Here is an 88,348-nt window from a genome sequence, read left to right on the forward strand (position 1 = left end):
CTCCCAGAGGGAGAGGGAGCAAGACCTGGCCGACAACGCCAGGAGGGTTATGAGCGGCTTTGCAAAGATTTCCGTTGGTGGAAATTGGGCACGGCGGGCAGCATGGGCTGCTCTCCGTGCTTTTTTTTGGCTGCGCCCGTCATTCAATCGACGCTTCCAAAGCCTGCGCCTCGCCACGCACCCGCCGCATCAGCTCATGCTGCAGGCTGAACACCTGCAGTTGCTCGGCATAGGGCATCAGCATGCGCTCTTCCCGCGCGATGCCCACGCCCAGCAAGCCGGCCATTCTTTCCTTGCCCACCTGGCCGTGCACCAGCAGCTCGTCCACGATCTGCAGCAGCAGCGCTGAATCGGCCGCCAGCAGTTCCCTGGCGCGGGCATAGGCCTGCGTGAGCAGGGCCTCGATCTCAGCGTTGGTGGGCCCAACGTCGGTGTTGAGGTGCTCGTTGGTGCTGTCGGTCACGTCGGTGCGGCTCAGCCGGCTGCCGAAGCCGTAGTAGCGAACAAAACGCGCGGCCAGCGCGGTGGCTTTCTTGAAGTCGCTTTCGCTGCCGGTGGTGCAGGCGTCTTCGCCGAATACCAGGGCCTCGGCGGCGCGGCCCGCCAGGCTCACGCAGATGCGGTCCAGGCAGCTTTGCCGCGACTCGGCCTTCATGCGCATATAGCTGTTGTAGCCGCCTTCGAAAGAGGCCACGTTGATCTTGACCTCTTGCGGCGCGTGCCCGAACAGCCGGCCGTAGGCCAGGCCGTGGCCCGCCTCATGCACGGCCAGCAGGGCCCGGAAATCCGGGCTGGCGCGCTGCTTGAGCTGGTTGAGGTCCAGCGGCACGGGGTAGTCAATGCCGGTGCCGCCTTCCTCACCCAGGCTGACGCGCAGGGATTGCCTGGCCGTGTCCAGGCTGACGTGCAGCGTCGCGTCCGACGGCACACCCTGCTCAAAAGCCCACAGCACGGCATTGACCAGCGGCGCGCTCAGGATGGCGTGGATGGACGAGAACAGCGGGCGCGTGCCCTGGGCCGGGAACACCGCATTGGCATAAATGCCCTGGTACACCGACTCATGCAGCTCAAACGACAGCCCGGCGCTTGCCCGCATTTCATCGGCGTAGCGCGCGCAGGTGCTGCGGATCAGCCGCTCGTAAGTGGCCTGGCTCAGCGAAGGGTAGATCACGTGGTTGTTGCCCAGCCTGGCGATCTGCTCGGGCTTGAAGCGTTCACCCAGCGCTTTCTTCACGTCGATCATCGACAGCTTTTTCGTCATCGCGTGAAAGATGTCGGCATCGGTGTCGCAGTCTTCCACGCGCTGGGCCGTGCCCTCATACATCTCGTCGAGGTTGCCCGAGACAATGATGAGCAGGCGGCTGTAGTCGGTCTCCCATGCTTCGCTGGAAGCCTTGAATGCCAGCATGCGCTCCTGCAGTTGTTGCGGCGTCCAGGTCATCACCTCCTGCAGCGGCTCCTTGAGCTTCAGGCTTTGCCGGAACTCCTGGGCCTGGTAGGGCGACAGGGCGAATTTCGGTTTCTTGGGCCGGGCGCCGTCCGTTGCAGGTGCGGCCTCCGCTTCGCTCGCGCCCTCGCGCTCATGGTCGTACAGCGAATACGCCAACGACGATTCCAGCTCCTGCAGGAAAGACAGCGACGGCGGCAGGCGCCCGTCGGACAGCAATTGCCACACGTCCTGGTAGCGCTTCACGGGCATGTCGTCGCCCTTGTCATTGATGGTGCGAAAGCGCTGGAACTCGTCGAGCACCAGCATTCCGGGCTCGCCTTCGGCAACGCCCGACTCCGCCAGCATCGCGCTGATGGAATCGGCGCTGCGCCAGCTGCTGCCGTGGCTGAAGCCGTCCATCTGCACCTCCACAAAACGGTCATAAAAGCCCAGCTTTTGCGCCAGGCTGCGCGTGAGCTGCGTCTTGCCCGTGCCGGTCAGGCCCCAGAGGCAGACGATCACCGGCCGGCGAATGATGTGCGGCAGCACATACCAGGCACGGATCGATTCGATCACCCGGTCGATGATGTCGTCAATGCCGAACAGCTCGGTCTTCAGCTCTGCGGCGACCAGCGCCAGGTGGGCGCTGCGCTCGCGCATCAGTTCAGGTTGCACGCGGGCCGCGGCCGCCGTGCTGCTTGTCATATCGTTCTTCATGTCAGTCAATCAATTTTTTGAGGGCTTTTTGCAAAGCCACGGTTTCAGCCCGGCGATTGGCGCCGGTGCTGCGAATGTGTTTGCCCGCGCCGGATGTGGCGGCACGCTGGGCAAGAGCCCGCACCACGGGATTGCGCGGTGGGGGCAGCTGCAAAGTCAAGGCAAGCGGCTGCTTCATGCGTCGCAAATGCTTGACCTTGCCGGCGGCAAAGTCACGGGAAAAAGTTTTGGCACTCATGTGCACGCTCCGAAAAAGCAAAACCCCGGCGAAAAATCAGCCTGGGGTTTGCGGAGCGTGCTTCACACGTGGAGGCACGGCACCGACTGCCCGCAGGGCTGGGTATGGTTGGCACCACATCCAGCCGGGGGCAGTGGAGGGTGCGTCAGGTGTGGGTGAACAAGGTCATGGTGTTGAAGGTGCTTCGGGGGATAACCGCACAAGGTTGCTAGTTGTGCGGCGGCTCAAAGCAAGGAACGGATTCTGAAGAGGCCGCACAAGCTTGGCAAGTTTTTCGCGGCGGTTTTTCGCAAAGTGTTGCGAAAATCAAACCACCGCTGCGGCATGCGGCGGTGGTTCCTGCCGCATCAGCGCCGTGACGACACCACGATGCCGCCCACGATCAGCACAAAGGCGATCGCATGGTAGAGGTGCGGCAGCTCGCCGAGGAAGGCGGCCGAGAGCAGCGCGGCGAACAATGGTGTGAGGTTGGAAAAGAAACCCGCGATGGCCGGCCCCACGCGCTGCACGCCCATGCCCCAGCAGCGGTAGGCGATCACCGCGGGCCCCACGGCCACATACAGCAGGGCCGCGGCCAGCGGCCAGCCCCAGGTGATGTGCGCGTCTGTCAGCGCCCACTCTCCGGCGGCGAAGGCGCCCGACCAGCCCAGGCCGAACACGATTTGCGCCATCAGGAAGGCTGCCCAGTCGCCGCGGATTTCGGCGGGCTCCCTGGGTTGCGACAGCAGCCAGCTGTAAAACGCCCAGGCCAGCGTGGCCAGCAGCACGTACAGGTCGCCGGGCACCAGCTGCACCTGCATCAGCAATTCCAGCCGGCCGCGTGAGAGCACCACCAGCACGCCGGCAATCGACAGCACGGCGCCGACGAGCTGCCGCCTTGAAACCGGCTGGCCGAAAAACAGCGCGCCCACCACCAGCATCCAGATCGGTACGCTGGAAGCCACCAGCGTCACGTTGAGCGGCGTCGAGGTCTTGAGTGCCAGGTATTGCAGCGCGTTGTAGCAGCCCACACCCAGCAGACCGAGCACCGCGAAGCGCTTCCAGTGGGGCCACAGGCTGCTGCCGGGCTTGAGCAGGCGCCAGGCCAGCGGCAAGAGGATGACGAAGGCCAGGGCCCAGCGCAGGAAGTTCAGCGTCATGGGCGGCACCAGGCCGGTGACCAGGCGGCCCACGACGGCATTGCCGGCCCAGAGCATGGGAGGGACCACCAGCAGCGTGGCGGTGGCGGGCGAGAGGCGTTGAGTCATGGGAGGACTTTAGCAAGCGGCGCGGTTCCCCCTGTGGTGGTTCCGGCTTCACCCTGTGTACCTGCGGCTTATTTCGATTCATGGCACCATGGCGGCCACGCTTTTCGCTTCTGCTTCCATCTTTTATTTCTCCCCTGCAAGGAACACCTCCATGGCCTCCTATCCCTCCAAAGCCGTACGCATCAACCAGCACGGCGGCCCCGAAGAACTCAAGCTGGTGGACGTGGAGGTGGGCGAGCCCGGCCCGGGCGAAATCCGCATACGCCACAAGGCCGTGGGCCTGAACTACATCGATGTGTACCAGCGCAGCGGCGCCTACCCTTTTGCCATGCCGCTGCAACTGGGCATGGAGGCCTCGGGCGTCGTTGAGGCTGTGGGCGAAGGCGTCACCCATCTCAAGGCGGGCGACCGCGCGGCCTATGCCAGCCAGCCGCCCGGCAGCTATTGCGAACTGCGTGTGATGCCGGCCAAGTGCGTGTGCAAGCTGCCTGATGCGATTTCGTTTGAAACCGGCGCGGCCATGATGCTCAAGGGCCTGACCACGCAGTACCTGCTCCGCCGCACGCAACCGCAGGGCGGCCTGCAGGCCGGCGACTACGTGCTGTTTCACGCGGCGGCGGGCGGCGTGGGCCTGATCGCCTGCCAGTGGGCCAAGGCCATGGGCCTGCAGCTCATAGGCACGGCCGGCTCCGACGAAAAATGCGCGCTGGCCCTGTCGCAGGGCGCGGCCTTCGCCATCAACTACGCAAAAGAAGACTTCGTGGCCCGCGTCAAGGAGATCACCGGCGGCAAGGGCGTCAAGGTGGTGTACGACTCGGTGGGCAAGGACACTTTCATGAAGTCGCTCGACTGCCTGCGTCCCTTCGGCCTGCTCGCCAACTTCGGCAATGCCTCGGGCAAGACGCCGCCTCTGGACATCGGCCTGCTGGCCTCCAAGGGCTCGCTGTATGTCTCAAGGCCCACGCTGTTCACCCACATCGCCACCCGCGAGATCACCCAGGAAATGGCCGACGACCTGTTTGCCATGGTGACCAGCGGCAAGATCAGCATTCCGATTGACCAGCGTTTTGCCCTGGCCGACGTGGCCGAGGCGCACCGTGCCCTCGAAGCCCGCAAGACCACGGGCTGCACCATCCTGACCTTGTAAACCAGGACGAAACGCCTGCTCCGGGGCGTAAACCTGTGTAAAGCTGGGGTCGGCATTCAACGCAAGCAGCGGTGCCTGCGTTAGAAAGGGCTGCAGGAGAACAACAATGCCCACAGCGAAACCCATCGCCGGCCTGCTGGCCGGCTTGCTGGCCGCCTTGGCCGGTACCCCCGCGCTGGCCGAGGGACAGGTCGACGCCATTCCCCCCGTGGCGCCGACCGCCAATCTTTCGGCGACCTGGCGAGCGGCGTCGCGACTGGGCTATGCCCCCACACCCACTTGGCCGCAGGCCGCTGCCTCGCCTCGCGCGTGGGCGCTGCAGCAGCTTGACGCGGCTTATGCCGCCAGCAAGCGCCCCCCCACACTTCCCGCCGAACTCGCCGGCATCAACGCGCCGATAGGCGACATCGCGCGCAGCTTCCAGGCCGAGCGCGAGGTGCGCCGCACCGCACGCGCAACGCCCAAGCCCGGCATGCCCGCCGCCGCCGCCGCCGCCGGAGGCGATGAGAAATTCAGCCGTGACATGGCACAGGGCGCCGCCGCCTGGCGGTTGATGTCCTGCAGCGACCCGGCGCTTGAAAACCCGCTGCTCGCGCGCATGACCGAGTTCTGGTTCAACCACCTGAATGTGTTTGTCGGCAAGGGCCCGGTGCGTCCTTTTGTGGGCCACTACGAAATCAACGTCATACGCGCCAACGCCCTGGGCCGCTTTGAGGATTTGCTGCTGGCCAGCGCCAAGCACCCGGCCATGCTGTTTTACCTGGACCAGGCGCAAAGCAACAGCCGCGGCCTCAATGAAAACTACGCGCGCGAACTCATGGAGCTGCACACCCTGGGCGTGAACAGCGGCTACACGCAAAAGGATGTGCGCGAGCTGGCCCGCATCCTGACGGGCTGGACGGTCAACCTCAAGGACGGCGAAGGCTTTCGCTTCGCCGAACGACTGCACGACAAGGACAGCAAGGTGCTGCTGGGCCGCACCTTCGGCAACGAAAGCGTGGCCGAGGGCGAGGAAGCCATACGCTACCTGGCCCGCCGGCCCGAGACAGCGCGGCGCGTGGCCACCCGGCTGGCAACTTTCTTTGTGGCCGACACACCGCCGCCCGCACTGGTGCAACGCCTGTCCGGGGTGTTCACCAATACCCAGGGCGACCTGCGCGCAGTGATGCGCAGCTTGATCGAATCGCCGGAGTTCTGGGCCGGCGGCAACCAGCTGTTCAAAACCCCGCTGGACTTTGCCTGCTCAGCACTCGCCGTGGCCGGCGGCGTGAAGGACAGGCGCGACATCGGCCAGACCCTGGGTTTTCTGGCGCAGGCCGGCCAGCCCATGCACGGCTGGCAAACGCCCGACGGCTACAAGACCGATGCCAACACCTGGCTCGCGCCCGAAGCGCTCACGCGGCGCGCCGACTATGCGATGGGCATGGCGCCGCGCATGGCCGAGCCGGCTTACCTCAGCGCTTTTTTCAGCGTCGCGACGCGCGAACGCATCGCCCAGGAGCCCGCGCAGATGCGCACCGGCCTGATGCTGTCCAGTCCTGATTTCATGCGCAAATAAAACAGGTAACCCCATCAACACATAAACGGCAGCGGGGACTTTTATGAACTCAAACCTATCTTCTTCGTCATTGCGACACTCGCTGCCGCAACGCCGCAGCGTGCTGGGCCTGGGCGCCTTGTCCGCCCTGTCGCTGGCAGTGCCCGGGGTGTGGGCGCAAGCCGTACCCGGTGGCCTGGGCAACGGGCGCCTGGTGGTGGTTTTCCTGCGCGGTGCGTACGACGGACTCTCCGCCTTTGTTCCTTATGCCGACAAGGACTATTACGCGCTGCGCCCGAATATCGCGATCACCGCACCCGACGGCACGGCGCAAACCGCTATCAAGCTCGACAAAACCTTTGCCTTGCATCCCGCTCTCGCTCCGCTGCTTCCGCTGTGGCAGCAAGGCGTGCTGAGCTTTGTCCCCGCGGCCGGCCTGCCCGCGCCGAACCGCTCACACTTCGATGCGCAGTACCAGATGGAAATCGCCCAGGGCGGCAAAACCAGCAGTGCGCCCGGTTGGCTCAATACCACGGCGGGTATCGACAAGACCGCCGCCGGCGGCGCTGTCGCGCTCGGCGTGGGCGAGGCCAACCCCGCCATCCTGGCCGGCCAGGCCGCCGCCGTGCGCTTGATCCCACGCGGCCAGTCCGCCGAACGCACGGGTGTGCTGGCCAATGACAAGACGCGCCAGGCGCTGATGGATTTGTACGGCGGCGACGACAAGCTCAGCGAAGCTTTTCGCCAGGGCGCGGGCAGCCGCATGCAGAGCGCGCAGGAGCTGACTGAACAAAGAACCGCCAGGACCCAGAAGATGGCGCAGGACGCCCAACGCATGGCCGACAGAAACCTTGACCGCGACGGAACGCCCGCCAACATGCAGGCCCAGAAGGCGCAAATGCTGGCCGCCAGCAACGGCGCCGCCGACCCGGTGGGCCTGCAGCTCGACGCCCAGCACCTGGGCACCTTGATGCGCAACGACCGCAAGCTGCGCCTGGGCTTTTTGTCGGCCGGCGGCTGGGACACCCACGCCAACCAGGGCGCAGCCACAGGCCAGCTCGCCAACAATTTGGGCAACCTCGCGCGCGGCATCGCGCAGCTGCGGCAGGATTTTTCAGAGCCCGGCGACGTGGTCGTGGTGATGAGCGAGTTCGGCCGCACCAGCGCGGAGAACGGTACCCGCGGGACAGACCATGGGTTTGGGAACGCCATGTGGCTGATGGGTAGCCGCGTCGCCGGTGGGCGTTGGCATGGGGCGTGGACGGGTCTCGGCCAACTTAACGAAGGTCGCGACCTTCCTGCTCACCATGACTATCGTTCTGTTTTGGCGCAGGTTCTGCGGGGGGCTTTTTCGTTGGGGGATTCTCAATTGGCTGATGTGCTTCCTGGGGCTAAGTGGGATAAGAGGTTGGATGGGGTTTTTAATAAGGCCTGATTCTTTGCTGAGGTTTGCTGGCCGGGTCTCGCCCCGGCAGGCGAGGCACTTTTCTTTGCTTCGCCAAAGAAAAGTACCCAAAAGAAAGGCGACCCGCAGTCTGGGTCCCCTACGCTGCGCTACGGGGCAACCTGCGGTGCTCGAGCCAAGCGGGGTCAAAAACAACTCGCTTCGCTCAAACAAGTTTTTGCCCTGATCCGCTTGTCTCTGCGCTCCTCGGCCCAGCCAGGACGGGGCAATCGGGAACGGGGTCAGAAGACAAAGAAACCAATACCAATACAAACAAGGACACGCCACGGCGTGTCCTTGTTTCTTCAGGTATTCGGCTGTTTGGTATTTCTGTCCCCACCCCTTGTGTATGCGCCGAGGAGCGCAGGGCCAGACGGATCAGGGCAAAAACTTGTTTGAGCCGAAGGCGAGTTGTTTTTGACCCCGTCTGGACCGAGCACCACAGGCTGCCCGCAGCGAAGCGGAGGGACGCAGACACCAGGGTCGCCTTTTCTTTTGCTTACTTTTCTTTTGGCGAAGCAAAAGAAAAGTGAGTTGCCGCCGGGCAACCCCCGGCCAGCCGCCCTCAGCAGAGGAAAGAGGAGGAAGAGCGCGAAGGCCGGAGCAAGACCCGGCCAGCCCAACCGGCCAGGTCAAATAAACCCCTCCAACACTATCTTGCCGCGCGACTTGCCCGATTCAATCAGCGCATGCGCGCGCCGCAAATTCGCGGCATTGATGCCGCCAAAGCGCTCGGTCAATGTGCTGCGGATCAAGCCTGCATCGACCAGCTGCGCGATCTCGGTCAGCAGCCTGTGCTGCGCCACCATGTCAGCTGTGCCGAACATGGAGCGGGTGAACATGGACTCCCAGTGGATGGAAATGCTTTTGCGTTTGAACTTTGTCATGTCCACGTTCTTCGGGTCGTCGATCAGGCCGAAGTGGCCTTGGGGGGCCAGCGCCTCGACGATCTGGTCCAGGTGCGAATCGGTTTGCGTGAGGCTCACCACGTAGTCGACCTCGGGAATGCCTATGCGCTTGAGCTCCGCGGCAATCGGCTGGCTGTGGTCGATGACGTGGTGGGCGCCCAGTTCTTTCACCCAGGCCTGGGTTTCGGTGCGTGAGGCGGTGCCTATGACCGTGAGCGAAGTCAGGCGCGCGGCCAGCTGCGTCATGATGGAACCGACGCCGCCCGAGGCGCCGATGACCAGCAGCTTTTGGTGTGTGGGCTTTTTGCCCGGCTGCAGGCCGAGGCGGTCGAACAGCATTTCCCAGGCGGTGATGCTGGTCAGCGGCAGGGCGGCGGCCTGCGCGAAGTCGAGCGAGGCGGGCATGCGGCCCACGATGCGTTCGTCCASCAGGTGCAGTTCGCTGTTGGTGCCGGCGCGCATGATGGAGCCGGCGTACCAGACCTTGTCGCCGGCCTTGAAGAGCGTCACGTCGGGGCCCACGGCGCGCACGATGCCGCTGGCGTCATAACCCAGCACCTTGTAGTCCTGGCCCGCGGCGCGCGAAACGCCTGCGCGCACCTTGGTGTCCACCGGGTTGACGGAAATCGCCTTCACTTCGACCAGCAGGTCTTGGCCCGTGGGTGTGGGGTCGGGCAGGGTGATGTCGACAAGGCCGGCCTGGCCTGCCTGGTCCAGTGCGTGGGCTTGCTGGTAGCCAATGGCTTTCATGGTGGAGTCCTTTGAGTTGAGAAGAATGGCAAAGAGGAATGGATGGCTTGAACTGTATGGTTTTTGAAAATCAAGATAAACGAGCCAGTAGTTGAAGCTATTTACAAATAAAATTTGTAAATGAAAGCCTTGCAAGACCTGGAGATCTTTGTCCGCACCGTGGATTCGGGCAGCCTGTCGGCCACCGCACGCGGCCTGGACCTGACGCCCGCCGCCGCCAGTGCCGCGCTCAAACGGCTGGAAGAAGAGCTGCAGGCGCCGCTGTTTGTGCGTTCCACGCGCAGCCTGCGCCTCACGCGCGAGGGCGAGGTTTTTCTTGCACATTGCCGGCCCGCGCTGGCCGCCTTGCGGGATGCCCAACTGGAGCTGGCCAGCGGCCGGCAGCAGGTCAGCGGCATGCTGCAGCTGGCCGCGCCCTCTGATTTCGGCCGCAACCTGCTGCTGCCCTGGCTGGAAGCGTTCCAGCAACAGCACCCCGGCATCCAGTACCGCCTGCACCTGTCGGACCGTGTCACCAATGTCTACAGCGACCTGGTCGATGCCGCCTTCCGCCAGGGCGAGCCGCCCGACTCCAGCATGCTGGCGCTGCCGGTGCAGCTGACGAACCGCCGCGTGCTGTGCGCATCGCCGGCCTACCTGCAGGCGCGGGGCAGGCCCGAGTCGCCGCAGGCGCTCGCCGGGCACAGCTGCCTGTGTTTCATGCTCGGTGAAGAGGTGTATGACCGCTGGAAGTTCTGGCGCGATGGCGAGGAAGTGGTGGTGCGCGCCGGCGGCGGCAACATCGCCAATGATGGCGACGTGGTGCGCCTGTGGGCGCTGGCCGGCCGCGGCATCATGTACAAGTCACGGCTGGACGTGGCGGCCGACTTGGCCGCGGACCGGCTGGTGGCCTTGTGCACCGAGTGGCAAACCGAGGCATCGCCGATGTACATGGTGCTGCCGGGGCGGCGGCAATTGACGCCGGGCCTGCGCTTGCTGCGGGAGTTTATCGGGGAGCGTTGCGCGGCGTTGGCCACCAGTTAGTTTGCAACCGTGTGTGTGCATCCGCAAGCGAATGGTTCAAACCCGCCCTCACTCCAGGGTTGCGTCCAGGACTACAGACCCGCGGGCGCATCGCGCGCACAATGAATTTTCCAGCCGCCATCTTGGCGGATCACAAGGCAGCCCGGCCCGCAGGCCCGCGCGCTGCAATTCCTGAAAGGAAAAAAATCCCATGCAAATCCAGGTCAATTCCAAGCACACGATGCACACCGGCGAGTCTTTCGAGCGCTGGGCCAGTGGCGAATTGCATGAATCGCTGAGTCGCTTCAAGGGCGACATCACGCGCATCGAGGTCCATATGAGCGACGAAAACGGCGACAAAGCCAGTCCCGACCAGAAGCGCTGCGTGATGGAGGCGCGCCTGGCGCACCACGACCCGCTGGCCGTCAACCACCAAGCGCCCAATCAGGACCTGGCTTTTCGCGGCGCCAGCGACAAGCTCAAGCGCTTGCTGGACCACACCCTGGGCAAACTGCGCGACCATCACCGCGACCGCGAAACCATACGGCGCGAACCCGCGCCTGAAGTCGGAGGAAGCGCTTAGCCTGCTCCGGGCTGCTCCAGCGCTTTCACCATGGCATAGCGCAGGAGCTGCACGCCGCGGCGTTCGACCTGCTGCTCTTCCTTCACCGTAAAACCGTGGCGCGCAAAAAACGGCTGCCCGAGCAGGCTGGCTTCGGTGAAGAGTTCTGCCACGCCCAGCTCGCGCAGCGCGGCTTCGGCGCGACCCAGTAACTGCGAGGCCACGCCCCGGCGCGCCGCCAGGGGTGAGCTGAACATCAGGTCGATGTGGCCGTTTTCCTCATAGCCGACAAAGCCCAGCAGCGCATCGCCGCTGTTCCGCGCATCCTGCGCTACCAACACCCTTAACGGTTTGAGGCGCGCATCCCAGATTTCCAGGTCCGGTGGTTGCGGCGCCCAGGCTTTGCGCTGCGCTTCGTCATAGTGAGTGACGGCCAGGCCGTGGACCGCATCGGTGAAGAGCTGGGCGACGGCGGATAAATCCGCATTGGTGTAGGAGCGGATGCGCATACCGGTTTGTTTGAAGATATGTTGTTGGGATGCTGTCAGTCAGGGGTCTCTGAGGGCTCCTGCTCTTGCGGTGCCAATGCCCCAGCTACCGGGATAACAATTTGCGCAAACGCACCTGCCTTGGCGATCAGCCCAATCGCAAGCAACAACTCAAACAGGGCGACGGCGATATCCAGTTTGGCGTCCAGCGTAATCGATGAGAACGCGGCGGTGGAAGACTCCAGAAACAGAAAACTGCGAAATACAAGCCAGACCAAGGCCGGCGTCGACTTGGTGATCAGCCACAGACCCAGCAGTGCCGAGCCGACCTTCGCAAGTTCATGAGGCTCTGCGGACAGGCGGTTCTCATAGTGCGTGCGGGGCAGCAGCTTGTGAGCTATCGCCATGGGGCAGAGCCAGAACAGCAGCGCTGCAGTGACGTACGCCGCCCCGATAGCGTAGGAGATGGTGTTGGACTTGTTGCCCAGATTATTTGCCGCCAGAGCGGCGGGAATAGTGACCCAATAAGCCACGCTCGCAATGCCAAGCCAGATGGCGAACAAACGGACACCCAGTCCAACCAGTTGTTGAGGAGTCATGCAATTCCTGTTGATGAGACGCCATCCTGCCGGTTCGGCCTCAGCGCGCCAGATTCCCGGCCACTGCGGCCGGGAGGGCGGTTTTAACATGGATCCAGGGCTCCTCAAAAAGGTAAAAAAACACCGCCCTGCAAGTGCGTGGCGGTGCGGGCTCACACCCTGTTCAGAACTTCCCCAGGTAATCCATCTTGCCCAGCGGCACACCCTGATGGCGCAGGATGTCGTAGGCCGTGGTGAGGTGGAAGTAAAAATTGGGCAGCACGAAATCGAGCAGGTAGGGCTCGCAGACAAAGTTCATTTCCTTTCCGCGTACCTTGAGCGTCACGGCGCCGCCCGCGCGCGCGTTGATTTGCGCTTCGTCCACGGTCTTGAGGAAGTCCAGCGTCTTCGTGATGCGCGCTTGGAGTTCTTCAAACGTGGTTTCGGTGTCGGCGAAGCTGGGCGGGGTGACGCCGGCCAGGCGCGCCGCGCCGAACTTGGCGGCGTCGCTCGCGCCCTGGACCTGGCCTGAGAGCGGGTACATGTCGGGCGCCAGGCGGGCGCTGACGTAGGTGGAAAGGTCTATCTTGTTGGCCTCGGCGTGGGCTTTGGCTTTTTCAAGCACGGCTGCCAAGTTGGCAAAGCCGCGGATAAAGACGGGAATCGAGGCTTGGTAAAGGGTCAGCGACATGGAGGTTTTCCTGGGATGCGTGAATTCGGGTCGGCGCAAAAAAACGCCAGTCCCGATTTTGTTCCTGTTGCGGAAATTTTGCTGCCATCTGGTGCAAACTGCCGGAAAGCCGTGTTTCACGATCCATTGAGAACTGCTTCTTGAGCCCATGAAAATCGCCTTGCTGTCCGACATACACGCCAACCTGCGCGCGCTTGAGGCCTGCCTGGCCCATGCCGCCGCGCAGGGTGCCGGCCGACTGGCCGTGCTGGGGGACCTGGTGGGCTACGGTGCACAGCCGGCCGAAGTGGTGCGGCGTATTCGTGCACTGGCAGGCGAGAGCGCGATCGTGCTCAAGGGCAACCATGATGAGTACGCTGTGGCGCCATCCGCGCGAGGCCATTCGCCGGACCAAAGCGGCGCTGCCTGGACTCGCGAACGGCTGGACAAGGATGCGCTGGATTTCCTGGCGGCGCTGCCGCTGAAGGCCACCGTCGACGCGGCGCTGCTGGTGCATGCCAGTGCCGACGCGCCCGAGCGCTGGCACTATGTCGACAACGAACGCCGCGCTGAAGCTTGCCTCAATGCCGCCTGCCTGGACACCGCGGTGCGTTATGTGTTCTGCGGCCATGTGCACGAGCAGGCGCTTTACTTCCAGGGCGCGGGGCAGGGGCTGATGCGCTTTGCGCCCACGCCGGGTGTACCCATCCCGGTGCCGCCGCACCGCCGCTGGCTCGCCACTGTGGGCTCGGTGGGCCAGCCGCGCGACGGCAACACCAAAGCCATGTATGCGCTGTTCGACGCCGCCCGGGCCGAGTTGACCTTTCACCGTGTGGCTTACGACCACCTGGCCGCCGCGGCCGATGTACGCGCGGCGGGTTTGCCCGGCTATCTCGCCGAGCGGCTGGAGGTCGGCTTGTGAAGCTGATGGCGCCCGGCACCGTGGTCGACGGATTTGTCGTCGGCGAATGCCTGCATGCAGGCGGCATGGCGCATATCTACCAGGTGGGCTATGCCGACACGTCGCGCACCGCGCCTTTTCCCATGGTGATGAAGGTGCCGCGCATGACGGCCGGCGACGGCGCTGAAAACATCGTGGGCTTTGAAGTGGAGCTGCAGCTGCTGTCCGCGCTGACGGGCCCGCACGTGCCGCGCCTGGTGGCGGCCGGAGACCTCGAAAAACTGCCCTACCTGGTGATGGAATACGTGCCCGGCCGGACCCTGCAACAGCTGTTGGACGACAGCCCGGGGCCGCTGCCCGCGCAGGAGATCGCCCGGCTGGGTGCTGCGGTGGCCCAGGCGGTGCACAGCCTGCACCTGCAGGAGGCCTGCCACCTGGACCTGAAGCCGGCCAACGTGCTGCTGCGTCCTGACGGCAGCGCGGTGCTGCTGGACTTCGGGCTCTCCTGCCATGCGCATTACCCGGACCTGCTGGCCGAAGAATTGCGCCCCGCCGTCGGCTCTCCGGCCTGGATGGCGCCCGAGCAGGTGGTGGGCGTGCGGGGCGACCCGCGAAGCGACATCTTTGCCGTCGGAGTGATGCTGTATGAGCTGGCCGTGCGCGAACTGCCCTTTGGCAACCCGCAAACTCGCGGCGGCTTGCGGCAGCGCCTCTGGATGGACCCGGTGCCACCGCGCGCCTTGCGGCCCGACTTGCCCGAGTGGCTGCAGGAGGTGATCCTGCATTGCCTGCAGGGCGAAGCCGGCCGGCGCTATGCGTCGGCCGCCCACCTGGCGCTGGACCTGTCGGATCCGTCGCAGATCGCCGTGACGGAATTGGGGCGACGCCTGCAGGCCACAGGCTTCTGGGCGCATTTCAAGCGCTGGCTGCGCGCGGCAGGCAAAGCTTACCGCCCCAGCGCCTTGCCTTCGCGGCAGATTGACGCGGTGCCCATCGTCATGGTCGCCCTGCCTTACAAGGACGTGAGCGACGCCACGCTGTATTCGCTGCGGCGCGCCGTGATGCGGGTGCTGGGCACGGCGCCCGGCGCGCGTCTGGCCTGCGTGACGGTGATTGACACGGCGACAGCGGACGGCCCGGGCAGCGAGACGAGCGAAACTGCGGTACACCGCCGCTACCTGGGCATGCTCAGGCAGTGGGCCCAGCCCTTGGGTCTGGACAGCCGCTCGCTGTCTTTCCATGTCATCGAATCGGGCGACGTCGCGCAAGCCCTGCTGCACTATGCCCAGGGCAACCAGGTCGGCATTATCGTGATGGGTGCGGCAACGCACGGCTTGCAGATGCAGCGCCTGCTGGCGACGGTGCCCATCAAGGTCGCCATGGCGGCGCCCTGCACGGTGATCCTGGTCAAGCAGGCGCTGCCGTTTGAACGGCTGGCGGGTGAAGAGGGCGGCCCGGGTTTCTGACCGCTTGTTTCATTCCATTTCCAAATCAGGTGTGAACGCGAAGGCTTGCCGCAGACAGTGCTACAGCACGGCAAGGCGGGCCGACAAAGTGCACGCCTGATTTGGGAATGGAATCAGGAGCCGGCCATCAGCTTGTGCACGAGGTCGGCTGTGGTCGATGCCTTGTACTTGCGCATCAGGCGCGCGCGGTAGATCTCGACGGTGCGGTGGCTGATGACCAGCGCGCGGCCGATTTCCTTGGAGGTCAGGCCGTCCATCAGGTGGGCGGCCACCTCGCGTTCGCGCGCCGTGAGTTCGGCTGTGACGGGGCGGCGCGAACTGAGGTCTTCGAAAGTCCAGATGCCGGCTTCGTGCGGCGCGCTGCGGTTGAGGGCGCGGCCGGTGACGTGGCACCAGAAGGTTTCGCCCTTGTTGCGACCGTCCACGCGCTTCATGATGCGGTCGTCGGAGTACAGGCCCTTGGCGTTCAGGATGGGAATCATGCGCGCGCCTATGCGCTCGTACTCATCCGCGCTGGGGTAGAGGATGAGGAAGGACTGGCCCGCGAGTTGTTCGCGCGTGGCGCCGAACATCTCGCATAAATGCTGGTTGCAGTCCACAATCGAGCGGTTGCGGGACAGCACCAGTCCCACCGGCGCCAGGTCGAATGCGAGCTGGTAATCCACTTCCACAGTACAAACCTTTAGGGAAAACTACGTAACTTGATAAGTAGTATCGTAATGGATTGCCTGGAACACAAGGAGATGATTTGTGAAGAAACTTTTTCCCTCCGCCGCGGAGGCCCTCAAAGGCGTGGTCAAGGACGGCCAGTTGCTGGCCGTGGGCGGCTTCGGCCTGTGCGGCATTCCCGAGGCGCTGATTGACGCGCTGCGCGATAGCCAGGTGAAGAACCTGACGGTGATCTCCAACAACGCGGGCGTTGACGGCTTCGGCCTGGGCAAGCTGCTGGAAACCCGGCAGATCAAAAAAATGATTTCCAGCTACGTGGGCGAGAACAAGGAGTTCGAGCGCCAATACCTGGCCGGCGAACTGGAGCTGGAGTTCACGCCCCAGGGCACGCTGGCCGAAAAGCTGCGCGCCGGCGGCGCCGGCATCCCGGCCTTTTTCACCAAGACCGGCGTGGGCACGCAGGTGGCCGAGGGCAAGGAGTTGCGCGAATTCGACGGCGAGACCTATGTGATGGAGCGCTCGCTGGTGCCCGACGTGGCCCTGGTCAAGGCGCATGTGGCCGACAAGTCGGGCAACCTTCGCTTTAACCTCACGGCGCGCAATTTCAACCCGGCCGCCGCGATGGCCGGCAAGATTTGCATCGTCGAGGTCGAGAAGGTCGTTGAGGTCGGCGAACTGGCGCCTGACGACATCCACCTGCCGGGCATTTACGTGCACCGTATCGTGCTCAATGCCAGCCCTGAAAAACGCATCGAGAAGCGGACCATCACCGAGAAAGCGGGAGTTTGACCATGCCCTGGACCCAAGACCAAATGGCGGCGCGTGCCGCCCAGGAACTCGAAGACGGTTTTTACGTGAACCTCGGCATCGGCATCCCGACCCTGGTGGCCAACTTCACCGGCGACAAGGAAGTCTGGCTGCAGTCGGAAAACGGCATGCTGGGCATTGGCCCCTTCCCGACCGACGACAAGGTCGACGCCGACCTGATCAATGCGGGCAAGCAGACCGTCACCACCATCAAGGGCTCGTCCATCTTCGGCAGCCATGACAGCTTCGCGATGATCCGCGGCGGCAAGATCAACCTGTCCATCCTGGGCGCCATGCAGGTCAGCGAAAAAGGCGACCTGGCCAACTGGATGATCCCGGGCAAGATGGTCAAGGGCATGGGCGGCGCGATGGACCTGGTGGCGGGCGTCAAGCGCGTCATCGTCCTGATGGAGCACGTCGCCAAAAAGAAGGACGGCACCGAGGACCTGAAGATCCTGCCCAAATGCACGCTGCCGCTCACGGGCGTGGGCGTGGTCGACCGCATCATCACCGACCTGGCCGTGATGGACGTGACGCCCCAGGGCCTCAAGGTGGTGGAGCTGGCGCCCGGCGTGACGCGCGAAACGCTGCAGGCCAAGACCGGCGTCACGCTGATCTGAGGCCCTGAAAGGCAAAAGCCGCCGGCCTTTCAGGCGGCGGCTTTGGCGTCCCGGAATTCCCCGCGCGCTTATCGGCTCGCGGGTTTCTTTTTTTGGGTAATTTTCACCTTTTCGGCTGCCTCCTGCGGATCGCGATCAGCGGCCGCAGCCCTGCGCCTGGCCAGTGGGGTTCTTTCCYGCAGGAGCTCGTCCCGGGCGAGGTTCTCGATCATGGCCAGCAGCACCGCCCGCGTGGTCTTGATGTCCGCGGGCTCTATGCCTTCAATGCTCACGTTGTTGGTCTCTTCGGCCAGGGGCACCAGCAACTTTTTGAGTGCGCGGCCCTGGTCGGTCAGGTGCACATACATATTTTTCTTGTTGGTGGGCAGTTGCTTGCGCTCTATGTAGCCCAGCGCCTCCATGGCTTTCATGGCGGTGAAGGTGGTGGGCTCCATGACGCCGGCACGCTCGCTGAGTTCTTTTTGCGTGAGGCCGTCGGATTCCCAGAGGATGCGCAGAAAGGTCCAGTGCCCGAATGGCACCCCATGCCGCGCCAGCCGAACCTGCAGCGCGCGGTGAAAGGCGCGTGAGGCATCGCGGATCAGGTGCGCGAGGCGGTCATTGGGCACGGCTTCGCGCCAGTGGCGGATGATATTTTGGGTGTCGTTGCTCATGACCCCGCATTGTGACCGACTTGGTGCGGGGGCACGCAATCCCGGCCGCTGCGCGCCGATTCAAGCAGGGCCAGGCAGACGGCCGTGGTGGCGCGGGCCCATTGCCCGCTGTGCACCGCCGGCCTGTCATGGACGGCGGCGGCGTAGAGCTCGTCAATCACTTCCTGGCGCGGGACGGTCGGGGCGGGCAGGGCTTCCACGGTTTTTTCGTTGTCGGCGTAAATGGTGATTTCTGAGGGCCCTGGTCGCAGGTCGGCTTTTTCGCAGCTCACGACGATGTGGCCGAAATGCTGGTGTTGCAGGCCGGCGGGCAGGGCGCTGCCGGCGGTGTAGAGGCTGCCGCCGTAGTTGCGGGCCGCCTTCAGCGCGCTTTCTTCGGCGGACGTGGCCGCGCCCTGGAGGCGCTTGCGCGCCGCACCGTAATCGGCCGGGTTTTTGGCTTGGCCCATTTCTCCGATACTCCCGAGCAGCTCGTCCGAATCGAAGTGGCCGTAGCCGCTGTAGGTGGCCGAGGCAAAGGCGCCGCCTTCAAAACCCAGCAAGGCGCTGTAGGCGCCCTCGGTGGGGCGGGTGGCGTCCCAGGCGCCGGTGTGGGCGCGCACGCTGCGCACCAGCCCGCCGCCCAGCAGGCGCACGATGTCCATCTGGTGCGTGGCCTGGCTGTGGATCACGCCGCCGCCGGCGGCCGTGTCCAGCTCTTCGGGCCGGCGCGGGCGGTAAAGAAAGTCGGTGAAGTTCAATGCGTGGATCATCTTGACCGCGCCGTAGCGGCCGGTGTCAATCAGTTCGCGCGTGCGCCGTATCGGGGTGTTGAAGCTATGGCTATGGCCCACGATGAGGTGGACACCCGCGGCGCGGGCCGCGTCGATCATGCCGGTGCATTCGTCCACCGTCAGTGCCATGGGCTTTTCCACCATCACATGCTTGCCGAAGGAGGCGGCCAGGCGCACGTGTTCGGCATGGAACTGGTGCGGCGAGGCGATGTAGAGCGCCTCGACTGCCGGGTTGGCGCAGAGCGCTTCGAGGCAGTCGTAGCTGGGCGCGCCGAAGTCTTTTTCAAACTGCGCGCGCGCGGCGTCTAGGGGGTCGGTCGCGCCCACCAGCTTCACGCGGCCGTCGTGCACAAAGGTCGGCAGCATGAGCGTGAAGGCCCGCCCCAGGCCGACGATGCCGAGTTTCAATGTGCGCTGTGTCATAAGTCCAGTACCAGTTCCGGCGATTTTGCGCGCGAGACGCAGACCATGATGTGATCGGCTTTTTCGTCATCGGTCAGCACCATGTCGCGGTGCTCGGCCTCGCCTGCAAGGAGGGCGGTCTTGCAGGTGCCGCAGGTGCCGCTTTCGCAGGAGCTGGCCACACGCAGGCCGCTGCCGCGCAGGGCTTCCAGAATGGTTTGCTCCGCGCCGACTTCCACGGTCTTGCCGCTTCTGGGCAGACGCACGCTGAAGGGCGTGTTTTCGGCATACACGGCGGCGTCGACGCCAAAACTTTCGAAATGCACGCTGCCTGAAGGCCAGTGGCCCGACATGTCGGCCACGCTGTCCATCAGGCCTTTGGGGCCGCAGCAGTAGACGTGGGCGGGGCCGGGCTTTTCAAACACCGGCCACAGGTCCAGCGCATCGTCGATATGGCCGTTGTCGTGGTGTATCTGCACCTGGCCGGGGAATTCAGCCTGCAGCTCTTTGCTGAATGCCGTGCCGGCGGCGTCCCTCGTGCAGTAGTAGAGCTTGAAGCCGCCGGCCTTCGTGCGCTTGAGCTGCCGCATCATGGAGAGGATGGGCGTGATGCCTATGCCGCCCGCGATGAAAATAAAGTCGTTCGCATGCGCGGCGAGTTCGAAATTGTTGCGCGGCGCGCTGACGGGCAGCAACTGTCCCGGCTGCACTTCGTCGGCCATGCTGATCGAGCCGCCGCGGCCGCGCTCGTCGCGCTTGACAGCGATCTGCCAGGCGCCCGTGTCGGCCGGGTCGCTGCACAGCGAGTAGTTGCGGCGCATGCCGCTGGGCACCTCTACTGTCAGGTGGGAGCCGGCCGTGAAAGCGGGCAGGGGCGCGCCTTCAGGATGGTGTAGCTCGAACAGATAAATACCTTGCGCGACTTCCTCCTTGCGCGCTACCTTCAGCGTGAAAAAGTCGGGGTCGATGGCCGGATCCCTGGGGTTAACGCTCATTCTTGTCTCCACTAATTTTCTTGACAAATCACAAAACGACGATATTCTTAGTCATCTAAGAATAATCATCTTGCCCCGGATTTGCAAGCTGTTTTTAAACCTGTTTAACCTGTTGATCCAAGGCCGCTGTTCACAGGCCGTTACTGACGACATCACCGACCAGAAGGACATCCGCAATGCTGACCGCTGAAGAAAATGAACTGCTCTGCCGCGTGGAAGGCCAAGCCCCCATGGGCCAGATGATGCGCCGCCACTGGACGCCCGTCTGCCTGATCGAGGAGGTCAGCGAGCCCGACGGCACCCCCGTCAAGGCACGCGTCTTCGGCGAAGACCTGGTGGTGTTTCGCGACACCAAGGGCCGCGTCGGCGTGATGGACGAATACTGCCCGCACCGGCGCGTGTCGCTGGTGTTCGGCCGCAACGAAGACTGCGGCCTGCGCTGCCTGTACCACGGCTGGAAGATGGACGTCGAAGGCAATGTGCTGGAGATGGTTTCCGAGCCCGCCGCCAGCGGCATGGCGCAAAAGGTCAAGCACCTGGCCTACCCGGTGAAAGAGTGGGGCGGTTTTGTCTGGGCCTATATGGGCCCCAAGGAAACCCAGCCCGAGTTCGTGCCGCCGGCCTGGGCGCCCACGGCCGATGTCCGGGTGACCATCGCCAAGGCGCTCATTCCCTGCAACTGGGCGCAAATTCTTGAAGGCGCGATCGATTCGGCCCACAGCTCCAGCCTGCATTCGTCGGACATGGTGCCGGCACGCGTGGACGGCGCCGAAGCCACCGACACCAACTGGCTGCGCCCCTCGACCGACAAGGCGCCGCGCATGCAGGTGGAGCGCGGCGGCTACGGCTTCCGGTATGCCGCAATCCGCCGCCCCATCAAGAATGCGGCCGCCAACGACTACATCCGCTCCACCGTGTTCGTGGCGCCGGCCACCGCGCTGATACCGCCCAACAACCTCTACAACGTGGCCAACATCAATGTGCCGATGGACGACACCAACACGGCGTTCTACTTCATCGCCTGGGGCCATCCTTCGCAAACGCCGGACACCGACACCTGGCGCAGATTCCTGGGCCAGCAGATCGGGATCGACCTGGACACCAACTATGCGCCGCTGCGCAACCGCGGCAATAGTTTCTGGCAGGACCGCGAGGCCATGAAGGCCGGGAATTTCACCGGCATCACCGGGTTCCCGAACCAGGACATCGCGATGTGGGTCACCATGGGGCCGATTGCCGACCGCACGCACGAGCGCCTGGGCGCCAGCGACATGGCGGTGGTCGAGTTCCGCAAGCAGATGCTGGAGGCGGTGCGCGCCTTCCAGGCCGGCGGGGCCGCCATAGGCACGGGCGCCTTGCGCATTCCGTCCAGTGTGGTCGCCTTCCAGGCCATCGTGCCCAAGACCACCGACTGGCGCGCCTACCAGGCATCGTATGTCTGGGACACGCGAGAGCCGGCGCTGGAGCCGTCCTACTCCACCTAGGTGGGCAGCCTGTTGAGCGCTGTGCAAACCATGACCAAATCATCACCGTTCGCCCTGAGCTTGTCGAAGGGCTTCGACAAGCTCAGCCCGAACGGTGAATGGTTTGAAGTAACGAAACATCAACAGGCAAGCTGCGTTTTCTTCCTCACACTTCTTCTCTATCCTTATCGTTTTCCGTCCGTGCCGATCAAATTAGTCAATAAGTTAGTCAATAAAACCAGCCCCTAAACCAGGAGACAAACCCATGAACCCATCACGCCGCTCCCTCTTGCTGGCCAGCGCATTGCTGGCGGCCGGCATGCTGTTGCCCCAATTCGCCGGGGCCCAAGGCGCCTACCCGAGCCGGCCCATCAAATTTGTCGTGCCCTATGCGGCCGGCGGCCTGCCCGACACGGTGGCGCGCATCTTCGCGCAGCGCCTGGGCGACAGACTGGGCCAGGCGGTGGTGGTCGACAACCGGCCCGGCGCCAACGGCGTGGTGGCCGCGCAGGCGCTGGCCACGGCGCCCAAAGACGGCTACACCTTTCTGGTGACCGACGGCTCGATGTTCTCCATCAACCCCGCCATCTATAAAAACCTGGGCTATGACTACAAGCGCGACTTCATGCCGGTCTCGCTCGCGGCGCGCGCGCCGCTGTACCTGGCGGTGCACCCCAAGGTGCCGGCCAACACGCTGCAGGAATTCATCGCGCTGGCCAAGGCCAAGCCCGGCACGCTGAACTATGGGTCTTCCGGCATCGGCAGCACCCACCACCTGACCATGGAGGCGCTGAAAGCCGCGCTGGGCCTGCAGCTCACGCATGTGCCTTTCAAGGGGACGGGGCAGTCCGTGCCCGCGCTGATTGGCGGCCAGGTCGATGTGCTGTTTTCGGCCTTGCCGTCGCTGGTGGGCTTTGTGAAGGGTGGGCAGGTCAAGCTGCTGGCCACCAACTCCGCCCAGCGCTCGGCCCAGGAACCCAATGTGCCGGCCATCGCCGAAATCATTCCGGGTTTTGACTTTGCGCCCATCGTGGGCGTGCTGGCCGCCACCGGCACACCGGCCAGCGCCATTGAACGCATCAGCGCCGAAATGGCGCATATCGCCAGGATGCCGGACGTCATCGCCACGCTCAACAATGCCGGCATAGAGCCCATAGGCAGCAGCCCGGCCGATTACGGCAAAGCCATCCTCGGCGAGAACGAACGCCTGAGCAAAGCCATCGCCGCTTCAGGCATCAAACCAGAGTAATCCCCTCTGAAATCTCTCTCAAGGAACACACGGCCACATGTCAAAACTGAAACTGAGCTTCGGCTGCTGGAACTACGACCGCACCCGCGCCCTGATGGACGGGAGCGTGCAGCCCGACGGCATCGATTTGAACTACCTCAACATGCCGGTGGAAGAAACCTTCTTCCGCATGCTGCGGCACAAGGAGTTTGACGTCGCGGAAATGTCGCTCTCGTCGTACACCGTGTCCATGTTCAACGAGTCGCGGCCCTTTGTGGCGATCCCGGTTTTTCCCTCGCGCTTCTTCCGCCACTCCTGCATTTATGTGAACGCCAACTCAGGCATCCGCGAAGCCAAGGACCTGATCGGCAAGCGCGTCGGCAACCCCGAGTACCAGATGACGGCGCCGGTGTGGATACGCGGCATTCTCTCCGACCACTACGGCGTGCCCGTCGACAGCGTGACGTACTTCACCGGCGGTGAAGAGGAGCCCGGGCGCTCTGAAAAAATCAAGCTCGATTTGCCGCCCAACATCAAGGTCGAACGCATAGGGCCCGAGCAAACCCTGGCGCAGATGCTGCTCGACGGCGAGATCGATGCGCTTTACACCGCACGCATGCCCTCAAGCTTCCTCAAGGGCGGCGGCAAGGTGCTGCGCCTGTTTGACGACTACGAACAGGTCGAGCGCAACTACTTCAAAGAGACGGGCATCTTTCCCATCATGCACACGGTGGCGATACGCCGCGACGTCTACGAGGCCAACCGCTGGGTGGCGCGCTCCATGATGAAGGCGCTCGAAGAGTCGCAGCGCCGCACCTATGAAGACCTTTACGAAACCGCGGCCCTCAAGGCGATGCTGCCCTGGCTGACTTCGCACGTGGAGCAGGTCAGGCGCGAGATGGGCGAAGACTTCTGGCCCTATGGCTTTGAGAAAAACCAGAACACCTTGCAGACTTTTTTGCGCTACTCCTTTGAGCAGGGCCTGTCCAAACGGCTGCTCTTGCCCGAAGAGTTGTTCGCGCCCGAATCGCTCGAGGCGTTCAAGATATAGCCGTGGTGAAAGGCGCGCGATTCTCCGGAACGACAACAAAATGAGGCTGGATGTCTGACACCTACCTGGGCTACCTGCTGGCCGGCGGGGCCTTGCTGCTCTTCACCGCTTCCATCCTCATTACCAAGGCGGCGTCCGCCCGCCTGGACCTGGGGCTGGGCTTCCTGATTGCGACGTCCACCAACGTGGTGTTTTCCGCGCTGGCGTTGGGGGTGCAGATGCAGTTGCGCACCGACAGCCTGCAATGGAACCTGCCCGCATTCCTCATGTTCGCGGCGGCGGGCGGGTTCTCGACCTACCTGGGACGCTGGTTTTTCTATGAGTCCGTGGTGCGCTTCGGCCCCGCCAAGGCCAGCATTTTCCAGATCAGCAGCCCGCTCTTTACCGCCACCATGGCCTGGCTGCTGCTGGGGGAGCGCTTGACGCCGCTGGTGGTGCTGGGCATGGTGATGACCATCGCCGGGCTGATACTGGTCAGCAGCAAGCCCGGTGTTTTTTCGCGGCGCAGCACAGTCGCCGCGATGGTGCCCGACGGCGAGCCCGCGCCCGCCGTCGTCGGGTCCTCGGTGATCCAGCGCCTCATGCAATCGGTGCTGCTGCTGGGCATGGGCAGTTCGCTGGCCTACGCCATCGGCAATGTGCTGCGCGGAAGCGCCGTGCGCAGCTGGAACGAGCCCGTCCTGGGCGCGCTGATAGGCGCGGCCTGCGGCCTGGCGTTGCAGCTGGCTTTCAGCGCCGACAAAAGCGGCATTGTTTCGCGCGCGCGCGCGGCCAGCCGCAGCGGCATGGCGTTGTTTGCCACCATAGGTGTGACCACCATCACGGCGCAGATGTGCGCGATCGGCGCCATGCGCTATATCCCCTTGTCCGTCGCCACGCTGGTGACGCTGTGCACACCCATCCTGGTGTTTCCGCTCAGCCACCTGCTGTTCAAGAACCAGGACAGGATCACGGCGATCACGCTGGCCGGCAGCGGCTTGACATTGCTCGGCATCGCCATCATCGTGATGCGGTAACAGGCCCCAAGTCGCCGACCCACTGCCTCCGATTTTTAGAACAATCGGGATAAATTCCGGTGGCAAGGTCGCAAATTGGCTTGCCTGAACGAAATGACTCAGAAAGACAAAATGACTTTGCCAAAGTGTTTTCCCGAATGGAGGCGCTGAAGCGCCTGCGCGGCATTTGTCCAGTGGGTGACGGAATCAATCATCGGTTTTGTCTTCGTCGATGCCATCGCTTGGACCAGTTCTTGCAGCATTCGGCGTGAACCGACCGGAATTCCTCGAACGGTCGCCTGCTTGCGGAAAATATCCAGGGGATTGATCCCCCCATCAACGCCGCCCAGATAGCCGATCACGTTAATTTGGCCTCCTGGGCGAATCGATTTCAGTGAATGTTCGAAGCTTTGGGGTCCGCCGACCTCGAGAACGTGATCGACACCCCGGCCATTCGTCAGTTTGAGAACCTCAACTGACCAGTTGGGATATCTCTTGTAATTTACTTTCCCCAAGATGCCCCGCGTGGTCAGTTTTTCCAACTTCTCATCGCTGCCGGAAGTAATCACAACCTGAGCACCCGCCATCGCGGCGAATTGCATGGCAAACAAGGACACCCCGCCGGTTCCCTGCACCAGTACCACCTCACCCGGCTTTACGCCTCCAGAAGTGACAAGGGCATTCCACGCCGTGGATGCAGCGCAAGGAAGACTCGCCGCCTCGATGTCGCTAATTTCCGGCGGCACGACCACAAGCCTGTCTTCGCTTGTCAGAAACTGCTCGCTCAAAACACCGTCTGAGGGGCCGCCCAGCGGCGATCCCGCGACACTCGCATCAAAGGAGCCGTCGTGCCACCTTTCCCAAAATGCCACAACGGCCCGGTCGCCCTTTTTCACGCGCGTGACGTCCTTCCCGACCTCGATCACTTCCCCCAAGCAGTCCGACATCGGCACGAGCGGAAACTTGAAGGGTGTGTGATAGGAGCCGAGCACTATTTCAACGTCGCGGTAATTCAGCCCGACCGCCCTGACACGCAAAAGAACTTGCCGAGGCCCCGGCAGGGGCGCTTCCTGGCTGATCAACTTCAGTCCGTCAAAGCCATTCTTTTCGATCACTATGGATTTCATGCTTTCTCCTGTTGGTTTTGTCCAGGCGATGCACTATCCTTCAGTGATTGACATTAATCAAATTCATTATTTTGATAATTTTCATTCCAACGGTGCATGATGCTTGCCGAGTTAAAAGCCTTTGTTCTTCTTGCTGAGACCGGCTCAATTCAAGCGGTCGCAAATCGCATTCCATTGACGCAGCCAGCTGTCACGCGGCAATTGCAGCGCCTGGAAGAAGTACTCGGCACCACGCTGCTGGATCGCCGCGCAAAACCGGCGCGTCTAACCTCCGCTGGTATGGCCGTGTTGGGGCACGCCAGAAAGGTTCTTGCCGCGTTTGAGGAGCTGAAGAACGCTGCCGCTGTTGATGCAACCCCCGCCGGGGATTTCAGAGTTGGAATAGCGCATGCCCTGGCGGAATCCGGCGTGGTAAACAGCCTTCAATATCTGAAGCAGAATTTTCCGGACCTGAACCTGCGATTGACTGCGGGATGGACAAACGAACTCATTCCGAAAGTGGACAAAGGCGAACTGGACGCCGCCCTTGTCATGGTGGCAGGAGCGAGAGACAGCTTGGCCATGTTGCCCGGCCCGGTATTGGCGCGCGACGACCTTGTCTTTCTTGCCTCGCGCAACCTGGCTCTGCCAAGAACGCCCTCCCTTGGCGAGCTAAATAGATTCGGCTGGATTCTCACACCGGATACCCTGTGCGGGTCGCGCGCCTCTTTGCGTGGCGCAGTAGAGAAGAGTGGCTCGCAATTTCGTATCTCGGCGGAGGTCCACGACATGGCCCTGCAGGCATCGCTTATCGAAAGAGGCCTGGGTATCGGAATGCTTCCTAAACGCAAGGCAACAAGTTTGAAGCGGTCCGGGTTACGCGCCATCAGCGTGCGCGGCCTGGATTTACAGATGCAGATCGCACTCATCAGGGCGCCATACCTGGGAAGACTTCAAGCTGTGGTGGACGGCCTGCAAGAAAGCCTGGCGGTTGAATTTCGTCGAAATCAGGGCCGTTAGAGCGCTCATTGCAGATCTCTTCAACGGCATCGAAAGATGGCCAGCGCTGGCCATAACACTTTTCAGTGACCCGCTTCCTGAGCTCGCGATCCGGCACGCGTGACGGTGCCCTTACCTGGTTTCAAGACCCTCAAAGCAGGTGCTGAGTACGAAAGCGATGATCTGATCGTTGGTGTAGAGCTCGCCCATTTTCAGGAACTCCAGAACCGGATCGCAGGCGCGGGCGTATAGCGTGTACAGCACGACGACGGGCGGGAGCTTGGGGTTCAGGGCGCCTTGGGCCTGGGCCGCTTCAATCCAGGCGCCCAAACGATCGCTCACGTCCATGAGCCCGTCCATGTAGTCTTTGTTGCCCATCAGCGCGGTCCGAAGGCTGGAGTTCTGGCTGGGCAGCGAAGGCATTTCACCCGCCAGCTTCAGGCCCATGGTCCACGCCACGACTCTGCGCAGCTTGTCCACGGCGGACAGCTCAGTGGGCAATGTGTCCAGAAAAGCCTGTGCCCGGCGCATGACGGACACCATGGCCGCCGCCGCCAGGTCTTCCTTGCTGGGGAAGTGCTTGTACAGGCTGGCCTTGGCAATGCCCACGTCGGCGGCCACTTCGTCCACCGTCATGGATTCAAAGCCTTTTTCAGCCAGCAAACGGTTCACCGACTGAATGATGGCGTCTTCACGCGCCAGCAGCATTTGTGCCTTGAAGGAAGCCTTGGGGGGGAGGGTGCTCGTCATGGCTTGATTTTAGCCAGTTTGGTTTGAAAAAAGAATTGTGAGGAAATATTAATACTAAGTAGTTTTAATAAATACTATGCAGTATATAATTGACCTGAGCAATTCAAGGAGTGCCGGTGTCGATCAAAGTAGCCATCGTGGGTTCGGGTATTTCTGGCCTGGCGGCCGCCCATGCCTTGCATGGCAAGGCGGAAGTCACGCTGCTGGAAGCGGGCGCCTGGTTTGGCGGGCACACCCACACCGTTGACGTGACGCTGCCCACTCCGCGCGGCGAGCTTACCCACGGGGTGGACACGGGGTTTCTGGTTTTTAACGAGCGCACCTACCCGCAATTGATCGAGCTGCTGGCGGAGCTGGACGTGGCGACCGTCAAGTCGGAGATGTCGTTTTCGGTGCGGGCCCAGGATGCCGCCAGCGGCCGTGTCCTGGAGTGGAGCGGCTCCAGCCTGAACACCGTGTTTGCGCAACGCGCCAACCTGCTGAACCCGCGCTTTTGGGGCATGCTGCGCGACCTGTTGCGCTTCAACACCCTGGCCACCCGCATGGCTCAAGACGCAAGCGACGTGCAACTGCGCCAGCCGCTGGGTGCGTTTCTGGACGAGCAAGGTTTCGGCACCGCGTTTCGCGACTGGTATTTCCTGCCCATGATGGCCTGCATCTGGAGTTGTCCCACCGCGCAGATGCTGCAGTTCCCGGTTTCGACCATGGTGCGCTTTTGCCACAACCACGGCCTGCTGCAAATCACCAACCGCCCGCAGTGGTGGACCGTGCAGGGCGGCGCCCGGCACTATGTCGAAAAAATCACCGCTGGCATTGCGGACAAGCGGCTGAACACCCCGGTGCGCCGTATCGAACACCTGGACGGCACGCCGGACGGCAAAGGCGGCGTGCGCATCCACACCGATGCAGGTGTCGAGCTGTTTGACAAGGTCATCATCGCCACCCATTCCGACCAGGCCCTGCACATGCTGGCCGCGCCAACGGTGCGGGAGCGTGAAACGCTGGGCGCCATCCACTACCAGTCCAACAAGGCTGTGCTGCACACGGATGCCTCCGTCTTGCCGGCATGCAGGGCGGCATGGGCGGCCTGGAACTATGAGCGCTCGGCGCTGCCCCGGCAGGAGGGCGCGCGCGTGTGCCTGCACTACCTGCTCAACCGTTTGCAGCCCCTGCCTTGGGAGCAGCCGGTGATCGTGTCCCTGAACCCGGTGCGCCCCATCGCACAAGACCGCATCATCGGCGAGTACGACTATGCCCATCCGGTGTTTGATCCGGTCGCCGTGGCTGCACAGCACTGCATGCCGGCATTGCAGGGAAAACACCATCGCTACTTTGCCGGCTCCTGGATGGGCTACGGTTTTCATGAAGACGGCCTCAAGGCCGGGCTGGCTGCCGCGGCGCAGCTGTTGGCGGACGCATGAGCCAGCCCGTGCCGCTCATCGGTTTCGGCCAGGTGCGCCACAGCCGCCTGCGCCCGCGGCGCCACGCATTTGTTTACCCCACCTACTTCCTGATGCTGCCACTGCGCAGCCTGCACAGGCAGGCGCCCCAGCCCGGCCAGTGGGACATCAACCGCGGGGGCCCGCTGAGCTTTTTCGAGACCGACCACGGCGACGGGCGCGCGCCGGAGCAGGGCGGCGCCATCGCGTGGCTGGACGAAGTGCTCAAGCGCGAGGGCATTCATGACGCGACCGGCGAAGCCTGGCTGCACACGTATCCGCGCGTGCTGGGCTACACCTTCAAGCCGGTGAGCTTCTGGTATTGCCACCGCGCGGCGGGCGACCAGGACGGCAGCCTGCGCGCCATCGTGGTGGAAGTCAACAACACGTTTGGCGAGCGGCACTGCTATGTGCTGGACGCCCCCCGCTACGGCGTGGAGCAGCGTGCGGACAAGGTATTTCATGTCTCGCCCTTCAACCCCGTGCGGGGCCACTACCGTTTTCGCTTTATGCGCAGCGAACAAGGCGAACAAGGCGGACAGGCGCGCACGGTGGCCCGCGTGGATTTTTACGACGACGCCGACGACGTTTTCGCCGACGCCGCCGTGCTGCAAACCAGTGTGAGCGGCACGCTGCAACCCATCACGCCGGCCGTCCTGCGCAGCGCCGTGTGGCGCTATCCCGCGATGACCCTGGGTGTGGTGCTGCACATCCATGTCCAGGCGCTGCGCCTGTGGCTGAAAAAAGTGCCTTTCTTCCGAAAACCCGCGCCGCCGCAAACCTTTGTCTCGCGCTAGATGCCCAGCGCGGGAGATATGCCCCATTGAGGAGTCCGACATGAACGCCGTTACCCGCACCGCCCAAGGCCTCGCGTTTCCAGAGAATGCGCCAGCCGCCGCCCGAAGCGCGATGCGCCTGCTGCAAAACCTGCGCCACGGCGCGCTGACCCTGCACCTGCCCGACGGCTCGCAGCGCCGCTTTGGTGAGCACCCGCAGCAGCATGACATGCACATGCCCGGGCACCCCAGTGCCAGCATCACGCTGCACAACTGGAAGGTGTTCGGTGCCGCGCTCAAGTCCGGCGACATCGGTTTTGCCGAGAGCTACATCGCCGGGGACTGGAGCACGCCCAACCTGACCGAACTGCTCAAGCTGTTCTCCGCCAATCGCCGGGAGATCGATGCCATGGTCTTCGGCACATGGTTCGGGCGGCTGCTGTACCGCGCCCGGCACCTGCTGCACCACAACAGCCGCGCCAACAGCCGCAAGAACATCCACGCCCACTACGACCTGGGCAACGCGTTTTACCGGCTGTGGCTGGATGAGACCATGAACTACTCCAGCGCCTGGTTCGACGGCGACCTGTCCCGCCCCTTGCCCGAGGCGCAAAACGCCAAGGTGCGCCGCGCGCTGGACATGGCCGGCGTGAAGCCCGGCGACCGTGTGCTGGAAATCGGCTGCGGCTGGGGCGCGCTGGCCGAGCAAGCCGCCCTTGAACGGGGCGCGACCGTGGTGGGCGTGACACTGAGCACCGAGCAGCTGGCCTATGCCGACGAGCGCATGCGGCGCCTGGGCGCGAGCACCGGCGCGGGCGGGCGCGCCGATCTGCGCCTGCAGGACTACCGCGACATCCCGGACGCGCCGTTTGACGCGATCTGCTCCATCGAGATGGTGGAGGCTGTGGGGCAAGCCTATTGGCCCACGTACTTTGCCGCCGTGAGCCGCCTGCTCAAACCCGGCGCGCGGGCCTGCGTGCAGAGCATCGTCATCAACGACGCGCTGTTCGACCGTTATGTGAAGTCGACCGACTTCATCCAGCAGTACATCTTTCCCGGCGGTTGCCTGCCTTGCCCTCGGGAGTTTCGCCGCCAGGCCCAGGCCGCGGGGCTGGAGGTGGTGGACGAATTCGCCTTCGGCGCGGACTACGCCGAGACCCTGCGCCGCTGGCGCGATGCCTTCACGGCGCGCGGGGCCGAGGTGGCGGCGCTCGGCTTTGACGAGCGCTTCATGCGGATCTGGGCGTTTTACCTGGCCTACTGCGAGGCCGCCTTTGACACCGGGGACATCAACCTGATGCAGTTCACCTTGCGCAAGCCCGCCGCGCTTTCGCCTCCGGCATGACTGGCATGAAAAACGCTGTTGCCTGCGCGGTATTGGCGGTGGCCGGCTGCCTGCCTGGCGTGTCCGCCCAGGCCTTGCCGCAGGAACTGCGACCGAGCCTGCCCTCTGCCAGCCTGTCCGGCCAGGCCATGTTCAGGTTCTGGGGCTTTGAGGTCTACCAGGCCACCCTTTGGGTCGCCCCCGGGTTTGCCGGGTCGGGTTATGAGCAAAGTCCGTTTGCGTTGGAGCTGGCCTACCTGCGTGACTTCAAGGGTGCGGACATCGCCAAACGGTCCATTGCCGAGATGCGCCGCCAGGCGGCCATGGCCCCCGCCCAGGAAGCCGATTGGGAAAGCCAGATGCGCGCGCTGTTCCCGGATGTGAAGGCCGGCGATCGCATCACCGGTTTGAACCAGCCCGCCACGGGCGCGGTGTTCTGGAGCAACGGCCGCTTGCTCGGCGAGGTGCGCGACCCGCTGTTTGCCAAACTCTTTTTCGGCATCTGGCTGTCACCGCAAACCTCTGAGCCGCAGTTGCGCCGCGCGCTGCTGGCGCAGGAAAAATCACCGGTCCCGGCGGGCGGCGCACCATGAATCTCCGCACGGCAGTCCAAACCGAAACGGTATACCAAGCCTGGAGTGTGGGTGACGGCGTGCGCTACGGCCTGCTGGGTCTGCCCCTGGCGTTTTGCGCTCTGCCCCTTTATGTATTGATGCCCAATCTGTATGCGCGCCATTGGGGGGTGTCGCTGGCGGCTTTGGGCGCTGTGCTGTTGGGCGCACGCCTGCTCGATGCGGTCATTGATCCGCTGCTGGGCCGTTTATGCGATCGCTTGTATGCCGCCTCGCTGCGCGCGGTGCTGGCGATGGGCGCGGTGGCGGCCGCCGTGCTGGCCGTGGGATTTTCTTTTTTGTTTGTGCCGCTGGTGAATGAACCCGGGGTCTTGCTTTGGTGGGCAGGGTTCTGGCTGGTGGTGACCTATGCGGCCTACAGCGCCTTGTCGGTCGCGCATCAGTCCTGGGGTGCCATGCTCGGCGGTGACGCGCTCTACCGCAGCCGCGTGGTGGCCTGGCGCGAAGGGCTGGGCCTGGTCGGGGTGCTGCTCGCGACGGTCACTCCCGTACTCCTGGGCCTGCCCGCCATGCTGGCTCTGCTGTTCTTCGGTCTGGCTGGGGGCTGGTGGGCCTGGCGCGCAGCGCCTCAGCCAGCGCGGCATCGCCATGCGACTATGACCGCGGCACCCCACACGCTCTGGCACCCGTGGCGCAACCCCGGCTTTCGCCGGCTCCTGGGCGTCTACCTGCTCAACGGCATTGCCAGCGCCATCCCGGCGACGCTTGTGCTGTTTTTCCTGCAGGACCGTCTGCAGGCCAGCGGGGCCATGCAGTCCGCCGCGCTGGCGGTGTACTTTGTGTGCGGCGCGCTGTCCATGCCGCTGTGGCTGCGCGGGGTCAAGCGCTGGGGGCTGGTGCACAGCTGGCGCTTCGGCATGCTGCTGTCCATTGCCGTTTTTCTGGGCGCGAGCCAGCTGGGCGCGGGCGATGCGCCCTGGTTTTTGCTGGTCTGCGCCTTGTCGGGCGCGGCCTTGGGCAGCGACCTGGTCCTTCCCGGCGCACTCCTGGCGGGCGTCATTGCCGGGGCCGGTGATCGCGGCCGCGCTGAAGGCGCTTACTTCGGCTGGTGGAACTTCGCCACCAAGCTGAACCTGGCGCTGGCCGCCGGCTTGGCCCTGCCTTTGCTGGGCTGGCTGGGTTATGTGCCCGGCGCGCGCGATGCCGGCGCGTCCAACGTGCTCACCGCCGCTTACTGCCTGCTGCCCTGCGCGCTCAAGACCCTGGCGGCCGGCGCACTGCAGATTTTCATCATCCAACCGGCGGCCCCGCCGCACACACCATGACACAACGCACTTTTTTCAGCCGCGCACTCATTCCCGCCGCCGTGCTTTCGGCCGCACTGCTGGGCGCATGCAGCACGCCGCAAGTCCAGGACTACGCCAAAGAAACCCCGGTGCTGGAACTGCGCGACTACTTCAACGGCACGCTCGATGCGTACGGCATCTTCACCGACCGCTCGGGCAAGGTCGTCAAGCGCTTTACCGTGGTGATGACATGCACCTGGAAGGGCGACTCCGGCGTGCTGGACGAAGCCTTCAGCTATTCCGACGGAACCACCCAGCGGCGCATCTGGCGCCTGACCCGCCACGCCGACGGGCGCTACAGCGGCCAGGCCGACGACGTGGTGGGTACCGCCGAGGGCCGGCAAAGCGGCAACGCCTTCAACTGGGCCTACACCCTGGCCTTGCCGGTGGAGGGCAGGGTGGTCAACGTGCAGTTCGACGACTGGATGTACCTTATGAACGACAAGGTCATGCTCAACAAAGCCGCCATGCGCAAATGGGGCGTGGGGCTGGGCGAAGTGACGCTCTCCTTCATCAAACGATAGGACGCCATGGCACTGAACTCCCGCATGCAGGACTGGCGCGGCCGTACGGTCTGGCTGGTGGGCGCGTCCACCGGCATCGGCCGGGCCACCGCGTCGGCGTTGCACGCCCAGGGCGCAAAGATTGTGGTGTCGGCACGCAACATCGACGCGCTCGGCGCCTTCGTCGATGCGCACGCCGGCGCCATGTCCCTGCCGCTGGACGTGACGGACGCGCGCGCCGTCAAGGCCGCCGCATCAAGCCTGGCCGCGCAGGGCGCGCTCGATTGCGTGCTGTACTGCGCGGGGCACTATCACGCCATGGACGCCACGGATATGGACCTGGTCGACCTTGTGCGCCACAACGAAGTGAACTACCTCGGCGCGCTTTACCTGATCGACGCGGTAGTGCCATACCTGCTGGCACGGCCGCCGGACACGCACACCGGCCAGCGCGGCCACATCAGCCTGATGGGCAGCGTGGCGGGCTATCGCGGCCTGCCCAACAGCCTGGCCTACGGCCCGACCAAGGCCGCTCTCATCAACTTGGCCGAGACCCTGTACCTGGACCTGCACGCCCGGGGTGTGGGTGTGTCGCTGATCAACCCCGGCTTTGTGAAGACGCCGTTGACGCGCCAGAATCAGTTCAAGATGCCGGCCCTGATCACGCCTGAACAGGCGGCGACGGAGATATTGAGGGGCTGGGCAAGGGGAGAATTTGAAATCCACTTCCCCAAACGCTTTACCCGCTGGATGAAAGCCTTGCGGCTTTTGCCCTACCCCTTGTTTTTTGCGGCGACACGCCGACTCAGACAGGCTTAGCAAATCCATGAACTCCGCTGCTGACCACATCGCTGAAACCTTCCAGGCCCTTACCCCTGCGGGCGTCGAAACGCTGGACGATATCTACGCCCCCGACGCGCGCTTCAAAGACCCGTTTAACGATGTGCAGGGGCTGGCCGCGATCCAGCGAGTGTTTCGCCATATGTACGCGAGCCTGGACAACCCGCGCTTTTTCGTCACCGGCAGCATCCTGCAAGGCAGGCAATGCTTTTTTACCTGGGAATTCCACTTCGCCTTCAAGCGATTCAAGCGGGGGCAAGTGCAATGCATTGTCGGTGCGTCGCACCTGGTGCTGGACGGCGAAGGGCGCATCACCCACCACCGCGACTACTGGGACGCGGCTGAAGAACTCTACGAAAAACTGCCCGTGGTCGGCGGCCTGATGCGTTGGATGAGGCGGCGCGGCGGTTCGTCATAGATGACTGACTCACCGCAAAGCAGACATTCCTTGCTCACCAGTGATCGAATCCAGCGGACTCATTGTCTGCCCGGCCTCAACCTTCAGCACATGCGTGTAAATCATGGTGGTGCTCACATCAGAGTGGCCCAGCAGTTCCTGCACCGTGCGGATGTCGGTTCCCGCCTGCAGGAGATGGGTGGCGAAGCTGTGGCGCAGCGTGTACACCGATACCGGCCTGACGATGCCGGCAAGCTTGACCGCCTGCTTCACGCTGCGCTGCAATCGCTCTTCATACAGATGATGACGGCGCTCTATGCCACTGCGCGTGTCGGTCGGTTGATGTTGTCGAGCCAGGGCGGATCGACGCCAAGCACCCCCGGTATAAGAACCGCAACGCGCTCAGGGCCTGGCTGTGTGTGGATGCTGAAACCTTGCGTTCCGCGGCCAACATAGTCAGAAAGTCCTCAACCTCCTTCGCCCCCATGTCGCGCGGATGCTTCAAACCATGCCAGCGGATGAAAAAACGCACCCAGTACACATAGAGCTTCTCGGTGCTGAAGCTATAGTGAAGATAGCGAATCCGCTCCCTGACCTGGTCGAGCAAGCGGGTCGATTGCAGCGGTGGGTTGCCGGGTTTCATGGAAGTATTTATAACTGCGTGAAAATACAGTGCATATACCGGAAACCCAATAAACAAGAGGCTTTCGGACGATTTTTATGACCAAGTTAAACCTCAGCCGCCAAGTTAAGCCGCGGGTTTTGCGGTCTAAATTACGTTAGGCCGCACATGAAGGCATCGTCCCGGCAACCCATCGATTGCAACGGAACGGTTGTACGCGTCGGATCGCGCGTACGCGTGCTGAGCCTTTCCGGTGAGTGGTACGAGAAGCTGCCGCCAGACGAGCGATCGCGCGTGGACTCGATGATCGGAGGAGAGTTCGCGGTGGAGGAGATAGATGAATACGGTCAACCGTGGGTCTGCAAGCGCTGGCCCAACGAGGCAGAAGGCACATGTCAGTCCCATTCCATTGCGCTTGAGCCCCGAGAAATGCTGTGCCTCAGGTCCGAAGATCGATGAACTCCGAAGCTTGGCTAGCCATCAAGGTCTCCGCTCGCACGCACGAGGCTCCCTGTGCTCGCCGTCGCCAGGCAGCAATCGGCAGAGTGCGGCCTAACCCTTCCATCGAGGGGACGTGCAACACCCGGCTTCGCCGGCTGTCGCCCGCCCATCATGTCAAACGTTAGGTTGCAATGAGCAATTCGCCGCAATGGTCAACGTCAGGTGCCAACATCAAGGCCGCGGAGCAACTCGCGGCCGTGCGTCATCATCTCGAGAACGTAGGCTTTGTCGCGGTGCTGTGGTGGCACTACTATGGCTCGCGATCGCCAACGCCACTGGCATTCGATGATTTCGAGAGTTTCGTAACCTTTCTGAGTGCTGAACCTGCTGAAGGCGACGCGATCGATGTTTGGCCATTCCCAGGTGCCTCTGAGCAACCGATCGCGCAGGGAAAGATTCCGAATGACCAGGGAGAAGTTCCGGACGGCGGAGCGTACTAGCGTGCAACCTAACCCTTCCATCGAGCGGACGCCTTCCAGCGAGCTTCGCACGCTTCCAGTCGCCGCTCATGTCAAACGTTATACGGCGCCTAGCCGCGGCTAATGTTCGAGCGATCCACGCGGCCGATGCCACTCTGGGCCTGTTTCGTTGTCCCAGCCCTTGGTGTTGGTCTCATGCTCTGGACTTCCTATTCAGACTTGCGTGTGCTCAGAGAGAAGGCACCGTTTGCCGAAGTGGCCGGCGAGATCGTAAAACTGGACTGTGGAAACCACGGGAACTACTATGTGCAATTCTTCGTAGGAGAGACAAAGCGAGTCCGTGCAGCTTCCGGGACACCTGGAAAATCGAGCTGCGGTTCGGTGTGGATTGGCAAGAAGGCAAGCGTCTGGTATTCGGTAGCTGATCCGAATTACATTGCTCTAGAAGAGCCAGAACGCTCGGCGTCATGGATCAAGGACGAGATGGGCGGAATGCTCTTCTTGGGGTATCCGTGGATCGCAGGAGCGCTCCTCGTCATCCGAGTATTTCAGAACAGGGAGTCTAAGCGTGGGCGCAACGCCGCATAACATGGCAATCGACACGGACCCATGCCTGCAGAAGGCGGCTTTGCCGCAGATGGCAGTGGTCCGGTCATCTTTACATTAGGTGGCATCGAGCCGCCACAGCACATCGAGGGACATATGGAGACCTTGCGTCACAGAATTCTTTCCGCCTTTGTTGAGCGAGCCCCAAACCCGCTAACGGCGGCGAATCTAGCGAACCTACTTTCTGGGATTGACCTTGCCGATCTGCAGCGAGAGCTCGACACCATGGCTGAGGGCGGGGCACTCAGAGTCAAAGCTGGTCCCAAGCGGAACGAGTATGGACTTCCTTCCTACGAAAATCTGCCCACACGCGAGTACATCAGCATTGGCGGCGTGAAGGTCCCTCGAATGATTGCCGGTGACACGGCACGATCCGAAGACGTAAATATCTTCTTCGAAGCTCTTGCAAGACGGCTGGTCGAGATTGAGGCTCAAGCTCAGCAGCAGTTCGATGAGAAGCTCAAGTCGTATTGGGGCAATATCGTTACGCTGTTCGGTGCGTTCATCGGCGTGTTTTCGCTAATTGTTGGCTTCATAAAAACGGTGCCTGTCGAACCGCACGCCACGTTTCTGTCCACCCTCGCTGTTAGTTCAGCTCAGGTCCTGCCGCTTGCCATCGTCCTCGGTGCTTTCGTGTGGTTCCTTCGGGCCCAGTTCAAGTGAGCGTGCCACCTAACCTTTCCATCGAGAGGACGTCTTGCGGCTGGCTTCGCCAGCCGCAAGCCGCCTCTCATGTCAAACGTTAGAGAGCAGGGAGGCATCGCCATGAGCGCCGACGAAGACAGAGAATTGCTGGCAGATATCGCGGAGCGGCAGAAGTCGCTCCGGCGTGAATTGACTGCCATGGCAGCCGATCATGCTCAAATGTTCGGGAGCTATTCGAAGAATGATGCCGATTACCGGGAGCAACTCGGTCGCTACACGCGCGATCAGGAGGTGCTTGGCCTTAGTAGACGTATTTCTACCGTTATCCAGCTGATTTCATTGATCCTTCTTGCTTACATCGCCTATCGGGTGTCCCAATGAGCACTGCGCTGCTCTCTAACTTGTCAATCGACACAGGCCCACAACAGCAGAAGGCGGCTTCGCCGCTAGTGTTGGTGGTCCGGTCATCTTTGCGTTAACCGTCATGTATCGAACCGTCATTCCACGATGCGCCGTCGTCGGTTCACTCGAACCCGTTCCCTACTCGCATTTCATGAGCGGGGCGATACCTGCCAAGTGCCGTACTTGCGAGAACATATTTGAAGGCGGATGCACTCGCGCCATGGAGCAGGTCCGCGGGTATCTCGCACTCGATCATGGGCCTTGCCCAGAGAGAGGGCCGACAAATCCGGTGATCGTCGAAACCGAGCACTACACCAGCAAGGTATTCGTCCCGGCTAAGTGTGAGCACTGTCGCTTCCTCGAACTGGAGAAAGCCCGTGGATTCGTTTGCAACTTTGAGCGCGCGAAGTGGGGCGCCTTTCCACGCACCCTCGATTGGGGAACTTGGAGCCCGACCATCCGAACCTTGGTCTCAAGAGTGGCCGGTCTGTCCCCATTGGTGTACTTCAAGCCGTTGCGGCGCAGCAGGAGGTAGAAGCCATCAAGGTGTTYCGCGCCGCGCATCCAGACGCAACGCTCAGGGAAGCGCGAGATGCGTATGCAGAGCTCTTGCCACAGATTCCCCGCAATGACGGTTAACCTGCCATTGGAGCGGACCACCTTCGGCGTCCGCTCACCTTCACGTTATGCCGCAAGGGGACGCCATGTCGAAAATTCATAATTGGCTCGTAGTTCGCGGTCGAGCTTCAATTTGGAGTGAGTCCTCAAGGGTTTTACTTGAACTTGATCCGGAGGGCTCTACTTATTGTGTTCTTTCCGTAAAGGATGCAAAGGAGATTGCTGAAATTATTGCGGACGAGGCTCGTTCAATCTGGGACGCGTCCGAAAAGCAGTTTGCGGAGCCAGCCCGCGTCGAGGGGGACGTGCGTCAATCGTGCAAGCTTTGGACCGAGGCGGAGATACTTCAGTTAGTGGCTCATGAGACTGAGCCGCTTGTGGCGCTTGCGTTGGATTCGGGGTCGCGTTGTAGCCTGGACGTTACTCGTGCCGTCGCTCTCGTGCAGATTCTCGTGCACATGTCCGAGGCACTGAGCCAGAGAGTCGCACCGAATGCATAACAATTTTCTCGACACGAAAACACAACTGAGGGCTGCAGCTTCGCCGCGTTGGTTGTGTTCCGGTCAGCGTCGACGTTAAAGCTCACATGGAACAGTTCTGGCCGTTCGACCAGCCACCGAATTGCGCGGTTTTTTCGTTGCGCCAAATCATGAGGGGAGCGGTGCCAATCTTGCGCGTATCGCACGACGCAGACGATCATGGATGGCAATTCTTGGACGGAAGGCAGCTGGCGCCGGCGGATGCCATTATCGTGAGTTTCTCCGAGATCATACAAATTGATCCAAGCCTTCTCGCCCTGGCCGATTTGCCGCCTGGCTGGATTGCTTGGCGGCAGAATGCAAAGAGCGAGTGGGTGCGCGAAAGGGTCGCATGAGGAGGGTATTGCGCATGAGCTTTAACAAGTCAATCGACACGGACCCACATCTACAGAAGGCGGCTTCGCCGCAAATGGTAGCGGGCCGGTCATCTTCACGTTATGCCTCAGGAGTGAGAAAGTGAGCGCTGAGCGATGTTCCAGTTGTGGTTCGCCGACGTCTGGAGCTTTCGTGGAATACGGGAGCTACTTTCTGCGCTGCCTGAACTGCGGAGATGATGGTCCGGCGACCAGTTGGATTTCAATCGCACCGCAGCTTCGCGGCAGATTCAAAGCGCTGTTCGCGGAGCCTTGGCCAGATGGTGTGCTGTTCGCGGAGGGCGAGGCTTCAGAAATCGCGGAGGCTGTTGTGTACGCGGCCGCACAGGGGAAACTTGTGAGAATAGTGGCGGCAGGTGCTGATGCATAACTTGTCAATCGACACGGACCCACAACAGCAGGCCGCGGCTTCGCCGCTCATGTTGGTGGTGCGGTCATTTTTACGTTAAACAAATCATGTACCAATGTCCCTGTTGTGATTACTTCACGCTCGATGCCCGTGGGCATTACGACATCTGCCCAGTGTGTTTCTGGGAGGACGATGGCCTTGACGTTGACAGGTTTGATGTGCATTCGGGACCAAACCACATATCGTTGCGTGAGGGAAGGCGTAACTTTTCGCTGATTGGCGCTTGCGATCAAAAGGGTGTGGAACACGTTATTTCTTTGGAGAAACGTGCACAGTTCAAGCATGAGCCGCGCTCAATTGTCTAACCCGTCATTGCAGCGGATCTGCTGTGCAGTCCGCTGAATTTCAACGTTAACCCGCAAATCAATGCTATGAGCTTCACCTTCGACTTTGCAAGCGTAGAGCCCGTCCCTGACCCAGTCGCGACGCAAATTTCTGTCCAAGCCAAGCGCTTTGCCCGGACAGTTGATTGGTGGGCCGAGCCATTCTCGATCGGTCGGGATGAAGATTCAARGCGCCTGGTCGGTGGCTCGCGGGTATCGCTTGGTGGCGGCTACGGTGCGGTGAAGATTTCTGAGCCAGAAGATTCGCTCATGATGTGTCGAGACACGCGCGCGATCGTAACGATGCTGGTGCAATGGTCTCAGCGTTACAAGATAACTTGGGAACTCGAAATAGCAGGTACAGGCATTGGACAGATCGCGCCGGGAAAGCCCAACTCGGTTGTGGCGCGACTCCTAGGCAAATGCGACCAGCCTGGCTTGCCCGAAAGCAAGATTCCGGAGATTCTGAAGAAGTATGAATCGCGGAAAAACTAAGCACGCGATGCAGGTTAACTGGTCAACCAAGCCGGACGCCTGCGGCGCCGCTTGTCTCCAACGTTAGGTGTCACATACAAAATCATGCCTTATTTCTTGGTCACGGATCCAGTAGCCCCCTCCGATTCCACCATTGGAGGCCGACCATTGGCCAATGCAAGCACCATGTGGCCGTGCTGCTCGTCTTGTGCTGGCCCTATGCAGTTTCTCGCCCAGCTTCCTCTTGATTCGCTTGACGAAGCCATCGGGCACGAGGATCAGGTACTCCTTGTTTTTCAATGCCAGAATGATCCTGGTATGTGCGATGAGTGGGATCCAAACGCTGGAGGAAATTCTGCACTTCTGGTTGAGAGCGCCTCCAGGATTCCACTGCAGGTTCCTATAGGCGAAACGCTACTCCCTGCCGAGTCGCGTCTCAGACGAGTTTCGTACCAGCCGACCCCGAGTCAGAACACAGACGACGATCACTATTGCGAGGCAGTTGACGCCCCGGCTTCACAAGTGGTTGGTAAGCTTGGGGGCGCCCCGCTTTGGATTCAAGCGGACGAAACACCCAATTGCCGATGCGGCGCGCCAATGACATTTGTTGCGCAGCTTGAGGAGCGCGGTGGCGGGGGCATGAACTTTGGAGGCGGCGGCGCGGGATATGCGTTTGTGTGTCCGTCCTGTCGCGACCAAGCAAAGTTCCTCTGGCAATGCGGCTAGCGATACCTAACCCCTCCGTCAAGGGGACCTGCCTGCGGCAGGCCCCTTACGTCGAACGTTAGGTTGCACGATGCCAATCGTCTCAGTTCGCGCTGCACTCCTATTGCTGGCCCTCGTGTTCGGTGGCGCCCGTGCGGTGGAAGTGGAGCCTTTGAGCGACGAGAAGTGGCCGACCTGGACGTCGCGCGAAGTCGATGCATTTCGCGTTTCCAGGCAGCACTTTGTTTGCGGAGGCGTTGGCGTAGTAGATGCACATTCCGCAATCGATGGTCCGCTGTACTTCTTCCGCGAGTCGACGCGTGAACCCATAAGCATGTGCGGCGGCGCCTGCATGATGATCACGCGCAAAGCTCAGAGCAAAATGTGCCGTGAACAGTGCCCACCGCCGGATTGGAAGGCGGCGGACTGCGATGAAAAGTTTCGCGAGTATCGCGTCTCACTTCTACCCGACATTGACGAAAACCGTGCCCGGAGGAGCGCGTTCACGGGAGCTGGATGCGTAGTTCGAGAGCAGCAGGCCATGAAGTGCGAACTTCGAGTTGTCGAGTCGAAGCAAGGTTGGTGGATTGAGGTTCTATATGTTGGGGGGCAAGACTCCTGGACGCGAAGCGTCTATGGGCCTCGCAGCGGCGTCCGATTTCTAATCGGACGGAAAGGGCAATACTTGGAGACTCATGCCATACCCTGAAGAACGAGTGCGACCTAACACGTTGGTCGACCGGACACGCTCTGGTCGGCTTCGCCTCCCGGCGCGTGCCGGTTACCGCCAGCGTTAAACATGATCTATCGAGCCGTTCTCGTATGCGATGGTATTCCGAAGGATGCTGGCTCGGAGGCTGCCATCGACATCGCGAAGAAGTTTGTGGAACATCGCAAATGGCACGCGAACGTTACATGCGCCTGGGACGGTTCGCGGCTCACATTTACCGCCGAGAACGATCACGACCCGAAAGGGTTGGCGCTCCTCGACGAGTTCTCAGATTGTTTGTCTGCGTACATGGCTGGCAGATTTGACGGTGATCTGAAAGTCAAATCGATCGATGAAGTGAGCGATCATGTCTAACAGGCTCGTCGAATGGACCCGCAACGACGGCCAGCGCGGTCGCCATTCTTGAAAGAAATCAATCAATGACAGAGATCTGGAGCGGGTGAAGGGAATCGAACCCTCGTATGAAGCTTGGGAAGCTGCCGTTCTACCATTGAACTACACCCGCATGGAAAGCCATTATAGGGAGCGGCCTGCCTGCTGGCAGCGGGTTTGGATGTAGTCACAAAGGTGTATCCATAGGTTACTATCGCTCGAGCCGTGCCCCACGCCGGCCACCCCACGTGTAGAGGCCAACGGTTCCGGGATGCAGGAAGACTGTCTTGAGCGAGAACAACTTATTTAGCCCGAGCGAGTACACCGCCGCCTTGCTGCTTTACCTGCGCAAGAACCCGGCGCGCGTGTTGTCGTCGCGGGCGCTTGAGATGGGGCCGGGCAGCGGTGTGGTGATGGCGACGCTGCTGGCGCTGGGGGCGCAAAGCGCGGTGGGCGTTGAACTCGAAGCCCTCGCGGTTCGGGCGACGCAAGACCTGCTCGACCAGGAGGGCCTGCGGGCCAAGGCCCGCCTGGTGCAGGGCGACCTGTGGGCTGCCTGCGGCGATGCGCGCTATGACCTGGTGGTCACCAACCTGCCGCAGTTCGCGGCTGAACACATCGAAGGCGACGGCCGCCTTCCAAGCTGGAGCGCGGGCGGCATCGACGGCCGCCGGAGTGTGGATCCGTTTTTGAAGGGGCTGGGCCGCCACCTGGCGCCCGGCGGCCTGGCCGTGATGACGCACAACGTGTTTCTCGACTTCAAAAAAACAGAGGCCATGGCCGATGCCATGGGCTTGCAGGCCCGCATCGCTTATTGCGCTTCCGCCCCATTGCCCGCGCACAAGCTGGCCAGCCTGAGCCCGCATGTGCTGGCGCGGTTCGCGGGGGAGGGCATCCATAGAATGGGCGACTACTGGTTTGTGGACTTCGACCTCGTTGAAATCAGCTGGAAGCATGGAGAAGCAGGAAAGCATGAGGCCGCCTGATGGGGATCTGCAGCGTGGATGAAGGCGGCCGGACCCTGCAAGCCGTGGCGGGCATGCGCCGCCTGCTGGCCTTGGGCCTGGCGCTGCTGCTGAGTTTCAGCGCCGCCGGCCAGGACACCCGCCAGCCGCCGGCGCCACTGCCGGGCGCCGCGCAAAAAAGCAAAAATTGCGATGCTTCCGTGGACGTGCTCGCACGCGTGCTGTGCACCAAAACCCTGAGGGTGGGCGTGCGCACCGGCTACCCGCCGTTTGCGTTTGAGGATGCCACAGGCGCGCTGCAGGGCTTTGAAATCGACCTGGCGCACCAGCTGGCGGGCTCGCTGGGTGTCGAGCCCGTGCTGGTGGTGGTCACGCCGGCCAACCGCCTGGCCTTGCTCGGTGAGGGGCGTGTCGACCTGGTCATCGCCACCATGGGCCACACCCTGCAGCGGGACCGCGAAGCCCTGTTTGTACGGCCGCACTACTACCAGTCGCAGACCATTGTGCTGGGCCGCAAGGAACTGCAGATCGGCGGGCTGGTCAAGCTGCGCGGCAACACCGTCTGCGTGACGGTGGGCAACAGCACCAATGCGGAGCTGTCGGTCAACGGCGCGCGCCTGAAGCTGTTTGACAAGGCCTCCAGCCTGGTCGACGAGCTGCGCCTGGGCGGCTGTTCGCTGGTTGCGCAGGACGACAGTTTTTTCGCGTCTTACCTGCAGCAGCCCGCGTTTGCCGCGGCCTACAACAGCAAATTCGGCTTCGCGCCGCTGCCCTGGGGCGTGGCCGTGGCGCGTGACGGCGGCGAGCGCCTGGCCGACGTGCTGGCTTTGTCGATGCAGCAGCTGCATATCTCGGGCGCCTTGCAGGCCCTGGCCCAGAAGCACGGTGTGGACTCGCCCTTCCTGGCGCAGCAGCGCCGGCTCTGGTCCAGCAGCAACTGCGCGCAGATCAGCGCCCTCAATGACCCGGCCTGCGTGACGGCGCCGCTGGACAACCAGCTGCAGCCGACTTCCTTCGCCCCCAAGGTGGACCAGCTCGAGAACTTTATTCATGAGACCACTGGCACGCGGGTCACGCTGGCGATGTTCAAGACCTGGGTGGCCCTGGACCTTCTTCTGGAAGGGGTGTGGTTTTCCATCCTGCTGGTGGTGGGCGCCGTGCTGGCGACCTGGGCTTTCGCGCTGGCCTTTGGCGCCGGCCTGACCTCGCACAAGACATGGGTCAGGGTGGCGATGCGCTGCGTGCTGTGGCCCATGCAGTCGACGCCGCTGATCCTGCTCATGATCCTGGCCGGTGTGGTGGTCGGCGCCATGGGCGCGACCTCGCCGCTGGTGGCGCTGGCCGCGGCCGTGCTGGTGCTGGGCGTCTTCAACGGCAGCAACGCCGGGCAGGCCGTCGCCGAAGCCATGCTCACGCTGCGCGAAGAGCGCGCGCCGGCGCAACCTGCTTTGAGCGCCGCGGTCTACCGGGCCAGGACGCAGATGGTCGCGTTCGTCGTGAACGCCACGCGGGGCAGCCCGGCCGCTTCGGTGATGGGCGTGCCCGAACTGCTGACCGCGCTGACCGACGTCGCGTCGTTCTCGAGCGAACGCATCACCACCTATACCTTGCTGCTGATTTTCTACATGGTGCTGGTCGCGGTGGTGCACCGCCTGGCCGACGTGTGGCAGTCGCGCCTGGCCCTGAGCAGGGGCGCCTATGCTTGAGCTGCTTGCGCGTTTCCTGCCGCAATTCCTGTCGGGACTGCTCGTGAACTTTGAGATCGCGACCTGCGCGCTGCTGGGCGGCATGCTGCTGGGCGCGCCGCTGGCGGCCGCTCGCTTTCATAACGGCCTGGCCGCCACGCCGGCCGCCTGGCTGGTCGGGCTGCTGCGGACCGTGCCCACCTTTGTGGTGATGTTCTTTTTGGTCAACGTCGTGCCGGGCTTTCACCTCGGCCAGCGGCAGTTCGCCATGACGCCCTGGCTGGCGGTGGTGCTTTCGCTCACGCTGTACGCGGCGGCCTATGTGTCAGACCACGCGGTCGAGGCCATGCGGCAACTGCGTAGCGGCTCGCCGGTGGCGGCCATGCTGTTTGTGATGGGCCTGGTGCGCGCCTTTTTTGTCATGGTGCTGTCTTCGGGCTTTGGCGCGGCGGTGGGCGTGGTGGAGGCGACCACCGTCACGCTGCGCACCATCGAAACCCTGCCCAAGGCAAGTGACCGGCTGTTGCTGATCGGCCTGGTCATCGTGATCTTCACCGCATGCTTCCAGTTGATCTACCACCTGATCAACCACTGGCGCGGCAAGCTGAACCAGCGCTTTCACCGGCCGGTGCAGGCGGCGCGGCTGGAAGGGGCTGAGCAGCCTTGAGGGGCGGCGTGGCCGGCAGGAGACGAGCGAAACCGACGGACTGGCTTGCGCCAAACCACCGCGTTGTTTGTATGAGCAACTCTTTGGCGTCGGATGTCGACTCGCTTGCCCAGGCGACAACGCCATCCGGGCGCACGAGCACCGCATTCAGGCCGAAGCGGGTGTCGGTGCTTCCACGCGTGTAGGCGATGCGGTCTTTCCAGGCGCCGGCGATGGGTTTCAACGTGTCGGCGCCGAACTCGAGCAACACGCCTTTTCCGGCACGCAAACAGTCAGCAAGTTTTCGGCCATCGGAAACTTCGAAGTCCGGCGCGCTTCGACCGACCAGGGGGTGCGCATTGCCAAGGTCATACCGCAACGCGGCACCCCATACCCGCTCGGCGAAATAGGTCGCGCCGTCCGGGGTCTCCATGAGGTCACGAATGATGGTTCCGAGAGCGCGGGAACTTTCGCCCGGCCGCATGAGTGCGACTTGCGCACGCGACCAGTCCAGAATTTGCGCACCCACGGGGTGGCGCTCGGCGGCGTAGGTATCCAGCAGGTCGCTCGGCGCATCGCCCCGAATGGTGGAGGCAAGCTTCCATCCGAGGTTCATGGCGTCTCCCAATCCCAGGTTCAAGCCTTGCCCACCGAGCGGCGAATGGATATGTGCGGCGTCACCGGCGAGAAGCACCCGCCCTTTGCGGTATTGGCCGGCCTGAAAAGCGCGGTCGGTCCACGTGGTCGCGAGCCTGAGCGCGGTTACGGTAACGTCGCAGGCGCAGACACGGCGCAAGACCGACTGCACATGCTCCAGGGTCACGGGCTGGCTGCGATGAAACGCGCCCCCGTCAAAGTCAACCATGGCAACGGTTCCCGGAGGCTGGAACGTGTACACCCCGGTGGGTGTGTACTGACGCCCTGGCGTCAGCTTCTCCGGGTCGGCCAACTCGACCTCGACCGAGTAGCCGGTGAACTCCGGCGGCGTGCCCAGGAAATCAAAGCCCCCGGCTTTGCGTACGGTGCTACGGCCTCCATCACATCCGACGAGCCAGCGGGCGCGAAAGGTCCGGTTGCCTGCCAGAACATCAACATGTTCGTCCGAAGCGTCGAACCCGTCCACGGCAAGGCCTCGCCGAATGTCTGCCCCCAAGGCCGTCGCGTGCGCGTCCAGGACGGCTTCGAGGTCCGCCATGGTCGAAGCCATAGGCGCGCTTGCCGGGCCGGCAACGACATAGGGCCATCGCGTGCTGTCGATCTTGTCCAGGAAGAACTGGATACCCGCGAAGTGTCCGCCAGGGCGCCGCGTCTGCCTCATCCAATGCGCTGCAGGCACCGGCTTGCTGTCGGCATCCTTGGCTCTTTGCGCTTGCAAGGCTTGAACTTCTCCAAGGAGTCCTCTGCGATAGAGCGCTTCGACAGTTGGAATTGAAAGCCCGCGCATTCCAAAGGGAAGGCCCTTGAGCGGAGAGTCCCGGTCCCCGGCCTGCTCGAGCACCAATACGGATGCGCCGCCCAGCCGCAGTTCACTGGTCAACAGCAAGCCAACCGGACCTGCCCCGGCCACTACGACGTCATAAATGGAAGAATCGTTCATTACCGCTCCTGAGTGATGTTCGACCGGAGCGGCTCGTCGACTTTGAGAGCCACACGGACGAACATGGGACGCCTGTACGGCATCCGTGTTCGTCGTGGGGCCTCCTGCGATGTGCGGAGGCAGAGCTCTCGTTTCTGAAAGGACCTGGACTGACCAAACCAAGTCTGCCTTTTTCGACAGCCACAGTTTAACAAGGCTTCCAGCTTGCCCGTTCAAAGGCTGGCAGCGACGTGGGTCTTACGCACGCAGGCTGTCGGGCAAAGGTATTCGCAGCGAAAAAAGACAGCGGTGAGCGAAACGCCCGCAATAGTCCGTAGCCGGATCTCAGCAACGGCCGGATAAGAAATCAAGGCCGCAGGTAAGCCCAGCCTTCGTGTTGCTTCTTCATGATCTCGGTCACACCCGCGGGCACGTAGCTGATGCCGGCGAGCATGTCGTCTTTCGTGAGCTTCTGGCCGCGCATGGTGTTTTCGCAGGCGGTGACCTTGACGCCGGCTTTGGCGGCGTCGGCGATGCGCGAGCCTGTGGGGGATTCGAGCTTGAGCATGCCTATGCCGGGGCCGTAGGCGACGATCTCGATCTCGACATTGGCGGCGCCCACGTCGTCCTGCAGGTTTTTGGCATTGTTGAGCGCCAGGTTCCATTTGGCCGGGTCGTTGTCGCTGACCTGGATGACGATGCCCTGGCGTTTGGCGCCTGCGGATTGCGCGAGAGCTGCCGGTAGCAGGAGGGCGAAGGCCGCGGTGGCGCCGGCCTGGACGAAGAGTCTGCGGTTCATGTTGTAGGGTCTCCTCAAAGAGAGGCTTATTTCAACACAACGGCGGGATGAAACAAGCCCTTGGACCGCTGTTACTGGAACGATATCCGGGTCGCATAGGTTCCCAGGCGCCTGCATTTGAGGGCGGTTGGTTTCCAACTTGTTGAATTCCGCTGAAGTCTGACCCGAGTTTTCCATCAAAATTTGACCCACACTCTTTGTGAGCAGAAGGTGCTCACGATGTGGATAAGTTCTTGGTTTTCTCCTTTTTAGGCTGAGTCTGTGTGGATCTGCCTCAAAGTGCGCCGCTGTTTCCGCGATTTTGTTGCCTCGATGACTAGCCAGGTGGCCAGCTTCTCGGCGTAGGGATCGAGCTTGCTGGAGCTGACCCGCCTCGGGTACTTGGGCTCGCTCTCCTCTGACCGTAGGTGCTTCTTCACTGTGTTGCGAGCCAAGCCTGTACGCCTTGAGATCTCGCGGATGGACATCTGATCCCTCAATGCCCAACGTCTGATGACATTCAATGTCGCCACGTCTATCACTCCTAATTTCCCCTGCTTTTAAAACAAGCAGGGTAGTGCCTACGTGGGTCAGTTTTGGATGGAAATTACTGCGCTAAGTGGGTCAGATTTCGACGGAATTCAACACGCTATCGATGTGGTCGGTTCAAACGACTGCGAAACGGTACAGGGCCGTTTGTATTGGCCTCCGTAAAGCGGTCGCTTTGGCGGGCGATGATCGAGTTTGCGCGGGAACACGATGTCGCCAACGGCAATAGTCCTTGGCACATCTTCGATGGCGCTTCAGGCTGTCTGAAGGTCTACACGCAGGTAGCCTCCGATAGATTCGACGACGGGTATCACGCGATCCTGTATGCCTACGGCACGGAAAGCATCTGGTTGCCTTGGGAGGCAAGCGTCGCCATCGGATGGGAAATTCCCACGAACTTCGGAAGCACTGCGGACGTCTCCGCTCGCACGAATTGGGACGCTGATTTCACGCACGATTGGCTGCTCGAAGAATTCATTCCAGAAGTGCTTCGCTGGAATAGCACCGTGCCGCAGAAGCAACAGAGCAAGTCTCGTTTTCTGCGTAAACCCGCTGTTCAGCTAACCCAGTGTCGAACAGTAGACATCTCCGACGTCGCCTCATCTTCTGCCATTGAGTTGAGCATGCGCGTCGTTCCAGAAGAGTTCGACGGATTGTTGGCGTGCGTCGGAGCTTTGCAAGCGCACTTCAATGGGCGCCGCTCGGAGGTAATGATCGAGCCCGCACTGGGTAAGGCAGTGCTGACAGCGATCGACCGGGCACTGTCGTTTGTCAAGCTGCCTTATGAGGGTTATCTTCGCGGCGTTCTAAGCATTCCGCCTGAAGAGAATGTTGTTGACGCTGTTCGCGCGCGTTCTCGGTCTGATGCTGCGGCGACCTCTTCAGCGGTAATGGATTTTCAGCTGCGCGGGCTGCTAGAGGTAATGGATACAGTGAATGCGGTGCCAGCGGGCGAATGGCGCAGTATCGCCTCCATGCTGCAGCCGGTGCTTGATCGCTACAACGAAGACGTGCTCTGCGATTTATTTACAGCTGAGTAGCTGCATTAAAGCCACGTACTTGCAAGAGCGGATTTCTGCTTTCACCAGAACGCTCAGATGCTAGCCTGAACGAAGAGTCTGCGGTTCATGTTGTAGGGTCTCCTCAAAGAGAGGCTTATTTCAACACAACGGCGGGATAAAAAAAGCCCCCGGGACCGCTGCGAGCGGTTCCGGGGGCTTGCGGTTGATACAGGCCCGGGCTTATTCGCCGGAAGCCAGGGATCCCGACGTGGCGGCCGCCGCAACGGGCGTGGGGGCTTTGGCGCTCTCGCCCTGGTTGTCGGAATGGATGTGGTGGTCTGGCGACTTGATCAGCTTGCGGATAAACACCACCGTCTGCCACACAACCAGGATGCCGATGACGCCCAGCAGCGTCGCGCTGATCGGTCGGTTGACGAAGACGTTGAAGCTGCCGCGGCTCAGCAGCATGGCGCGGCGGAAGTTCTCCTCCAGCATGGGGCCCAGGATAAAGCCCAGCAGCAGCGGCGCGGCTTCCATGTCCAGGCGCAGGAAGAGGTAGCCGATAAAGCCGAACACGGCGGTGGTGTAGATGTCGTCCAGGCTGTTGTTGATGCTGTAGGTGCCTATGCAGCAGAAGAACAGGATGGCCGGGAACAGCACGGTGTAGGGGATCTTGAAGACCGACAGCCAGTAGCGCACCAGGGGCACGTTCAGGACCAGCAGGAAGCAGTTGCCGATCCACATGCTGGCCACCAGGCCCCAGAACAAATCGGGGTGGGTGCCGATCATGTTGGGGCCGGGCTGTATGCCCTTGACCACGAAGGCGGCCATCATCAGCGCCATGACGGCGTTCTCGGGAATGCCGATGGCCATGAGCGGGATGAAGCTGGTGCGTGCGGCGGCCTCATCGGCGGCGGCCTGTCCGGCCACGCCCTCGATGCAACCGGTGCCGATTTCATGCTTGTACTTGCTGAGCTTTTTGTCGGCGGCATAAGCGGCGAACTGGGCGATGGTGGGGCCGCCGCCGGGCAGGATGCCCAGCACCGAGCCGATCACGCTGCCGCGCAGCGCGCTGGGGATGATGCGCTTGAACTCGGGCCAGGTGGGCATGAGCTTGATCTTGCCGTTGAAGGGCGTGAGCACATTCTTGTTGTCGAGGTTTTTCACGACCTCGGCTATGCCGAAGCAGCCCAGCGCGATGCTGATCAGGCCGATGCCGTCCATCAGGAAGGGCAGGTCCATGGTGTAGCGCGCCGTGCCGCTGTTGACGTCGGTGCCGACCATGCCCAGCAGCACGCCGACCATGGCCATGGCCAGGCCGTTAAGCAAGCTGCCGCTGCTGACAAAACTCACGCAGAAGAAACCCAGCAGCATCAGCGCGCAGTAATCGGCCGGCCCGAAGAGGAAACCGACCTCGCCCAGCGCGGGTGCCATGGTCGACAGCACCACGATGGCGACCGTGCCGCCGATGAAGCTGGAGACACCGGCGGTGAAGAGCGCCAGGCCGGTCTTGCCCTTGAGCGTCATCTGGTAGCCGTCTATACAGGCCACGATGCTGCTCGCATGCGGGATCTTCATGGTGATGGCACTCACGCTGTCGCCGTATTGCGCGCCGTAGTAAATGCCGGCCAGCATGATGAGGGCGCCGCCGGTGGGGATGGAATAGGTCAGCGGCAGCAGCAGGCTGATGGTGGACAGGGGGCCCAGGCCGGGCAGCAGCCCGATGAGCGTGCCCACCGTGCAGCCCAGGGCGCAGTACATCAAATTTTGCAGCGTCAGTGCGTGTTCGAAACCGAACGCGAGGTTGTGTAGGACTTCCATATCAGTACAGGGGCAGGCTTAGGCCCAGCAGGTGTTTGAAGGCAAAGGCCACGGCGATCAGGCCGAGGGAGATCTTGACGTTGCGTACCAGCGAGTACGAGGTGCCCGCCAGGGTGGAGCAGAACACCAGGAAGACGATTCCCAGGATCATGTTGACGAAGTGCGAGATCAGCGAGAAGCCGACCAGGCTCACCAGGATGATGCCGATGTTCTTGACGCTGTAATCCAGCGGCACGGGGTCGACGAAGTGCGAACGCACCACGGTGAGCACGCCGATGACGAAGAGGAAGGAGCTCACCAGCAGCGGGAACAGGCCGGGCCCGGAGCGGCTCAACTCACCCAGGGTGTAGTTGAAGGACACCCCGCCGAAGACCAGGGCGATGGCCATGAGGCACAGGCCCCGGACGAAGTTGCGGTTGCTGAAGTTCATAGCGGCTTGCTCCATGGCTGGGCCGCGAGGGGCCTTGTCGCAAACGGGGGGTGTGTCATCCGTGTCTCCTAGAGTGGTGTTCCCGGCCTGCCGCCGCTGAAACAGTGCGGCCGGCGGGGTGTTCGGGCTGGAGGGGATGTTAGGAAGCGAGGCTTCCAATCTGCTTTCGTTTTGCGCGGCCGGGGCCAAAATACGTGTTATCACTAACGGGTAGTGAGGCCTGCGGAGAAGCTTTGTTTCTCTCTCTGGGAGAGGGGACAAGATAGATTCTCTCCCTCCCCCATTGGGGGAGGGGGGGGGTGGGGGCGAGCAGCCTATGCGTGGATCAGTGGGATATTGATCCGCCGCCGGCCCTCACCCTAACCCTCTCCCAGAGGGAGAGGGGACAAGATAAGCCGGAGAGGGAGTAATACCAAGCTAGATTTGCTCCCTCTCCCTCTGGGAGAGGGCAGGGGTGAGGGCGATCCCCGCATTCGAACGCCTTCAACTTTCAGGCGCCGTCAGCCCTCACCCTAACCCTCTCCCTGAGGGAGAGGGGACAAGATAAGCGGCAACCGCAGGATGGCGCGCAGGCCGGTGCCGGTGGGCGCGTCGGCCAGCTCGATGTCGCCGCCGTTGCGCCTGGCGTAGGCGCGCGCGATGGACAAGCCCAGGCCGGAGCCGTGCGAGCCTTTTTCAGCCGCTGAACCGGCCGAATGGAAGCGTTCAAAGACTTGCGCGCGCCGCGCCTGGGCGATGCCGGGGCCGTCGTCGCGAACCTCGGCCAGCGCCATGCCGTTCGCATGGCCCGCCATCACGGTGATGCGCCCGCCCGCCGGCGTGTAGGCAATGGCGTTGTGCACCAGGTTGGACAGCGCCTCGTGCAGTTCGGCCTCCCGGGCCAGCACCGGGACGGCGGGTGCATCCTCCGCCGTGCCCGCGTCGGCCGAATCCCCCCGGGCATCCACCCAGCCCAGGTCCAGGTTTTTCTCATGGGCCAGCGCCAGGTATTGCAGCACCACTTCGCGGGCGATGGCATTGAGGTCGACCAGCGCGGGCACACCGGCCGGGGGCGCGCTGTCGCTCGCGTGGGCCAGCGACAGCAACTGCTCGCACAGGCGCCTGCTGCGCGAAATCTGGGCGACCATGGCGCGCAGGGTGGCATGAAGCTGTGCCGGGTCTTTTTCGCGCAGCGCCACGCCGGCCTGGGTCAGCATGATGGCCAGCGGCGTGCGCAACTGGTGCGAGGCATCGGCCAGGAATTGCGACTGCTGCTCCAGCAGCTCGCGGTAGCTGGCCAGGTGCTGGTTCAGGGCCTCGACCAGCGGCGCCACTTCATGCGGCACGCCGCTGGTGTCCAGCGGCTTGAGGTCGGTGTGCTTGCTTTCGAGCACGGACTTGCGCAGGCGCTCCAGCGGTTGCAGCGACCATGTCACGCCCAGCCAGACCAGCAGCACCATCACCAGCACCATGCGCGCGTCGCGTATCAGCTCCTGCCGCAGCGTGGCGGCCTGCGCGCGGTCGCGCGGTTCGGTGCTTTCCGCGACCTGAACCAGCAGGCCGAAGAGCTGGCCGCGCCCGTCAAGCACCTGGCTGCGCAGCGCCACCACCCGGACCGGATGGCCCGCGTGGAAATCGTCGTACCAGACGGGCCCGACCACGTCGGGGGTGTAAGGGTCCGGGTAGGGAGGCGGCGGCGCGGGCAGGTCTGTCGCGCCCAGCAAGGTGATCTCACGCAGGCCGGTTGCCCCCGCCGGTGTTTCCTCCCGGGCTGTCAGGCCGACATGCAGGTATTTCTGCAAGGGGCCGGCGGAGGCGAACAGGGCTTGCACCCCGGCTGGCGCGTTGAGCTGCAGCGAACCGTCCCGTGCCGGCGCCACGCTGCTTTGCAGCGCGTGCGCGGCTTCGAGCATGCTCTGGTCGTAGGCATCCTGCACCTGGTTTTCCAGCGCGCGGTAGTCGTTCCAGCTGTCCAGGGCCAGCAAGCCCAGGATGGCCGGAAGCAGGAGCGTCAGCAGGCGGGCACGGATGCCGAAGCGGTCAGGGTCAGTCCGCAGGATCTTCATGGGCTTCTTGCGCTTCCTGCGCCACGGCCTCCAGCATGTAGCCCAGCCCCCGCACAGTGACAATGCGCACATCGCCGCCTTCGAGCTTTCGGCGCAGGCGATGCAGCACCAGCTCGATGGCATCGGGGCCGGCGTTGCTGTCGGCCGGAAAAACCTTGGCCGAGAGCTGCGACTTTTCCACCGGCGAACCGCTGCGCACCAGCAGCACCGACAAGGCCGCGCTTTCACGCGGCGTGAGCTGCAGCAGCGTGCCCGCCAGTGTGAAGGCGCGGCTGTCGTGGGGGCATGACAGGGACCCGCATTGCAGCGGCGCATGGGCACGGCCCCGGCTGCGCCGCACCAGCGCGGCGAGCCGGGCTTCGAGCTCTTCGATGGCAAAAGGCTTGGACAGGAAATCGTCCGCCCCGACGTTCAGGCCCTTGACCCGGTCCTGCAGCGAGCCCTGTGCGGTCAGCACCAGAACGGGTGTCCGGTTGCCGGCCTTGCGAAGGTCCGCCAGCAGGGCCAGCCCATGCCTGTCGGGAAGCCTCAGGTCGAGCACCACGGCGTCATAGTCGTTGCCGGCCAGCAGCGACTCGGCGGTGCCGGCATCCGGCGCATGGTCGGATACAAAGCCGCTCTGCTTGAAAGCGCGCAGCAGCCAGGAGGCCATTTCGGCTTCGTCTTCCACAAGCAGCAGGCGCATGGTCGGTGATAGGGTGTGGCCGCGGTTTCGGCGGCGTGGTGGGCGGAGTGTTCCCGGAAGGATAACTCAGCGCTGGATGTCCCCCAGGCACAGGTACTTCATCTCGAGGTACTCATCCATGCCGTGGCGCGAACCCTCGCGGCCCAGGCCCGACTGCTTGACGCCGCCGAAGGGCACGTGCTCGGTCGCGATCACGCCGGCGTTGATGCCGACCATGCCGTATTCCAGCGCCTCGGCCACGCGGTAAATGCGGCCGATGTCGCGGCTGTAGAAATAGCTGGCCAGGCCGAACTCGGTGTTGTTGGCCGCGTCTATCGCTTCCTGGTCTTTCTGGAACCGGAACACCGGCGCGAAGGGGCCGAAGGTTTCCTCCCGGGCGCACAGCATGTCGGAGGTGGCTTCAGAGATCACGGTCGGCTCGAAGAACTGCCCCTTGATCTTGTGGCCGCCCGCGAGCAGCTTGCCGCCTTTGGCCAACGCGTCGTCCACATGGCGCTGCACCTTCTCGACGGCGGCGTCTTCGATCAGCGGGCCTTGCACCACGCCGTCTTCAAAGCCGTTGCCGACCTTGAGCGCCTTGACCTTGGCGGCGAATTTTTCGACGAACTCGTCGTACACGCCGTCCTGCACATAGATGCGGTTGGCGCAGACGCAGGTCTGGCCGGCGTTGCGGTATTTGCTGGCCATGGCGCCCTCGACGGCCGAATCCACATCGGCATCGTCGAACACGATGAAGGGCGCGTTGCCGCCCAGTTCCAGCGCGAGCTTCTTGATGCTGGGCGCGCTTTGCGCCATCAGGATGCGGCCGACTTCGGTGGAACCGGTGAAGCTGATGTGGCGCACCACGTCGCTGGCGCAAAAGACCTTGCCCACGGCGATGCTGTTGGCGCTGTCGGCCGTCAGCACGTTGAGCACGCCGGCCGGGATACCGGCGCGCAGGGCCAGCTCGGCGGCAGCCAGGGCCGTCAGCGGCGTGAGCTCGGCCGGCTTGATGACCACCGGGCAGCCGGCGGCCAGCGCCGGGGCAACTTTGCGGGTGATCATGGCCAGCGGGAAGTTCCAGGGCGTGATGGCGGCGCACACGCCGATGGGTTGCTTCAGGACCATCAGGCGGCGGTTGTTGTCGAACTGCGGCAGGGTCTCGCCGTTGACGCGTTTGGCTTCCTCGGCGAACCACTCGACAAAGCTCGCGCCGTAGGCGATTTCGCCCTTGGCCTCGGCAAAAGGCTTGCCTTGCTCGGCGGTCATGATGCGGCCCAAGTCTTCCTGGTTGGCCATCAGCAACTGGAACCACTTGAGCAGGATGGCGTGGCGTTCCTTGCCGGTCTTGCTGCGCCAGGCGGGCCAGGCGGCGTTGGCCGCGGCGATGGCGGCTTCCGCGTCCTGCGGGCCCAGGTTGGCCACGTCGGCCAGTTTCAGCCCGGTGGCCGGGTCGTTCACGTCGAACCGGGCCTTGCCCGCAACCCACTGGCCGTTGACCAGCGCGTCGGTCTTGAAAATGCTGGGGTCTTTGAGCAGGGAAATAGGGGAAGTTTTCATGTCCATGAGCGGGAATCCTTAAAGCGTGAAGATGCGGAAGGGGATAACGAAGGTAAAGAAGCCGTGGGGGCGCTGCGAGGGGCTGTGGGCGGCTGTGAGGAGAGGGGGGCTGCCCTGGGATTCTGACAGTTTTCGAAGAGCGGTACGCTCGGCAAACGGGTATGCGACCCGGGGAAAGGGTTTCCGTGCGGAAGGCGCTTTTGCCGCCCGCCTGCGTTACTTCATGCGTTGGGCAAACTGCTTTTCCAGCGCCGCCCCGCCGGGCCGTGTCCAGAAGGCCGGGTCAAATGCCAGCGAACGGCGCATGTTGCCGGGCGCCGACGGCAGGTCGCTGCCTGCCATGGACAGATCCGTGACCGGTGCGGCAGAGGCGGTGCGGTTGCGGCCCGTGTCGTAGCGCAGGATGGCGTTGAAGTGTGTCGGGCCGTAGGGTATTTCACGCGAAAAGGCCAGTTGCGCTTCTTCCGAGGTGGCGAAACTGATGAAGGCGCGCGCCTGTTCCAGCCTGGGCGTGCCTTTGATGATGACCCAGTAGTCCAGCTCGTACACGGCGTCGGCCCATGAGATGGCCAGCGGGTTCAGCCGTTCGCGATTGGCGGCGGCGATGCGCCCGTTGAAAGCGGTGGACAGGGTGGTCTCGCCGGAGGCCAGGCGCTGCGGCGGCTGGGAGCCCGACTCCCACCAGACGATGTGGGGCTTGAGCTGCTCAAGCTTGGCCAGGGCGCGCTTCACCCCGGCCTCGGTGGCCAGCGTCGCGTAGACATCGCGGCGGTGCACGCCGTCGGCCATCAGCGCGATCTCCATGTTGTAGCGCGCACCCTTGCGCAGGCCCCGCTTGCCGGGAAAGCGCTGCAGGTCCCAGAAATCCTGCCAGCTTCGCGGCGTTTCCTTGAAGCGACCCGGTTCGTAAGCCATCACCGTGGACCAGACAAAAGCACCTACACCGCAATCCTGGACCGTGCCCGGCAACAGCATACCGGCATGGGGAATGGCGCCGCGGTCTATGCGCTCGAACAGGCCCGCGTCGCATCCGGCCTTCAGGTCGGCGGATTCCACTTCGACCACGTCCCATTCGTTCCTGCGTTCGTTGACCATGCCGCGGATGGCCGAGAGTTCACCGGAGTATTCAACGCCCCGGGCTTCTATTTTGCGGGCCAGCTTGAAGGGCTGGATAAAGGCCACGTCCTGCGCCTTGCCGTTGGCCCCGCCGAAGTTGGCGACGGTCAATCCCTGGGCCGGAATTTGCACGGGAGCCTGGGCTTGTGCGGACGGCGCCAGAACGAAAGCGGCCGCAAGCGTCAACGTGTGGAGTGTTTTCATAAGGGGCGCTTTGGTGGTTGAAGGCGAAGGCTCAGGCCCTGCGTCCGCGCAGCCATTCCAGCAACAGCAGGAGGGCCGTGGTGAAGAGGATGAGCAGTGTGGCTACAGCGGCAATGGTGGGCGAGATGTTTTCGCGGATGCCGGTGAACATCTGCCGCGGCAGCGTGGCCTGGTCGGCGCCCGCCAGAAACAGGGTGACCACGACTTCGTCAAACGAAGTGGCGAAGGCGAACAGCGCGCCCGAGATCACGCCGGGCGCGATGACCGGCAGGGTGATCCTGAAGAAGGTGCGCAGCGGTGTTTCGCCGAGGCTGAGCGAAGCCCGCACCAGGTTGTGGTTGAAGCCCGCCAGCGTCGCCAGCACGGTGGTGAGCACGAAAGGCGTGCCCAGCGCCGCGTGCACGGCGATCAGGCCGAAGTAGCTGTCGGCCAGGCCGAGCGGCGCGAAGTAGAGGTAGGTGGCCACGCCCACCACCACGATGGGCACCACCATGGGTGCGATCAGGACCGCCATGAGCAGGTTCTTGAAGCGAAAGTTGGCGCGCGACAGGCCGACGGCGGCAAGCGTGCCCAGCGAGGTGGCGATCAGCGTGGCCGCCGGCGCCACGATGAAGCTGTTCTTCGCGGCGCGGGCCCATTCAGGTGAATCCATCAGGTTGCGGTACCACTTCAAGGACCAGCCGGGGATGGGATAGGCCAGGAAGGAGCTGTCGGAAAAGGACAGCGGCACCATGACCAGGATAGGGGCCAGCAGAAAAACAAGTATGGCAACGCAGGCCGCGCGCACCCCCCACCAGCCGGCTTTGTCGGCGGCGGTGGCGTAGCGCGGAAAAGCGGGGCCGTTGAAGATTTTGGGCATGGTGATGAAGGCGAAAAGTTCTGCGGCGGGAAATCGGTCTCAGCCCATGCTGAGTTCGGCTTTGCCGATGCGCCGGTAGACGCCGTACAGCAGCATGGTGGCCGTCAGCAGCAGCGCGCCGAGTGCGCAGGCCATGCCCCAGTTGATCTCCACATTGGTGTAGCGGGCGATGTAGTAGCTCAGCATCTGGTCGTCCGCGCCGCCGAGCAGGGCAGGCGTCACGTAGTAGCCGATGGACAGGATGAAGACCAGCAGCGCGCCGGCGCTGATGCCCGGATAGGTTTGCGGCACGTAGACGCGAAAGAATGCGGCCAGCGGTGGGCTGCCGAGGGAAACCGCGGCGCGGATATAAGTGGGAGGCACATTCTTCATCACGCTGTAAAGCGGCAGGATCATGAAGGGCAGCAGGATGTGCACCATGGCGATCACCACGCCGGCGCGGTTGAACAGCAGCGGCAAAGGACTGTCAATGAGGCCCACGCCCATCAGCCCGCGGTTGACCAGGCCTTCGGACTGCAGCAGCACGATCCATGCAGCCACCCGCACCAGGATGGAAGTCCAGAAGGGCACCAGCACCAGGATCATCAGCAGGTTGGCCTTGCGCGCCGGAAGCGAAGCCAGCCACCAGGCCAGCGGGTAGCCCAGCGCCAGGCAGAACAGAGTGACGACAAAGCTGATCTGGAAGGTGCGAAGCAGGATGGGGCCGAAGGCGCGCAGCTCGGGCGGCATGCGTTCGACATCACCCTGGGCGCCCCGCCGCAGGTCCACCGAGGCCAGCAGGTAGTCGGGCGTCCAGCGCGAACCGTTTTTGGCGATGGCTTGCCAGAAGGGCGGTTCGGCCCAGCGCGGGTCGAGCTGCAGCAGCCTGCCGCGAATTTCCTCGGGCGATCCGGTGACAGGCAGGGCGCGAAACGCACCCATCACCAAAGAGCGGGAGCCCGGTACTTCCGCGTTGAGCCGCCGCGCCAGTGCACCGGCGTCCGAGCTGTCGGAAAGGTGGCCCAGGTCTTCCACCAGCGCCGCATAGCTTGCGGCGGGCGGTGCTGCCTGCGGGTTCCAGCCCTCCAGGCTTTTGACTGTCCGGGGCAGTGCAGCCACCACCTCCGGATTTTCAACGGCGCGTTGCAGCAAGGCGGCAATGGGGATGAGCAGGGTCAGCAACAAAAACACCAGCAGGGGCACGGTCAGGGCGAAGGCGCGCCACTTCTGGCGGGCACTGGCCCGGGACAGTGCCCGCCGCAGCGCGCGGGAGTCTTCGCCCGACAGGGCTGCGTTGCTGGTGGAACTGTTCATGCTGGCCTGCTTCCCGGGTTTATTGCGTGGCCCAGGCGGCGAAACGTTTTTCCAGCGCTTCGCCCTGGTCGGCCCAGAAGCCGACGTTCATCTGGATGGCCTCTTTCGCGTTGGCCGGCGAGGTGGGCAGGTCGTCCAGCACCTTTTTGTCCAGCTTGGCCAGGGCCTTGGTGTTGACAGGGCCGTAGGCGATGTTCTGCGCATACACGGCCTGCGTGGCGGGCTGGCTGGCAAAGGCGATGAATTTCATCGAGGCGTCCTTGTTGGGCGCGCCCTTGGGGATGACCCAGTAGTCCAGGTCGTAGATGCCACCGGGCCAGTAGATCTTCAGGTTGCGGCCTTCGCGGTTGGCGGCGTCGATGCGGCCGTTGTAGACCGTGCTCAGGGCGACGTCACCAGCCACGAGGAACTGGGCGGGCTGGGCGCCGGCTTCCCACCACTGGATGCTGGGCTTGAGTTCGGTCAGCTTGCGGAATGCGCGGTCGGCGCCGTCTTTGGTGGCCAGGACCTTGTAGACATCGGCCGGCTTGACGCCATCGGCCATCAGCGCGAACTCCAGGTTGTAGCGCGCGCCCTTGCGCATGCCGCGTTTGCCGGGAATCTTTTTGACGTCCCAGAAGTCGGCCCAGCTGGTGGGGGCGGTCTTGACCTTGTCGGCATTCCAGGCCATCACGGTGGACCAGACAAAAACGCCCACACCGCAGTCGGTGACGGCGGCGGGAAGGAAGTCCGCCTTGGCGCCGATTTTGCTGAAGTCGATCTTTTCAAACAGGCCTTCGTCGCAGCCGCGCTGCACGTCGGGCGCCTCGACTTCCACGACGTCCCAGGTGACCTTCTTGGTCTCGACCATGGCCTTGATCTTGGCCTGTTCACCGTTGTATTCGACGGCGACCACTTTGGTGCCTGTCTTCTCGTAGGGCTCGTAATACGCCTTCTTCTGCGCATTGGCGTTGGCGCCGCCGAAGTTGATCACGGTGATCTGCTGTTGCGCCAGGGCTGGCAGGGCCAGGCAAGAAGCCGCCGTGATGGCGATGATGTTTTTCTTCAGGGTGGTCATGGGGTGAGTCCTCGGTGGTTGATGAAAGAAACGCGTGAAAAAGAAAGGCAAAAAGTGTGGTGCGGGCGCGGTCAGGTGCCGTAAATCCGCGTGAATGCCGCGGGGAATTCCAGGTGAACGGCCTCCCCGGGCTGCGGCGACGCCAGGCCGTCCAGCGCGATCAGGGGCAGCTTCACCGTGGCTTCGGCCTGGCCTTCGCCAAGGTCGCAGAGCAGGCGCAGGTGGTCACCGAAATAGATGACCCGCGCGACGCGCGCGGCGAGCACGTTCGCCAGCGCGGGCAGGGGCTGGCGGTGCAGCACGATGCGCTCGGGCCGGATGTAGGCCTCAACCTGCGCACCGGCAGGCGCCTGGTTGACGTTGATTCCGCCCAGGACGCGGCCGTCCGGCAGTTCGATGCCGGCGGTGCAGGCCTTGCCCTTGAGCACCGTGCTGTCGCCGACGAAGCCGGCCACAAAACGGTTGGAGGGCGTCTCGTACAGCGCCTCCACAGGGGCCAGTTGCTGGATCACGCCATCGTTGAACACCGCCACGCGATCGCTCATCGTCAGCGCTTCGCCCTGGTCGTGCGTGACGTAGACAAAGGTCACGCCCAGCTGCTTGTGCAGTTCTTTCAGCTCGATCTGCATGTGCTCGCGCAATTGCTTGTCGAGCGCGCCCAGGGGTTCGTCCATCAGCACGAGCTGGGGCTCGAACACCAGTGCGCGCGCCAGGGCCACGCGTTGCTGCTGGCCGCCCGAGAGCTGCCCGGGCAGGCGGTCGGACATGCCCGACAGGCGAACCATGTCGAGCGCGCGCCGCACGCGGCTTTCCTGGTCGGCCTTTGCCACCTTGCGCACGGTGAGCGGGTAGGCGACGTTCTGGCCCACGGTGAGATGCGGGAACAGCGCGTAGTTCTGGAACACCATGCCGAAGTTGCGCTTATGCGGCGGGGTGCCGGTGATCGGCTTGCCGTTGAGAAAAATTTCGCCCGCGGTCGGGGACTCGAAGCCCGCCAGCATCATCAGCGTGGTGGTCTTGCCGGAGCCCGAAGGGCCCAGCAGGCTCAGGAACTCCCCGCGATGGATGTCGAGGTCGAGCTGCTGCACGACAAGCTGCTCGCCGTCATAGGTTTTCTGCACGCCTGCAAAGCGCACGAGGACATCTTGGTCGGTCATCGGTTTTCCTGAGCTGTCCATGTCCACGAAGATCAGCGCGATGCTTTGAAGCTGTCGGCCAGGATTTGCAGGCCTTCATCGAGCAAGGCATCGGACGCCGTGAGAGGAACCAGAATCCTGATCACATTACCGTAGGTGCCGCAGGAGAGCAATATCAGTCCGCGCCGGGCGGCCTCGGCCACCACGCGCCTGGTCAGGGCCGCGTCGGGGCGAGCGGGGTCCGCGTCTTCGAAGAGCTCGATGGCCACCATGGCGCCCAGGCCGCGCACGTCGCCGATGGACTTTTCTTTTTCGGCGATGGTGCGCAGGCCTTTGACGAGGTGGGCGCCCACGGTTTTGCTGCGCTCCAGCAGCTTTTCTTCCCGGAAGGCCTTGAGAACTGCCAGCGCTGCGGCGCAGCCGATGGGACTGCCGGCATAGGTGCCGCCCAGGCCGCCGGGGCCGGGCGCGTCCATGACTTCTGCGCGGCCGACCAGGCCCGAGATCGGAAAGCCGCCGGCCATGGATTTGGCGATGGCGATCAGGTCGGGCGCCACCGGCCACTGTTCGCAGGCATACCAGGTGCCCGTGCGGCCCGCCCCGGTCTGCACTTCGTCGGCGATCAGCAGGATGCCGTGGCGGTCGGCCAGGGCCTTGAGGCGACTGATGAATTCGGGCGGGGCGATGTAAAAGCCGCCTTCGCCCTGCACCGGCTCAATGATGAAGGCCGCCACGCGCTCGGGCTCGACGTCGTTTTTGAGGATCTGCTCGACCGAATGCAGCGCCTGGTCAATGCTCACGCCGTGCAGGGCGTTGGGGAATTCGGCGTGGAACACTTCGCCGGGGAAGGGGCCGAAGCCCAGCTTGTAGGGGGCGACCTTGCCGGTCATGCCCAAGGTCATGTTGGTGCGGCCGTGGTAGCCGCCCGTGAAGGCGACGACGCCGGGGCGCTTGGTGTAGGCCCGCGCCACCTTGACGGCGTTCTCGACCGCCTCGGCGCCGGTGCTCAGCAGCAAGGCCTTTTTGGCGAAGTTGCCGGGTGCCAGGGCGTTGAGCTTTTCCGCCAGTTCGACGTAGGGCTCATAGGCGACGACCTGGAAGCAGGTGTGGGTGTAGAGCTCGAGCTGGGCCTTGACCGCGGCAATGACTTCGGTGTGCAGGTGGCCGGTGTTGAGCACGGCGATGCCGCCTGCGAAGTCGATGTAGCGGCGGCCTTCCACGTCCCACAGTTCGGCGTTTTTGGCGCGGCTGACAAAAATCTCGTGGGCCTGGCCTACGCCGCGTGTCACGGCTGCCTGGCGGCGCGCCATCAGGGCGGCGTTGCTGGTGGTTGGGGTTGACTGCATGGATGGAGGTGTTTTCTGGTTGAGGAAGGAGGAATGGGCTGGACTTTAGAAGTCCGCGCCAGGCCCGTCCATGTACACCGCCGCGCTGTTTTCAACACACTGTGCAGGTCTAGAATCCTGTACATGGATTCCCCAACCCGGTGCAAGACGATTGCAATGCACAATCCGCCCTTTTTGGTTTTTTGATGCTCACACTGCGCCCGGAATTACAGACCCCCCTGGTGAGCCAGATCGTTGACGGCCTGCGGGGGATGATTACCGGGCAGGCCCTGAAACCGGGCGTCAAGCTGCCTTCCATCCGCGGTTTTGCCGCCATGCATGGCGTGAGTGTTTTCACGGTGGTGGAGGCCTATGACCGCCTGGTGGCCCAGGGGTGGCTGGTTTCCCGGGCCAATGCCGGGTTCTTCGTCAAGCGCAGGGGCGATGAAGGTGCATCGGGTGCACCGTATGCGCAGCCCCCGCAGCCGAAATTTGACGCGCGCTGGTACCTCAAGCAAATCTTCGAAAACCGCAACCTGCCGATGAAGCCCGGGTGCGGCTGGTTGCCGCACGACTTCCTGTTTGGGGACGCGCTTCGCCGCAGCATGCGGCATCTGTCGGTGGACGGCTCCTCCCTGGAAGGCTACGGCCTGCCCCATGGGCATATGGCGCTGCGCATGGTCATCGCGGAAGCCATGGCTGAAAACCAGGTGTCGGTGGAAGCGGATCAGGTGCTGCTGACGCAGGGCTCCAGCCAGGCGCTGGACCTGGTGGCCCGGCAGCTCCTCAAACCGGGCGACACCGTGCTGGTGGACAACCCCGGCTACCCCAACCTGATGTTCATGCTGCGTTTTCTGGGGGCCAAGCTGGTGGGCGTGCCGCGCACTCCCACGGGCTACGACCTCGCCGCGCTGGAGGCGCTGCTGCTTGAGCACAAGCCCAAGGCCTTTTTCACGCAGCCGCGTTTGCAAAGCCCGACCTGCTCGATCGCCTCGGCGGCCCACCTGCACCGCTTGCTGCAACTGGCCGAGGCGCATGACTTCATGCTGGTGGAGAACGACATCTACGCCGACATGGACCCGACCTCACGGTCCACCCTGGCCAGCCTGGACCAGTTGCGGCGCGTGGTGTACATCGGCAGCTTTTCCAAAACAATTTCGCCGAACCTGCGCGTGGGCTACCTGCTGGCGCGCGGCGACCTGATCGAGGACCTGGCCCAACTCAAGATGATTTCGGGGCTCACGTCTTCGGACATCGCCGAGCGGCTGACTTTCGGCGTGGTCACCGACGGCCGCTGGCGCAAGCACCTCAAGTCGCTGCGGGAGAAACTGGCTTTGGCGCACCGCAAAACCGAAAAGAACCTGAGCAGCCTGGGGTTTGAGCTTTTCCATGAACCGGGGGCCGGCATGTACCTGTGGGCCCGGCACCCTGACCTCCCGGACGGTGCGGAGCTGTCCAAGGAGGCCACGCCCGAGGGCATCATGCTGGGGCCGGGGCAGCTGTTCCTGATGGACCCCCATCCCACGGGCTGGCTGCGCTTTAACGTGGCCTTCAGCGACGATGAGCGCATATGGCGCTTCCTGTCCCACCGCATTGAGCTGGGCCAGCAAGCCGCCCAGTAGCAGCCCGGGGCCCGGGCTTCTGGCGAGGCCTCAGATCTCGATGACGCGGCGGGCGAAGCCCTCAAGGTAATCCATCAGCTTGTTCGCGCCCAGCACCGCGGCGGCCCCGTCGCCGGTGGCGATGCCTTGGGCCAGCTCCATGTGAAAGCGCGCGCCTTCGGCGATCTCGCCCTCGTGCTGGTAGGCGTACCAGAAGCGCCGGCACTGCACGATCAGCGGCACCACGCTCTTGACGGCCGAGCTGTTGCGGCAGGCTTCGTGGTTGACGACGTCCAGCTCGTGGTCGGCCGCCATATAGGCCTCCAGGTTGGCGCGCTCGGCGGCTTTGACCATCTTGGCCGCGCAGGCGACGATGGCCTTGCGCTGGGCCGCCGTGGCGCGGCGCGCCGAACATGCGGCAACCACACCTTCCAGCACGCGCCGCGTCTGGATCACGTCGAGGTGGTCGGCCAGGTCGATGTTGGAGACCAGCAGGCCGCGCCGGGGCTGCTGCACGATCAGGCCTATGGAGACCATGCGCAGCAGCGCCTCGCGAACCGGGGTGCGGCCCAGCTGGGTGCGCTGGGCCAGGTCGGCCTCGACCACGGGGGCGCCGGGCTGCAGCTGCAAGGTGGCGATCATGGCTTCGATCGCGTCGTAGGCGACGTCGGCGGCCCGGCGTTTAGGGGCTGTTGGCGGTGCGGTCGTGGACAGGGACATGGTGTTGTTGGGCATCTCGGCGTTGCAGCAGGGCCTGCCATTCGCCGACCAGGCCGCGCCGGAAGAACGATACACAGACGATGAAGGTCAGGCCTATGAGCACGGTTACCACGCCGCCCAGGGCGGCGAGATGGTTCTGCAGGCTGACCACCAGGGTGGAGCCTACCACGGGCCCCCAGCTGGTGCCTAGCCCTCCCAGCAGCGTCATCAGCAGCACTTCGGTCGAGGTGCTCAGCATCACGTCATTGAGCGCCGACAGCTGCAGCACCAGCGCCTTGAGCGAGCCGGCCAGCCCGGCCAGCGCGGCCGACAGCATGAAGGCGTAAAGCTTGCAGCGGTCGGTGTCGTAGCCCAGCGAGACGGCGCGCGGCGCGTTGTCGCGCAGCGCCTTGAGCGCCTGGCCGAAGGGCGAATGCACGATGCGGTGTATGGCCAGGAAGGCCGCGACGAACACCGCCAGCGTGAAGTAATACATGTTGTTGTCCAACGAGAGGTCGACAAGGCCCAGCAGCTTGCCGCGCGGGATGCCCTGCATGCCGTCCTCGCCGCCGGTCCAGGGGATCTGCACCGCCAGGAAGTAGGCCACCTGCGAGAGCGCCAGGGTGATCATCGCGAAGTAGATGCCGGTGCGGCGTATCGCCAGCGTGCCTATCAGCCAGCCTATGGCGGTGGCCACCGCCATGCCCGCCAGGATGGCGAGCTCGACGGGAAAGCCGGCGGCGCCGAAGCGGATCATCAGGATGCCGGTGGTGTAGCCGGCCCAGCCGAAGAAAGCCGCGTGGCCGAAGGACACCAGGCCGGTGAAACCGATCAGCAGGTTGAAGGCCAACGCGAACAGCGCGTAACACAGCACCTTCATGATAAAGACCGGGTAGGCGATTTCGGGGAAGGCCGGCACCAGCAGCGCGGGCAGCAGCAGCGCCAGCAGGATGCGCACAGGCATGGGGATGTGGGTGAGCAGGGATTTCATGGCTTCAGTGCTCCTTGCCGAAAAGGCCGGCGGGGCGCGTGAGCAACACCACCGCCATGATGACGAACACCACCACGGTGGAAGCCTCGGGGTAAAACACCTTGGTGAGGCCTTCGAGCAGGCCCAGGGCCAGGCCGCTGACCACGGCGCCCAGGATGGAACCCAGCCCGCCTATCACCACCACCGCGAACACGATGTTGAGCAGATTGGCGCCCATGAGCGGGTTGACCTGCATGATGGGCGTGGCCAGCACGCCGGCGATGCCAGCCAGGCCCACGCCGAAGCCGTAGGTCAGCGTGATCATCAGCGGGATGTTGACGCCGAAGGCCTGCAGCAGCTTGGGGTTCTCGGTGCCGGCGCGCAGCAGGGCGCCCAGCCGGGTTTTCTCGAACAGGAACCAGGTGCAGCCGCAGATCAGTATCGAGGCCACCACCACAAAGCCGCGGTACAGCGGCAAATACATAAACCCCAGGTCGACGCCGCCCTGCAGCAGCGCGGGCGGGTCGTAGCTGGCGCCCGAGATGCCGTAGAAGTGGCGAAACACGCCTTCGAGCACCAGCGAGACGCCGAAGGTCAGCAGCAGGCCGTAGAGGTGGTCCAGGTGGTAGAGCCGCTTGAGCAGGGTTTTTTCGAGCAGCACCCCCAGGCCGCCGACGATGAGGGGCGCCAGCACCAGCGCCGCCCAGAAGTTGATCTTGAACTCCGGGCCCAGCAGCAGCGGCAGCTGCGAAAAGCCCATCCAGGCCAGGAAGGCGGCCACCATGAACTGCGCGCCGTGCGCGAAGTTGATGATGTTGAGCAGGCCGAAGATGATTGCCAGGCCCATGCTCAGCATGGCGTAGAAGCAGCCGTTGATCAGGCCCACCAGCAACTGGGCCAGCAGGGACTGCATCGGGATGTCAAACATGATGTGTGTTTCGTCGGTGGCGCGGCGGCCGCCCCCTGGCAAGCCGCCTCGCGCGGGATGGAATTACTTGCCGGCCTGGCAGGCGGGGTTGATGGGCGGGAACACGTCGGCGCCCTTGAGCACGGACTTGACCTTGTAGTAGTCCCAGGGCGCTTTCGACTCGGCCGGCGTCTTGACCTGCAGCAGCAGCATGTCGTGCACCAGCGCACCGTCCTCGCGCAGCTTGCCCTTGCGGATCACCGCATCGTCGATGGTCATCTTGCGCAGCTGCGCCATCACGGCCTTGGCCTCGTCGGTGCCGGCGGCCTGCACGGCCTTGAGATAGCTCAGCGTGGCCGAGTAGACGCCGGCCTGGGCGGCGGTGGGCATGCGTTTTTGTATCTCGAAGAATTTCCTGGACCAGGCGCGCGAGCGGTCGTCGTAGTCCCAGTAAAAGGCTTCGCTCAAATACATGCCTTGGGCTTTGTCCAGGCCTATGCTGTGCACGTCGGAGATGTAGGTCAGCAGCGGCGCGACCACCTGCTTGCGCGTGATGCCGTATTCATTGGCCTGCTTGATGGCGTTGACCGTGTCGTTGCCGGCATTGGCCAGCGCGATCACGTCGGCCTTGGAGGCCTGGGCCTTGAGCAGGAAGGACGAAAAATCGTTGCCGGGGAAGGGGTGGCGCGAGCTGCCGACCACGCTGCCGCCATCGGCCTTGATGACCTCGGTCGCGTCTTTTTCGAGCGAATGGCCGAAGGTGTAGTCGGCGGTGACGAAGTACCAGGTCTTCTTGCCCTCCTTGACCAGCGCGCGCGCCGTGCCGGCCGCCAGCGCGTAGGTGTTGGTGGTCCACTGCGCGGTCAGCGGCGTGCATTTTTCGCCGAGGATGGCGGTGGCCAGGCCCGAGGAGGGCATGACCACACGGTTTTTCTGCCGGGCGATTTCCATCACGGCCAGCGCGGTGGAGGTGGTGGGGAAGTCCGTCACCATGTCGACCTTGCCCTGGTCGAACCAGCCGCGCGCCAGGTTGGCCGCCACGTCGGGCTTGTTCTGGTGGTCGGCGAAGATCAGCTCGACCGGCTTGCCCAGCACCTTGCCGCCCATCTCCTCGATGGCCATGCGCGCCGCCGTGACCGAGCCCTGGCCGGACAGGTCGGAGTAAATGCCCGAGAGGTCGTTGAGCACGCCTATCTTCACGACGTCATCGCTGACCTGGGCGTGGACGGAGAAGGGCGAAAGGGCCGCGCAGGCCGCCAGGCAGACGGAGAGTTTGCGAAATTGCATAAAGGGCTCCATGGGTTAAGGAAAAAAGCAAAGGAAAGGGGCGGGGTGAAAACTCAGATGCCGAGCAGCTCGTCCAGCCGGCCTTGCCGGGCTTCGACCTCGCGCTGCTCCATGACTTCAACCACCTGGCCGTGCTCGATCACGTAGTGGCGGTCCGCCAGGTGTTTGGCGAAACGGAAGTTCTGCTCCACCAGCACGATGGTGAAGCCGCGCACCTTGAGCTCGCGTATCACCTGGCCGAGCTTTTGCACGATCACGGGCGCCAGGCCTTCGGTGATCTCGTCGAGCAGCAGCAGCTGGGCACCGGTGCGCAGGATGCGCGCCATCGCGAGCATCTGCTGCTCGCCGCCCGACAGCCGCGTGCCGGGGCTGGCGGCGCGCTCCTGGAGGTTGGGAAACATGGCGTAGATCTGCTCTAGCGACATGCCGCCTTCGCCGACCTTGGGCAGCAGCAACAGGTTTTCCTCGGCGGTCAGCGAGGCATAGATGCCCCGCTCTTCGGGGCAATAACCCAGGCCCAGGCGGGCAATGCGGTGCGGCGGCAGGCCGATGGTTTCCTTGCCCGCCACGCGTATCGAGCCGGTGCGCTTGCCGACCAGCCCGAGGATGGCGCGCAGCGTGGAGGTGCGGCCCGCGCCGTTGCGGCCCAGCAGGGTGATGCATTCGCCGGCCTTGACGTCCAGGTTGATGCCCTGCAGCACATGCGATTCGCCGTACCAGGCGTGCAGGTCGCGTATGGTGAGCATGGCCTCGCCGGTGGGGTGGAGGGGTTCAGGCATCTTCTTCGACTCCCATATAGGCTTCACGCACGGCCGGGTTGGCGGAGACCTCGGCATAAGGCCCCTCGGCCAGCACCTCGCCGCGCTGCAGCACGGTGATGGTGTCGCTGATGTCGGCCACCACCTTCATGTTGTGCTCCACCATCAGCACCGTGCGCTGCGCGGAGACCTGCTTGATCAGTTGTTTGATGCGGTCCACGTCTTCGTGGCCCATGCCTTGGGTGGGCTCATCGAGCAGCAGCAGTTCCGGGTCCAGGGCCAGCGTGGTGGCGATCTCCAGCGTGCGCTTGCGGCCATAGGGCAGGTCGCCGGCGAGCAGCGCGGCAAAGCGGGCCAAGTCCACCTGCTCGAGCAGGGCCATGGCCGGCTCATCCAGCTTGCGCATGGCCGCGATCGACTGCCAGAAGTGGTATTCCACGCAGAGCTTGCGCTGCAACGCGATCTTGACGTTGTCCAGCACCGAGAGCTGCGGGAACACGGCGGAGATCTGGAAGGAGCGCACGATGCCGCGGCGCGCGGTCTGCGCGGGTTTTTCCTGCGTGATGTCGGCGCCGTTAAAGAGGATTTTTCCCTCGGTCGGCGTGTGGAACTTGGTCAGCAGGTTGAAGACCGTGGTTTTGCCGGCGCCGTTCGGGCCTATCAGCGCGTGGATGCTGCCGCGCCGCACGCGCAGGGCGACGCCCCGCACGGCGACAAAGCCGCGGAACTCCTTGGTCAGCCCCTGTGTTTCGAGAATGATGTCCTGTGGCATGGTGATGGGTGGGTACTTTCAGTCAGGGGTGGACGGGCTTGCCAGCGTGGCGATGCGCGCGGGTGACAGCGGCGGCCTGGGCGCGGGCGGCGTCCAGCCGAAAAGAAAATGCGCCGCCGCGCCGCAGACGCGGCCCTGGCAGGCGCCCATGCCGCAGCGCGTGTGCAGCTTGGCCTCGGTCCAGCTGCCGCAGCCGGCCAGCGCGGCCTGCGTCACGTCTTCGCAGCGGCAGACCAGGGTGTCGGGCCGCGCCAGGGTCTTGAGCGAGGGCGCCAGCGCGAAGTGCCGCTGCAACTGCGCGGCAAAGGCTTGCCAGTGCGCGCGGTCCGCGTTGTGGCGCTGCGCGGCGGCGCTGTTCCCCACGGCCGCGAGCCCGGCGATGCGGCCCTGCGCGAGCGCGCGCTCACTGCCGCCCACGCCTGTGCATTCGCCAGCCGCGTAAATACCAGCCACGCTGGTTGCCTGCAGACTGTCAACGGCCAGGGCCTGTGCGCCGCTGCCCGCCGGCGTCAGCGCGCAGCCCAGCAATTGGCCCAGCTCGGTGTTGGGCACCAGGCCGAAACCGCAGGCCACGCGGTCGCAGGCGATCTCGGTCTCGCGGCCGGCATGCAGCAGGCGCGCGGACTGAACGCGGCCCTCGCCTTGCGCCGAGACCACGCAGGTACTTGTGCGGTAGCGCGCGCTGGCCAGGCCCAGGGCTTGTGTGGCCTTGCCCGGCCAGCGCAGCAACTGCGCTGCAAAACCCGCGACGGCCGGCAGGCCGGCCTGCTCGGCGATGCGAACAACTTTTGCGCCGGCGCGCCGCGCCGTGTCGGCCGCCACCAGCAGCAGCGGGCCGCTGCCGGCAATCACGATGCGTTCGCCCGCGACCGGCAGGCCGGCCTTGACCAGGGCCTGCAAACCGCCGGCGCCTGTGACGCCGGGCAGCGTCCAGCCGGGGAAGGGCAGCAGCAGTTCGCGCGCGCCCGTGCACAGGATTAATTTGTCATAAGGCTGAACCCAGCCTTGTTTGGTGTCTTCCAGCAGCAGCGCGCCGGCGCCGGCCAGGCTGACCACGCGCGTGCCGCAGAGCAGGCGCACGTTAGCGCAGCGTGCCAGCGCCTCGCGCATGCGCAGCGCCTGCGGCGTCAAATGGGCCCCCGGGCCGTCGCGCCAGATCTGGCCGCCGAGGATTGGGTTGTCGTCCAGCAGCGTGATGCGGGCGCCGCTGGGCGCGGCGGCCAGCGCGGCCGCCATGCCGGCCGGGCCCGCGCCGACGATCAGCAGCTCGCACGAGGGTGCGGGGGGCGGGGGCTTGTCGGGAGCGTTCATGGATTCTGTCCTCCAGCTTGAAGCCCGGTTTCCACGCGCAGGCCGTCGCTGCACAGGGTCTGGCAGGCCAGGCGGCGCTGCCCGTCTATGCTGAGCCGGCACTCATGGCAGATGCCCATGCCGCAAAAAGGCGCGCGCGCCTCGCCGGACACGGACAGGCGCGCGCAACCCGGTGCGCGAAAAGCCAGCGCGGCGGCCACGCTGGTGCCTGCCGGCACGCGCAGCGGCAGGCCGTCGAGCAGGATTTCCACGCTGCCGGGTTTCATGGCGCTTCGCTCAGGGAAGGGACTGGTACTGCGCCGGCCGCGTGGCCAGGGCTTTTTTGACAATGCCTTCGACGAACTCGCGCTCGGCGCCAATCAAGGGCAGGCGGGGGCGGCGCATGTGCTCGGTGCCCACGCCGACCAGGGCGTCGATGAGCTTGAGGTTTTGCACCAGCTTGGTGGAGACGTCCAGGTGCAGCATGGGCGTCATCCACTGGTAGAGCTTGAGCGCTTCGGCGAACTGGCCGGCCTTCATCAGGTCGTACAGCGCAACCGTCTCGCGCGGGAAGGCGCAGCCCACGCCGGCCAGCAGGCCGTCGCAGCCCAGCGCCAGGCCTTCGTAGGCCAGGTCGTCCACGCCGAGGAAGAGCTGGTAGCGGTCACCCACCGTGTTGCGCAGGTCGGTGATGCGGCGGATGTTGTCGGTGCTCTCCTTGATGGCGACCAGCCATTCGCAGTCGGCCAGCTCGGCCATGTGCTCGGGCTTCAGGTCCACCCGGTAGGCGACCGGGTTGTTGTAGATCATCACCGGCTTGCGCGCGGCCTCGGCCATGGTGCGCACGTTGAGCATGGCTTCGCGCGCGTCGGCCACGTAGATCACCGAGGGCATGACCATAAAGCCGTCCACGCCGATCTGGTTGGCGCCGGCGATATAGCGCAGCGCCTCGCGGGTGCTGGTCTCAGACACATTGGCCAGCACCGGGATGCGGCCCTTGCTGGCGTCGATGGCGATCTTGGCAACCTGCAGCTTTTCTTCCAGCGACAGCGTGCTGGCCTCGCCCAGCGAGCCGCAGGTCACCAGGCCGTGGATGCCGTTGCGGATCTGGAAGTCGATGTGCCGCGCCGTGCCTTCGGCGTCAATGCTTTCGTCGGCGTGGAATTTGGTGGTAACGGCGGGAAAAATGCCTTGCCAGCGGGGGTTGTTCAAGGGAGTGCTCCTAAAGATAAGTGTGAAAAGGTCTGTATAAATATATTAAGAAGATATTTATTTTATCTTTATAGGGTATTAAGCAGCTTGTGTGCCAGCGGATTTGGCGGTAAAGGAGGGCTGGGATGCCTGGTTTTGGGGCCGCCAGGCGGCGCGGCTTGCCCCCTGGCGCCGGGGCGGTGCGCCGGGCACCGCCTTGATGCGCCGGCCCTGCGCGGGGCTTGGCCTGGTGCCGGGGCTGCCCAAGGGGCCCACGCCTATAATCGAATGTTCAAGTAAATCAAGCGCTTAGGTGGGTTCGACGCAGTGGGCATGACCTGACGCCGGCGGCCGGCCACCTTGCCAGACCACAACATCCAAGATGAGCCAGCCCACTTTTACTGTCGCCGACATCCGCAAGACCTTCCTCGACTTCTTCGCGTCCAAGGGCCACACCGTGGTGCCTTCCAGCTCGCTGGTGCCGGGCAACGACCCGACGCTGATGTTCACCAACTCCGGCATGGTGCAGTTCAAGGACGTGTTCCTGGGCACCGACAAGCGGCCCTACAACCGCGCGGTATCTGTCCAGGCCTGCCTGCGCGCCGGCGGCAAGCACAACGACCTGGAAAACGTGGGCTACACCGCGCGCCACCACACCTTCTTCGAGATGCTGGGCAACTGGAGCTTCGGCGACTACTTCAAGCGCGAGTCGCTCAAATGGGCCTGGGAGCTGCTGACCGAGGTCTACAAGCTGCCGCCCGAGCGCCTGATGGCCACGGTGTATCTGGAAGACGACGAGGCCTATGACATCTGGACCAAGGAAATCGGCCTGCCGCCCGAGCGCGTGATCCGCATCGGCGACAACAAGGGCGGCCGCTACAAGTCCGACAACTTCTGGATGATGGCCGACACCGGTCCCTGCGGCCCGTGCAGCGAAATCTTCTACGACCACGGCGACCATATCCCCGGCGGCCCGCCCGGCAGCCCCGATGAAGACGGCGACCGCTTCATCGAAATCTGGAACAACGTGTTCATGCAGTTCGACATGGCGGCCGACGGCAGCGTCACCAAGCTGCCCGCGCCCTGCGTGGACACCGGCATGGGCCTGGAGCGCCTGGCCGCCATCCTGCAGCACGTTCACAGCAATTACGAAATCGACATCTTTGAGGCGTTGATCAAGGCCGCCGCGCGCGAAACCGGCGAGAAGGACCTGGGCAACAAGTCGCTGCGTGTGATCGCCGACCACATCCGCGCCACCGCCTTCCTGGTCAGCGACGGCGTCAACCCGTCCAACGAAGGCCGCGGTTATGTGCAGCGCCGCATCATCCGCCGCGCGATCCGCCACGGCTACAAGCTGGGCAAGAAGACGCCTTTCTTCCACAAGCTGGTGGCCGACCTCGCCAGGCTGATGGGCGACGCTTACCCCAAGCTCAGGACCGACGAAGCCCGCATCACCGCCGTGCTCAAGGCCGAGGAAGAGCGCTTCTTTGAAACGCTGGAAATCGGCATGACCATCCTGGACACAGCGCTGGCTGGTGGCGCCAAGGTGCTGCCGGGCGAGGTGGCCTTCAAGCTGCACGACACCTACGGCTTCCCGCTGGACTTGACCAACGACGTTTGCCGCGAGCGCGATGTCCAGGTCGATGAGGCCGGCTTCAAGGCCGCGATGGACAAGCAGAAGAACCAGGCGCGTGCCGCCGGCAAGTTCAAGATGGACCGCGCGCTTGAATACAGCGGCGAGGGGCATGCCTTCACCGGCTACGAGCTGCTCGAAGAACCCGCCAAGGTGGTGGCCCTGTATGCCGACGGTGTGGCTGTGCAGGCCCTCAATGCCGGGCAAAGCGGCGTGGTGGTGCTGAGCACGACCCCGTTTTACGCCGAGAGCGGCGGCCAGGTCGGCGACCAGGGCCGTCTCACGGCAGCCGGCTCCACCTTCACCGTGGACGACACGCTCAAGATCAAGGCCGACGTGTTCGGCCACCACGGTACGCAGGAAGAGGGCACGCTGAAAGTCGGCGACACCGTGACGGCGCAGGTCAACACGGCACTTCGCGCCGCCACCGTGCGCAACCACAGCGCCACCCATTTGATGCACAAGGCCTTGCGCGAAGTGCTGGGCGAACACGTGCAGCAAAAGGGCAGCCTGGTGAATGCCGAGCGCACCCGCTTTGACTTCGCGCACGGCGCGCCCGTCACCGACGCGCAGATCCGCGAGATCGAAGCCCGTGTCAATGCCGAAATCCTCTCCAACGTGGCGACCGACGCCAGCGTGATGGCCATGGAGGATGCGCAGAAATCCGGCGCGATGATGCTGTTCGGCGAAAAGTACGGCGAGACCGTGCGTGTGCTGACGATTGGCTCCAGCAAGGAGCTCTGCGGCGGCGTTCACGTCAAACGCACCGGTGACATCGGCCTGTTCAAGATCGTCGCCGAAAGCGGTGTGGCTGCCGGTGTTCGCCGCGTCGAAGCCGTGACCGGCGAAAACGCGCTGGCCTATTTGCAGTCGCTGGAATCCACGGTGCAGGCCGCGGCCGGTTCGCTGAAAGCCAGCCCCACGGAGCTGCAAGGCCGCATCGGCCAGGTGCTGGACCAGGTCAAGACACTGGAAAAAGAAATCGCCGCGCTCAAGGGCAAGCTGGCGTCTTCGCAAGGTGATGAGCTGCTCACGCAGGCGGTGGACGTCAAGGGCCTCAAGGTGCTGGCCGCCAAGCTCGATGGCGCCGACGCCAAGACGCTGCGCGACACCATGGACAAGCTCAAGGACAAGCTCAAGACAGCCGTCATCGTGCTGGCCGCGGTCGACGGCGACAAGGTGCAGATCGCCGCGGGCGTGACGGCCGACAGCGTGGGCAAGGTCAAGGCCGGCGAACTCGTGAACTTTGTGGCCCAGCAAGTGGGCGGCAAGGGCGGCGGCAAGGCCGACATGGCCATGGCCGGCGGCACCGATGCGTCCAAGCTCGGTGACGCGCTCAAGTCGGTGCAGGGCTGGGTGACTGAACGCGCCTGAGCGCGGCTCTGTTCGAGGCTGAAAACGGCAATTCGAAAATAGCAAGGCCGGTGTCCGCAAGGGCACCGGCCTTTTTCTTTGCACTAACGGTTTCTTAGACGCCGGCCCAGAACACCGCGAACCACTGGTTCGGGTCGGTCCAGTGCTTGATCTGGCTGAAGCCTGCTTGCCGCAGCAGCGCCGTCATGCTTTCCACCGTGTACTTGTAAGAGCACTCCGTGTGGATGCGTTCGCCGGCATCAAAGCGCCGTGCATGCCCGGGCCAGCGCACGGTGAGGTCCGACAGGGCTTCGAGGTGCATCTCAATGCGCGATTGCTCGGCGTTGAACAAGGCCACGTGGCGCCATTGCCGCAAGTCGAAGTCGGAGCCCAGCAATTCATTGATGTTGAGCAGCAGGTTTTTGTTGAAAGCGGCGGTCACGCCCAGGGCGTCGTCGTAGGCAGCCTCCAGGCGCGCTGTGTCTTTGACCAGGTCTATGCCCAGCAGCAGGCCGCGGGCCTTGCCCTGCGCCGGGTCGGCGATGTGCCGCAAGAACTGCAGGGCCTGCGCCGGATGGAAGTTGCCCAGGCTGGAGCCGGGATAGAAAAACACGCGCTCGTGCTGTTGCACTTCGCGGGGCAGAACCAGGCCGGAGGAGAAGTCCATTCCCAGGCCGACGATATCGAGCGCGGGGAAGCTGTTTTGCACCTGTTCGGCCGCATCGCGCAAAAAATCGACGGAGATATCGACCGGCACATACTGCCGCGGCTGAAGATGCGGAATCAGCGCTGCGGCTTTGGCGCAATTGCCGGCGCCCAGGTCGATCAGGCAGCCGTTGTCGATACCGCTGCCGCGCAGCGTAGCCGCGATCTGCGGATAGGATGCCTCGAAAATCGCGGCCTCGGTGCGGGTAGGGTAGTACTCCCGCAGTCCCGTGATGGCCTCGAAAAGCCTGGAGCCCAGCTCGTTGTAAAAGAATTTGGGGCTGATGGCGGCCGAGGGTTCGAGCAAACCCTCTTCCAGCTCCTGCGCCGCAGTCTGGCTCTGGCCGGGCTGCGTATCGTTGTAGAGGTTGATGAACTGCGGCGAAGCCGTTGGCAAGGCCTCAGCCAGGCCGGGGAATTGGAGGGGCAGGTTCACGTTGGATCAGCCAGTTAGGTTGTATCGACAGATTTGAAAGCAGTTAGCCAGACGCCTTTGTAGGACTGAATCGCTTTGGGTGCAAGCGGCGCCGGCCAAATGCTGTCCTATATAGGGTTCGCCGGTGAACTGAACGCCGCCGCGGCGTTTCAACTGCGCCCGAGCTTTCCGTGACACTTGGTCTGTTCAAACTGCCGTTTCTTACAAAAAGACGCGGCATCCTGCCCGGGCAAGCTACAAGGCCGGCGCCTCCTGGCCGGCCGGCTCACCTCCCTGCGCAAACTGCCGCAGGGTTTCACCGGCCATGCGGTAGCGAACCCATTCGGCCTGCGGCTTCGCCCCCAGCGACTGGTAGAACTGGATGGCCGGTTCGTTCCAGTCCAGCACGCTCCATTCGAAGCGCCCGCAGCCGCTGTCAAACGCCAGCCGGGCCAGGTGGCGCAACAGCCGCTTGCCGGCGCCGCTGCCCCGGTGTTGGGGCGATACGTATAAATCCTCCAGGTACAGGCCTTTGCGGCCCAGCCAGGTGGAGTAGCTGAGGAAGTACACCGCAAAGCCCACCGGCCGGCCGTCCATCTCGCAAATCAGGCCGCGGGCGGGTGAGCCGGGCTCAAACAGGCTGCGCTCGATGTCCGCGACGCTCGCGATGACCTCATGCTCCGCTTTTTCGTAGATGGCCAGCTCGACGATGAAGGCGTGGATCTGCGCGGCGTCGCGCGCTTGCGCGTCGCGGATAACGATGTTCATGGGTTTCCTGTGATGAGATGGATTGTGTTGAAGACGCCGGCTGGCGTATGCAGGCATGCTATCAAGCGATGCTATCGCTTCCTTAAAATGCAGGCAGCCTCCGTTCTTCCCATGCCCATTCAATCCCCTTCCCGCCGCCATTTCCTGCAGCAGGCCCTTGCCGCAGGCTCAGCTGCCGCCGTGCTTCCGTCCAGGTCGCAGGGGCTGAGCGGCCCAGCCTATGAGGTGACTCCCTGGTCCGGTCCGGTGTCTACCTTCGCGCTGGTCGATACCCACGGAAAGACATGGCGCCCGGCAGACCTGCACGGCCGCGCCGTCATGCTGAATTTCTGGGCCAGCTGGTGCGAACCCTGCCGTGCCGAGATGCCGACGCTGCAACAGGTCGCCGATTTTTACGGGCCGGAGAAGCTATTGGTGCTGGCCGTCAACTTCAAGGAGCCGGCTGCGCGCGCCCTGCAGTTCGCCAAAACGACAGGCGTCACACTGCCGGTGCTGCTGGACCAGGACGGCAAGGCGGCGCGAGCCTGGGGCGTGAAAGTTTTCCCGACAACCTTGATGATGGATGTGGCCGGCCGGCCGCGCCTGCGTGTCAAGGGCGAAGTCGACTGGACTGGGCCCGCGGCTGAAAAGCTGATCGCCGGCCTGCTCAAGCCCTGAGGGTGCCTGGCTCGCGCGCCTGGTCAGCGCGGGCCGGCGGCGATAATGGCGCCTGACATCCCGGGGCATCTTTACCTGCCGCGGTGCACGTCGCCCTCACCCCGGAGCCTTTATGACCACCGTACGCCGTACCTTTCTGAAAAACACCGCCGCCGCCGCCATGGCTGCCTCGCTGCCCACCCTCCATTACGCCCAGACTTCCCCGGCGCCCAGCCGCAAACACTTCGCCCCCCAAAGCGGCGCCTGGCGTACTTTTGACGTGACCACGCGCGTGGACATCCTCAAGCCGCAGGGCGTGACCAAGGTCTGGTTGCCCATCCCCTCGGTCAACAGCGACTACCAGCATTCGCTGGGCAACAGTTTCTCAAGCAATGGCAGCACGCAGCTGGCGCAGGACGGCCGCGACGGCGCGAAGATGCTTTTCGTTGAATTCCCGGCCACCGAAGCCAAACCCTTTGTGGAACTCACCAGCCGTGTGCAGACCCAGGGCCGCGCCATCGACTGGTCGCAGAAAACCGCCGCGGCCGAAAGCGCCGACACGCTGCGCTATTTCACGCGCCCGACCACGCTGATCCCGACCGACGGCATCGTGCGCAAGACCGCGTTGGCGGCCACCCAGGGCGCGAAGACCGATGTTGAAAAAGCGCAAAAGCTCTATGACTGGATCGTCGCCAACACCTACCGCGAACCCAAGGTGCGCGGCTGCGGCGAGGGCGACATCAAGACCATGCTGGAAACCGGCAATCTGGGCGGCAAGTGCGCCGACCTCAATGCGCTGTTTGTCGGCCTGTGCCGCTCGGTGGGCCTGCCGGCGCGCGACGTCTACGGCATACGCCTGGTGCCCTCGGCCTTCGGCTACAAGGAGCTTTCGGGCAACCCGGCCAGCCTCAAGGGCGCCCAGCAKTGCCGCTCGGAGGTCTACCTCAAGGGCCACGGCTGGGTGGCGATGGACCCGGCCGACGTGGCCAAGGTGATGCGCCTGGAAACGGCGGACTGGATCAAGACCACCACCGACCCGGTGGTGGCGCCCGTGAACAAGGCGCTGTTCGGCGGCTGGGAAGGCAACTGGATGGCCTACAACACGGCGCACGACCTGGCCCTGCCGAAGTCGGCCGGCGAGAAGCTCGGTTTCTTTATGTAYCCCATCGGCGAGAACACGGCGGGGCGTTTTGATTCCTACGCGCCGGATGATTTCAAGTACCAGATCACGGCCAGGGAAGTTGCCTGAGGGTAGACGATTCCGTTCTTTCCAAAAAATGCCCTCTTTGCGAGGGCATTTTTATTTCCGCCGTGACGATGCAAACCTAGCTCGGCGGCGTAGCCATCACGCGCTGCAGCAGCGCCTCGTAGCGCGATACCACTTCCGCATTGCCCGGCAGGTAGCGCGCGATCAGCTCGCGTTGCCTCGCCGCATAGGCGCCTGCCTGCTCGTCATGCTTGTCGAACACCTCCAGCAGGCGCGCGCAGCCGGCCTCAACATCATTGCCTTCGTAGTAGTAACCCAGGTCGGCGCACAGGTGGGCGTTGTGCACCAGCGGATAGCCCTGCCAGCAGACCTCGAGGTAAAAGTAATTGAGCGCGTTTTCCCACTGGTGCGAGATCACGACGTCGCTCATCTCGCTGAGGAAGGCCGGTGTTTCATACACGCCCAGGAAAGAGGCCTTGTGCTGGCGCACGATGTCGAGCTGGTTCATGAGCGCGACAAATTCCTTGCTTTCATGCGCCAGGCGCGAGGCATTGGTGACGTGCAGCCAGGCAATCGCCTCGGGCCTGCGCCGGTACGCTTCTTCGGCGATCAGGATGGGGTAGAGGCAAAACTTCACCACGTCCAGGTTTTGTTCCATCACGCTGAGCCGGCGCGGGCCGTGCCGCGGGTGGTAGCGCCCCGCGTCCGGCAGGGCCTGGCTGCGTTCTTCGATGAACACCGGGTCCCAGACAAAGGGCACGACGGTGGCCGGCCTGCGCCGCAGCGTTGAAAAATAATGCTGGCTGATGGGCGCCACCTGCGGGATCACCCAGAGGTCGTCATAACGCTGGTTGATAAAAAGGTCATAGCCCCACAGCGGCCTGCCGAAGAGGATGGACTCCATGGTGTGCACATACTCAAAGCCGCAGCAGTAGGACACCAGGCGCGTTCCGCGCCGCTTGAGGTAGTCGGTTTGCTCCGCGCTGACCTGGCCGCCGAGTTCTATCAGCACATCGAGCGAATCCTTGGCGTCTTCAAAAGCAACCGTGGGCCAGCGCCGCTGGTCCCAGGGCAGGGCCGCCGTGATGCGCACGGCGGTGGTGTTGACCAGCCGCACCGAGCCCACCAGCCTGGAGCCCTTGAGGGCCTCGGCCAGGAACACCGCGTTTTGTTTGATGCCGTTGTTCCACAGCGTCTCGGCCTCCTGGTGCAGGCCGATGGTGATGCCTATGCGCAGACCGGGGTTTGAGGGGGCCATGGTTGCGCCCTCAGCCGGTCAAAAGCCCGGCCAGCAGTTCGTCGTAGCGGGCCACCAGCTCGGGGTTGGCGGCCGTGTGCACCCGCAGCAGCTCGCGTTGCCGTGCGGCATATTCGGTGGCCGCGTCGTCATGCCGCTCCAGCACCTGCAGCAACTGGTGCGCGCCCGCTTGCACGTCGTTGCCTTCGTAGTAGTAGCCTAATTCCTTGCACATGCCGGCGTTGTGCACCAGTGGGTAACCCAGCCAGCAGACGTCGAAGTAGAAATAATTGAGCGGGTTGTCCCACTGGTTGGAGACCACCACATCGGCGTGTTCACCCAGGAAGTTTGCCGTGTCGTAGCGGCCCAGGAAGGTGGCCTTGCCGGCATTGACGATGTCGAGCTGGAACATCAGCAACTGGAACTCGCGGCTTTGTTCGGCCAGGTGCTTGGCGCTGCACACGTTGAGGAATTCAATGCGCTCAGGCTGCGCGCGAAAGGCCTCTTCGGCGATCAGGATGGGATAGATGCAGGCCTTGACCACATCCATATTCGGTTCCATGACCGCCAGGCGCTTGGCTGGGCGGCCCGGCTGGTAGCGGGCGCCGTGGGGCAACGCCGCCACGCTGGACTCCAGCCAGCGCGGGTCCCAGACAAAGGGCACCACCTTGGCCGGGCAGCGCCTCAGGGTCTGGATAAAGGACAGCGAGTTGTTGGCCACCTGGGGAATCACCCAGATCTCGTCATAGTGGCGGTTCATGTAAACACCGCCCGGCCACAGCGGCCGGCCGAACAGGATGGACTCCAGCACCACCACATACTCGCTGCCGCAGCAGTAGCTGACCAGCCGCGTGCCGGCCGCCTTCAGTTGCAGGGAATGGGCTTCGCTGATGCCGCCGCCGAGTTCGATCAGCACGTCGAGGTCGTTCATAGCGGCCTCCAGCGTGACGACGGGGAAGGTATTGAGGTCCCAGGGCAACTGGCCGGTGATGGGCACGTCGGTGGTGTTGACCAGCTGCACGCGGTGGCCCAGCGGCGAGGCCTTCAGCACGCAGGCCAGGTTCAGCGCGTTCTGCTTGATGCCGTTGACCCACAGGCTTTCATCGGGAGACCGAAGGCCTATGGTGATGCCTATGCGCAGGGCAGCCATGTCCGTATGCCCCGGCGTTATCGCCTCGGCGCTCTCTGGGCCGGGTCTTTCCAGTCGTACTCGACATGGCGGCGGATGATGAGGCAGCCGGGCGGCGAATCGATCAACGTCACCGAGGCCCCCGGGTCGCGCGGGTCGACGTAGACGGTGAAGGTGGCCAGCAACTGCGTGGCCTGGTAGCCGCCCAGCTCCTGCTGCGCAATGCTTTTGCAGGCAAAGGGCGCGACCGAGATGCGCTCGGCCGCGATCGAGCAGCCGCCCGCCGCGTCCGGCACCGCCGTCAGGGAAAAGGCCAGGGACGCGTTTTTGTACTCGACGCCGCTGAGGGAGAAGAAGGGGCCGCCGTCGGGGTTCTTGCGGTCCCAGTCGACCAGCACGTCGTTGCCCGTGCTGCCGCTGACGGTCAGCGAGGACAGGCGGGTGATGGCCGGCAGGCAGCGCCGCACGCCCACATTGGTGGCGGCCGCCGTCAGTGCGTCCAGCGGAACGCCGGCGGCGGGTGCCGGCAACACCGGGCCCGCGGGCGGGCGCTGCGGCGTCACCTGCGCATGGGCAGGGACAGCCTGGGCGCACACCATGGCGGCGGCCAGCAGCGCATACACGTGCTGCCGCAAAAGCGAAACGGGGTGGAGGGTCTTGGTCATCACGGTGGGCCTGCGCGGTACAGATTGACCAGCGCCTCATTGTAGGCACGGACGTTGTTTTCGTTCTCGGGGGCCAGGGTGCGCAAAAAGGTGCGCGCGCGCTCCCGGTAGTTCGCCAGGTCCGCGTCGTGCTGGGAAAAAGCCTGCAGCAGCGCCAGGCCGCCTTCCTCGCAGTCGAAGCCGGGGTAGAAGTAGCCGCAATCCCCGATGAAGGTGGAGTTGTGGACCAGCGGGTAGCCGCCGTAAAGGGCCTCGTAGTAGAGGTAGTTCTGACCGTTCTCCCACTGGTGGCAGACGACGGCATCGACCTGCGACGACAGGCACTGGTAGACCGGAAAGCGGCCTTCGAAGACGGCCAGGCCGTGCCTGACGATGTCCAGGCTGTTGGCGAAGCCGACGAAGGTGACGTGGTCCTTCATGTGGTAGCTGTTGTAGACCCGCATCAACTCGATGGCGCGCGGATTGGCCCGGTGCGCCATGTCGATCAGCAGCATCGGCAGGTGGCTGGTCTTGACCATGCAGATGTTGGGCTCGAAGATACCCAGCCGCCACTTCTTGCGGCCCGGTTTGTAGCCGAAGGTCTCGCCGTTGGGAAGGGTCGCCGCCGCGCGGTCGATCACGCCGGGGCTCCAGAGGTGCTGCATCAGCCGCACCGGCGCGCGCATCGCGCTGCCGAAGTAGTGCATGCAGCTGCGTTCGTACTCGGCCAGCGTCCAGATTTCGTCGTAGGGCGTTCCGGCGATCAGCAAGCCGTGCTGCTTGTTGAAGATCATGCGCTCGATGTCGATGACGTAGTCGTTGCCGACGCGCATGGTCACGATTTTTCCGCCACGTTCGCGAAAGCTCACGGCCCAGTCGCGGCTGAGCTGCGCGCTCATCTCTATCATCACGTCGAGCTTGTCGGAAGCGGCCGCCATGTCGATGATGGGCACGGGCGAATCGGCCATGAAGCGCTGGGCGTCGGCCGCGTCGCCGTCTCCGCCCCCGCTGACCAGGTAGGTTTCGGCCACATTCGGCGCCTTCAGCAGCAGCATCACCAGAAACAGGCAGTTCTGGTAGATGCCGTTTTCCCAGAGCGACTGTTCGCCCTTGCGCACATAAATGGAAACGCCGACGCGCAGGCGGTCGGCCACGCTTGCCTTGGATTTGCTCATGCCGCGGCTCCCGCGCCCGCCGCGTTGCGGAAAAGCGATTGCAGCCTGCGCGCCAGGCTTTGCAGGTTGCCGTGCGCGAAGGGATCCACGCCGGCGATCACCCGCTGGGCCTGCTTGCGGTGGTGCTCAAGGCGACTGTCGTGCCCGCTGGCGGCCAGCAGCAGCCTGGCGCCGCCTTCCACCGTGTTGAAGTCAGGGTAGTAGTAGTCGGAATACCCGGCGTCGCGCAGCCAGGGCGAGTTGTGGATCAGCGGGTAGTTGCCGTGCAGGGCGTCCAGGTAGTTGTAGTTCTGGTCGTTTTGCCACTGGTGCGACACCACGGCGTCGGCATGCTGGACCATGTAGCCGGCAAAGTCGTGGCGGCCCTGGAAGATCGCCTTGTGCTGCTTGACCAGGTTGAGCGAGTTGGCCAGGTAGAGCAGCGTGGGGTGGTCCTTCAGGTGCAGGGTGTTGAGCACGTGCATGAAATCCACTTGTGCGGGTTGCGCGCGGTAGGCCTCGTCGCAGATCAGCATGGGAATGTTGGTGCATTTGACGACCGACACATTGGGCTCGAAGATCGCCACGCGCAGGCCCGCGCCCGGCGCACGCGGCTTGTAGCCGAAGGAATAGCCTTCTTTTTCCAGCTCCCGGGCGCGCGCGTCCAGGAACTGCGGCGACCAGATATAGGGCACCTCATGCACCGGGCAGCGGTGCAGGGCGCGCAGCATGGGCGCGAACGCGGCAAAGTCCTTGGGCAGGATCCAGATTTCGTCGCATCGATCGGCCCGGCTGAAGAAGCCCGGGCGTTCAAACACGCTGGGCTCGATCAGGCCGACGTAGGGCTGGCCGGCGCAGTACCAGACCACTTTTTTGCCCTGGGCCCGCAGGTAGTCCAGCCATTTGACGTCCAGCGCGCCGGCCATCTCGATGGCCAGGTCGATGTGGTCGGTGGCTTCGTGCGCGGACATCATGCGCAGGCCCAGCGCATCCAGGTTGACCTGCGGCGGCATGGTGCTCTGGTCTCCGCCGTTGAGCAGCACGACGGACTGCACAAAGGGCAGCTTCTGGAAGGACTGGGCCAGGAAGATGACGTTCTGCCCCAGCCCGTTTTCCCAGATGTTCTGGCCGGCGTGTGTGAGGACCGAGATACCGATACGCATGCTTGTTGTCTCTCCCAAAGCAATGAGCGCCGGGGGCCCTGAGGGGGCCGCGCGGCGCTCACCGGGAGCCGGGGGGCTCCATCTGACGGTTTAAGGCGCTCAGGCCATTCTACTTAACGCCATTTCCAGCTTGCGCCGAAGTTCATGCCCCACTCCTTGCCGGTGGTCGAGACGCCGAAGCCCCAGGCGCTCTTGCCGTCGTTGTTGAGGGCCTTGAAGTTCAGGCCCAGCGCGCCGTAGCCCTTGTAATTGCCCACGCCTATGCCCAGGGCTTTTTCGCCGCCTTCAAGGTTGGGCATGTAGGTGGCGGCCATGGCCATGCTCATCGCGATGCCGGAATAAGCGACACGCCGCACGTCGTTGAGCTGGCCGACGTTGACCGCGTCCGTGGCGTAGACGCCGGGGGCCACGTTGGTGATGCGGCGCTCATTGCCGGGCGAGCCCACCGACACGGTGTTGGGCTGGTCCGCGACCGAGAAGGCGCCCAGCGCCACGGCGCGGGTTGCGGTGGCTTCGGCGCTGGCGCCCAGGGCCACCGAGTCATTGCCCGAGGCCAGCGAGTTGGATCCCACCGCGGTGGCCGGGTCGGCAATCGCCCTGGCCTGGAAGCCGATGGCGACGGAGCCCTCGTAGGTGGCCGTCGCGCGGAAGCCGATGGCGGTGGTGTTCTTGTCCTGGGCCAGCGATTGCGAKCCGTAGGCGGTGGCGCCGGTGGCGACCGTTGTGGCCGTGGCGCCGTTCACCCCGGCACGGGTGCCGGCGCTGGCGCACAGGCCCGTGGCCGTGGTGTCCGCGCCGTTGGCCACCGTGCAATCGGAAGGTGAGGCCACGGTCTGCAGCGTCGTGCCGTTAAAGGAGTTGCCCTGCGTGAGCAACCCGGCGCCGGCGGCGCCGCCCGCGGTGGAGCCTATGAGAGCGCCGCCGTTGGCCGCCGCTGAATTCGCCGCGTTGACCAGCGAAGCCAGGGCCGCGGTGCCCGAGGTCGCGCTCGACAGCCCGGTGGACAGCGAGGCAATGCCGTTGTTGGCGGTGCTCAGGCCCGTGGACAGTGAAGTCACGCCGTTGCTGAGGCCGCTCAGACCTGTGGACAGCGAGATGATGCCGCTGTTGGCGGTGCTCAGGCCGGTGGAGGTCGAGGTGGACAGGGAGCTGAGGCCGGTGGAGGCGGACGTGGACAGCGAGGTGACGTTGCTGTTGGTGGTGCTCAAGCCCGTCGACAGCGAACTGGTGCCCGTGGAAACCGAGGTCGACAGCGAAGTCACCGTGCTGTTGACGGTGCTCAGCCCGGTGGAGACAGAACTGAAGCCTGTCGACAGCGAGCTGAACCCGGTCGAGGTCGAGGTGGACAGCGAATTGAGCCCTGTCGACAGCGAACTGATGCCTGTGGACGTCGAGGTCGACAGCGAGGCGACGTTGCTGTTCGTGGTGCTCAGGCCCGTGGACAGCGAGCTGACGCCCGTGGACAGGGAACTCACACCGGTGGACAGCGAGCTGATGCCGGTGGAGGTCGAAGTCGACAGCGAATCAATGCTGGTCGACAGGGAACTGATGCCTGTCGAGGTGGAGGTCGACAGCGAACTGACCCCGGTCGACAAGGAACTCACCCCCGTCGACAGCGAACTGATGCCCGTCGAGGCGGAGGTCGACAGGGAGCTGATACCGGTGGACAGGGAACTGACACCGGTCGAGAGCGAGCTGACGCCGGTGGACAGGGAACTCACGCCCGTCGACAGCGAGCTCACACCGGTGGAGGTCGAGGTGGACAGCGACGTGACGTTGCTGTTGGTGGTGCTCAGGCCCGTGGACAGCGAACTGGCGCTGGTGGAGGTCGAGGTGGACAGCCCGTCGATGGCGGTCGACAGCGAACTGATGCCGGTCGAGGCCGAGGTGGACAGCACCGCGACATTGCTGTTGGTGGTGCTGATGCCTGTCGAGAGGGAGCCCACGCTGGTCGACAGCGAGATAAAGCCGGTGGACAGCGATCCAAACCCGGTGGACAGGGAGCCGAAGCCGGTCGACAGCGAACTGATGCCCGTGGAGGTCGAGGTCGACAGGGAGTCCAGGCCCGTGGACAGCGAACTCACGCCCGTCGACAGCGAACTGGTGCTGGTGGAGCCCGAGGTCGACAGCGAGTCGATGGCCGTGGACAGGGAGCTCACACCGGTCGAGGTGGAGGTCGACAGCGAGGCGACATTGCTGTTTGTGCCGCTCAGGCCGGTGGACAGTGAACTGAAGCCTGTTGATGCGGAGGTGGACAAAGAGTTGAATCCCGTCGAGATCGAGCTGAAGCCTGTCGAGATTGAGCTGAAGCCCGTGGACACCGTGTTGAATCCCGTGGACAGCGATGCAACATTGCTGTCGGTGGTGCTCAGGCCGGTGGACAGCGAACTGAAGCCGGTTGACGTGGAAGTCGACAGCGAGCTAAAGCCTGTCGAGATCGAGCTGAAGCCCGTTGAGAGGGAGCTGAAACCGGTCGATGCCGACGTCGACAGCGAACTGAACCCGGTGGAGATCGAGCTGAACCCCGTAGAGATGGAGCCAAAGCCGGTGGACAGCGATGCGACATTGCTGTCGGTGGTGCTCAGGCCCGTGGACAGCGAACTGAAGCCCGTCGAGGTGGAAGTCGACAGCGAGGTGATCCGGCTGGCCGAGGTGCTCAGGCCCGTCGAGGCTGACGTGGACAGCGACCCGATGCCGGTCGAGGCGGATGTCGACAGCGCCGCCAGGTTGCTGTCGGTGGTGCTGAGGCCGGTGGACAGCGAGCTGAAGCCGGTCGAGAGGGAACTGAAACCCGTGGACACGGAGCTGAAGCCCGTCGACAGGGATGCGACGTTGCTGTCGGTGGTGCTCAGGCCGGTGGAGAGCGAGCCGATGCCGCTGGTGGCGGTGCTCAGGCCCGTGGAGGTCGATGTCGACAACGAGGCCAGACTGCTGTTTGTCGTGCTCAGGCCGGTAGACAGCGAACTGGTCGATGTCGACAGCGAGGTCACGTTGCTGTCCGTGGTGCTCAAGCCGGTGGAAAGGGATGCGATGCCGCTGCTGGCCGTGCTCAAGCCGGTGGATGTTGAGGTCGACAGCGAAGTGACATTGCTGTTCGTCGTGCTGAGGCCGCTCGATGTCGAAGTGGACAGCGACGTGATCCGGCTGTCGGCGGTGCTCAAACCCGTGGAAGTCGATGTGGACAGCGAGGTGACGTTGCTGTTGGTCGTGCTCAGGCCGGTAGACAGCGAACTGGCCGAAGTCGACAGGGATGCAATGCCGCTGCTGGCGGTGCTCAGGCCGGTCGATGTCGAGGTCGAAAGCGAAGTGGTTCTGCTGTCGGCGGTGCTCAAGCCTGTAGAGGTCGACGTGGACAGCGATGTGACGTTGCTGTCCGTGGTGCTCAAGCCGGTGGAAAGGGATGCGATGCCGCTGCTGGCCGTGCTCAAGCCGGTGGATGTTGAGGTCGACAGCGAAGTGACATTGCTGTTCGTCGTGCTGAGGCCGCTCGATGTCGAAGTGGACAGCGACGTGATCCGGCTGTCGGCGGTGCTCAAACCCGTGGAAGTCGATGTGGACAGCGAGGTGACATTGCTGTTGGTCGTGCTC

86 protein-coding genes, 1 tRNA gene and 1 pseudogene are annotated in these 88,348 nt (G+C 63.7%); 41 read left to right on the top strand and 47 right to left on the bottom strand.

Annotated features, from left to right (window positions below; all coding sequences use genetic code 11):
- Nucleotides 1-139: 139 nt before the first annotated feature.
- The 3 genes from AC1DXS_RS14430 to AC1DXS_RS14440 form a co-directional block, all read right to left on the bottom strand.
- Nucleotides 140-2,134 carry an AAA family ATPase gene (locus AC1DXS_RS14430; protein ID WP_477738176.1) on the bottom strand — a complete coding sequence of 665 codons (1,995 nt, stop codon included), beginning with the start codon at nt 2,132-2,134 and terminating at the stop codon, nt 140-142.
- Nucleotides 2,135-2,147: 13 nt separating this feature from the next.
- Nucleotides 2,148-2,384 carry a hypothetical protein gene (locus tag AC1DXS_RS14435; protein WP_477738177.1) on the bottom strand — a complete coding sequence of 79 codons (237 nt, stop codon included), beginning with the start codon at nt 2,382-2,384 and terminating at the stop codon, nt 2,148-2,150.
- Nucleotides 2,385-2,731: 347 nt separating this feature from the next.
- Nucleotides 2,732-3,631: a DMT family transporter gene (locus AC1DXS_RS14440; protein ID WP_477738178.1), complete on the bottom strand. Its 900-nt coding sequence runs from the start codon at nt 3,629-3,631 to the stop codon at nt 2,732-2,734.
- A 151-nt stretch (nt 3,632-3,782) separates the two neighbouring features.
- On the opposite strand from AC1DXS_RS14440, the gene AC1DXS_RS14445 reads away from it, so the two are divergent.
- The 3 genes from AC1DXS_RS14445 (at nt 3,783) to AC1DXS_RS14455 (ending at nt 7,750) form a co-directional block, all read left to right on the top strand.
- On the top strand, nt 3,783-4,778 hold the full coding sequence (locus tag AC1DXS_RS14445; RefSeq protein ID WP_477738179.1) for a quinone oxidoreductase family protein: 996 nt from the start codon (nt 3,783-3,785) through the stop codon (nt 4,776-4,778).
- A 106-nt stretch (nt 4,779-4,884) separates the two neighbouring features.
- Nucleotides 4,885-6,336 carry a DUF1800 domain-containing protein gene (locus AC1DXS_RS14450; protein ID WP_477738180.1) on the top strand — a complete coding sequence of 484 codons (1,452 nt, stop codon included), beginning with the start codon at nt 4,885-4,887 and terminating at the stop codon, nt 6,334-6,336.
- A gap of 43 nt (nt 6,337-6,379) precedes the next feature.
- Nucleotides 6,380-7,750: a DUF1501 domain-containing protein gene (locus AC1DXS_RS14455; RefSeq protein ID WP_477738181.1), complete on the top strand. Its 1,371-nt coding sequence runs from the start codon at nt 6,380-6,382 to the stop codon at nt 7,748-7,750.
- A gap of 641 nt (nt 7,751-8,391) precedes the next feature.
- Here AC1DXS_RS14455 and AC1DXS_RS14460 read toward each other — a convergent pair.
- On the bottom strand, nt 8,392-9,417 hold the full coding sequence (locus AC1DXS_RS14460; protein ID WP_477738182.1) for a zinc-binding alcohol dehydrogenase family protein: 1,026 nt from the start codon (nt 9,415-9,417) through the stop codon (nt 8,392-8,394).
- Between the two features lie 120 nt (nt 9,418-9,537).
- Here AC1DXS_RS14460 and AC1DXS_RS14465 point away from each other — a divergent pair, with 120 nt between their 5' ends.
- Both AC1DXS_RS14465 and AC1DXS_RS14470 read left to right on the top strand, forming a co-directional pair.
- On the top strand, nt 9,538-10,440 hold the full coding sequence (locus AC1DXS_RS14465; protein WP_477738183.1) for a LysR family transcriptional regulator: 903 nt from the start codon (nt 9,538-9,540) through the stop codon (nt 10,438-10,440).
- 190 nt (nt 10,441-10,630) lie between these two features.
- On the top strand, nt 10,631-11,002 hold the full coding sequence (locus AC1DXS_RS14470; RefSeq protein WP_477738184.1) for an HPF/RaiA family ribosome-associated protein: 372 nt from the start codon (nt 10,631-10,633) through the stop codon (nt 11,000-11,002).
- Here AC1DXS_RS14470 and AC1DXS_RS14475 read toward each other — a convergent pair.
- The 3 genes from AC1DXS_RS14475 to AC1DXS_RS14485 form a co-directional block, all read right to left on the bottom strand.
- Nucleotides 10,999-11,490 (bottom strand): GNAT family N-acetyltransferase, encoded by a 492-nt coding sequence (locus AC1DXS_RS14475; RefSeq protein ID WP_477738185.1) that lies wholly within the window; start codon nt 11,488-11,490, stop codon nt 10,999-11,001. The genes AC1DXS_RS14470 and AC1DXS_RS14475 overlap by 4 nt on opposite strands.
- Before the next feature lie 35 nt (nt 11,491-11,525).
- Entirely contained in the window at nt 11,526-12,068 is a 543-nt protein-coding gene (locus AC1DXS_RS14480; protein WP_477738186.1) for a hypothetical protein, read from the bottom strand.
- A gap of 163 nt (nt 12,069-12,231) precedes the next feature.
- Nucleotides 12,232-12,738, bottom strand: a complete 507-nt coding sequence (locus tag AC1DXS_RS14485; RefSeq protein ID WP_477738187.1) for a DUF1993 domain-containing protein — start codon at nt 12,736-12,738, stop codon at nt 12,232-12,234.
- Between the two features lie 148 nt (nt 12,739-12,886).
- Here AC1DXS_RS14485 and AC1DXS_RS14490 point away from each other — a divergent pair, with 148 nt between their 5' ends.
- Complete coding sequence (locus AC1DXS_RS14490; protein WP_477738188.1) at nt 12,887-13,639, top strand: metallophosphoesterase family protein; 753 nt, start codon at nt 12,887-12,889, stop codon at nt 13,637-13,639.
- The gene (locus AC1DXS_RS14495) at nt 13,636-15,084 is read left to right on the top strand and encodes a serine/threonine protein kinase (RefSeq protein ID WP_477738189.1); all 1,449 of its coding nucleotides are present in this window, start codon (nt 13,636-13,638) and stop codon (nt 15,082-15,084) included. Before AC1DXS_RS14490 ends, AC1DXS_RS14495 begins: the two co-directional genes overlap by 4 nt.
- 113 nt (nt 15,085-15,197) lie before the next feature.
- On the opposite strand, the gene AC1DXS_RS14500 is transcribed toward AC1DXS_RS14495, so the two are convergent.
- Complete coding sequence (locus tag AC1DXS_RS14500) at nt 15,198-15,755, bottom strand: PAS and helix-turn-helix domain-containing protein (RefSeq protein ID WP_074575460.1); 558 nt, start codon at nt 15,753-15,755, stop codon at nt 15,198-15,200.
- Between the two features lie 79 nt (nt 15,756-15,834).
- Here AC1DXS_RS14500 and AC1DXS_RS14505 point away from each other — a divergent pair, with 79 nt between their 5' ends.
- Both AC1DXS_RS14505 and AC1DXS_RS14510 read left to right on the top strand, forming a co-directional pair.
- Nucleotides 15,835-16,542, top strand: a complete 708-nt coding sequence (locus AC1DXS_RS14505) for a CoA transferase subunit A (protein WP_477738190.1) — start codon at nt 15,835-15,837, stop codon at nt 16,540-16,542.
- Nucleotides 16,543-16,544: 2 nt separating this feature from the next.
- Nucleotides 16,545-17,180, top strand: a complete 636-nt coding sequence (locus AC1DXS_RS14510; protein WP_477738191.1) for a 3-oxoacid CoA-transferase subunit B — start codon at nt 16,545-16,547, stop codon at nt 17,178-17,180.
- A 68-nt stretch (nt 17,181-17,248) separates the two neighbouring features.
- Here the strand turns inward: AC1DXS_RS14510 and AC1DXS_RS14515 are convergent, their stop codons facing one another.
- The 3 genes from AC1DXS_RS14515 to AC1DXS_RS14525 are packed head-to-tail and all read right to left on the bottom strand — an operon-like array spanning nt 17,249 to nt 20,003.
- Complete coding sequence (locus AC1DXS_RS14515; RefSeq protein WP_477738192.1) at nt 17,249-17,833, bottom strand: MarR family winged helix-turn-helix transcriptional regulator; 585 nt, start codon at nt 17,831-17,833, stop codon at nt 17,249-17,251.
- Nucleotides 17,830-19,029, bottom strand: a complete 1,200-nt coding sequence (locus tag AC1DXS_RS14520) for a Gfo/Idh/MocA family protein (protein ID WP_477738193.1) — start codon at nt 19,027-19,029, stop codon at nt 17,830-17,832. The genes AC1DXS_RS14515 and AC1DXS_RS14520 overlap by 4 nt, the downstream gene beginning before the upstream one ends.
- Nucleotides 19,026-20,003, bottom strand: a complete 978-nt coding sequence (locus tag AC1DXS_RS14525; RefSeq protein ID WP_477738194.1) for a PDR/VanB family oxidoreductase — start codon at nt 20,001-20,003, stop codon at nt 19,026-19,028. Before AC1DXS_RS14525 ends, AC1DXS_RS14520 begins: the two co-directional genes overlap by 4 nt.
- A 176-nt stretch (nt 20,004-20,179) precedes the next feature.
- Here AC1DXS_RS14525 and AC1DXS_RS14530 point away from each other — a divergent pair, with 176 nt between their 5' ends.
- Genes AC1DXS_RS14530 through AC1DXS_RS14550 form a run of 5 tightly spaced genes read left to right on the top strand, consistent with a single transcriptional unit; the run spans nt 20,180 to nt 24,761 of the window.
- Complete coding sequence (locus tag AC1DXS_RS14530) at nt 20,180-21,487, top strand: Rieske 2Fe-2S domain-containing protein (protein WP_477738195.1); 1,308 nt, start codon at nt 20,180-20,182, stop codon at nt 21,485-21,487.
- Between the two features lie 30 nt (nt 21,488-21,517).
- Nucleotides 21,518-21,715, top strand: a complete 198-nt coding sequence (locus AC1DXS_RS14535; RefSeq protein WP_477738196.1) for a hypothetical protein — start codon at nt 21,518-21,520, stop codon at nt 21,713-21,715.
- 16 nt (nt 21,716-21,731) lie between these two features.
- The gene (locus AC1DXS_RS14540; RefSeq protein WP_477738197.1) at nt 21,732-22,715 is read left to right on the top strand and encodes a Bug family tripartite tricarboxylate transporter substrate binding protein; all 984 of its coding nucleotides are present in this window, start codon (nt 21,732-21,734) and stop codon (nt 22,713-22,715) included.
- 37 nt (nt 22,716-22,752) lie between these two features.
- The gene (locus tag AC1DXS_RS14545) at nt 22,753-23,745 is read left to right on the top strand and encodes a substrate-binding domain-containing protein (RefSeq protein WP_477738198.1); all 993 of its coding nucleotides are present in this window, start codon (nt 22,753-22,755) and stop codon (nt 23,743-23,745) included.
- Between the two features lie 50 nt (nt 23,746-23,795).
- A complete protein-coding gene (locus tag AC1DXS_RS14550; protein WP_477738199.1) occupies nt 23,796-24,761 on the top strand; it encodes a DMT family transporter in 966 nt (321 codons plus the stop codon).
- 98 nt (nt 24,762-24,859) lie between these two features.
- Here AC1DXS_RS14550 and AC1DXS_RS14555 read toward each other — a convergent pair whose 3' ends face one another.
- Nucleotides 24,860-25,867 carry a zinc-dependent alcohol dehydrogenase family protein gene (locus AC1DXS_RS14555; protein WP_477738200.1) on the bottom strand — a complete coding sequence of 336 codons (1,008 nt, stop codon included), beginning with the start codon at nt 25,865-25,867 and terminating at the stop codon, nt 24,860-24,862.
- Between the two features lie 96 nt (nt 25,868-25,963).
- Here AC1DXS_RS14555 and AC1DXS_RS14560 point away from each other — a divergent pair, with 96 nt between their 5' ends.
- Nucleotides 25,964-26,866 carry a LysR family transcriptional regulator gene (locus tag AC1DXS_RS14560; protein WP_477738201.1) on the top strand — a complete coding sequence of 301 codons (903 nt, stop codon included), beginning with the start codon at nt 25,964-25,966 and terminating at the stop codon, nt 26,864-26,866.
- 111 nt (nt 26,867-26,977) lie between these two features.
- Here the strand turns inward: AC1DXS_RS14560 and AC1DXS_RS14565 are convergent, their stop codons facing one another.
- Nucleotides 26,978-27,595: a TetR/AcrR family transcriptional regulator gene (locus AC1DXS_RS14565; protein WP_477738202.1), complete on the bottom strand. Its 618-nt coding sequence runs from the start codon at nt 27,593-27,595 to the stop codon at nt 26,978-26,980.
- Nucleotides 27,596-27,717: 122 nt separating this feature from the next.
- Between AC1DXS_RS14565 and AC1DXS_RS14570 the strand changes: the two genes are divergently transcribed.
- From AC1DXS_RS14570 to AC1DXS_RS14605, 8 genes are read left to right on the top strand one after another with little or no spacing between them, the layout of a single operon-like run.
- Nucleotides 27,718-29,016 carry an NAD(P)/FAD-dependent oxidoreductase gene (locus tag AC1DXS_RS14570; RefSeq protein ID WP_477738257.1) on the top strand — a complete coding sequence of 433 codons (1,299 nt, stop codon included), beginning with the start codon at nt 27,718-27,720 and terminating at the stop codon, nt 29,014-29,016.
- Nucleotides 29,013-29,831 (top strand): DUF1365 domain-containing protein, encoded by an 819-nt coding sequence (locus AC1DXS_RS14575; RefSeq protein WP_477738203.1) that lies wholly within the window; start codon nt 29,013-29,015, stop codon nt 29,829-29,831. The genes AC1DXS_RS14570 and AC1DXS_RS14575 overlap by 4 nt, the downstream gene beginning before the upstream one ends.
- A gap of 40 nt (nt 29,832-29,871) precedes the next feature.
- Nucleotides 29,872-31,155 (top strand): class I SAM-dependent methyltransferase, encoded by a 1,284-nt coding sequence (locus AC1DXS_RS14580; RefSeq protein ID WP_477738204.1) that lies wholly within the window; start codon nt 29,872-29,874, stop codon nt 31,153-31,155.
- A gap of 5 nt (nt 31,156-31,160) precedes the next feature.
- Complete coding sequence (locus AC1DXS_RS14585) at nt 31,161-31,727, top strand: chalcone isomerase family protein (RefSeq protein ID WP_477738205.1); 567 nt, start codon at nt 31,161-31,163, stop codon at nt 31,725-31,727.
- Nucleotides 31,724-33,031: an MFS transporter gene (locus AC1DXS_RS14590; RefSeq protein ID WP_477738206.1), complete on the top strand. Its 1,308-nt coding sequence runs from the start codon at nt 31,724-31,726 to the stop codon at nt 33,029-33,031. The genes AC1DXS_RS14585 and AC1DXS_RS14590 overlap by 4 nt, the downstream gene beginning before the upstream one ends.
- Complete coding sequence (locus tag AC1DXS_RS14595) at nt 33,028-33,576, top strand: DUF3833 domain-containing protein (RefSeq protein ID WP_477738207.1); 549 nt, start codon at nt 33,028-33,030, stop codon at nt 33,574-33,576. Before AC1DXS_RS14590 ends, AC1DXS_RS14595 begins: the two co-directional genes overlap by 4 nt.
- A gap of 6 nt (nt 33,577-33,582) precedes the next feature.
- Nucleotides 33,583-34,374 carry an SDR family NAD(P)-dependent oxidoreductase gene (locus AC1DXS_RS14600; RefSeq protein WP_477738208.1) on the top strand — a complete coding sequence of 264 codons (792 nt, stop codon included), beginning with the start codon at nt 33,583-33,585 and terminating at the stop codon, nt 34,372-34,374.
- 7 nt (nt 34,375-34,381) lie between these two features.
- The gene (locus tag AC1DXS_RS14605; protein WP_477738209.1) at nt 34,382-34,813 is read left to right on the top strand and encodes a nuclear transport factor 2 family protein; all 432 of its coding nucleotides are present in this window, start codon (nt 34,382-34,384) and stop codon (nt 34,811-34,813) included.
- Nucleotides 34,814-34,822: 9 nt separating this feature from the next.
- Here the strand turns inward: AC1DXS_RS14605 and AC1DXS_RS14610 are convergent, their stop codons facing one another.
- Nucleotides 34,823-35,077 (bottom strand): tyrosine-type recombinase/integrase, encoded by a 255-nt coding sequence (locus AC1DXS_RS14610; RefSeq protein WP_477738210.1) that lies wholly within the window; start codon nt 35,075-35,077, stop codon nt 34,823-34,825.
- Between the two features lie 7 nt (nt 35,078-35,084).
- A complete protein-coding gene (locus AC1DXS_RS14615; protein WP_477738211.1) occupies nt 35,085-35,435 on the bottom strand; it encodes a phage integrase N-terminal SAM-like domain-containing protein in 351 nt (116 codons plus the stop codon).
- A gap of 611 nt (nt 35,436-36,046) precedes the next feature.
- Here AC1DXS_RS14615 and AC1DXS_RS14620 point away from each other — a divergent pair.
- From AC1DXS_RS14620 to AC1DXS_RS14660, 9 genes are all read left to right on the top strand, one after another.
- Nucleotides 36,047-36,355, top strand: a complete 309-nt coding sequence (locus tag AC1DXS_RS14620; protein ID WP_477738212.1) for a hypothetical protein — start codon at nt 36,047-36,049, stop codon at nt 36,353-36,355.
- A 174-nt stretch (nt 36,356-36,529) separates the two neighbouring features.
- A complete protein-coding gene (locus tag AC1DXS_RS14625) occupies nt 36,530-36,922 on the top strand; it encodes a hypothetical protein (protein WP_477738213.1) in 393 nt (130 codons plus the stop codon).
- Between the two features lie 21 nt (nt 36,923-36,943).
- On the top strand, nt 36,944-37,603 hold the full coding sequence (locus tag AC1DXS_RS14630) for a hypothetical protein (protein WP_477738214.1): 660 nt from the start codon (nt 36,944-36,946) through the stop codon (nt 37,601-37,603).
- A 102-nt stretch (nt 37,604-37,705) separates the two neighbouring features.
- On the top strand, nt 37,706-37,966 hold the full coding sequence (locus tag AC1DXS_RS14635; protein WP_477738215.1) for a hypothetical protein: 261 nt from the start codon (nt 37,706-37,708) through the stop codon (nt 37,964-37,966).
- Between the two features lie 1,225 nt (nt 37,967-39,191).
- The gene (locus tag AC1DXS_RS14640) at nt 39,192-39,479 is read left to right on the top strand and encodes a hypothetical protein (protein ID WP_477738216.1); all 288 of its coding nucleotides are present in this window, start codon (nt 39,192-39,194) and stop codon (nt 39,477-39,479) included.
- Nucleotides 39,480-39,974: 495 nt separating this feature from the next.
- On the top strand, nt 39,975-40,232 hold the full coding sequence (locus AC1DXS_RS14645; RefSeq protein ID WP_477738217.1) for a CPCC family cysteine-rich protein: 258 nt from the start codon (nt 39,975-39,977) through the stop codon (nt 40,230-40,232).
- Between the two features lie 66 nt (nt 40,233-40,298).
- Nucleotides 40,299-40,745, top strand: a complete 447-nt coding sequence (locus AC1DXS_RS14650; RefSeq protein ID WP_477738218.1) for a hypothetical protein — start codon at nt 40,299-40,301, stop codon at nt 40,743-40,745.
- Between the two features lie 84 nt (nt 40,746-40,829).
- Nucleotides 40,830-41,450: a DUF1963 domain-containing protein gene (locus tag AC1DXS_RS14655; RefSeq protein ID WP_477738219.1), complete on the top strand. Its 621-nt coding sequence runs from the start codon at nt 40,830-40,832 to the stop codon at nt 41,448-41,450.
- A gap of 778 nt (nt 41,451-42,228) precedes the next feature.
- A complete protein-coding gene (locus tag AC1DXS_RS14660) occupies nt 42,229-42,513 on the top strand; it encodes a hypothetical protein (protein ID WP_477738220.1) in 285 nt (94 codons plus the stop codon).
- A 77-nt stretch (nt 42,514-42,590) separates the two neighbouring features.
- Here AC1DXS_RS14660 and AC1DXS_RS14665 read toward each other — a convergent pair.
- A tRNA-Gly gene (locus AC1DXS_RS14665) sits at nt 42,591-42,664 on the bottom strand.
- 154 nt (nt 42,665-42,818) lie between these two features.
- On the opposite strand from AC1DXS_RS14665, the gene AC1DXS_RS14670 reads away from it, so the two are divergent.
- Genes AC1DXS_RS14670 through AC1DXS_RS14680 form a run of 3 tightly spaced genes read left to right on the top strand, consistent with a single transcriptional unit; the run spans nt 42,819 to nt 45,848 of the window.
- Nucleotides 42,819-43,517, top strand: coding sequence for a methyltransferase (locus AC1DXS_RS14670; protein ID WP_477738221.1), 699 nt, complete (start codon nt 42,819-42,821; stop codon nt 43,515-43,517).
- Nucleotides 43,517-45,202, top strand: coding sequence for a transporter substrate-binding domain-containing protein (locus AC1DXS_RS14675; RefSeq protein WP_477738222.1), 1,686 nt, complete (start codon nt 43,517-43,519; stop codon nt 45,200-45,202). Before AC1DXS_RS14670 ends, AC1DXS_RS14675 begins: the two co-directional genes overlap by 1 nt.
- Complete coding sequence (locus tag AC1DXS_RS14680; protein WP_477738223.1) at nt 45,195-45,848, top strand: ABC transporter permease; 654 nt, start codon at nt 45,195-45,197, stop codon at nt 45,846-45,848. The genes AC1DXS_RS14675 and AC1DXS_RS14680 overlap by 8 nt, the downstream gene beginning before the upstream one ends.
- Here AC1DXS_RS14680 and AC1DXS_RS14685 read toward each other — a convergent pair.
- The 3 genes and pseudogenes from AC1DXS_RS14685 to AC1DXS_RS14695 all read right to left on the bottom strand — a co-directional run.
- Nucleotides 45,766-47,424 carry an FAD-dependent monooxygenase gene (locus tag AC1DXS_RS14685; RefSeq protein WP_477738224.1) on the bottom strand — a complete coding sequence of 553 codons (1,659 nt, stop codon included), beginning with the start codon at nt 47,422-47,424 and terminating at the stop codon, nt 45,766-45,768. The genes AC1DXS_RS14680 and AC1DXS_RS14685 overlap by 83 nt on opposite strands.
- Before the next feature lie 346 nt (nt 47,425-47,770).
- On the bottom strand, nt 47,771-48,202 hold the full coding sequence (locus tag AC1DXS_RS14690) for a DsrE family protein (protein WP_477738225.1): 432 nt from the start codon (nt 48,200-48,202) through the stop codon (nt 47,771-47,773).
- 257 nt (nt 48,203-48,459) lie between these two features.
- Nucleotides 48,460-48,723, bottom strand: a pseudogene (locus tag AC1DXS_RS14695) (IS21 family transposase); the annotation flags it as partial.
- 192 nt (nt 48,724-48,915) lie between these two features.
- On the opposite strand from AC1DXS_RS14695, the gene AC1DXS_RS14700 reads away from it, so the two are divergent.
- The gene (locus AC1DXS_RS14700; RefSeq protein ID WP_477738226.1) at nt 48,916-49,770 is read left to right on the top strand and encodes a hypothetical protein; all 855 of its coding nucleotides are present in this window, start codon (nt 48,916-48,918) and stop codon (nt 49,768-49,770) included.
- Nucleotides 49,771-49,971: 201 nt separating this feature from the next.
- On the opposite strand, the gene AC1DXS_RS14705 is transcribed toward AC1DXS_RS14700, so the two are convergent.
- The 11 genes from AC1DXS_RS14705 to gabT form a co-directional block, all read right to left on the bottom strand.
- Nucleotides 49,972-51,552 (bottom strand): tripartite tricarboxylate transporter permease, encoded by a 1,581-nt coding sequence (locus AC1DXS_RS14705; protein WP_477738227.1) that lies wholly within the window; start codon nt 51,550-51,552, stop codon nt 49,972-49,974.
- Between the two features lies 1 nt (nt 51,553).
- Nucleotides 51,554-51,982 carry a tripartite tricarboxylate transporter TctB family protein gene (locus tag AC1DXS_RS14710; protein WP_477738228.1) on the bottom strand — a complete coding sequence of 143 codons (429 nt, stop codon included), beginning with the start codon at nt 51,980-51,982 and terminating at the stop codon, nt 51,554-51,556.
- 512 nt (nt 51,983-52,494) lie between these two features.
- Nucleotides 52,495-54,027 (bottom strand): sensor histidine kinase, encoded by a 1,533-nt coding sequence (locus tag AC1DXS_RS14715; protein WP_477738229.1) that lies wholly within the window; start codon nt 54,025-54,027, stop codon nt 52,495-52,497.
- The gene (locus tag AC1DXS_RS14720; RefSeq protein WP_477738230.1) at nt 54,008-54,712 is read right to left on the bottom strand and encodes a response regulator; all 705 of its coding nucleotides are present in this window, start codon (nt 54,710-54,712) and stop codon (nt 54,008-54,010) included. The genes AC1DXS_RS14715 and AC1DXS_RS14720 overlap by 20 nt, the downstream gene beginning before the upstream one ends.
- A 66-nt stretch (nt 54,713-54,778) precedes the next feature.
- Nucleotides 54,779-56,257 carry an NAD-dependent succinate-semialdehyde dehydrogenase gene (locus tag AC1DXS_RS14725; RefSeq protein ID WP_477738231.1) on the bottom strand — a complete coding sequence of 493 codons (1,479 nt, stop codon included), beginning with the start codon at nt 56,255-56,257 and terminating at the stop codon, nt 54,779-54,781.
- Nucleotides 56,258-56,467: 210 nt separating this feature from the next.
- Nucleotides 56,468-57,571, bottom strand: a complete 1,104-nt coding sequence (locus AC1DXS_RS14730) for an ABC transporter substrate-binding protein (protein ID WP_477738232.1) — start codon at nt 57,569-57,571, stop codon at nt 56,468-56,470.
- 31 nt (nt 57,572-57,602) lie between these two features.
- Complete coding sequence (locus tag AC1DXS_RS14735) at nt 57,603-58,421, bottom strand: ABC transporter permease (RefSeq protein ID WP_477738258.1); 819 nt, start codon at nt 58,419-58,421, stop codon at nt 57,603-57,605.
- Nucleotides 58,422-58,469: 48 nt separating this feature from the next.
- A complete protein-coding gene (locus tag AC1DXS_RS14740; protein WP_477738233.1) occupies nt 58,470-59,723 on the bottom strand; it encodes an ABC transporter permease in 1,254 nt (417 codons plus the stop codon).
- Nucleotides 59,724-59,742: 19 nt separating this feature from the next.
- Entirely contained in the window at nt 59,743-60,780 is a 1,038-nt protein-coding gene (locus AC1DXS_RS14745) for an ABC transporter substrate-binding protein (protein ID WP_477738234.1), read from the bottom strand.
- Nucleotides 60,781-60,851: 71 nt separating this feature from the next.
- On the bottom strand, nt 60,852-61,937 hold the full coding sequence (locus AC1DXS_RS14750; protein WP_477738235.1) for an ABC transporter ATP-binding protein: 1,086 nt from the start codon (nt 61,935-61,937) through the stop codon (nt 60,852-60,854).
- A 32-nt stretch (nt 61,938-61,969) separates the two neighbouring features.
- Nucleotides 61,970-63,262, bottom strand: a complete 1,293-nt coding sequence (gene gabT, locus AC1DXS_RS14755) for a 4-aminobutyrate--2-oxoglutarate transaminase (protein WP_477738236.1) — start codon at nt 63,260-63,262, stop codon at nt 61,970-61,972.
- A gap of 185 nt (nt 63,263-63,447) precedes the next feature.
- Between gabT and AC1DXS_RS14760 the strand changes: the two genes are divergently transcribed.
- Entirely contained in the window at nt 63,448-64,863 is a 1,416-nt protein-coding gene (locus AC1DXS_RS14760) for an aminotransferase-like domain-containing protein (protein ID WP_477738237.1), read from the top strand.
- Between the two features lie 30 nt (nt 64,864-64,893).
- On the opposite strand, the gene AC1DXS_RS14765 is transcribed toward AC1DXS_RS14760, so the two are convergent.
- From AC1DXS_RS14765 to AC1DXS_RS14805, 9 genes are all read right to left on the bottom strand, one after another.
- The gene (locus AC1DXS_RS14765) at nt 64,894-65,562 is read right to left on the bottom strand and encodes a GntR family transcriptional regulator (RefSeq protein ID WP_477738238.1); all 669 of its coding nucleotides are present in this window, start codon (nt 65,560-65,562) and stop codon (nt 64,894-64,896) included.
- Nucleotides 65,525-66,532 (bottom strand): branched-chain amino acid ABC transporter permease, encoded by a 1,008-nt coding sequence (locus tag AC1DXS_RS14770; protein WP_477738239.1) that lies wholly within the window; start codon nt 66,530-66,532, stop codon nt 65,525-65,527. Before AC1DXS_RS14770 ends, AC1DXS_RS14765 begins: the two co-directional genes overlap by 38 nt.
- 4 nt (nt 66,533-66,536) lie before the next feature.
- Entirely contained in the window at nt 66,537-67,439 is a 903-nt protein-coding gene (locus tag AC1DXS_RS14775; RefSeq protein ID WP_074575838.1) for a branched-chain amino acid ABC transporter permease, read from the bottom strand.
- A 63-nt stretch (nt 67,440-67,502) separates the two neighbouring features.
- Nucleotides 67,503-68,705, bottom strand: a complete 1,203-nt coding sequence (locus AC1DXS_RS14780) for an ABC transporter substrate-binding protein (RefSeq protein ID WP_477738240.1) — start codon at nt 68,703-68,705, stop codon at nt 67,503-67,505.
- A gap of 53 nt (nt 68,706-68,758) precedes the next feature.
- The gene (locus AC1DXS_RS14785) at nt 68,759-69,484 is read right to left on the bottom strand and encodes an ABC transporter ATP-binding protein (RefSeq protein WP_477738241.1); all 726 of its coding nucleotides are present in this window, start codon (nt 69,482-69,484) and stop codon (nt 68,759-68,761) included.
- Nucleotides 69,477-70,235 (bottom strand): ABC transporter ATP-binding protein, encoded by a 759-nt coding sequence (locus AC1DXS_RS14790; protein ID WP_477738242.1) that lies wholly within the window; start codon nt 70,233-70,235, stop codon nt 69,477-69,479. The genes AC1DXS_RS14785 and AC1DXS_RS14790 overlap by 8 nt, the downstream gene beginning before the upstream one ends.
- An 18-nt stretch (nt 70,236-70,253) precedes the next feature.
- Nucleotides 70,254-71,546 carry an FAD-dependent oxidoreductase gene (locus AC1DXS_RS14795; protein ID WP_477738243.1) on the bottom strand — a complete coding sequence of 431 codons (1,293 nt, stop codon included), beginning with the start codon at nt 71,544-71,546 and terminating at the stop codon, nt 70,254-70,256.
- Nucleotides 71,543-71,797: a 2Fe-2S iron-sulfur cluster-binding protein gene (locus AC1DXS_RS14800; protein WP_477738259.1), complete on the bottom strand. Its 255-nt coding sequence runs from the start codon at nt 71,795-71,797 to the stop codon at nt 71,543-71,545. The genes AC1DXS_RS14795 and AC1DXS_RS14800 overlap by 4 nt, the downstream gene beginning before the upstream one ends.
- 25 nt (nt 71,798-71,822) lie before the next feature.
- The gene (locus AC1DXS_RS14805) at nt 71,823-72,737 is read right to left on the bottom strand and encodes a dihydrodipicolinate synthase family protein (RefSeq protein WP_477738244.1); all 915 of its coding nucleotides are present in this window, start codon (nt 72,735-72,737) and stop codon (nt 71,823-71,825) included.
- 361 nt (nt 72,738-73,098) lie between these two features.
- Between AC1DXS_RS14805 and alaS the strand changes: the two genes are divergently transcribed.
- Nucleotides 73,099-75,723 carry an alanine--tRNA ligase gene (alaS, locus tag AC1DXS_RS14810; RefSeq protein WP_477738245.1) on the top strand — a complete coding sequence of 875 codons (2,625 nt, stop codon included), beginning with the start codon at nt 73,099-73,101 and terminating at the stop codon, nt 75,721-75,723.
- 94 nt (nt 75,724-75,817) lie between these two features.
- Here alaS and egtD read toward each other — a convergent pair whose 3' ends face one another.
- Both egtD and AC1DXS_RS14820 read right to left on the bottom strand, forming a co-directional pair.
- Nucleotides 75,818-76,843 carry an L-histidine N(alpha)-methyltransferase gene (gene egtD, locus AC1DXS_RS14815; protein WP_477738246.1) on the bottom strand — a complete coding sequence of 342 codons (1,026 nt, stop codon included), beginning with the start codon at nt 76,841-76,843 and terminating at the stop codon, nt 75,818-75,820.
- A 234-nt stretch (nt 76,844-77,077) separates the two neighbouring features.
- A complete protein-coding gene (locus tag AC1DXS_RS14820; protein WP_477738247.1) occupies nt 77,078-77,590 on the bottom strand; it encodes an N-acetyltransferase family protein in 513 nt (170 codons plus the stop codon).
- Nucleotides 77,591-77,701: 111 nt separating this feature from the next.
- On the opposite strand from AC1DXS_RS14820, the gene AC1DXS_RS14825 reads away from it, so the two are divergent.
- A complete protein-coding gene (locus AC1DXS_RS14825; protein WP_477738248.1) occupies nt 77,702-78,247 on the top strand; it encodes a TlpA family protein disulfide reductase in 546 nt (181 codons plus the stop codon).
- Between the two features lie 112 nt (nt 78,248-78,359).
- Entirely contained in the window at nt 78,360-79,475 is a 1,116-nt protein-coding gene (locus AC1DXS_RS14830) for a transglutaminase-like domain-containing protein (protein ID WP_477738249.1), read from the top strand.
- 76 nt (nt 79,476-79,551) lie between these two features.
- On the opposite strand, the gene AC1DXS_RS14835 is transcribed toward AC1DXS_RS14830, so the two are convergent.
- The 6 genes from AC1DXS_RS14835 to AC1DXS_RS14860 all read right to left on the bottom strand — a co-directional run bounded on the left by AC1DXS_RS14835 (nt 79,552) and on the right by AC1DXS_RS14860 (nt 85,968).
- Complete coding sequence (locus AC1DXS_RS14835; protein WP_477738250.1) at nt 79,552-80,691, bottom strand: DUF2827 domain-containing protein; 1,140 nt, start codon at nt 80,689-80,691, stop codon at nt 79,552-79,554.
- 10 nt (nt 80,692-80,701) lie between these two features.
- A complete protein-coding gene (locus AC1DXS_RS14840; protein WP_477738251.1) occupies nt 80,702-81,820 on the bottom strand; it encodes a DUF2827 domain-containing protein in 1,119 nt (372 codons plus the stop codon).
- Between the two features lie 17 nt (nt 81,821-81,837).
- Nucleotides 81,838-82,464: a hypothetical protein gene (locus tag AC1DXS_RS14845; protein ID WP_477738252.1), complete on the bottom strand. Its 627-nt coding sequence runs from the start codon at nt 82,462-82,464 to the stop codon at nt 81,838-81,840.
- On the bottom strand, nt 82,464-83,618 hold the full coding sequence (locus AC1DXS_RS14850) for a DUF2827 domain-containing protein (RefSeq protein WP_477738253.1): 1,155 nt from the start codon (nt 83,616-83,618) through the stop codon (nt 82,464-82,466). The genes AC1DXS_RS14845 and AC1DXS_RS14850 overlap by 1 nt, the downstream gene beginning before the upstream one ends.
- Entirely contained in the window at nt 83,615-84,760 is a 1,146-nt protein-coding gene (locus tag AC1DXS_RS14855) for a DUF2827 domain-containing protein (protein ID WP_477738254.1), read from the bottom strand. The genes AC1DXS_RS14850 and AC1DXS_RS14855 overlap by 4 nt, the downstream gene beginning before the upstream one ends.
- 113 nt (nt 84,761-84,873) lie before the next feature.
- The gene (locus AC1DXS_RS14860) at nt 84,874-85,968 is read right to left on the bottom strand and encodes a YadA family autotransporter adhesin (RefSeq protein ID WP_477738255.1); all 1,095 of its coding nucleotides are present in this window, start codon (nt 85,966-85,968) and stop codon (nt 84,874-84,876) included.
- On the opposite strand from AC1DXS_RS14860, the gene AC1DXS_RS14865 reads away from it, so the two are divergent.
- Nucleotides 85,931-88,348, top strand: a 2,418-nt coding sequence (locus AC1DXS_RS14865; RefSeq protein WP_477738256.1) for a hypothetical protein, incomplete at its 3' end; no start/stop codon positions are given. The genes AC1DXS_RS14860 and AC1DXS_RS14865 overlap by 38 nt on opposite strands.

The sequence above is a fragment of the Polaromonas sp. P3_B1 genome (assembly GCF_056402935.1).

Excerpts from the sequence above, each read along its gene's own strand:
- AC1DXS_RS14435 (WP_477738177.1), bottom strand. The coding sequence starts at position 2,384 with ATGAGTGCCAAAACTTTTTCCCGTGACTTTGCCGCCGGCAAGGTCAAG.
- AC1DXS_RS14525 (WP_477738194.1), bottom strand. The coding sequence starts at position 20,003 with ATGAGCGTTAACCCCAGGGATCCGGCCATCGACCCCGACTTTTTCACG.
- AC1DXS_RS14510 (WP_477738191.1), top strand. The coding sequence starts at position 16,545 with ATGCCCTGGACCCAAGACCAAATGGCGGCGCGTGCCGCCCAGGAACTC.
- AC1DXS_RS14475 (WP_477738185.1), bottom strand. The coding sequence starts at position 11,490 with ATGCGCATCCGCTCCTACACCAATGCGGATTTATCCGCCGTCGCCCAG.
- AC1DXS_RS14780 (WP_477738240.1), bottom strand. The coding sequence starts at position 68,705 with ATGCAATTTCGCAAACTCTCCGTCTGCCTGGCGGCCTGCGCGGCCCTT.
- AC1DXS_RS14575 (WP_477738203.1), top strand. The coding sequence starts at position 29,013 with ATGAGCCAGCCCGTGCCGCTCATCGGTTTCGGCCAGGTGCGCCACAGC.
- AC1DXS_RS14440 (WP_477738178.1), bottom strand. The coding sequence starts at position 3,631 with ATGACTCAACGCCTCTCGCCCGCCACCGCCACGCTGCTGGTGGTCCCT.
- AC1DXS_RS14720 (WP_477738230.1), bottom strand. The coding sequence starts at position 54,712 with ATGCGCCTGCTGCTTGTGGAAGACGAAGCCGAAATGGCCTCCTGGCTG.
- AC1DXS_RS14845 (WP_477738252.1), bottom strand. The coding sequence starts at position 82,464 with ATGACCAAGACCCTCCACCCCGTTTCGCTTTTGCGGCAGCACGTGTAT.
- AC1DXS_RS14445 (WP_477738179.1), top strand. The coding sequence starts at position 3,783 with ATGGCCTCCTATCCCTCCAAAGCCGTACGCATCAACCAGCACGGCGGC.
- AC1DXS_RS14645 (WP_477738217.1), top strand. The coding sequence starts at position 39,975 with ATGTACCAATGTCCCTGTTGTGATTACTTCACGCTCGATGCCCGTGGG.
- AC1DXS_RS14790 (WP_477738242.1), bottom strand. The coding sequence starts at position 70,235 with ATGCCACAGGACATCATTCTCGAAACACAGGGGCTGACCAAGGAGTTC.
- AC1DXS_RS14850 (WP_477738253.1), bottom strand. The coding sequence starts at position 83,618 with ATGAGCAAATCCAAGGCAAGCGTGGCCGACCGCCTGCGCGTCGGCGTT.
- AC1DXS_RS14615 (WP_477738211.1), bottom strand. The coding sequence starts at position 35,435 with ATGAAACCCGGCAACCCACCGCTGCAATCGACCCGCTTGCTCGACCAG.
- AC1DXS_RS14550 (WP_477738199.1), top strand. The coding sequence starts at position 23,796 with ATGTCTGACACCTACCTGGGCTACCTGCTGGCCGGCGGGGCCTTGCTG.
- AC1DXS_RS14630 (WP_477738214.1), top strand. The coding sequence starts at position 36,944 with ATGCCTGCAGAAGGCGGCTTTGCCGCAGATGGCAGTGGTCCGGTCATC.
- AC1DXS_RS14740 (WP_477738233.1), bottom strand. The coding sequence starts at position 59,723 with ATGAACAGTTCCACCAGCAACGCAGCCCTGTCGGGCGAAGACTCCCGC.
- AC1DXS_RS14835 (WP_477738250.1), bottom strand. The coding sequence starts at position 80,691 with ATGGCCCCCTCAAACCCCGGTCTGCGCATAGGCATCACCATCGGCCTG.
- gabT (WP_477738236.1), bottom strand. The coding sequence starts at position 63,262 with ATGCAGTCAACCCCAACCACCAGCAACGCCGCCCTGATGGCGCGCCGC.
- AC1DXS_RS14660 (WP_477738220.1), top strand. The coding sequence starts at position 42,229 with ATGATCTATCGAGCCGTTCTCGTATGCGATGGTATTCCGAAGGATGCT.
- AC1DXS_RS14560 (WP_477738201.1), top strand. The coding sequence starts at position 25,964 with ATGATGCTTGCCGAGTTAAAAGCCTTTGTTCTTCTTGCTGAGACCGGC.
- AC1DXS_RS14590 (WP_477738206.1), top strand. The coding sequence starts at position 31,724 with ATGAATCTCCGCACGGCAGTCCAAACCGAAACGGTATACCAAGCCTGG.
- alaS (WP_477738245.1), top strand. The coding sequence starts at position 73,099 with ATGAGCCAGCCCACTTTTACTGTCGCCGACATCCGCAAGACCTTCCTC.
- AC1DXS_RS14750 (WP_477738235.1), bottom strand. The coding sequence starts at position 61,937 with ATGACCGACCAAGATGTCCTCGTGCGCTTTGCAGGCGTGCAGAAAACC.
- AC1DXS_RS14450 (WP_477738180.1), top strand. The coding sequence starts at position 4,885 with ATGCCCACAGCGAAACCCATCGCCGGCCTGCTGGCCGGCTTGCTGGCC.
- AC1DXS_RS14680 (WP_477738223.1), top strand. The coding sequence starts at position 45,195 with ATGCTTGAGCTGCTTGCGCGTTTCCTGCCGCAATTCCTGTCGGGACTG.
- AC1DXS_RS14540 (WP_477738197.1), top strand. The coding sequence starts at position 21,732 with ATGAACCCATCACGCCGCTCCCTCTTGCTGGCCAGCGCATTGCTGGCG.
- AC1DXS_RS14520 (WP_477738193.1), bottom strand. The coding sequence starts at position 19,029 with ATGACACAGCGCACATTGAAACTCGGCATCGTCGGCCTGGGGCGGGCC.
- AC1DXS_RS14595 (WP_477738207.1), top strand. The coding sequence starts at position 33,028 with ATGACACAACGCACTTTTTTCAGCCGCGCACTCATTCCCGCCGCCGTG.
- AC1DXS_RS14470 (WP_477738184.1), top strand. The coding sequence starts at position 10,631 with ATGCAAATCCAGGTCAATTCCAAGCACACGATGCACACCGGCGAGTCT.
- AC1DXS_RS14455 (WP_477738181.1), top strand. The coding sequence starts at position 6,380 with ATGAACTCAAACCTATCTTCTTCGTCATTGCGACACTCGCTGCCGCAA.
- AC1DXS_RS14820 (WP_477738247.1), bottom strand. The coding sequence starts at position 77,590 with ATGAACATCGTTATCCGCGACGCGCAAGCGCGCGACGCCGCGCAGATC.
- AC1DXS_RS14480 (WP_477738186.1), bottom strand. The coding sequence starts at position 12,068 with ATGACTCCTCAACAACTGGTTGGACTGGGTGTCCGTTTGTTCGCCATC.
- AC1DXS_RS14840 (WP_477738251.1), bottom strand. The coding sequence starts at position 81,820 with ATGGCTGCCCTGCGCATAGGCATCACCATAGGCCTTCGGTCTCCCGAT.
- AC1DXS_RS14655 (WP_477738219.1), top strand. The coding sequence starts at position 40,830 with ATGCCTTATTTCTTGGTCACGGATCCAGTAGCCCCCTCCGATTCCACC.
- AC1DXS_RS14725 (WP_477738231.1), bottom strand. The coding sequence starts at position 56,257 with ATGGACATGAAAACTTCCCCTATTTCCCTGCTCAAAGACCCCAGCATT.
- AC1DXS_RS14765 (WP_477738238.1), bottom strand. The coding sequence starts at position 65,562 with ATGTCCCTGTCCACGACCGCACCGCCAACAGCCCCTAAACGCCGGGCC.
- AC1DXS_RS14730 (WP_477738232.1), bottom strand. The coding sequence starts at position 57,571 with ATGAAAACACTCCACACGTTGACGCTTGCGGCCGCTTTCGTTCTGGCG.
- AC1DXS_RS14640 (WP_477738216.1), top strand. The coding sequence starts at position 39,192 with ATGGAACAGTTCTGGCCGTTCGACCAGCCACCGAATTGCGCGGTTTTT.
- AC1DXS_RS14545 (WP_477738198.1), top strand. The coding sequence starts at position 22,753 with ATGTCAAAACTGAAACTGAGCTTCGGCTGCTGGAACTACGACCGCACC.
- AC1DXS_RS14585 (WP_477738205.1), top strand. The coding sequence starts at position 31,161 with ATGAAAAACGCTGTTGCCTGCGCGGTATTGGCGGTGGCCGGCTGCCTG.
- AC1DXS_RS14490 (WP_477738188.1), top strand. The coding sequence starts at position 12,887 with ATGAAAATCGCCTTGCTGTCCGACATACACGCCAACCTGCGCGCGCTT.
- AC1DXS_RS14605 (WP_477738209.1), top strand. The coding sequence starts at position 34,382 with ATGAACTCCGCTGCTGACCACATCGCTGAAACCTTCCAGGCCCTTACC.
- AC1DXS_RS14700 (WP_477738226.1), top strand. The coding sequence starts at position 48,916 with ATGATCGAGTTTGCGCGGGAACACGATGTCGCCAACGGCAATAGTCCT.
- AC1DXS_RS14600 (WP_477738208.1), top strand. The coding sequence starts at position 33,583 with ATGGCACTGAACTCCCGCATGCAGGACTGGCGCGGCCGTACGGTCTGG.
- AC1DXS_RS14430 (WP_477738176.1), bottom strand. The coding sequence starts at position 2,134 with ATGACAAGCAGCACGGCGGCCGCGGCCCGCGTGCAACCTGAACTGATG.
- AC1DXS_RS14825 (WP_477738248.1), top strand. The coding sequence starts at position 77,702 with ATGCCCATTCAATCCCCTTCCCGCCGCCATTTCCTGCAGCAGGCCCTT.
- AC1DXS_RS14785 (WP_477738241.1), bottom strand. The coding sequence starts at position 69,484 with ATGCCTGAACCCCTCCACCCCACCGGCGAGGCCATGCTCACCATACGC.
- AC1DXS_RS14760 (WP_477738237.1), top strand. The coding sequence starts at position 63,448 with ATGCTCACACTGCGCCCGGAATTACAGACCCCCCTGGTGAGCCAGATC.
- AC1DXS_RS14465 (WP_477738183.1), top strand. The coding sequence starts at position 9,538 with ATGAAAGCCTTGCAAGACCTGGAGATCTTTGTCCGCACCGTGGATTCG.
- AC1DXS_RS14625 (WP_477738213.1), top strand. The coding sequence starts at position 36,530 with ATGCTCTGGACTTCCTATTCAGACTTGCGTGTGCTCAGAGAGAAGGCA.
- AC1DXS_RS14530 (WP_477738195.1), top strand. The coding sequence starts at position 20,180 with ATGCTGACCGCTGAAGAAAATGAACTGCTCTGCCGCGTGGAAGGCCAA.
- AC1DXS_RS14715 (WP_477738229.1), bottom strand. The coding sequence starts at position 54,027 with ATGAAGATCCTGCGGACTGACCCTGACCGCTTCGGCATCCGTGCCCGC.
- AC1DXS_RS14635 (WP_477738215.1), top strand. The coding sequence starts at position 37,706 with ATGAGCGCCGACGAAGACAGAGAATTGCTGGCAGATATCGCGGAGCGG.
- AC1DXS_RS14855 (WP_477738254.1), bottom strand. The coding sequence starts at position 84,760 with ATGCGTATCGGTATCTCGGTCCTCACACACGCCGGCCAGAACATCTGG.
- AC1DXS_RS14675 (WP_477738222.1), top strand. The coding sequence starts at position 43,517 with ATGGGGATCTGCAGCGTGGATGAAGGCGGCCGGACCCTGCAAGCCGTG.
- AC1DXS_RS14535 (WP_477738196.1), top strand. The coding sequence starts at position 21,518 with ATGACCAAATCATCACCGTTCGCCCTGAGCTTGTCGAAGGGCTTCGAC.
- AC1DXS_RS14565 (WP_477738202.1), bottom strand. The coding sequence starts at position 27,595 with ATGACGAGCACCCTCCCCCCCAAGGCTTCCTTCAAGGCACAAATGCTG.
- AC1DXS_RS14770 (WP_477738239.1), bottom strand. The coding sequence starts at position 66,532 with ATGAAATCCCTGCTCACCCACATCCCCATGCCTGTGCGCATCCTGCTG.
- AC1DXS_RS14745 (WP_477738234.1), bottom strand. The coding sequence starts at position 60,780 with ATGACCACCCTGAAGAAAAACATCATCGCCATCACGGCGGCTTCTTGC.
- AC1DXS_RS14690 (WP_477738225.1), bottom strand. The coding sequence starts at position 48,202 with ATGAACCGCAGACTCTTCGTCCAGGCCGGCGCCACCGCGGCCTTCGCC.
- AC1DXS_RS14555 (WP_477738200.1), bottom strand. The coding sequence starts at position 25,867 with ATGAAATCCATAGTGATCGAAAAGAATGGCTTTGACGGACTGAAGTTG.
- AC1DXS_RS14620 (WP_477738212.1), top strand. The coding sequence starts at position 36,047 with ATGAGCAATTCGCCGCAATGGTCAACGTCAGGTGCCAACATCAAGGCC.
- AC1DXS_RS14685 (WP_477738224.1), bottom strand. The coding sequence starts at position 47,424 with ATGAACGATTCTTCCATTTATGACGTCGTAGTGGCCGGGGCAGGTCCG.
- AC1DXS_RS14795 (WP_477738243.1), bottom strand. The coding sequence starts at position 71,546 with ATGAACGCTCCCGACAAGCCCCCGCCCCCCGCACCCTCGTGCGAGCTG.
- AC1DXS_RS14485 (WP_477738187.1), bottom strand. The coding sequence starts at position 12,738 with ATGTCGCTGACCCTTTACCAAGCCTCGATTCCCGTCTTTATCCGCGGC.
- AC1DXS_RS14705 (WP_477738227.1), bottom strand. The coding sequence starts at position 51,552 with ATGGAAGTCCTACACAACCTCGCGTTCGGTTTCGAACACGCACTGACG.
- AC1DXS_RS14580 (WP_477738204.1), top strand. The coding sequence starts at position 29,872 with ATGAACGCCGTTACCCGCACCGCCCAAGGCCTCGCGTTTCCAGAGAAT.
- AC1DXS_RS14710 (WP_477738228.1), bottom strand. The coding sequence starts at position 51,982 with ATGAACTTCAGCAACCGCAACTTCGTCCGGGGCCTGTGCCTCATGGCC.
- AC1DXS_RS14775 (WP_074575838.1), bottom strand. The coding sequence starts at position 67,439 with ATGTTTGACATCCCGATGCAGTCCCTGCTGGCCCAGTTGCTGGTGGGC.